This window comes from Aeromonas aquatilis (assembly GCF_054052405.1).
Window position 1 is genome coordinate 1 of sequence record NZ_JBSTYP010000013.1, and the last position, 93,842, is coordinate 93,842.

General features: G+C 59.7%; 81 protein-coding genes, 1 tRNA gene, 2 pseudogenes and 1 riboswitch. Of the genes and pseudogenes, 45 read left to right on the forward strand and 39 right to left on the reverse strand.

The window, feature by feature from the left end:
- Window positions 1–141: 141 nt before the first annotated feature.
- The 3 genes from ACW5W8_RS06720 to ACW5W8_RS06730 all read right to left on the reverse strand — a co-directional run bounded on the left by ACW5W8_RS06720 (window position 142) and on the right by ACW5W8_RS06730 (window position 2,065).
- Window positions 142–477 carry a DUF3634 family protein gene (locus tag ACW5W8_RS06720; RefSeq protein WP_005353195.1) on the reverse strand — a complete coding sequence of 112 codons (336 nt, stop codon included), beginning with the start codon at window positions 475–477 and terminating at the stop codon, window positions 142–144.
- Window positions 478–583: 106 nt separating this feature from the next.
- The gene (locus ACW5W8_RS06725) at window positions 584–1,552 is read right to left on the reverse strand and encodes a nucleoside hydrolase (protein WP_498627007.1); all 969 of its coding nucleotides are present in this window, start codon (window positions 1,550–1,552) and stop codon (window positions 584–586) included.
- A gap of 219 nt (window positions 1,553–1,771) precedes the next feature.
- The gene (locus ACW5W8_RS06730; RefSeq protein WP_257690454.1) at window positions 1,772–2,065 is read right to left on the reverse strand and encodes a hypothetical protein; all 294 of its coding nucleotides are present in this window, start codon (window positions 2,063–2,065) and stop codon (window positions 1,772–1,774) included.
- A 212-nt stretch (window positions 2,066–2,277) separates the two neighbouring features.
- On the opposite strand from ACW5W8_RS06730, the gene ACW5W8_RS06735 reads away from it, so the two are divergent.
- Genes ACW5W8_RS06735 through ACW5W8_RS06750 form a run of 4 tightly spaced genes read left to right on the forward strand, consistent with a single transcriptional unit; the run spans window position 2,278 to window position 6,057 of the window.
- Window positions 2,278–3,723 (forward strand): coniferyl aldehyde dehydrogenase, encoded by a 1,446-nt coding sequence (locus ACW5W8_RS06735; protein ID WP_498627008.1) that lies wholly within the window; start codon window positions 2,278–2,280, stop codon window positions 3,721–3,723.
- A gap of 11 nt (window positions 3,724–3,734) precedes the next feature.
- Window positions 3,735–4,355, forward strand: coding sequence for a TetR/AcrR family transcriptional regulator (locus ACW5W8_RS06740; protein WP_498627010.1), 621 nt, complete (start codon window positions 3,735–3,737; stop codon window positions 4,353–4,355).
- Window positions 4,336–4,854 carry a hypothetical protein gene (locus ACW5W8_RS06745; protein ID WP_120413941.1) on the forward strand — a complete coding sequence of 173 codons (519 nt, stop codon included), beginning with the start codon at window positions 4,336–4,338 and terminating at the stop codon, window positions 4,852–4,854. Before ACW5W8_RS06740 ends, ACW5W8_RS06745 begins: the two co-directional genes overlap by 20 nt.
- An 18-nt stretch (window positions 4,855–4,872) precedes the next feature.
- Complete coding sequence (locus ACW5W8_RS06750) at window positions 4,873–6,057, forward strand: iron-containing alcohol dehydrogenase (protein ID WP_498627011.1); 1,185 nt, start codon at window positions 4,873–4,875, stop codon at window positions 6,055–6,057.
- A gap of 3 nt (window positions 6,058–6,060) precedes the next feature.
- Here ACW5W8_RS06750 and ACW5W8_RS06755 read toward each other — a convergent pair whose 3' ends face one another.
- Window positions 6,061–6,366, reverse strand: a complete 306-nt coding sequence (locus ACW5W8_RS06755) for a hypothetical protein (RefSeq protein ID WP_498627012.1) — start codon at window positions 6,364–6,366, stop codon at window positions 6,061–6,063.
- Window positions 6,367–6,560: 194 nt separating this feature from the next.
- On the opposite strand from ACW5W8_RS06755, the gene ACW5W8_RS06760 reads away from it, so the two are divergent.
- The 10 genes from ACW5W8_RS06760 to ACW5W8_RS06805 all read left to right on the forward strand — a co-directional run bounded on the left by ACW5W8_RS06760 (window position 6,561) and on the right by ACW5W8_RS06805 (window position 16,808).
- Entirely contained in the window at window positions 6,561–6,821 is a 261-nt protein-coding gene (locus ACW5W8_RS06760) for a GNAT family N-acetyltransferase (RefSeq protein ID WP_064340127.1), read from the forward strand.
- Complete coding sequence (locus ACW5W8_RS06765) at window positions 6,808–7,398, forward strand: nucleotidyltransferase family protein (RefSeq protein WP_498627013.1); 591 nt, start codon at window positions 6,808–6,810, stop codon at window positions 7,396–7,398. Before ACW5W8_RS06760 ends, ACW5W8_RS06765 begins: the two co-directional genes overlap by 14 nt.
- 71 nt (window positions 7,399–7,469) lie before the next feature.
- Entirely contained in the window at window positions 7,470–9,293 is a 1,824-nt protein-coding gene (locus ACW5W8_RS06770; RefSeq protein WP_021230679.1) for a SulP family inorganic anion transporter, read from the forward strand.
- 121 nt (window positions 9,294–9,414) lie between these two features.
- Window positions 9,415–10,776 carry an MATE family efflux transporter gene (locus tag ACW5W8_RS06775; protein ID WP_005347236.1) on the forward strand — a complete coding sequence of 454 codons (1,362 nt, stop codon included), beginning with the start codon at window positions 9,415–9,417 and terminating at the stop codon, window positions 10,774–10,776.
- Entirely contained in the window at window positions 10,773–11,384 is a 612-nt protein-coding gene (locus ACW5W8_RS06780) for a hypothetical protein (protein WP_498627015.1), read from the forward strand. The genes ACW5W8_RS06775 and ACW5W8_RS06780 overlap by 4 nt, the downstream gene beginning before the upstream one ends.
- Window positions 11,385–11,660: 276 nt before the next feature.
- Window positions 11,661–11,876 carry an HP1242/YdcH family protein gene (locus ACW5W8_RS06785; protein ID WP_005337763.1) on the forward strand — a complete coding sequence of 72 codons (216 nt, stop codon included), beginning with the start codon at window positions 11,661–11,663 and terminating at the stop codon, window positions 11,874–11,876.
- A gap of 162 nt (window positions 11,877–12,038) precedes the next feature.
- Window positions 12,039–13,232: a sugar ABC transporter substrate-binding protein gene (locus ACW5W8_RS06790; protein WP_498627017.1), complete on the forward strand. Its 1,194-nt coding sequence runs from the start codon at window positions 12,039–12,041 to the stop codon at window positions 13,230–13,232.
- Window positions 13,229–15,367: a diguanylate cyclase domain-containing protein gene (locus tag ACW5W8_RS06795; protein ID WP_498627019.1), complete on the forward strand. Its 2,139-nt coding sequence runs from the start codon at window positions 13,229–13,231 to the stop codon at window positions 15,365–15,367. The genes ACW5W8_RS06790 and ACW5W8_RS06795 overlap by 4 nt, the downstream gene beginning before the upstream one ends.
- A 138-nt stretch (window positions 15,368–15,505) precedes the next feature.
- A complete protein-coding gene (locus ACW5W8_RS06800) occupies window positions 15,506–16,165 on the forward strand; it encodes a YceH family protein (protein WP_317114952.1) in 660 nt (219 codons plus the stop codon).
- Between the two features lie 85 nt (window positions 16,166–16,250).
- Window positions 16,251–16,808, forward strand: a complete 558-nt coding sequence (locus ACW5W8_RS06805) for a HutD family protein (RefSeq protein ID WP_498627021.1) — start codon at window positions 16,251–16,253, stop codon at window positions 16,806–16,808.
- 113 nt (window positions 16,809–16,921) lie between these two features.
- Here the strand turns inward: ACW5W8_RS06805 and azu are convergent, their stop codons facing one another.
- Complete coding sequence (azu, locus tag ACW5W8_RS06810; protein ID WP_076494211.1) at window positions 16,922–17,362, reverse strand: azurin; 441 nt, start codon at window positions 17,360–17,362, stop codon at window positions 16,922–16,924.
- A 335-nt stretch (window positions 17,363–17,697) separates the two neighbouring features.
- On the opposite strand from azu, the gene ACW5W8_RS06815 reads away from it, so the two are divergent.
- From ACW5W8_RS06815 to ACW5W8_RS06840, 6 genes are all read left to right on the forward strand, one after another.
- A complete protein-coding gene (locus tag ACW5W8_RS06815; RefSeq protein WP_498627022.1) occupies window positions 17,698–18,744 on the forward strand; it encodes an FAD:protein FMN transferase in 1,047 nt (348 codons plus the stop codon).
- Between the two features lie 158 nt (window positions 18,745–18,902).
- On the forward strand, window positions 18,903–20,549 hold the full coding sequence (locus ACW5W8_RS06820) for a response regulator (RefSeq protein ID WP_498627023.1): 1,647 nt from the start codon (window positions 18,903–18,905) through the stop codon (window positions 20,547–20,549).
- 66 nt (window positions 20,550–20,615) lie between these two features.
- On the forward strand, window positions 20,616–21,578 hold the full coding sequence (locus ACW5W8_RS06825) for an ion channel (protein ID WP_498627024.1): 963 nt from the start codon (window positions 20,616–20,618) through the stop codon (window positions 21,576–21,578).
- A gap of 115 nt (window positions 21,579–21,693) precedes the next feature.
- Window positions 21,694–22,500, forward strand: a complete 807-nt coding sequence (gene xthA / locus ACW5W8_RS06830; RefSeq protein ID WP_498627025.1) for an exodeoxyribonuclease III — start codon at window positions 21,694–21,696, stop codon at window positions 22,498–22,500.
- 407 nt (window positions 22,501–22,907) lie between these two features.
- Window positions 22,908–24,107, forward strand: coding sequence for an efflux RND transporter periplasmic adaptor subunit (locus tag ACW5W8_RS06835; protein ID WP_498627074.1), 1,200 nt, complete (start codon window positions 22,908–22,910; stop codon window positions 24,105–24,107).
- Window positions 24,108–24,116: 9 nt separating this feature from the next.
- A complete protein-coding gene (locus ACW5W8_RS06840; protein ID WP_498627026.1) occupies window positions 24,117–27,221 on the forward strand; it encodes an efflux RND transporter permease subunit in 3,105 nt (1,034 codons plus the stop codon).
- 60 nt (window positions 27,222–27,281) lie between these two features.
- Here ACW5W8_RS06840 and ACW5W8_RS06845 read toward each other — a convergent pair whose 3' ends face one another.
- The 4 genes from ACW5W8_RS06845 to ACW5W8_RS06860 all read right to left on the reverse strand — a co-directional run bounded on the left by ACW5W8_RS06845 (window position 27,282) and on the right by ACW5W8_RS06860 (window position 30,160).
- Window positions 27,282–27,521 (reverse strand): hypothetical protein, encoded by a 240-nt coding sequence (locus ACW5W8_RS06845; RefSeq protein ID WP_498627027.1) that lies wholly within the window; start codon window positions 27,519–27,521, stop codon window positions 27,282–27,284.
- Complete coding sequence (locus tag ACW5W8_RS06850) at window positions 27,518–28,354, reverse strand: HlyD family secretion protein (RefSeq protein ID WP_498627029.1); 837 nt, start codon at window positions 28,352–28,354, stop codon at window positions 27,518–27,520. The genes ACW5W8_RS06845 and ACW5W8_RS06850 overlap by 4 nt, the downstream gene beginning before the upstream one ends.
- A 134-nt stretch (window positions 28,355–28,488) precedes the next feature.
- Window positions 28,489–28,806, reverse strand: a complete 318-nt coding sequence (locus ACW5W8_RS06855; RefSeq protein WP_498627030.1) for a hypothetical protein — start codon at window positions 28,804–28,806, stop codon at window positions 28,489–28,491.
- 148 nt (window positions 28,807–28,954) lie between these two features.
- Window positions 28,955–30,160: an OmpP1/FadL family transporter gene (locus ACW5W8_RS06860; RefSeq protein ID WP_498627031.1), complete on the reverse strand. Its 1,206-nt coding sequence runs from the start codon at window positions 30,158–30,160 to the stop codon at window positions 28,955–28,957.
- A gap of 520 nt (window positions 30,161–30,680) precedes the next feature.
- Between ACW5W8_RS06860 and ACW5W8_RS06865 the strand changes: the two genes are divergently transcribed.
- From ACW5W8_RS06865 to ACW5W8_RS06885, 5 genes are all read left to right on the forward strand, one after another.
- A complete protein-coding gene (locus ACW5W8_RS06865; protein WP_498627032.1) occupies window positions 30,681–31,433 on the forward strand; it encodes a substrate-binding periplasmic protein in 753 nt (250 codons plus the stop codon).
- Window positions 31,434–31,481: 48 nt separating this feature from the next.
- Window positions 31,482–31,976 carry a hypothetical protein gene (locus tag ACW5W8_RS06870; protein ID WP_498627034.1) on the forward strand — a complete coding sequence of 165 codons (495 nt, stop codon included), beginning with the start codon at window positions 31,482–31,484 and terminating at the stop codon, window positions 31,974–31,976.
- Between the two features lie 272 nt (window positions 31,977–32,248).
- A complete protein-coding gene (locus ACW5W8_RS06875) occupies window positions 32,249–33,799 on the forward strand; it encodes an efflux RND transporter periplasmic adaptor subunit (RefSeq protein WP_498627035.1) in 1,551 nt (516 codons plus the stop codon).
- Window positions 33,800–33,872: 73 nt separating this feature from the next.
- Window positions 33,873–37,001: an efflux RND transporter permease subunit gene (locus ACW5W8_RS06880; RefSeq protein ID WP_498627036.1), complete on the forward strand. Its 3,129-nt coding sequence runs from the start codon at window positions 33,873–33,875 to the stop codon at window positions 36,999–37,001.
- A gap of 44 nt (window positions 37,002–37,045) precedes the next feature.
- Window positions 37,046–37,399 carry a copper-binding protein gene (locus tag ACW5W8_RS06885; protein WP_498627037.1) on the forward strand — a complete coding sequence of 118 codons (354 nt, stop codon included), beginning with the start codon at window positions 37,046–37,048 and terminating at the stop codon, window positions 37,397–37,399.
- A 118-nt stretch (window positions 37,400–37,517) separates the two neighbouring features.
- Here the strand turns inward: ACW5W8_RS06885 and ACW5W8_RS06890 are convergent, their stop codons facing one another.
- The 6 genes from ACW5W8_RS06890 to ACW5W8_RS06915 form a co-directional block, all read right to left on the reverse strand.
- The gene (locus ACW5W8_RS06890; RefSeq protein WP_498627075.1) at window positions 37,518–38,435 is read right to left on the reverse strand and encodes an ABC transporter substrate-binding protein; all 918 of its coding nucleotides are present in this window, start codon (window positions 38,433–38,435) and stop codon (window positions 37,518–37,520) included.
- Between the two features lie 83 nt (window positions 38,436–38,518).
- On the reverse strand, window positions 38,519–39,322 hold the full coding sequence (locus tag ACW5W8_RS06895) for an ABC transporter ATP-binding protein (protein ID WP_498627039.1): 804 nt from the start codon (window positions 39,320–39,322) through the stop codon (window positions 38,519–38,521).
- The gene (locus ACW5W8_RS06900; RefSeq protein WP_498627040.1) at window positions 39,322–40,359 is read right to left on the reverse strand and encodes a FecCD family ABC transporter permease; all 1,038 of its coding nucleotides are present in this window, start codon (window positions 40,357–40,359) and stop codon (window positions 39,322–39,324) included. Before ACW5W8_RS06900 ends, ACW5W8_RS06895 begins: the two co-directional genes overlap by 1 nt.
- 7 nt (window positions 40,360–40,366) lie before the next feature.
- Window positions 40,367–41,383: a FecCD family ABC transporter permease gene (locus tag ACW5W8_RS06905; protein ID WP_058052085.1), complete on the reverse strand. Its 1,017-nt coding sequence runs from the start codon at window positions 41,381–41,383 to the stop codon at window positions 40,367–40,369.
- 124 nt (window positions 41,384–41,507) lie between these two features.
- On the reverse strand, window positions 41,508–43,475 hold the full coding sequence (locus tag ACW5W8_RS06910; protein WP_498627077.1) for a TonB-dependent receptor domain-containing protein: 1,968 nt from the start codon (window positions 43,473–43,475) through the stop codon (window positions 41,508–41,510).
- A 278-nt stretch (window positions 43,476–43,753) separates the two neighbouring features.
- Window positions 43,754–44,557: a siderophore-interacting protein gene (locus ACW5W8_RS06915; protein WP_498627041.1), complete on the reverse strand. Its 804-nt coding sequence runs from the start codon at window positions 44,555–44,557 to the stop codon at window positions 43,754–43,756.
- A 322-nt stretch (window positions 44,558–44,879) separates the two neighbouring features.
- On the opposite strand from ACW5W8_RS06915, the gene ACW5W8_RS06920 reads away from it, so the two are divergent.
- Window positions 44,880–46,397: an HD domain-containing phosphohydrolase gene (locus tag ACW5W8_RS06920; protein ID WP_498627078.1), complete on the forward strand. Its 1,518-nt coding sequence runs from the start codon at window positions 44,880–44,882 to the stop codon at window positions 46,395–46,397.
- Window positions 46,398–46,499: 102 nt separating this feature from the next.
- On the opposite strand, the gene ACW5W8_RS06925 is transcribed toward ACW5W8_RS06920, so the two are convergent.
- Together ACW5W8_RS06925 and dnaQ are read right to left on the reverse strand one after the other, a co-directional pair.
- Window positions 46,500–47,765, reverse strand: a complete 1,266-nt coding sequence (locus tag ACW5W8_RS06925) for a TIGR03503 family protein (protein WP_498627042.1) — start codon at window positions 47,763–47,765, stop codon at window positions 46,500–46,502.
- Entirely contained in the window at window positions 47,762–48,496 is a 735-nt protein-coding gene (dnaQ, locus tag ACW5W8_RS06930; protein ID WP_021231229.1) for a DNA polymerase III subunit epsilon, read from the reverse strand. The genes ACW5W8_RS06925 and dnaQ overlap by 4 nt, the downstream gene beginning before the upstream one ends.
- Before the next feature lie 79 nt (window positions 48,497–48,575).
- On the opposite strand from dnaQ, the gene rnhA reads away from it, so the two are divergent.
- The gene (gene rnhA / locus ACW5W8_RS06935; RefSeq protein WP_005353268.1) at window positions 48,576–49,040 is read left to right on the forward strand and encodes a ribonuclease HI; all 465 of its coding nucleotides are present in this window, start codon (window positions 48,576–48,578) and stop codon (window positions 49,038–49,040) included.
- Here rnhA and ACW5W8_RS06940 read toward each other — a convergent pair.
- A complete protein-coding gene (locus ACW5W8_RS06940) occupies window positions 49,028–49,750 on the reverse strand; it encodes a methyltransferase domain-containing protein (RefSeq protein ID WP_498627043.1) in 723 nt (240 codons plus the stop codon). The two genes, rnhA and ACW5W8_RS06940, sit on opposite strands and share 13 nt — an antisense overlap.
- 72 nt (window positions 49,751–49,822) lie before the next feature.
- Here ACW5W8_RS06940 and gloB point away from each other — a divergent pair, with 72 nt between their 5' ends.
- Window positions 49,823–50,587: a hydroxyacylglutathione hydrolase gene (gloB, locus tag ACW5W8_RS06945; protein WP_445982624.1), complete on the forward strand. Its 765-nt coding sequence runs from the start codon at window positions 49,823–49,825 to the stop codon at window positions 50,585–50,587.
- A gap of 70 nt (window positions 50,588–50,657) precedes the next feature.
- Window positions 50,658–52,208: a lytic transglycosylase gene (locus ACW5W8_RS06950; protein ID WP_498627044.1), complete on the forward strand. Its 1,551-nt coding sequence runs from the start codon at window positions 50,658–50,660 to the stop codon at window positions 52,206–52,208.
- Window positions 52,209–52,285: 77 nt separating this feature from the next.
- Here ACW5W8_RS06950 and astE read toward each other — a convergent pair whose 3' ends face one another.
- Both astE and ACW5W8_RS06960 read right to left on the reverse strand, forming a co-directional pair.
- Window positions 52,286–53,311, reverse strand: a complete 1,026-nt coding sequence (gene astE / locus ACW5W8_RS06955; RefSeq protein WP_498627045.1) for a succinylglutamate desuccinylase — start codon at window positions 53,309–53,311, stop codon at window positions 52,286–52,288.
- Window positions 53,312–53,594: 283 nt separating this feature from the next.
- Entirely contained in the window at window positions 53,595–53,804 is a 210-nt protein-coding gene (locus tag ACW5W8_RS06960; protein WP_498627046.1) for a DUF1127 domain-containing protein, read from the reverse strand.
- A 526-nt stretch (window positions 53,805–54,330) separates the two neighbouring features.
- Between ACW5W8_RS06960 and ACW5W8_RS06965 the strand changes: the two genes are divergently transcribed.
- Window positions 54,331–55,224 carry a DNA replication terminus site-binding protein gene (locus tag ACW5W8_RS06965; protein ID WP_498627047.1) on the forward strand — a complete coding sequence of 298 codons (894 nt, stop codon included), beginning with the start codon at window positions 54,331–54,333 and terminating at the stop codon, window positions 55,222–55,224.
- A gap of 154 nt (window positions 55,225–55,378) precedes the next feature.
- Here ACW5W8_RS06965 and ACW5W8_RS06970 read toward each other — a convergent pair whose 3' ends face one another.
- Entirely contained in the window at window positions 55,379–59,254 is a 3,876-nt protein-coding gene (locus ACW5W8_RS06970) for an SNF2-related protein (RefSeq protein WP_498627048.1), read from the reverse strand.
- Between the two features lie 461 nt (window positions 59,255–59,715).
- A pseudogene (locus ACW5W8_RS06975) lies at window positions 59,716–60,645 on the reverse strand (ATP-binding protein); the annotation flags it as partial.
- 72 nt (window positions 60,646–60,717) lie between these two features.
- Here ACW5W8_RS06975 and ACW5W8_RS06980 point away from each other — a divergent pair.
- Window positions 60,718–61,856, forward strand: a pseudogene (locus ACW5W8_RS06980) (IS3 family transposase).
- A gap of 67 nt (window positions 61,857–61,923) precedes the next feature.
- Window positions 61,924–62,772 (forward strand): hypothetical protein, encoded by an 849-nt coding sequence (locus ACW5W8_RS06985; protein WP_498627049.1) that lies wholly within the window; start codon window positions 61,924–61,926, stop codon window positions 62,770–62,772.
- A gap of 249 nt (window positions 62,773–63,021) precedes the next feature.
- Here the strand turns inward: ACW5W8_RS06985 and ACW5W8_RS06990 are convergent.
- Window positions 63,022–63,111, reverse strand: a tRNA-Ser gene (locus ACW5W8_RS06990).
- A gap of 441 nt (window positions 63,112–63,552) precedes the next feature.
- Between ACW5W8_RS06990 and ACW5W8_RS06995 the strand changes: the two genes are divergently transcribed.
- Together ACW5W8_RS06995 and ACW5W8_RS07000 are read left to right on the forward strand one after the other, a co-directional pair.
- Window positions 63,553–64,461: a L,D-transpeptidase family protein gene (locus tag ACW5W8_RS06995; RefSeq protein ID WP_498627079.1), complete on the forward strand. Its 909-nt coding sequence runs from the start codon at window positions 63,553–63,555 to the stop codon at window positions 64,459–64,461.
- Window positions 64,462–64,500: 39 nt separating this feature from the next.
- Complete coding sequence (locus tag ACW5W8_RS07000) at window positions 64,501–65,487, forward strand: DUF481 domain-containing protein (RefSeq protein ID WP_498627051.1); 987 nt, start codon at window positions 64,501–64,503, stop codon at window positions 65,485–65,487.
- Window positions 65,488–65,603: 116 nt separating this feature from the next.
- Here ACW5W8_RS07000 and ACW5W8_RS07005 read toward each other — a convergent pair whose 3' ends face one another.
- The 4 genes from ACW5W8_RS07005 to ACW5W8_RS07020 all read right to left on the reverse strand — a co-directional run bounded on the left by ACW5W8_RS07005 (window position 65,604) and on the right by ACW5W8_RS07020 (window position 69,844).
- The gene (locus ACW5W8_RS07005) at window positions 65,604–67,019 is read right to left on the reverse strand and encodes an SLC13 family permease (RefSeq protein ID WP_498627052.1); all 1,416 of its coding nucleotides are present in this window, start codon (window positions 67,017–67,019) and stop codon (window positions 65,604–65,606) included.
- A gap of 245 nt (window positions 67,020–67,264) precedes the next feature.
- On the reverse strand, window positions 67,265–67,990 hold the full coding sequence (locus ACW5W8_RS07010) for a MaoC family dehydratase (RefSeq protein WP_019445964.1): 726 nt from the start codon (window positions 67,988–67,990) through the stop codon (window positions 67,265–67,267).
- A gap of 245 nt (window positions 67,991–68,235) precedes the next feature.
- A complete protein-coding gene (gene rlmF, locus ACW5W8_RS07015) occupies window positions 68,236–69,207 on the reverse strand; it encodes a 23S rRNA (adenine(1618)-N(6))-methyltransferase RlmF (protein ID WP_498627053.1) in 972 nt (323 codons plus the stop codon).
- 148 nt (window positions 69,208–69,355) lie between these two features.
- Window positions 69,356–69,844 carry a C40 family peptidase gene (locus tag ACW5W8_RS07020; RefSeq protein WP_042057977.1) on the reverse strand — a complete coding sequence of 163 codons (489 nt, stop codon included), beginning with the start codon at window positions 69,842–69,844 and terminating at the stop codon, window positions 69,356–69,358.
- Window positions 69,845–70,119: 275 nt separating this feature from the next.
- On the opposite strand from ACW5W8_RS07020, the gene ACW5W8_RS07025 reads away from it, so the two are divergent.
- Both ACW5W8_RS07025 and ACW5W8_RS07030 read left to right on the forward strand, forming a co-directional pair.
- On the forward strand, window positions 70,120–70,842 hold the full coding sequence (locus ACW5W8_RS07025) for a 4'-phosphopantetheinyl transferase family protein (protein ID WP_498627081.1): 723 nt from the start codon (window positions 70,120–70,122) through the stop codon (window positions 70,840–70,842).
- Complete coding sequence (locus ACW5W8_RS07030; RefSeq protein WP_498627054.1) at window positions 70,839–71,687, forward strand: tetratricopeptide repeat protein; 849 nt, start codon at window positions 70,839–70,841, stop codon at window positions 71,685–71,687. The genes ACW5W8_RS07025 and ACW5W8_RS07030 overlap by 4 nt, the downstream gene beginning before the upstream one ends.
- A gap of 156 nt (window positions 71,688–71,843) precedes the next feature.
- Here ACW5W8_RS07030 and ACW5W8_RS07035 read toward each other — a convergent pair whose 3' ends face one another.
- Window positions 71,844–72,086: an Lpp/OprI family alanine-zipper lipoprotein gene (locus ACW5W8_RS07035; RefSeq protein WP_005334342.1), complete on the reverse strand. Its 243-nt coding sequence runs from the start codon at window positions 72,084–72,086 to the stop codon at window positions 71,844–71,846.
- Window positions 72,087–72,311: 225 nt separating this feature from the next.
- Window positions 72,312–72,965 (reverse strand): 3,4-dihydroxy-2-butanone-4-phosphate synthase, encoded by a 654-nt coding sequence (gene ribB / locus ACW5W8_RS07040; protein WP_498627055.1) that lies wholly within the window; start codon window positions 72,963–72,965, stop codon window positions 72,312–72,314.
- 104 nt (window positions 72,966–73,069) lie between these two features.
- Window positions 73,070–73,226: riboswitch (FMN riboswitch) on the reverse strand.
- A 266-nt stretch (window positions 73,227–73,492) separates the two neighbouring features.
- Here ribB and purU point away from each other — a divergent pair.
- Window positions 73,493–74,329, forward strand: coding sequence for a formyltetrahydrofolate deformylase (gene purU, locus ACW5W8_RS07045; RefSeq protein ID WP_267518284.1), 837 nt, complete (start codon window positions 73,493–73,495; stop codon window positions 74,327–74,329).
- Between the two features lie 79 nt (window positions 74,330–74,408).
- Here the strand turns inward: purU and ACW5W8_RS07050 are convergent, their stop codons facing one another.
- Both ACW5W8_RS07050 and cls read right to left on the reverse strand, forming a co-directional pair.
- Window positions 74,409–75,671: a DUF945 family protein gene (locus ACW5W8_RS07050; RefSeq protein WP_498627057.1), complete on the reverse strand. Its 1,263-nt coding sequence runs from the start codon at window positions 75,669–75,671 to the stop codon at window positions 74,409–74,411.
- A gap of 107 nt (window positions 75,672–75,778) precedes the next feature.
- Entirely contained in the window at window positions 75,779–77,260 is a 1,482-nt protein-coding gene (gene cls, locus ACW5W8_RS07055; protein ID WP_005361740.1) for a cardiolipin synthase, read from the reverse strand.
- A gap of 97 nt (window positions 77,261–77,357) precedes the next feature.
- Here cls and ACW5W8_RS07060 point away from each other — a divergent pair, with 97 nt between their 5' ends.
- Window positions 77,358–77,900, forward strand: a complete 543-nt coding sequence (locus ACW5W8_RS07060) for a YceB family lipoprotein (RefSeq protein WP_040065150.1) — start codon at window positions 77,358–77,360, stop codon at window positions 77,898–77,900.
- A gap of 5 nt (window positions 77,901–77,905) precedes the next feature.
- Here ACW5W8_RS07060 and ACW5W8_RS07065 read toward each other — a convergent pair whose 3' ends face one another.
- Complete coding sequence (locus tag ACW5W8_RS07065; RefSeq protein ID WP_498627083.1) at window positions 77,906–78,346, reverse strand: GNAT family N-acetyltransferase; 441 nt, start codon at window positions 78,344–78,346, stop codon at window positions 77,906–77,908.
- A 328-nt stretch (window positions 78,347–78,674) separates the two neighbouring features.
- Here ACW5W8_RS07065 and ACW5W8_RS07070 point away from each other — a divergent pair, with 328 nt between their 5' ends.
- On the forward strand, window positions 78,675–79,424 hold the full coding sequence (locus ACW5W8_RS07070; protein WP_498627060.1) for a lytic transglycosylase domain-containing protein: 750 nt from the start codon (window positions 78,675–78,677) through the stop codon (window positions 79,422–79,424).
- Between the two features lie 129 nt (window positions 79,425–79,553).
- Here ACW5W8_RS07070 and ACW5W8_RS07075 read toward each other — a convergent pair whose 3' ends face one another.
- Window positions 79,554–79,766 carry a DUF1653 domain-containing protein gene (locus ACW5W8_RS07075; protein ID WP_113739154.1) on the reverse strand — a complete coding sequence of 71 codons (213 nt, stop codon included), beginning with the start codon at window positions 79,764–79,766 and terminating at the stop codon, window positions 79,554–79,556.
- 381 nt (window positions 79,767–80,147) lie between these two features.
- Between ACW5W8_RS07075 and ACW5W8_RS07080 the strand changes: the two genes are divergently transcribed.
- Window positions 80,148–81,362 (forward strand): pyridoxal phosphate-dependent aminotransferase, encoded by a 1,215-nt coding sequence (locus ACW5W8_RS07080; protein WP_005334367.1) that lies wholly within the window; start codon window positions 80,148–80,150, stop codon window positions 81,360–81,362.
- A 65-nt stretch (window positions 81,363–81,427) separates the two neighbouring features.
- Here the strand turns inward: ACW5W8_RS07080 and ACW5W8_RS07085 are convergent, their stop codons facing one another.
- The gene (locus tag ACW5W8_RS07085) at window positions 81,428–82,903 is read right to left on the reverse strand and encodes a YfcC family protein (RefSeq protein WP_498627062.1); all 1,476 of its coding nucleotides are present in this window, start codon (window positions 82,901–82,903) and stop codon (window positions 81,428–81,430) included.
- Between the two features lie 160 nt (window positions 82,904–83,063).
- Complete coding sequence (fabV, locus tag ACW5W8_RS07090; protein ID WP_498627063.1) at window positions 83,064–84,257, reverse strand: enoyl-ACP reductase FabV; 1,194 nt, start codon at window positions 84,255–84,257, stop codon at window positions 83,064–83,066.
- A gap of 344 nt (window positions 84,258–84,601) precedes the next feature.
- Here fabV and ACW5W8_RS07095 point away from each other — a divergent pair, with 344 nt between their 5' ends.
- Window positions 84,602–85,495, forward strand: coding sequence for a sugar ABC transporter substrate-binding protein (locus ACW5W8_RS07095; protein ID WP_498627065.1), 894 nt, complete (start codon window positions 84,602–84,604; stop codon window positions 85,493–85,495).
- Between the two features lie 8 nt (window positions 85,496–85,503).
- A complete protein-coding gene (locus tag ACW5W8_RS07100) occupies window positions 85,504–86,253 on the forward strand; it encodes a transporter substrate-binding domain-containing protein (protein WP_498627067.1) in 750 nt (249 codons plus the stop codon).
- A gap of 52 nt (window positions 86,254–86,305) precedes the next feature.
- On the opposite strand, the gene ACW5W8_RS07105 is transcribed toward ACW5W8_RS07100, so the two are convergent.
- From ACW5W8_RS07105 to ACW5W8_RS07120, 4 genes are all read right to left on the reverse strand, one after another.
- Window positions 86,306–86,893 carry a histidine phosphatase family protein gene (locus ACW5W8_RS07105; protein ID WP_498627068.1) on the reverse strand — a complete coding sequence of 196 codons (588 nt, stop codon included), beginning with the start codon at window positions 86,891–86,893 and terminating at the stop codon, window positions 86,306–86,308.
- A 154-nt stretch (window positions 86,894–87,047) separates the two neighbouring features.
- The gene (locus ACW5W8_RS07110) at window positions 87,048–87,701 is read right to left on the reverse strand and encodes a helix-turn-helix transcriptional regulator (RefSeq protein ID WP_005334376.1); all 654 of its coding nucleotides are present in this window, start codon (window positions 87,699–87,701) and stop codon (window positions 87,048–87,050) included.
- 65 nt (window positions 87,702–87,766) lie between these two features.
- Window positions 87,767–89,056 carry an L-cysteine desulfidase family protein gene (locus ACW5W8_RS07115; RefSeq protein ID WP_498627070.1) on the reverse strand — a complete coding sequence of 430 codons (1,290 nt, stop codon included), beginning with the start codon at window positions 89,054–89,056 and terminating at the stop codon, window positions 87,767–87,769.
- A 22-nt stretch (window positions 89,057–89,078) separates the two neighbouring features.
- Window positions 89,079–89,462, reverse strand: coding sequence for a Rid family detoxifying hydrolase (locus ACW5W8_RS07120; RefSeq protein ID WP_005344164.1), 384 nt, complete (start codon window positions 89,460–89,462; stop codon window positions 89,079–89,081).
- Between the two features lie 251 nt (window positions 89,463–89,713).
- Between ACW5W8_RS07120 and ACW5W8_RS07125 the strand changes: the two genes are divergently transcribed.
- The 3 genes from ACW5W8_RS07125 (at window position 89,714) to ACW5W8_RS07135 (ending at window position 93,803) form a co-directional block, all read left to right on the forward strand.
- Entirely contained in the window at window positions 89,714–91,009 is a 1,296-nt protein-coding gene (locus ACW5W8_RS07125) for an SLC5/6 family protein (protein ID WP_498627071.1), read from the forward strand.
- 196 nt (window positions 91,010–91,205) lie between these two features.
- Window positions 91,206–93,212: a methyl-accepting chemotaxis protein gene (locus ACW5W8_RS07130; protein ID WP_498627072.1), complete on the forward strand. Its 2,007-nt coding sequence runs from the start codon at window positions 91,206–91,208 to the stop codon at window positions 93,210–93,212.
- 267 nt (window positions 93,213–93,479) lie between these two features.
- Window positions 93,480–93,803: a hypothetical protein gene (locus ACW5W8_RS07135; protein WP_498627073.1), complete on the forward strand. Its 324-nt coding sequence runs from the start codon at window positions 93,480–93,482 to the stop codon at window positions 93,801–93,803.
- The last annotated feature ends 39 nt before the right edge of the window (window positions 93,804–93,842 follow it).

Genomic DNA, 93,842 nt, shown 5'->3' on the forward strand with positions numbered 1-93,842 from the left:
GGCGGCTTGTCAGTCAGTGAGTGGCCCCCTGGTGCCGAGCTAAAAAAGAACCCCCTCTTTGAAAAAGAGGGGGTTCTTCAGCAATCTGAAACGGGCCTCCACTGGAGGCCCGTTGGCTATTGATAAACCACGTTTTGGTGCTTATCCCTTGCGGGATTTGGGCCCCGGCAGTGGCGCCGTTGGCTGGCGGTAATCGCCATAGGGGAAGATATTGCGAAAACGCTGGGCCACCGGTTCGGGGATGGATCGGGAGAAGATCAGCTTGACCCCGTCACCATCGCGCTGCCCCACAATGCGACCGCGCACCGTGTCGTGGCGCAGGATCTGCTTGGCATGCTCAATAAAGGCGGGTGACACCTTACCCTGCTTGACCACTACCTTGCCGGGGGCAAGGCGGATCTCGAACAGGGCGCCACGCCCCAGCTTCATCAACCACCAGATCAGCGCAATCGCCACTATCAAGGAAATCCAGGCCATCTTCATCCCTCCCAAGCTCTTGATATAAGGCAGTATAAGCGGCCGTGCGTTCCGATTGTTTGGCGCCGATCACAGCCCCCGCCTCAACGTAATACCGCCTCTTTGCTCAGCAATCCTTGCCCCAGCCCACCAGCGTCTCGCGATAGAGCGCCAGCAAGGCTTCATCGCGCACCGCCACCCCGACCTGCTGCGGACGATAGGCTGCCCAGTCATCGTGGGAGTGGCGCTTGCCATCGAACTTTTGCAGGGTGTGGCCGATGGCCGGGCCGCTGGTGATAACCCGCACCGGCCCTTCGCGCAGGGTAAAGAGAGTCGGGTCAATGACATAGGCGATGGCGGACGGGTCGTGGACATGGCAGCCGGAGAGCCCCAGCTTCTCCGAGTAAAAACGCAGGTAGAAACGGCTCACATCCCACAGGAACTGGCCCGGCTCGCCCGCCTCGTCACGCAGCGCATCGAGATAGTCGCCGCTGAAAAAACTCTGCTGGGTCACATCCAGCCCGATGATTACCACCGGCCAGTCGGCGGTAAAGACCCGGTCGGCGGCATCGGGATCATCGTGGATATTGGCCTCGGCATAGGGGGTGACGTTGCCGCGATGGCCATTGATACCAAAAGCGCCGCCCATCACCACCACCTGTTTCACCAGCGAGACAATCTCGGGCGCCTGTTGTAGCGCCAGCGCCAGATTGGTGAGCGGGCCGATAGTGACCAGGGTGATCTCCCCCGGCGCGGCTTTCACCGCCTCGACAATATATTGCCAAGCGGGGCGAGGATCCGGAGCGATAGTCACCTCCCCCGCCTCCATGTCGCCAAAGCCGCTCGGGCCGTGGACTATGGTGGTGGGGCCGACCGGCTCGCGCAGCAGCGGGGCGGCAGCGCCTTTGGCCACATCCGCTTTCATGCCGTACTTCTGCTTGAGCCAGAGGGCGTTGTGGGTGCCATTGTCGATGGTGGCGTTACCAAAAACGGTGGTGATGGCGAGCAACTCGATGGCGGGGTGGGCCTCGGCAAACAGGATGGCCATGGCATCGTCGATACCCGGGTCGGTATCCAGAATGATTTTATGGGTCATGAGAAATTCCTACGGTGACAAACCCTGCGACAAAGGGGAGAGTCTACCCGGCTGACGGCCCCATATCCCGGCATGGGATCACAGACCGGGCCTTTGCTCCCGGCAGCGGGGGCGCTGCTGGCGACAATTAGCATAAAAAACGCGGCCCTGTTGCCAGCGCCGCGCCCTTTATCGTTGTTCGCTATCTGCTATCTGGCAGTGATCTGCCTGACCGGATCCTCAGTGCTTGCGATGCCAGCGCGGTGAGGTCGCCTTCTCCCCCCAAGGAGTGACGCAGGGGAGCAGTGCCCCTTCAATCACCATCTCGCTGCCCGCCAGCGCCTCAGCGATCTTCTGGTGCAGCACCCGCAGTACCTTGCCCTCGTACTCGGCCAGAGAGTGGCCCGCGGCAAAGAATTCCGGCTGATATTGCAATGCCAGCTTCTGGGCGAATTCGTAGGTGTTGAAGCAATCCGGCATCCGCTCAACCACATCTTCAAGCCGGGCCAACAAGCTGTTCAGTTCCCTGGTCATAGTGCTCTCTCCGTGTAGGTTAATAGCCAAAAACTACCCCTTATTAGATAAGCCACCAACGAGCAAACTACAAAAGTGTGGGGAGACACACAGTTCTCTCTTGCGTCCAGCTCGCGGTGAACAGGAGAGAGCTTGTCAGCTTTACATTCCGGTAACAAACAGCTAGATTTAGACCGACTAATCAGTCGGTCATTTTTCATGCGGAGAACAACATGGGTGCGGCGCAGCTTCAACACACTCCTGAGGATATCCTCGCCATCAAGCTGTCCTTGCCGGATCAGCTGGCACGGCTCAAGCGGGCGAGTCTGGCTCACCCCATGCCCACCCTGGCCGAGCGCCGGGCACAGCTGACCAAACTCAAGCAGGCGCTGCTCGCCCACAAGGGAGAGCTGTGCAAGGCACTGGCAGCGGATTATGGCCAGCGTAGCCACTACGACAGCCTGATCGCCGATGTGCTGCCCTGCATCATGCAGATCAACTACACCCAGAAGCGGCTCAAGCGCTGGATGCAGCCCCACCGTCGCCATGCCGGTCTGCTGCTGGCGCCCGCCAAAGTGGAGGTGCACTTCCAGCCGCTCGGGGTGGTCGGCATTATCGTGCCGTGGAACTTCCCGGTGATGCTGAGTCTTGGCCCCCTCATCACCGCCATCGCGGCGGGCAACCGGGCAATGCTGAAACTCTCCGAGTTCACCCCTCATACCAACGCCGTGCTGCGCACCATGCTCACCAGCGTGTTTGACGAGCACGAGATCGCCATCATCGAGGGGGATGCCCAGATGGCGGCGGCGTTCAGCTCACTGCCGTTCGATCACCTGCTCTTTACCGGCTCCACCATGGTGGGCAAGCTGGTGATGGCTGCCGCCGCGCCCCAGCTCACCCCCCTCACCCTTGAGCTGGGTGGCAAGAGCCCCTGCCTCATCGCCCCCGACATGCCGGTCGCTACCGCAGTCGAGCGGATGATCTTCGGCAAGAGCCTCAACGCCGGGCAGATCTGCGTCGCCCCCGACTATGTGCTGTTGCCCCGTAGTGAGGTAGAGAACTTTATCGCCGCCTATCGCAGCCACTTCAGCAAGCTCTACCCGCAGGGGCTCAACAGTGCCGACTACGGCGCCATCATCAACGACCGCCAGTATCAGCGCCTCGTCAGCTGGCTGGATGAGGCCGAGCAGGCGGGCGCCGAGCTCCACCCCTGTGGCAGCCCTGCCCGCGACGACCAGCGTCGCCTGCTGGTGCCCCACCTGCTGACCGGGGTGCCCCATCATTGTCAGGTGATGCAGCAGGAGATCTTCGGCCCGCTGCTGCCGCTCATTCCCTACGACACCCTGGAGGAGGCGCTCGCCTATGTGGCCGAGCGGCCCCGCCCGCTGGCCCTCTATCTGATGAGCTTCGATCCCGAGTTGCAGGCGCGAGTGACCCGGGAGACCCACTCCGGCGGCATGGCGATCAACGAGAGCCTGTTTCAAGTGGCGGCCGACGATGTGCCGTTCGGCGGCATCGGCGCCTCCGGCATGGGCCACTACCACGGCCACGAGGGGTTCCTCACCTTCTCCAAGGCAAAAACCGTGCTGACCCGCGGCAAGTTCACCACCGGCTCCCTGATCCATCCGCCCTACCACAGCTGGATCCAGAAGCTGATGATGGCCTTCTTCCTGCGCTGATGGAGATGACCATGAACCAGGCTATCCCGCAGCCACAAACCATGACCGACAAGCGCCGCCAGATCCTGGATGCCGCCCTCGCCCTCTGCGCCGAAGATGGCCTGCAGGGGGCCGCCACCGCCCGTATCGCCAAGGCGGCCGGGGTGGCCAACGGCACCCTGTTCCACCACTTTCCGAGCAAGGAGGCGCTGATCCTCGCCCTCTATCAGGATGTAAAAACCCGGATGGGGGCCGCCATCCATGAAGCAGACCCCGCCCTGCCGCTGTACGACCAGACCCGCCACTACTGGCAGCTGGCGATGAGATGGATGCTGGCGCATCCCAATGAGCTCAAATTCGTGCTCGGCTTCTTTCACTCCCCGCTGCTGGCCAGACCGGCCCGCAGCCAGATCCTGAACGATGCCCTGCGCTTTCTGCCTGCCCTGCTGGCAAAGGGGCAGGCCAGCGGCGAGCTGATGCAGGCTCCCGCACCACTGTTGCTGGAGGTGTGTCAGGGCCAGTTCCTCGCCTGCGCATCACTGTTTGTCGATCAACCGGAGCTGGGAGAGGACGACTACTGGCAAGCCAGTGCCTTTGCCCTCTTCTGGTCAGCCATCTCAGGAGCCAACCCCTATGACAACTCCGACCGTTGAATCTCTGGCCGCACTTGGCCGCCGCCTCTGGATCACCACTCTGCTCTGGGTGGTGGGTCGTACCCTCTGCCGCGCCGCCCGCACCGATGAGGCGGTACGCCGCGAATTGGCGCCGTTGCCGGACGGGCTGGCTATTCGCCTCGAAGTGGGCGGCATCGGCTACGCCATGAACATGCACAAGCAGGGGGGCCGCTGGTATCCCGGTGCGCCTGTCGCCCCCCATGCCACCATCCATCCGCTGCGGGTACGCTTCAAACACCCCAATATCGCCTTTCGCGCCCTGAGCTTTCGGCTCGGGGTCAATCAGGCATTTGGCGAAAACCGGCTGCTGGTGGAGGGGGATCTGACCGTTGCCATGCATCTGGTGCGGGGGCTTGAGCAGTTGCAGTCCCTGATCCTGCCCGCTTTTATCGCGCGGCCTCTGCTGCGCCACTATCCCGCCCCGACCAACAAACTTGGCCGGGCCTGTAACATCTATCTGGGTCTGGTGACCGGCTAACGCGCAAGGAGCCTTGAAATGAGCCGCTATTACGATTTCTTCTGCCCGGTCAAACTGCTGGCCGGTGAACAGGCGCTGGAGCAACTGGCCAGCGAGCTGGCAAGCCTCGGGGCCCGTCGCCCGCTGCTGCTGACCGACAAGGGGGTCAATGCCACCGGCCTTGCCACCCTGCTGGCCAATGTGCTGGCCGAGGGGGAGCTGCCGGTCGCCGCCATCTGGGACGAGATCCCGGCCGACTCTTCCACTGCCGTAGTGGAGCGGATCGCCAAACGCTATCGCGAGCTCGACTGCGACAGTCTGGTGGCGCTGGGGGGCGGCTCGGTCATCGACACCGCCAAGGCGGTCAACATTCTCACTTCCATGGGGGGTGAACACCTGCTCGACTACTCGGGCGCCGGTTGCCTGACCCGTCCTCTCAAGCCGCTGGCGGTGGTGCCCACCACGGCGGGCACAGGATCAGAGGTGACATTGGTTGCAGTGATCAAGGATGAGGCGAGCGGGCGCAAGGTGCCCTTCACCTCACCCTTCCTGCTGCCCCAGCTGGCGGTGTTAGACCCGCGCCTGACCCAGGGGCTGCCCCTCAATATCACCGCCGCCACCGCCATGGACGCCATGACCCACGCCATCGAGGCCTTTATCGGTACCGCCAATAACCCGGTGAGCGATGCACTGGCCCTGATGGCGGTGGAGAAGATCGCCAGCGCCCTGCCGCAAATCATCCACGACCCGCAAAACAAACAGCTGCGGCTGCAACTGGCGGAAGGCTCCACGCTGGCTGGCATGGCCTTCTCCAACTCCATGGTGGGGCTGGTGCACGCCCTCGGCCACAGTCTGGGAGCCCGCTGCCATCTGCCCCACGGGCTGTGCATGAACCTCTTTTTGCCCACCGTGCTCGACTACAACCGCCCCGAGGTGGATAGCGAGCTGGCCCGACTGCTATTGCCACTGGTGGGGGCCGAGCGATTTGCCGCTACCCCGGCCCATCAGCGGGCGGAGGCGACCATCACAGCTATTCGCTCCCTGCGCGACACCTTGTGGCAAGCGGTCAAGCTGCCGCGCACCATGAGCGAGGCTGGGGTAAGCGATCGCTCGCTACTGACCGAGATACGCGATCTGGCGGTCAACGACGGCGCTATGCTGTTCAATCGCAAGGACGCCGACCGTGAGCAGTTACTTACCTTGCTGGAGCGAGCCTGGGCCTAGTGGCTAATCGGCTACAACCTCACAAATAAACTGGAATGGCGCATCAGGATGGTGCGCCAACAATGAAAAGAGTTGATCAAAATCATCTTGGTTCTTTTTGCTCGCTCGGTTGTGGCTATACCAAATAGCCCCCGTATCCCCCATCCACAATGAGATTCTCTTGGCCAACAACAGCCGAATTTTTCTATTTTTACCTGCTGTTTCACACTGAGCCTTGAATTCAGGGCATGATGCATCGGAAATCGCAATCTGCCGCTGATCCGGGCTGTTCTGACTTTGAGCCAACACCTTCCGGGTAACTTTCAACATTACCGTGTCCATTTTTACCTCTTCCGAACTTGCTGATTATTGCCACATCGATTCGTGCCAAGATAAAAGCCAGAGAGCAAGAGCTGGCTCAATAATCCTGATAACAATCGATACATCATCCACTATCTGTTCTATACCTTGGCTAACAGTTATGTTGTGCCGAGAGACCCAACTTTATGCCAGAGGTGCCCACCATGAGCGACATCATCCATCAGGCCAACCAGCAGCAGTTCATCTGTACGGTGGAGGGGAAAGAGTCGAGACTGCGCTACCGGCGGCTCGATGCCAAGACCATCGACGCCTACAGCACCTTCGTGCCGCCCGAGCTGCGAGTGCAGGGGATTGCCGATCAGCTGGCACGTGCCTTCTTCAACTGGACTCAGGCGGAGGGGCTCACTATAGTGCCGAGCTGCCGCTACATTGATGTCTGGTTACGCCGCAATGCCAACAACTGAACCTCTGAACACCGTCCTCGAACAGCAATTCCAAGCCAAAACAGAAGCCCTGCTGCGGGCCGATCCGCAGCGGATGGCCTGCCTGCAAGCCGCGGCCGAGCTCAATCTGCCCGACTGGGCGCTGGGGGCCGGTTTTATCCGCAACCTCATCTGGGATCACCTTCACCACAAGGCGGTGCCCACCCCGCTCAACGATATCGACCTTATCTATCTCGATAAAGCCGATCCGCAAGGGCTGGCCGAAGCGGAGCACGAAGCCTGGCTCGCCAAACGCCTACCCGGCCAGCAGTGGGAAGTGCGCAATCAAGCTCGCATGCACACTCGCCAACTGGTAGCGCCGTTTGCCAGCAGCCTTGAGGCGCTCAGCCACTGGGTCGAAGTGCCCACCTGCATAGGCGTGCGCCTGAACCAGTGTGGCGAGTTCGAGTGGCTTGCCCCCTACGGCTTTGCCATCAACTGGTCGCTGCAAGTGAGTGCCAACCCCAGATGTCGTCAGGACAAACAGATTTTTACCCAGCGCATCAAGGAGAAACGCTGGCAGACTATCTGGCCTGACCTTCAGGTAAACTGGCCATAACCTGATTGCAATCTTTCGATAACCTTGGGCACACTAGGGGAAAAGCTGGTTGTAACTCAATGGGTTAAATAATGCGCGACTTCTTCTCTCTCGAACGCTGGCTACCGGGCCTCGCCGCCCTGCTGCATTACCAGCGCGCCTGGTTGATGCCAGACCTTCGCGCCGGACTCTCGGTGGCGGCTGTGGCACTGCCCGTCGCCATCGCCTATGCCGAGCTTGCCGGGGTGGGGGCCATCGTCGGCCTCTACTCCTGCATCCTGCCCATGCTGGTCTACGCCCTGTTTGGCACCTCCCGACAACTGATTGTCGGCCCCGATGCCGCCACCTGTGCGGTCATCGCCGCCGTGGTGACGCCGCTGGCTGCAGGCGACCCAACCCGTCACTGGCAACTGGTGATGACCATGACCGCCATGACCGGCTTCTGGTGCCTGATTGCCAGCCGCTTCAAGCTGGGAGTGCTGGCGGACTTTCTCTCCCGCCCGATCCTGATGGGGCTGCTCAATGGTGTGGCCATCACCATCATGGTGGGCCAACTCTCCAAGATCTTCGGCTTCACTTTCAGCGAACGTTACCTCATCGAGCGGATCGCCAGCGGGGCCACCTATATTACCCAGACCCATCTGCCGACCCTGGCCATGAGTCTGGTGGCCCTGCTCACCCTGCTGCTGGCCAAGCGCTACAAACCGGCATGGCCCTCCTCCATGGTGGCCATGGTGGTGACCGCTGCGCTGGTGTGGGGCTTTAATCTCGGCCAGTTTGATATCGCCACCCTGGGGACGGTGGGCTCCGGCCTGCCCGCGTTCCAGATGCCGGAATTTCCCCCCGGTCTGATGCGGGAGCTGGTGCTGCCAGCCCTTAACCTGGCCATGGTGAGCTTCGTCTCCATGATGCTGACCGCCCGCAGCTTTGCCGCCAAAAACGGTTACGAAATCGACGCAGACAAAGAGTTTCGGGCCCTCGGTATGGCGAACCTCGCCTCCGCAGTCTCCCAAGGTTTCGCCATCAGCGGTGCGGATTCGCGCACTGCTGTCAACGACGCCAACGGCGGCAAGAGCCAGCTGGTCTCTATCATCGCTGCGGCGGTGATCGCCCTCATCACCTTCTATCTGACGGCGCCGCTCAAATACATTCCCACCGCCGCCCTCGGGGTGGTGCTGGTAATGGCGTCCCTGTCGCTCACCGATTTTCGCGGTCTTTGGGCCCTGCGCCACTCCGATCGCTCCGCCTTCTGGCTGGCGCTGGTCACCTTTATCAGCGTGCTTACCATGGGGGTGATCCCGGGGATCACCCTTGCCGTGTTGCTGGGGCTGTTCCAGTTCCTGCGCAATGTGATGCGCCCCACTGACCAGCTGCTTGGCATGGATGACGAGGGGGTAGTACGTACCCTGGGGGACAACGAACAGGCCAAGGCGATCCCGGGTATTCTGGTCTATCGCTTCAACTCGCCGCTCACCTACTTCAATGCTCCCTATTTCAAGCGGCGGGTGCTGGCCCTGCTGGTGCAGGATCCGCGAGCCCCCAAGTGTCTGGTGATCGATGCGGTCGCCTGCTTCACCCATCAGGACATCAGCGTGATGAGCATGGTGGGAGAGCTGCACAAGGAGCTGAAACGGCGCGGCATCCATATGGTGATGGCGGGTCGCCACGGCCAGATGACCCACTGGCTCAAGCAGGCTGGCGTGCGGGTGGGCGACGAGGGGATCATCCTCTGCCCCGACATGTATCAGGCGCTACGCCTGACCCGCTGCTACCGCGAGCCGGTGTTCAAGGATGATGCGGTGGTGGAGAGCACCACAGATGCCATCCGCTCAAATTGGCCGCAGGATGATGCCCTGCCCGACTCGGCGCGCCTCACCCTGCCAAGCGAACAGGAGGCGGGCGCCACGCCTGCCTGACCCCTTGGCCTGCTCCCCTGGCCGGTGCAATCCTGCACAAGGATTGCACCGGCCTTGGCCTTGGTGTTAAATGCGCCCCCAGAGGGCACTCCCCCGTACCCTCCCAGCTGTTGGACATGCCATGCAATCTCAATCCCACGCAGGCCCGGGCACGCTTTTTGCGCTGACCTGGCCGCTCTTTATCGATCTCGCCCTGCACTTTCTGACCGGTGCCCTCAACACCTTCATGGTGGGTCATGTCTCCTATCAGGGAGTGGCGGCGCTGGCGGTAGGCAATCAGGTGTTCGATCTCGCCATCACATTGTTCAGCTTCGTCAGCATCGGCACCAGCGTGGTGATCACCCAGTATCTGGGGGCCGGCGATCGGGAGAAGAGTCGGGTGGTGATCCACACCGCCATCGGCTTCAACCTGCTGATCGGTCTGGTGGCCGCCATCGGCGTGATGGCGGGCGCCAGCACCATGCTGGCGCTGATGAACCTGCCTGCCAATCTGATGAGCGACGGGACGCTTTACTTGCAGATCATCGGTCTCTGCCTGTTACCGGAAGCCGCAGCCCTCTGTCTGGCAGCCACCCTGCGCGCTCACGGCCACACTCGTCAGGCGATGTATGTGACCCTGATCGTCAACCTCATCACCTTCGTCGGCAACCTGCTGCTGCTCTACGGCTGGTTCGGCCTGCCCCAGCTGGGGGTCGCCGGTGTCGCCATCAGCACGGTCGCGGGCCGACTGGTCGGCGTGGTGCTGCTGGTGTGGCTGGTAGCACACAAGACCGGCATTCGACTGGTGGTGCGCGATATCGTCCACCCCAGCCGGGAGATGCTGGGCAAGGTGCTCCATATCGGCCTGCCTGCGGCGGGGGAGAACCTCTCCTGGATGCTGCAGTTTATGGTGGTGACAGCCTTTGTCGGACTGCTGGGGGACAAGGCGCTGGCAACCCAATCCTACTTCTTCCAGATCTGCCTGTTTATCCTGCTGTTTGGCCTCTCCATCGGCCTTGGCAACGAGATCATCATCGGCCATCTGGCGGGGGCCAGACAGTTCGATCGCGCCTATCAACAGCTGCTCAAGAGCCTCAAGCTGGGGCTGGCGGTCACCTGCGTCATCGCCGTGGCGGCGGCCCTCAACGGCCGCACCATCATCAGCCTCTTTACCGATGATGCCGACATCATCACCCAGGTGGCGCAACTGTTTCTTATCAGCCTTATCCTCGAGCCCGGCCGCACCTTCAATCTGGTGGTGATCAACGCCCTGCGGGCCACCGGGGATGCCCGTTTCCCCCTCTACATGGCGTTGCTCTCCATGTGGGGAATTGCCGTGCCACTCTCCTATTTCCTCGGTATCATGCAGGGTTATGGACTGGTCGGTATCTGGCTGGCGCTGGCCTGCGACGAGTGGGTGCGCGGTCTGGCCATGTTCTGGCGCTGGCGCAGTCGTCGCTGGCAAAACAAAATTCTTGTTGAAACAAAAGCGGAATCACAATGAAGAAGATAGGACTCTTGCTGGCTGCCATCCTGCTCAGCCCCCTGGCCATGGCGCAAACTGCCCCTGCCGCTCCCAAGGCTCAAGCCACCCAGACCTGGTATGTGGCCCCCATCGTCATCGATGAAACCAGCGACGCCCAGAAGGCGCTGACCAAGGACTTCATGGCCCAGATGATCAAGACCATCAAGATCAACGAGTACCAGACCGGCAAGGCGGTGGGCAACACCAAAAAGCCCAAGTGGCTGATCCGCACCAAGCTGATCCCCGCCAGCAACGAGCCGCTGGTCGGCAAGAAGCACCCGCAGGGTCTCACCTACGGCAAGGGCAATCCGACCCAGGAGATCGTCGGCGAGCTGCTGATGAACGGCACCCTGGTGGCCCACATCGGTCAGGGCTGGCGTGAGCCTATCATCCCGGGGACTCCGGTGGCCGACAAGCTGACCATCGCCAACTATCGCTACGCCATCGGTGATCAGGCCAAGTCGGCGGATCTGGAGGAGCTGGCTGCCCAGATTGGCTTTGAAGCGGGCAAGGTGATCCACCGCGACGGCAAGCCGCTGCCCGAGAAGAAAAAGAAAAAAGAGCAGGCGGACGAAGAGAAAGAGTAACGTCGCTCGCATCCATAAAAAGGGGCCAGTCGGCCCCTTTTTTGATCCTGCTCCCTCACGCCAACACTGCCCCTGTTGTGACTCGTCGCACAGTTTGGCTCACCATTCAGATTGACAAATCACTTATCTTGTTTTGATTCAACAAGTTATAAATATCCCGCCGAATACTCCAAATCATTGCCCCCAAATCTGATCAGGATCACATTTATCCCCGGCACTAAGGGGTAGTTTTGGTCTTACAGGCACAATCAAACGAAACCAAGGAGGCTCCATTACATGTTCCCAGAGTACAGAGAACTCATCTCGAAACTGAAGAGCAGTGATGTCCATTTCCAGAAGAAGTTTGACTTGCACAACGACCTGGATGCGGAGATTAGAAAGTTGGAAAAGCATCACGCCAGCGACTATAGCGCCGAGGTGAGAGATCTGAAAAAACAGAAACTCAAACTGAAAGAGGAGATATACGACATCCTCAAACAACATCCACAATAGATGCCTCGAAGAATATGCGGATAAGCAATTTATCCCCCAGCCCGGCCCACGCGCCGGGCTTTTTGTTGTTTCAGTCAATTAGTTGATACCCGAGCCTACCGATCTTGCCGGTAGTTTGTTACATTTTTCCCTTGGAATTCAGGGAATAACAGTGATGATAACATGAGCATAAAACGATCCTTTTATCATCTGTTGCTGCTTTGCCTGTTCGCATTGAGCCACCCCCTGCGGGCTCAGGAGCCTGAGCTGGAATTGTGGCACTCCCAGCAGGCCGGTTACGTGATCGACGAGGTGATCGCCCGCTTCAATCAGGAAGGGCATCACAGGGTGCGGGTCACCCAGATTGAACCGGGCAAGATCAAGGCGGATATCCTGCTGGCGGCTCAGGCAAGGGGGCTGCCCGATCTGATGCTGATCCCCTCCGATTTTATCGGCCTCTATCGCCAGATGACCCTCGCCACCCTCCCGGCCGAGTGGTTTTCTCCCGCGCTGATGGCCAGCGCCCTGCGTTATGTCACCCTAGATCGGCAACGCTGGGGCATGCCCATGATGCAGGGCAACCATCTGATGCTGTTTTACAACAAGGCGCTGGTCTCGACTCCGGTGACCCAATGGCAGCAACTGGCTGCCATCACCCCGGCCCTCAAGGCCAAGGGGGTCTACCCCGTCAGCTGGCCCTATCACGACATGTACTATTTCGCCGCCTTTTTACACACCTTTGGCGGCTCGCCGGTGACCGAAGGGCGCATCACCCTCGACAGCCCGGCCATGGTGCAGGCACTGGAGGCCTACCGCACCGTCGCCAGCGAACAGTGGGTCGATCCCGAGTGCGACTATGACACCGCCCTCGCCCGCTTCAATGAGGGCAAGAGCGCCTACCTCATCAACGGGGACTGGGCCTTCAATGATCTGGTGAAGAACATGGGGGATAAGCTGGGCGTTGCCCTGCTGCCCCGCTGGCAAAGCCATCCCATGCACTCCATGAGCGGCGCCTACGTGATGGGAGCCTCCCGCTGGGCGATGGATGATGAGGATCGCCAGCCCGTCATCAAGGCACTGATGGCCTTTATCCAGCGTCAGGATATTCAGCAGTTCATCTATCAGCAGGGGGCGCTGCTGCCGGTCAATCAGCAGGCTTTTACCGCCATCAACCGCCGTCCCACGCCTCAGGAAAAAGTGCTGCTGGAACAGTTCACCCTCAGTACCCCCATGCCCTCCGACAGCGCCATGTCCATCACCTGGCAAGCGATGGAGAAAGGGTTCGAGCGCTTTAAAGAAGGGATCAGTGCCGCCGACACCGCCCGCTATATGCAGCAGCTGGCCGATCAGCAGTACCGGCAGGTCAAAACACCATGAAACATCGCACCTTTCGGCTCGGCCCGACCCTCATCATCATCCTGTTCACCGTCGCCCTGCTGCCGGCACTGCTGGCCAGCACTGTGTTGCTGATCCGCCAGCACCAGATCATCGCCCAGAGCGAGCAGTCGCAGCTGGAGCGAGCCCTCACCAGCATGACCCGCGAAGCCCGCTTTCGCAGCGAGATGATCGGCACCCAGATCAATCAGCTCAGCCAGGATCGGGTGCTCCATCAGGCCCTCGACAACTTTCTCTTCTCCAGCCATGCCCGGCTGGCGCTGGCCACCTTTGTCAAATCCAACAGTCTGCTCACCTCGGCCTACCTCATCGATGACAAGGGGTTGGTGGTGGAGTACATCAATGGCCAGGCCTCCCACCTCGAGTCGAGCAACCTGATGCCGCAGCTGATGGCCTGGGGCAAGACCCGCGAGGCAAAACAGGGCAAGCATCTGCTGCTGTCCGTCGATGATCCCGTGCTGGTCGACGACATGGAGCAAAACCGCAGCGGTGGGCTGGCGCTGGTAGCCCCCATCTATCGCAACCACCAGCGCGCTGGGGTGATGCAGACCCCTTCCGGCTTCGTGATGGCCATCCTCCCCTGGCGGCAGATGGCCCAGTTGCTGGAACCCTATCTCAAGGGGAGCGAATATCTGGTGATCTCCCAGGGCGAGAACCGTCTCTACGAAGGGGCTCACCAGAGCGCCAACGCCATGGATGACAGGGAGCCAAGCAAGTTGGCGCAGCCCCTGGCCATTGGCTGGCCCCAGCTGGAGCAAGAGATCACCCCCACCATCACCCTCTACAGCTACAGCAATGACAGGGTCAGCGAGCTCAATAAATCCCAGCAGTTGCTCACCATCAGCATCGTCGTCATGTTGCTGCTGGTGGCCATCGGCTGTGTCTGGCTTACCCGCTGGCTCACTCGCCCCCTGCGCTCGCTGGCCGCGCTGGTGCGCAGCTATGGCAAGGGCAACTACCAGCAACGGCAGGCGCCGCTGCGCTTTGTGGAGTACGACGAGGTGCGCCAGTTGCTGCAGGAGATGGCCTACACCATCTCGGATCAGGTGCGGGCGCTCTATCAACAAAATGAACAGCTGCAGCAGGCCAATAGCGAGAAAGAGGCCTTCAACCAGCGGCTGCTCGGTTTCAACGACGAACTGGAGCAAGAGGTCGCCTCGCAAACCACCGCCCTGCGCTCGGCCCTGAGCCGGGAGGAGCGCAGCCGCCATATCCTGCAGTCCTGGCTGCAGTTCGGTCTGCACCAGCAGCTGGATGTGGATATTGCCGAGCTGGCCAGCTCCGCCCTGCTGCAACTCTCCCAGCTCTATCCCGGCCACCGCTGGGGGCTGGTGATCCGCCGCGATGGCCAGCCCCACTACTCCCTGACCCAGGGGGTCGATACCCCCTTGCGGGATGCCCTGCAGGAGAAACTGGCTCAACTGATGGATGAGGAGGTCAAACACTCCGAATGCCAGTGGGACAACGCTCTCTGGAAGATCATGACCCTGCCCGGCAGTCAGAGCGGTGTACTGTTCGGCTATCTGATGGTGAGCGCCGAAGGGCTGGAGTCCGAAGACAGGGCCATCTTGCGGCTGTTTGCCAAGCAGCTGGCGGTGGGCATCGAGGGACGACTCTTTACCGATGAGCTGGCGCGGGTCGCCCGCACCGACAACCTCACCGGGTTGCCCAACCGGCAGGCGTTCGAAGAGGCCTTCCATCACTATCAGGCGGTGCTGGCGCGCCATCCCGAGCGTCACCTCGCCCTCTTCATGCTCGATCTCAACGGCCTCAAGCGCACCAACGACCAGTATGGGCACGAGGCAGGCGACGCCCTGCTGATCCAGATGGCTCGCCAACTGCGCACCCTCTGCCGTCAGGATGAGAAGATCTTCCGTATCGGCGGCGACGAGTTCGTGCTGCTGGCGGAGGCGGATCACCTCGCCTGCCAGCAGCTGGCGGCCAGACTGAAGGCAAGCCAGCACCACGCCATCGTGCAGCATGGAGAGCACAACTTCCCGCTGCGTTTTGCCATCGGCTGGAGCAGCAGCGACCAGACTCCGTTGGCGGAGCTCAGCCGGGTAGCGGATGACGCCATGTATGCCGACAAGACGCGCTTCTATCAGCGGCAGCCATAAAACCGCAAGCCACCACGATTGGCGAGCCTTTCGCCAACGCCCTGATCAGCTCGCAAAAATGGCGCGCAACGCTAGACGCGACGCGGACCATGACTAAGATAGGGGCTCTTGATGTCTCGATTTGGAAGGGAGTAGGAAATGGAGTTAGTACTTGGCCCGCTGGAAGCCCGCGTCATCGGCTGTCTGATTGAAAAAGAGATCTGCACCCCGGATCAATATCCCCTCTCCCTTAATGCACTGGTCAATGCCTGCAACCAGAAGAGCAACCGCGAGCCTGTGCTGGATCTCTCCGAGCTCGATATCCGCGCCGTGGTAGACGAGCTGATCCGCAAGCGGCTGGTGGTCAACACCGCCGGCTTCAACGCTCGGGTGCCTCGCTATCAGCACAGGTTCTGCAACACCGAATTTGGCGAGCTGAAATTCAGTGCCCAGGAGCTCGGCATCGTCTGCGAACTGCTGCTGCGCGGCCCGCAAACCCCGGGGGAGCTGCGCTCGCGCACCAACCGCCTCTGCAGCTTCGATGATGTCACCGAAGTGGATGCGGTGCTGACCCAACTCATCGAGCGTGGCCCCTACGTGGTCAAGCTGCCGCGCGAGCCGGGCAAGCGCGAATCCCGCTACGCCCACCTGTTCAGCGGCGAAGTGGATATTCAGGCGATGATGGATGCCGCCCCCGCCGCGGCCTATGCCTCCCCTGCCGCCGACCGTCTGAGTGAGCTGGAGCAGGAGGTGAGCGAGCTCAAGAGCCGTCTCGCCGCCATGGAAGCGCGGCTGGCTGCGCTGGATGGCCAGGGCTGATCGCCTTTACCATCGCCAATCTCTATCAGGGAGCCGGGGCTGATGTCCCCGGCTCCCTGCGTTTTTTTATCGTGAGGAAGTGCCCGTGATCTCCCTGATTAAAGAGTCAGACCACCAGAAGATGCCCTGGAAAAACCAGCAGGGCACCACCAGCCAGATCCTCATCTCCCCCAAGGGGAGCAGCCTTGCCAAACTCGACTTTGACTATCGACTGAGCTCGGCCCCCATCAAGAGCGCAGGCCCCTTCTCCCCCTTTCCCGGCTATCAGCGCATTTTACTGCCGGTGAGCGGGGCAGGCTTTGTGCTCAACGGCCACCCCTACGCCACCTTCGAGGCGGCGCACTTTAGCGGCGATGAGGAGACCCACTGCGAGTTGCTGAAAAAAGAGGTGACCGATCTCGGGCTTATCTACCATCCGGATCGCATCAGCGCCAACGTGCGGGTGCTGAACCTCCCCTTCCCGCTGACCCTTACCCTCGAGCCAGAGAAGACCTACCTCTGTCACCTGCTGAGCGGCCAGCTGGCCGTGCAGGGCAAAGAGGTGGCCATCAACGAGACGTTGGTGGTGACCGGTGAAGAGAGCATTCACTTAGAATGCCAGAAGAAGACCGCCATCGCCTTCTTTACCCTGCAGGCCAAATAGCGCAAAAGTCGGCGGTGTGCAGTCATGCCACGCCACACACAAACAGCAGAGATGAAAAAGCCGGGAAATCCCGGCTTTTCTATTGAGGCAACCGGCTCGTGCCGGTCAGCACCTTAGTTGACCTTGAAGGAGCCCTTCATCATGGCGAAGTGGCCGGGGAAGGAGCAGAAGAAGGTGAGATCCTTGCCCGCCAGACCGTCGGTCTTGAAAGTGACGCTGCTGCTCTCGCCGCCGCCGATCAGCTTGGTGTGAGCCAGCACACGGGCATCGTCCTTGGGCAGATAGCCGTTCTCGGCCCCGGCGCTCATCCCGGCAGTCGCCACGGTCTGATAGTCGGCGGTGCTGGCCAGCACCCAGTTGTGACCCATGGCGGTAACAGGCAGCTTGCCGGTATGGTTCAGGGTGACCGTCACCTCCTTGCAGGTGGCCGGCACGCTCATCTCTTTCAGGTTGTACTGCATGGCATCATTGCCTTCGATGACCAGTGCACACTCATCCGCCAGCACAGGGGCAGCCAGGGTACTCAGAAACAGCAGGGTAATCGCCTTTTTCATCATCTTCTCCTTTGATTGGCAATGGATGGCAACGACTTGGCGGATGCGGTTAACGCTTCGCAAAGATGCTGTCTAAATCGACCTTCATTTTACTCAATTGTCTTCAATCGGCTATGGCTTTTGGCCAAAGCTGCGGGCCAGGTCACCAGACAGTGCTCTACTCGCCACTCTCTCCCTCATGGAGGAACGATACGACCCGCTCCCGCCACAGGTTCAAAACTGTTTAATTTATTCTGCCCTTTTCCCTCCGATTGGCCCCATCAGGGCTCGCCCGGCGGGCGCCCCTTGGCTAAGCTAGCGCCCCGATATGAACCTTCTCCAGATGAGAGCGCCGGATGATTGCGATAACCCCTGTGGCGGCCCTGCGCGGCCTGCTGCTGACCCTGCTGCTGGCGCTGGCCGGCTGCCAGCCCACCCCGCCTGCCCAGACCCGTATTCAGGGCAAGACCATGGGCACCTACTATGTGGTGACCCTGAGCGATAGCTATCCCGGTGGGGAGCCCGCCCTCAAAAGTGACGTAGAGAGACTGCTAGCCCGGATGAACAAGGAGATCTCCACCTACGATCCCGGCTCGCTCATCTCCCGCTTCAATCAGGGGCCAGCCAACACCCCGTTTGCCATCCCGCCCGCCATGGCCATCATTGTCCAGCAAGGCATTGATGCCGGTCGCCTGACCGACGGCAAGCTGGATGTGACCGTGGGGCCTCTGGTCAATCTATGGGGCTTTGGCCCGGACAAACGGCCGGTCAAGCGGCCCGATGAGGCGGCCATCGCCGCCGCCCGCCACAAGGTGGGCATCGACAAGCTGACCCTGACCCCGCTGGGGGATCACTTCCTGCTCGAAAAAACGATCCCGGATCTTTATCTCGACCTCTCCACCCTCGGCGAAGGGGCCGCCTCCGACGAGATTGCCGCCCTGCTCGAGGGCAAAGGGGTACACAACTACCTGATCGAAGTGGCGGGAGCAGTGCGCAGCAAGGGCAACAACAGCAAGGGTTCACCGTGGAGAGTGGCCATCGTCGAACCCTCCGATCAGCCGGGGGCATTTTCCGATATCGTCATCCCCAACGGCATGGCGCTCAGCACCGCAGGCAGCTATCGCAACTACTACGAGCTGGATGGCCAGCGCTACTCCCATATCATCGACCCCGCCACCGGCCTGCCGGTCACTCACAAGCTGGTCTCCGCCAGCGTGATCACCCCGACCGCGCTGGAGGCCGACGCCCTCGATACCGCCCTGATGGTGATGGGCCCAGAACAGGCGATGGAATTTGCCAAACAGCATCAGCTGGCGGTCTATCTCATCGTCAAAACGGATAAGGGGTTCAAGGCCGAGTTCACGCCGCAATTTGCCCCCTATCTGGCAGAGAAAAAATTGTGAATCGAGGGCCCTACTGCGGGGCCCTCTCATTTCGTCTGGCATTTAGCCCGTGACGGCGACAGGACAATGTATGCAAACGGCAACTTGGCCAATTGCCTCTACGGCTGCTTTGGTGGCACACTTTCCCTCATCAGCCCGTAGCGCCTCGACCCAGACAGATGCAGACACCTGAACAAGAGCCAGAAAAAAAGAGCCCAGCCAAGCCCCAACGCATTCTGATGGTCAATGAGCAACGCTCATTTCAGGTGATGATGAAGGCGATGCTGATCAATCTGGGGATCAGCAACATCACCTATTCCAATACCGCCGAGGATGCGCGGCGCCGCTGTCAGAAGGGCAGTTTCGACATCTATCTCATCGATTACGATCTGGGGATCGGCGAAAACGGTCGCCAGCTGCTCGAGAGCTTGCGCGACAAAGATCTGATCCCACCCCAGAGCGTGGTGATCATGGTGAGTGGCGACAGCTCCCGCGCCATGGTGCTGAGCGCGCTGGAAGCCGAACCCGACGAATACCTGATGAAGCCCTTCTCCCAGGAGCAGTTCTCGTTTCGCCTCAAACGCGCCCTCGCCCGGCGCAACGCGCTGGCCAGCGTCTTTAGCGCGCTGGCCGATGACAATCTGGCGGCCCTCATTACCGCCTGCGCCGAGCGGGCCGATGCGGTGCCCCGTTTTGCCAACTACTGCCGCTGCCTGCAGGCCGATACCCACCTCAAGCTGGGCCAGGCACAAGAGGCGCGCTCCCTGATGCGCCAACTGCTGGCCGGGCAGGAGAACAGCTGGGCCCGCCTGACGCTGGGCAAGGCGTGCAACACCCTGGGGCTCCACGAAGAGGCAGTCAGCCATCTGCAGGCGACCCTCAAAAATACCCCGCTGATGGTGGAGGCTCACCTCTGGCTGGCGGAATCCCTGCTGGCCCTTGGCAACGATGAAGCCGCCCAGCAAGAGCTCAAGCGGGCGGTGGATATCTCCCCCCAGTCGGTACAGCTCTCCCGCCGACTGGCGGAAGTGTGCCTGCAGCGCCACGACTACGCCCAGGCCAAGGATGTGCTGCTTGCCCTCATCGACCTGTCGCGCAACTCCATCCATCGCACCCCCCACTATCTGGGAGCCTATATCCAGACCCTGACCCTCTACGCCCTCAACAGCAACGACAGCTACCACATCGCCAATCTGCAAAAGCAGGTCAATTCGGCCCTGTCGCGCATCCGCGATTCGTTGATGATGTCGGAGTTCAACTACCCGGTGTTCGAGCAGATCTGTCAGGCGCGGGTGCAGATTGCGCTGGGGGAGCTGCTCAAGGGCAAGAAGATGCTCTATCGCGCCAACCAGAACTGGCTCGATGAACCGGCCACCATGCCCCCCGCCCTGCTAGGCGAAACCATCCTCGCCCTCTATCAGCTCGGCGAGTTCGAATATGCCGAAAGCCTGCAGGGGCTGCTGGCGGAAGACGAAGATCGGCTGCTCACCACCTGCATTCAGGCAACCCGCGATGACAAGACGGTGCTGGAGCGGCGTCAGCGCTACCAGCAGCTCAACGATCTGGGGATCAAGGCCTATCAGAGCGGCGAGCTGGAGCAGGCCCTCGGCCATTTCCGCGAGGCCCTGCGCCGCGCCCCCGCCAATACCGGTGCGGCTCTCAACAAGATCCAGGTGCTGCTGCAACTGATGCAGAAAAACCGCAAGAGCCCGGAGTTTGGTGCCGAGTGCAAAGAGACCCTGGACGTGCTCGACGGCATCCCCCTCAACCCGGCCCAGCAGGAGCGTTTTCGCAAGCTGCGTCAGGAGTTCAACCAGTTCAGCTAAGACGCCGCCACGCCCCCCTTTCCCCGCCTATGCTGAAACCAGTTCGGCAATGCGAGGGAAACGAAGATGGCGATGTGTCGTTATCTGGTGGCCGATGGCCGCCACTGCAGTGAAGAGGCTGGCGAGCACGATCTCTGCCACTGGCATGATCCCCACCATACCCATCAGGAAGCCCGCAGCGCCGAGGCGCTTGAACAGTACGTTCGCGCTGGCGGTCTCTGCCACGGCCTGCAGCTGTCACGGGCTAATCTGGCGGGTCTCAATCTGGTCAACAAGGAGTCCGATCAGGGATTTTTGTTGGAGCAGTGCAACCTCTATCGCGCCAACCTGCGCGGTGGTCACCTCTACGGCCTGCGCATGAAGGGCGGCAGCCTGATGAAGGCTGATCTGAGTGATGCCAACCTCCAGTGCGCCACCCTCGATGACGTCAATCTGCTCGGCATTCGCTGGCACAACACCCGGCTCGACAACATGCAGACCGGCAAACGGGTGATGCAGGATCGCAAGGGGCGCCGCGAGCGGGATCCCAAACAGGCGCGCATCTGGTTCAAGGAGGCGGAAGAGACCTACCGGGATCTGCGCAAAGCCTCGGAGGCACAGGGGATCTTCACCATGTCCGGCAACTATATCCAGCAGGAGCTCACCATGCGCCGGCTGCAACTGCCGTTCTGGTCGAGCCAGCGCTTCACCTCCTGGGTGGTCGATCTCTTCTGTGGCTATGGCGAGGCTCCGATGCGGGTGGTGCTCTTCTCGTTGCTGCTTATCCTTATCTGCAGCATCTTCTACTTCTTCTTTGGCCTCAATTTTGCGGGCAACCACCTGATCTATCGACCTGACGCCCCCCTTGAGGAGAACCTCATCTTCCTGCTCGAATGCCTCTACTACAGCGTGGTCACCTTCACCACGCTGGGGTACGGCGACTTCACTCCAGTCGGGCTCTCCAGGATCTTTGCCGCCTTTGAAGCCTTCACCGGCAGCTTCACGCTGGCGCTGTTTGTGGTGGTTTTCGTCAAGAAGATGACCCGCTGACGCCTCTCCCTGCCAAGCGGGTCGGCCACTGGTGCTGACCCGCGCCCCGAACTTGCATCCACCGCCGATTCCTAGTCCAATAGCCACTTATAAAAATGACATGAGCATCCCGGACATGAAGATCATCTCTTTCAATATCAACGGCCTGCGCGCCCGTTTGCACCAACTGCAAGCCATCATCGACAAGCACCAGCCCGATGTGATCGGCCTGCAGGAGATCAAGGTGCACGATGAAGCCTTCCCGCTGGCCGATGTGCAGGCCATGGGCTATCACGTAGAGTTTCACGGCCAGAAGGCCCACTACGGGGTCGCCATCATGAGCAAACAGAAGCCGGTCAAGGTGGAGAAAGGCTTCCCCACCGATGATGAAGAGGCCCAGCGCCGGATGATCATGGCCACCTTCGAGCGCGAAGACGGCTCTCTCATCAAGGTGATGAACGGCTACTTCCCGCAGGGTGAAAGTCAGGATCACGAGACCAAATTCCCGGCCAAGCAGAAGTTCTACGAGGATCTGCAGCACTACCTCGAGAGCAATCACACCCCGGACGACCAACTGGTGCTGATCGGGGATATGAATATCTCCCCCACCGATCTCGACATCGGCATCGGCGAGGCAAACCGCAAACGCTGGCTGCGGGATGGCAAGTGCTCCTTCCTGCCCATCGAGCGGGAGTGGATGGAGCGACTGAAAGGGTTTGGCCTGACCGACACCTTCCGCGCCGCCAACCCTACCGAGTGCGAGCGCTTCTCCTGGTTTGACTACCGCTCCAAGGGCTTTGACGAGAACCGCGGCCTGCGCATCGACCTCATCATGGCCTCCGATGCCCTCAAGGATACAGTGACCGAGACCGGTATTGACTACGAACTGCGCGGCATCGAGAAACCCTCCGACCACGCCCCCATCTGGGCCTGCTTTGCCTGAGGTCGCACATGTTAAAAGAGAGACGTAACTGATCTTGCCCAACCGCGACACAGCTTACGGCAGCACTCAATAGGGGCGTAAACGCCTGTCCAGACAAGGTGCCTCAGGGCACCTTTCTCTTTGCCTACCATGATGGGTGTTCCCGCACAGCACACACATACAGACTCACGCTCCCCTGCAGCAGGCCCTGGCTATTGCAGATCTCCTCTCTGCGTGACGATCTCGCTTGTTTTTTGACCAAACAGTCACCTCAATTGGTCATTCAAGCAGGTTAGGTTCAGATTGCAGTCCTATCATCTCTCGCTCAGGTCATAAAAACAGTTGTGTTTTTTATCATGAAGTTAATGATGTATATGGATAAGTGTGCTGAACGCAGCAACCGATATGGATCCAACAGGAGTGTGATGATGAAGGCGTCAAATGCCGGAAGATATGCTTACAAACGCAGCTTGCTCACTTTGGCACTGCTCAGTGGACTGACCGCCTGCGGAGGAGAAACGACCCAGACGGCACAGAATATGCCCGCTGTACCTGTGGTTGTTGCGACCGCCACTCCGACTGATGTTCCCCTGACCAGCGAGATGGTGGGAGAGACCGCCGGTTTTCGCGAGATTGAAGTGCGCTCTCGGGTCAGCGGTATCTTGCTCAAGCGCACCTATGTCGAGGGTCAACCGGTCACTGCCGGGCAAGAGCTGTTCATGATAGATCCTGAGCCCTACAAGGTGGCACTTGAGCAGACTAAAGGGACCCTGGCTCAGGAGCAGGCACGCCTGAACAAGGCGCGGGCGGACCGCGATCGTATCATTCCCCTGTTCAAGCGCCAGGTGGTAAGTCGCAAGGATTATGACGACACCATCGCCAACTACGAGGCAGCCGTTGCCAGCCTGCAAGCGGTGCAGGCCAAGGTGAAAGAGGCCGAGCTCAATCTCAGCTACACCCAAGTCACCGCCCCCATCGACGGTATGGCGAGCAAGAGTTCCCAATCCGAGGGTAGCCTGATCTCCACCAGCGGTGACAGCAGCCTGCTCACCACCATCACCCAGTACAACCCGCTCTACGTCAACTTCTCCTACTCGGAGCAGGATCGCCTCAACTTTGAGAACTCGGTGAAAAAGGGATTGATTGAGGCCAAGGATGCCACCAACTGGCGTACCTATATTCAGCTGGCCGATGGCTCTGTCTATCCCGAAGCGGGCAAGCTCAACTTCTCCGATAACCGGGTTGATCCACAGACCGGCACCATCCGTGCCCGCGCCATTTTTGACAACAAGGACGGCGTGCTGCTGCCCGGCCAGTTCGTGCGCATGACCATTGATCTGGGGACCCGCAAAAATGCCATCGTCGTGCCGCCACGGTCCATCGTTCAGTCCCAGGCTGACCGCATGTTGATGGTGGTGGACGCCGAGAACAAGGTCACTCCCCGCCCGGTCAAACTGGGCCCGGTGGTTAAAGATGGTGTGCTTATCGAAAGCGGCCTCGCCGCTGGTGATCGTTTTATCGTCGAAGGCTTGATGAAAGCCCGCCCGGGCGCCGTGGTCAAACCGGTCAGTGCAGACGAGATGAAGGCGATCACTGCCAGCATGGCTGGTCAGAGCCCGGCCAAGTAAGGAGTTCGTATGTTTTCCAAGTTCTTTATCGAACGCCCCATCTTCGCCAGTGTGATCTCAATCATCATTGTGCTGGGTGGCTTGGCGGCGATGCGGGCGCTGCCCATCGAGCAATATCCCCAGATCACCCCGCCTGTGGTGTCGGTGACCGCGTTCTACCCGGGTGCCACCCCGGAGGTGATCTCCCAGACGGTCGCCGCACCGCTGGAACAGCAGATCAATGGTGTTGAGCATATGCTCTACATGCAGTCTGGCTCGGCGTCCAATGGTCAGATGAACCTCAACGTCTATTTCGATATCGGCACCGATCCCGATCAGGCGACCATCAACGTCAACAACCGGGTCTCGGCCGCTATGGCCCAGCTACCGGAAGAGGTGAAAAAGCAGGGGGTGACGGTCAAGAAGAAATCGACCTCCATCCTGCAAGTGATCACCCTCCAGTCGCCAAACGGCTCGTTTGATACCACCTATCTCTCGAACTACGCCCTGCTCAACATTATCGACGAGCTCAAGCGTATCCCCGGGATCGGTGACACCACGCTGTTTGGCGGTACCGACTACGCCATGCGTATCTGGTTACGCCCCGACAGACTGGCCCAGTTGCAACTCACCCCGAGCGATGTGATCGGTGCCATTCGTGAGCAAAACACCCAGTTTGCCGCAGGCAAGATCGGTGCTCAGCCCACCTCGACCCCCATCGACTTCACCTACACGGTGCAGACCAAGGGACGGCTTGAGGATGTGAAAGAGTTCCAGAACATCATCGTCCGCTCCATGCCTGACGGCTCCAAAATCCGGGTCAAAGATGTGGCTCGGGTCGAGCTGGGGGGTAAGGATTACGATCTGGTCGCCCGCGCCAACGGCAAACCGGCCATCGGTATCGCCACCTATCTGCAGCCCGGCGCCAACGCGGTCGCGGTCGCCGATGCGGTGCACACCACCATGGAGAGACTCAAGGAGCGCTTCCCACAGGATGTCGAGTTCCAGATCCCCTACGACACCACAGAGTTCGTCAAAATCTCCATCGAACAGGTGGTTCACACCCTGTTTGAGGCCGTCGTTCTGGTGTTCGTGGTGGTCTATCTGTTCTTGCAGAACTTCCGTGCCACTCTGATCCCCTGTATTGCAGTACCGGTATCGCTTATAGGTACCTTTGCCGGCATGCTGGTGCTGGGTTTCTCCATCAACCTGCTCACCCTGTTCGGTATGGTGCTCGCCATCGGTATCGTGGTGGATGACGCCATCGTGGTGCTGGAGAACGTCGAGCGGATCATGCAGGAGAAGAAGTGCTCTGCCAAAGAGGCGGCCATCCTCGCCATGCAGGAGGTCTCCGGTCCGGTGATCGCCATCGTGCTGGTGCTCTGTGCCGTATTCCTGCCGGTCGCCTTTATGGGCGGCATGACCGGGGTAATGTACAAACAGTTCGCCATTACCGTGGCGGTCTCGGTCGCTATCTCCGGCCTGGTGGCTCTCACCCTCTCCCCCGCCTTGTGTGCACTTCTGTTGAAAGAGGGTCATCACAAGCCCGCTCGGTTCTTCGTCTGGTTCAATGAAAAATTTGACCAGTTGACCCGTGGTTATGTGCGCGGGGTCGCCTTCCTCAACCGTCGGGTCGGGGTGGCATTTGGCTTTATTGCCATCATGCTGGTCGCCATTTATGGTCTGTTCCTCAAGGTGCCGGGAGAGCTGGTACCGAACGAAGATCAGGGTTACCTCATCTCGGCGGTGATGTTGCCAGATGCCGCCTCCATGAGCCGGACCCAGGCGGTCGCGGATCAATTTGACAAGATGGCCATGGCCAACCCCAACGTGAAGGATGTGATCACCTTCTCCGGGTTTGACATCCTCTCCAACGCCATCATCAGCAACAGCGGCCTCACCTTCATCACCCTCAAGGACTGGAGCGAGCGTCAGGGGGCGGGTCAGGACTCCTTCGACCTGGCCAAGACCCTGCAAGGCATGAGCTTGATGGGATTGGCAGATGGCTTTGTTGCCTCCTTCAATCCGCCCCCCATCCAGGGGATGTCCACCACCGGTGGTCTTGAGGGCTATCTGCAAAACCGGGGCGCGGGCAATGCCCAAGCGTTTTCGGCAGAAGTAGAGCAGTTCCTTGCCGCCGCCAAACAGCGCCCCGAGTTCGCCAGTGTCACCTCGACCTATCGTGCCAACGTGCCGCAGGTCTACCTCGACCTGGACCGTGAAAAAACCAAGGCGCTGGGACTGCCGATCAATGCGGTGTTCGACACCATGCAAGCCACCTTCGGTCAGGTTTACGTCAATGACTTTAACCAGTTTGGCCGTACCTACCGGGTGCAACTGCAGTCCGAAGCGGACTACCGCGCCAAGAAGAGCGACATTCGCAACGTCTATGTCCGCTCCAATACTGGCGAGATGATCCCGCTCAGCAGTCTGGTCACGGTGCGCGATGCCACTGGCCCCGAACTGGTCGAACGCTTCAACATCTTCCAGGCCGCCAAAATCATGGTGCAGCCCGCCCCCGGCTACAGCTCTGGCCAAGCCATTGCAGCCCTTGAAGAGGTTGCCAGCCGCACCCTTGGCAACGATGCCAAGCTGGAGTGGACCGGTTCTGCCTATCAGGAGAAAGCCGCGGCAGGCAGTGCTGGTCTGGCGTTCGGATTTGGTATCGTGATGATCTTCCTCATCCTGGCCGCCCAGTATGAACGCTGGAGCCTGCCGTTTGCGGTGATCACCGCGGTACCGTTCGCCCTGTTCGGTGCCCTGCTCGCCACCTGGCTGGTGGGACTCACCAACAACGTCTACTTCCAGATCGGGCTGGTGACCCTGGTCGGCCTTGCCGCCAAGAACGCCATCCTGATCGTGGAGTTCGCGGTAATGAAGCACGAAGAGGGGATGAGCCTCATCGAGTCGGCACTGGAGGCGGCGCGCCTGCGTTTCCGTCCCATCGTGATGACCTCGCTCGCCTTCATCCTCGGCTGTGTGCCGTTGGTCACCTCCAGCGGGGCCGGTGCGGCAAGCCGTCACGCCCTCGGCTGGCCGGTCATCGGCGGCATGCTGGCGGCCACCTTTATCGCCATCTTCTTTATCCCGCTCTTCTTCCGGCTGATCATGCGCAGTTCGGAAAAACGGGCCTGAGCGTTTAGCTAAAACTCATCCAGCCCCTCCATCACGGAGGGGCTTTTTTATGTCGGTGAGTTACATCGCAAACAGATAGGCCTTCATCGCCTTGAGACGCACTGTGGCCGCGCCGATGATGTCGATAAAACCGAGCAGCGGATGGGGTTTGTGCGCCGAGATCCAGGCCGAACCGGTCGCTCCGATTGGCAGCACCACCCCTTCCGGCTCCAGCATGTCGAGTACCACGGTACGACCATGGCTGGACATGTTGTTGCCCACATGCTGGCGCACATGCTGATCACCCTGCATCGCATTCATCTGGGCCTCACCCGTACCGGTACGCACCGAGTGAACCCGCGCCCCGGATAGGCATCCACATAAAATTCGGCAAACTGGCCCGGCGCAATGGCCCGGTAACTCTGATCCGGAATACGGAACTCCAGAAACTTGCGCGAGGTGTCGTAGAGGTGCATGTTGCCGGTGCGCGACCCGTTGGCCAGATTGACCACCGACACCTGGCCGTCGAATGGTGCCCGGATCACCTTCTCTTCGTTCCGCCGCTGCTGCAACACCAGCTCGGTCCCGAGATTCTGCACCTGGGCATCGATCATCTTCACCTTGGCCTCGCTGGCACTCAGTTGTGCCAGATCGCCGTCGATCTGGGCCTGCAGCTGATCACGGCTCTGGATGCTGGAAAAACTGCCCAACTGGGTCAGCCGTGCCAGCTCCTTGCGATTGAGGGTCAGCCGCGACTGGATCGCCCGCTGCTGGCTCTGCTCGGCAATGGTCTGAGCCTGCTGGGCGGCAATCTGGTAACTCAAGGCCTTCACTTTGCCCTCACTCTCCCAGTCGGCGAGGGTGTAGATAGGCTGTCCCCGCGTCACCTGCTGGTTGTGGGCGACATGGATCTGGTCAATCTGATGAAACTGGTTGGTGCCAAGCAGCGGGCCCAGCACCGCATGGGGTGCCTTGACCGTTGCCGAATCAGTGAAATCCACCGGCGCCAGATGGCGGGAGGTGGTCAGCAACCCGAGGGCCAGCAAGGCCCCGATCGCGGTGCTCCAGAAACCGGTCTTGAGGTTCCAGGGCAGCACTTTCAGTTTGACCAGCAGCCAGACGATCAGGATATAGGGCAGCAGGATCTCTTTCATGATGTCTCCCCATCGTGGCGACCGCGGCGAATACCATGGCCGATGATCAGGCTCATCCGCTCGGCCAGCACATCCCAACGGGCAAAGGCGATAATGATGGCCAGCACCCACCAAGTCTTGTCGATAAACAGTCCTCACAGGGAGAGCGCGAACACCAGGGTGATATGCACCGACTCGGACAACTTGGCACGATGCACCGCGATCTCGTGCAGTTGCCACAGCAGATAGACCAGATAAAGCACCACATAGAGGGTAATCACGGTGATCACCCCCATAAAGATCTCGGAGTCGAGCAGTACCATGATGGCCGGCAGCGCATGGCTGAACTTGGCCGCCTCAACCGGATAGATGTGAGCCCCTTTAGAGAAGAAGATCACCAGAGCGACCGTGACCAATATAAACGTCAGGCGCCAAAGCCAACGTGCTAACGCAGAGGCAGGTTGTGATGACATTCGCTGTTGCTCCTCGAGTAAAGGATGATCAAACGGGTGAACCTCAAGGGCCACCCGGCGCATAACCCGCACCGAACGGTCACAGCCGGATCGGCGACGGGCAGGATGGAGAAGCCCCCAACCAGTGGGGGCTTGCAAGACTCACACCTCAGAACTGGTGCTGTACACCAATGTTGAAGAAGTTGAGGTAGCTGTTGTTATAGGTGCCGGAGATTTCCGGGCGGATAGGTCCGCCATCGTGGTGAACCGGCATATCCCCCAACCAGGCCAGGGTATAGCTCGCCTCTAGCTTGGTGGCCGGGCTCAGCTGATAGCTGGCCCCCAGCCCCCAGCGCCAACCCGCGCCCATCGGCAGGGTGACGGTACGGTAAGCATCGTCCACGGCGCTGCTGTCATAAGCGATACCGCTGCTCAGTCGCAGGGCCGGCGTCATGTCGAACTGGGTACCCAGACTGAGATGCCAGGTATCCTTGTAGTGCATATCAATGTTCTTGCTGTATTGCGCCGCGTTAACATCAATGTCACCGAAACGGGACCACTGCTGCCAGTTGGCGCTGGCCAGCAAGGCCCACTGGTCGTTGAGCTGATGATAACCGCTCAGGGTCACGGTCTGCGGGATCATCATATCGACGCCCAGACCACCGAGACGATTCAACGGCGCTTGAGAGAACAGCTGGTCTTCCAGCTCCCACTTCAGTTCGGAGAAGTAGCTCAGACCGATGCGGGAGTGTTGGTCCAGCTCGTAGAGCACCCCGAAGGAGGCACCATAGGCCCAGTCGCTATCGGAGAACTCACGCCCAGACAGCGGATTATTACCCCTCGCAGCGACCTCTAACGAGGTTTCAAGCGAGCCATGCATGGCAATCAGACTGGCCCCCACCGTCCAGTTGGAATCGATGCGATACGCCAGGCTCGGGGCGAAGGCGATACCGGTCAGCTTGGCGGACTGTACATAGCCACGACCCTCCCAACCATCGCCATAGTCGATACCCAGACCGTGGCTGCCAAACATACCGATACCGGCTACCCACTGTTCATTGATGGCATGGGTCAGATAGAGACTGCCCAGCGGCGCGGTCTGCAACGCATTGCCGCCGTTGTTGCCACCATTGTCCAAGTCCAACTCAAGGTCGCCGTAGACCACACCGCCATTGACCTGCAGCTGGGTGCCTTCCAGCATGGTCATACCGGCCGGGTTGCTGGCGATGGTCTCTGCCCCTTGGGCGCGGGCGGCAGCCCCTGCGTTGGCCAGCGCACTGTTGGCTGTGCTGGTTTCGTAGAGGGCAAGGCCGCCGGCCATGGCTGATGGACTCAGCAAGGCGGCAAACATCAGCGACAACAGTCGTGGCTGCATTTCAATACTCCTGAATAATGAACATGGGGCACCCGGCAGGGAGTGCATCTCGAACGTTGTTTTTATACGTCTGGCAATCAGCATCCGGGAGGCCAACGGCTTTATGCTGCACGTTCATGGCGTCACGCTATTGATGGGGTTGGCAAGCATGTTGTGAGGCCAGGATCCCTGCTGCAACCGGTATCCGGCAGCGGGAAACGCACCATCACGCAATAGTGGTGACTGATTGGGGAGCATCCTAACGGTATAAAAGGCAAGCTTCATTAGGGTTGGGCATACGCAATAGTTAAGAATTACTTAACGGTTTAGCATCAACACCTCAGCCCTGTTACACAGCGCAGGTCCGGGCCCCTCTTCTGCCTGCAGGGGATGGCGGATAGGCTCACCCTGAGCGGTGAGTGTAACCGTCTCTACGACAGCCGGTTTTTCCCTTCCCGGTTTTCCCGTTTGTGGGATGCAGTGCAAAAATGGCACCTCCATCCTCATCTAGAATCAGAGGGCATCATCCGGGAGTGATTTCATGCTGATCGAATGGTGGCTCTCTGCCACCCTGGCAAGCTCGACCCTGACGGCCTGCGGCCACCATGACTATCCGCCGTGGAACTGGCACGCGGACGGCAAGATTGTGGGCGTCTGTGCCGAGGTGGTGAGCACTCTCTATCAACGGCTCGGCCTCAAGGTCGATCTCTCCTATGTGGGGCCATGGGCTCGCTGTCAGCAAAAGGTGGCAGCGGGCGAGGTGGACATCAACATCTGTGCCCTGCGCAACGAGGAGAGATCGCGCTACTCCCGTTTTACCCAAACCCCGATGGCGATCAACGACATGGCGGTGTTTGTGCGCCAACCCAGCAACCGCTTGCTGCAACGACGGGAGGATCTGACAGGATTGCAGGGCGCCATGATGATAGGGGTCAGCCTCGGCAGCGAGCTGGATGGTTTTTTGCAAGACCATACCCGCATCCACAGGGTCAACTCCCTCAAACAGGTATTTGGCCTGCTGGCCAATGACAGGGTGGACTTCGTTCCTTATGGCCGCTCTTCCGGCCGACTGTTCCTGAGAGAAAATTACCCTGATAGCGGGCTGGCGGATCTGCTTTGGCCACTGCAGCGGGGCGAGCTCTATATTTCCGTCTCGCTCCGTTCCCCCCATCTTGGCACCCTGGAACAACTGGAACCCATGCTGCAGGCGCCGGGCATGGGCCAGTGGATAGACCAATTGCTGGAAAAATACAGCGACCTCTACCTGCAGCAGCAGCGCCAGCAGAAGCCTTGACCTTCTCCTCAAGGCAAGGTTTACAGTCTAACTATCTGATCCCGAAGGATGCCCGGATTGTCACTCACCCAGCTTGCTGCAAGATTGTCCTCTGTTGCTATGGCCCGGCTATTGCTGGCGCTGCTGCTTATCTGCAATCTGACCCTCTGCATCAGCTGGCACGGGGCGCAACCAGCGCTCGACACCTCGCCCCGACAAATGGCCTCCCAGCCCCACAACATGGCGATGAGTGGCGGCGAACCGATGGCCAGCATGGATCACCAATCTCCTACCGCGTCCCTCTCCTGCCATCTGGGGATGGGAGATGACGCCACCCCAAGCGGTGACTGCCAGATGCAGACCGGCGTCTCTGGCGCAGCCAGCGCCCTGCCGCTGTTTGGCATGCTGCTCTCCCTGTTTATCTTGCCGCTGTTGTTGCTGCCCATAGGGACGGCGAGCAGCGTGCTGGACAACTGGTTGCGGGATCCCTTCCTGCGATCCCGGGGTACCCATCCCCCCTCCTGGCCACGCCGACACCTGATGCTGTCGGTGCTGCGCCACTAGAAAGCGCTTCTCTTGCGGCAGCGGCAAGCCTCGGCTTGTCCGCTTTCTGCCGCCTTGCCTGACCCTGTGCCCCGGCCAAACCGGCCCGCTCACAGGGAGCCGTGCGCGCTGATACAGCTGCGCCCCGTTTGCCGCCAATCCCTTGGGTGATGCCTTGTCCATCTCCCATCCGGCGGCCTGCACAAGAGAAGAGATATCATGTCACTTGTCCCTGTTACCGGCCTTATCACCGCCAAAAACCTTGCCACTCAGCCACTAAGTGGAGGTGTGCGATGAGCCAGAAACTGCTGGTATCGGCCCTGCTACTTGCCCTTGGCGCTGGTGGCGGCTACTGGGCCGCCAAACAGACCTCCGATGGCGCAAGCGCCAAAGAGAAGACGCCCCTCTACTGGGTCAACCCCATGGATCCCCGCGACAAGCGCGATGCTCCGGCCAAGGACAACATGGGGATGGACTTTATCCCCGTCTATGAGGAAAAACAGGGCGGCTCACCGGGCACCGTCACCATCAGCCCCGAGATCCAGCAGAACCTGGGGGTGCGACTTGCCAAGGTGGAGAAACTGCCCATCCACCAGCAGATCGAGACGGTGGGCTACGTCGGCTATGACGAGGACAAGCTGGAGGCGGTCAACGCCCGCATGGCAGGCTGGATCCGCACCCTCGCCATCAAGAGCGAGGGGCAGCAGGTGAGCAAGGGGAGTCTGATTTACGAGCTCTACGCCCCGGACCTGGTCAACGCCCAGCACGAGTATCTGCTCGCCCTAGGCGTAAGCAACACAAAGGGCACCGCCAACCCCTTGCTGCTGCGCGCCGCCGAGGGCAAGCTCAAGTCCCTGCAGGTGCCGGCGGATCAGATAGCTGCCCTCAAGCGCAGCCGTCAGGTGCAGGAGACGGTGCGCATCTATGCCCCCAGCAGCGGTTATGTTTCCGAACTGAAGGTGCGCGAAGGCCAATATGTGGAGCCCGCCGCGGCCCTGTTCAACATCAGCACCCTCAAGCAGGTGTGGGTGAGCGCCGAGGTGTTCGAGCGTCAGGCGGCCCAGCTGAAGGTGGGGGATCCGGTCACCATGACTCTCGACTATGCCCCCGGTCGCAGCTGGCAAGGTAAGGTGGATTACCTCTATCCGACCCTCGATGCCGCTACTCGCACCCTCAAGGTGCGGCTGCGCTTTGCCAACCCGGACGAGTTCCTGAAACCCAACATGTTCGCCAAGGTGAGCATTCGCACCGGGCAGGGCGAACCCCGGCTGGTGGTATCGAGCGAAGCGGTGATCCGTACCGGCAGTCAGGATCGGCTGGTGTTGGCGTTGGGGGATGGCAACTTTAAGTCGGTGGCCGTCACTCTCGGCACCCAGTTTGGCGACAAGGTTGCCATCAAGGCAGGGGTAGAGGCTGGGGATAACATAGTCAGCTCGGCCCAGTTCCTGCTCGACTCCGAATCGGCCATCGATTCGGACTTCCAGCGCATGACGGCGGTGCGCCCCGCTCAGGTGTGGACCCAGGGCGAGGTTGAAAGCATCGATCTGGCCAACCGTACCCTGATGGTCTCCCACCAACCCATCCCCGAGTGGCAGTGGCCCGCCATGGAGATGGAGTTCACCGTCGCCGAAGGAGTCGACATCAGCAAGCTGGCCGAGGGACAGACCCTCCATCTGCAAGTAATGCAGGAGGGGGATGAGTACCGCATCACCACCATCCATCAGGAGAAAGCACCCGCTACTGACGGCGACGCCAAACCCGCAACGGATGAGATGGTGAAGATGGAAGGCATGGACCATAGCCAGCATCAGATGACGATGCCCGCAATGGAGAAGAAGTCATGATCCCTTCCATCATTCGCTGCCTGACAGGCAACCGCTCTCGGCTCTCTGTACTTGGTGAGAAAGGAGTTCAATCATGATCCCGTCGATTATTCGCTGGTCCATCGGCAACCGCTTTCTGGTGCTGCTATTGACCCTCATGCTCACCGCCTGGGGGCTCTGGTCGGTCAAACAGACCCCGGTGGACGCCCTGCCGGATCTCTCCGACGTGCAGGTGATCATCAAGACGGCCTATCCGGGCCAGGCGCCTCAGGTGGTGGAGGATCAGGTGACCTACCCGCTTACCACCGCCATGCTGGCGGTGCCGGGGGCCACTACGGTGCGCGGCTACTCCTTCTTCGGCGACTCCTTCGTCTATGTGCTGTTTGACGACAACACCGACCTCTACTGGGCCCGCGCCCGGGTGCTGGAGTATTTGAGCCAGGTTGCCCCCAACCTGCCCGCCTCTGCCCGCCCCCAGCTCGGCCCCGATGCCACCGGGGTAGGCTGGGTCTATCAGTACGCGCTGGTGGACAGAACCGGCAAGCACGACCTCAGCCAGCTCACCTCGCTGCAGAACTGGTTCCTCAAGTACGAGTTGCAGACGGTGGAGGGGGTCTCCGAAGTCGCCACCGTGGGCGGCATGGTGCGCCAGTATCAGGTGCGGGTCGACCCGGACAAGCTGCGTGCCTACGGCATCCCGCTCTCCCTTATCGAGACCGCCATCCAGCAGGGCAATCAGGAGACCGGCGCCTCCGTCATCGAGATGGCGGAAGCGGAGTACATGGTGCGCTCCAATGGCTATCTGAAGAGTGTCGAGGATCTGAAGCAGATCCCGCTCGGCACCACTGTGCGCGGCGCCCCGCTGCTGCTGGGTGACGTGGCGGATGTGGTCACCGGGCCCCAGATGCGGCGCGGCCTGGCCGAGCTCAACGGCGAAGGGGAAGTGGTGGGCGGCATCATCGTCATGCGCTACGGCGAGAATGCCCAGCACACCATCGACGGAGTCAAGGCACGGCTGGCGGAGCTGAAAAGCAGCCTGCCGGAAGGAGTAGAGATCGTCACCGTCTACGATCGCTCCGACCTTATCCAGCGCGCCATCGACAACCTCTCCGGCAAGCTGGTGGAGGAGTTCGCGGTGGTGGTGCTGGTCTGCCTCGCCTTCCTGTTCCACCTGCGCTCGTCGCTGGTGGTGGTCATCACCCTGCCCATCGCCATCCTGACCGCCTTTATCGTGATGCACCTGCAGGGGATCAACGCCAACATCATGTCGCTGGGGGGCATCGCCATCGCCATCGGCGCCATGGTGGACGGCGCCATCGTGATGATCGAGAACGTCCATAAACATATGGAGCGGGAGGCGCTCACCGACAAGAACCGCTGGCGCATCATCACCGAGGCGAGCATAGAAGTGGGGCCCGCCATCTTCTTCTCCCTGCTGATCATCACCATCAGCTTCCTGCCGGTGTTCGCGCTGGAGGCGCAGGAGGGGCGGATGTTCCACCCCCTCGCCTACACCAAGACCTACGCCATGGCAGCGGCGGCCGGGCTCGCCATCACGCTGGTGCCGGTGATCATGGGCTACTTCATCCGTGGCAAGGTGCTGGCGGAGCAGGCCAACCCGTTCAACCGCTGGCTAAGCCAGGGCTATGTGCCGCTGCTCAAAGCCGTGCTGGCCCGTCCGAAAACCACCCTGGCCATCGCTGCCGTGGTGACGGTGGCGGGCTTCTGGCCGCTCAAGTACTTGGGCTCCGAGTTCATACCACCGCTGGACGAGGGGGACATCATGTATATGCCCACCACCGCGGCCAATATCTCGGTGGGCAAGGCGCGGGAGATCTTGCAGCAGACCGACAAGCTGATTCGCACCGTGCCCGAGGTGCAAAACGTGTTCGGCAAGGCGGGGCGCGCCGAATCGGCCACCGACCCCGCCGATCTGGTGATGATGGAGACCAGCATCCAGCTCAAGCCCCGCGACCAGTGGCGCCCCGGCATGACCCCGGAGAAGCTCAAAGAGGAGCTAGACTCCCTTATCCGCTTCCCCGGCCTCACCAACGCCTGGGTGCCCCCCATCAAGACCCGCATCGACATGCTGGCCACCGGCATCAAGACCCCGGTCGGCATCAAGATAGCGGGGCCGGATCTCAAGGTGATCCAGCAGCTCGGTCAGCAGCTGGAACAGATCGTCGGCAAGGTGGAGGGCGCCTCATCGGTCTACGCCGAGCGGGTGGCCGGTGGCCGCTATGTCAAGGTGGACATCGACCGGCTCAAAGCGGCCCGCTATGGCCTCAACATAGCCGATGTGCAGGCGGTGCTCGCCACCGCAGTGGGCGGCATGGAGGTGGGCCAGACCATCGAGGGGCGCGAGCGCTATCCCATCAACCTGCGCTATCCCCAGAGCTATCGCGACTCGGTGGCGAGCCTCGAGCTGCTGCCGGTGGTGACGCCGAGCGGGGCGCGTATCGCGCTGGCGGACGTGGCGCGGATCTACATCAGCGATGAAGCCCCCATGCTGCGCAGCGAGAATGCGCGTCTCAACGGCTGGGTCTACGTCGATATTCGCGGCCGCGATATCGGCTCCTTCGTCGATGAGGCCAAGGCCGAGGTGGGCAAGCAGCTGGTGCTGCCGGCGGGCTACGCCCTCACCTGGTCCGGCCAATACGAGTACATGGAGCGGGCCAAGGCGCGCCTCGCCTACGTGGTGCCGCTCACGGTCGCCATTATCGTGCTGCTGCTCTATCTGGCGTTTCGCCGCTTCCAGGAGGTGCTGCTCATTCTCACCACCTTGCCGCTGGCGGTGGTGGGGGGGATCTGGACCCTCTGGCTGCTCGACTTCAACCTCTCGGTGGCGGTCGGGGTGGGCTTTATTGCCCTGGCGGGGGTGGCGGTAGAGACCGGCGTCTTGATGCTGGTCTACCTCAACCATGCCTGGGATGACCTGGTGGCCAGCGGCAAGCCAGACCAGGCGGGGCTGCACCGGGCGGTGATCCACGGCGCAGCCCTGCGCCTGCGCCCCAAGATGATGACGGTGGTGACCATTATCGCCGGCCTGCTGCCCATCATGTGGAGCCATGGCACCGGCTCCGAAGTAATGCAGCGCATCGCCGCCCCCATGATCGGCGGCATGGTGAGCGCGCTGGTACTGACCCTGCTGGTGCTGCCAGCAGCCTACTACTTGTGGCGCAGCCGCAGCCTTGGCAAGAGCGCCAACCCGCAAGCCGAATAACCCGATTTCACGCTCCATGTTGACTAAACGATGAGGAAACCATCATGAACTACAAGACACTGACCCTGACATTGCTGCTTGGCCTTGCCACCCACACCAGCCTGCAAGCCGAAGAGATGATGCACCATGAAGGGCACGATATGAGTCAGATGGGTGAGATGAGCGAACAGGCCGGAATGGTGATGACCAAGGGGGTCATTACCCGCCTCGATGAGGAGAGCGGCAAGGTCGGCATCAAGCACGAGGCGATCGAGAACCTCAAGATGCCCGCCATGACCATGGTCTTTCGAGTGGCAGATCTGGCCCAGCTCAAGGGGCTCAAGGTGGGGGATGCCATCCACTTTCATGCCGAAAGCCAGAGCGGCAAGCTCACAATGACAGCCATCCAGCCGCAATAAACGGCTCTGGCTCGCCGAAAAGGTCACGATAGACAGTGACAACGCAAGAGGGAGGCATCAGCCTCCCTCTTCTTTGGTCAACCTGTTCGTGTGGTCAACCTCTGGCGCGCGATAGCACTCAGCTGCGGGTTGCCAGCAACTGCTCCACATCCTCGATCACCTTGAGGGCCGCCTGCGGGCCGCCGCTGGAGGTCCAGAGCGACCCGTCCACGGCGCCAAAGCGCTTGGCCTTGATCACCGGCAACTGCTGGAACGCCGGGGTCTGCTCCGCCTGACGCATGGCATCCACCGCATCACCGCTGGCGCTCAGAGTGCCGACCACCAGCCAGTCAGCATCCAGCAGGTTGAGGGACTCCAGACTCAGGGGCGGTGAGTGGGGCGCGCCAGTCCCCTGTTGTTTGTCCGGACGCACCAGCCCCATCGACTCCACTACGCTGCTGGCGAACGTCCCCGGGTACATGAAGCTTGGCCCCTTGGGGTTCCAGCGCACTATGCTGATGCTCTCCCCTTGGTGTTTGGCCAGCTTGCTGCGGGCCTGAGTCAACCGCTCGGCATACTGCAGCAAGAAAGTATCAGCTTGCTGGTCGCGGTTAAGGGTGTGGCCGGCACGGCGGAAGCTGTCCTGCCACGGCTCCCCCCACTTGCTGGTCACCACGGTCGGCGCGATCTCCCCCAGCAAGGTCAGCAGCTCGGGACGGGTCTGGCCGGTCAGGATAAGGTCGGGCTCCAGCGCAATCAACGACTCCAGATTGGGGCTGTCGAGATCGCCGATCACCTGGATACCCATATCCGCCTTGCTCAGCAAATAGCGGGGCAAGGTGGGTTGCCCACGGCCATTGACGGCGCCGATGGGGGTCAGCCCCAGGGTCAGGGTGCTGTCGAGTTCCAGCTCGCTCAGCACCACCACCCGTTTTGGCTGGGCTGGCACCTGCACCTTCTGGCCAAACGCATCGGTCACTTCACGCATCTCCTGCGCCTGAACCAGCGGCGCGGCCAACATCAGGATGGCTGCTGCCAGGGCGGCAAAACGCTTCATCATCTCACTCCTTCTCGTTGCACGGCCCGGATAATCGGCCGCGTGAATACACTCGGTGGGCCCACAGAGCAGGCCCATATGACTCAACTCGCCGAACGCAGGGTGCGGCCATGTTCGTGGCAACGGGGCACGATAATGGGCGCCCCGTCGCCGGGGGCATGCAGAATGTCGACACTGGTCTGGTAGAGCCGGTCGATCAGGGATTTGGTCACCACCTCCCGGGCCGGGCCCATGGCAGCAATGGTGCCCTCGCCGATGGCGATCAGCTCGTCACAGTAGCGCGCCGCCATCGCCAGATCGTGGATCACCAGCAGCACGGTTTTGCCTTCGGCAGTGATGCGGTGGATCGCCTCCATCACCTCGGTTTGGTGGCCGATATCGAGGGCGCTGGTGGGCTCGTCGAGCAGCACCATGTCGCTGTCCTGGGCCAGGATCATCGCAAGCCACGCCCGCTGCGCCTGCCCGCCGGAGAGGGACGCGGCGCTCTGCTGCCAGATGCTTTCAAGCTGCATCCGCTCGCAGGCAATACGCACCATGCGGGCATCCTCCTCACCCCACTGATTGAACCAACCCTGATGAGGGTGACGGCCATACTGCACCAGCTGCTCCACCAGAATGCCGGCAGGCAGGGTTGGCCGCTGGGGCAGGTAGGCGAGCTCCCGCGCCAACCTCTTCATGGGGTAGCTGGCAAGCGGCTTGCTTTTGAGCAGGATCTCGCCGCGTTGGGCTTTCATCTGGCCGGATAGCAGCTTGAGCAGGGTCGATTTGCCGCAGCCGTTGGGGCCGACGATCCCCACCAGCTTGCCCCTCGGCACGCTGAAAGAGATGTCCCGCAAAATGGGGGTCTGCTGATAGGCGAAATGGAGGCGATTTACGGTGAGCGTCATCAGTCAGCCCTCTGGCGATCGTTAACAAGAAGAAACAGTAGCAACAGGCCACCGAGAATGCGGGTCATGATGCCGGTCGCCACCTCGTGGGGACTGGCCAGCACCCGAACCAGGGTATCGCTGGCAAGCAGCAGCAGGGCGCCGCTAAGCGCCGCCAGCCAGAGCGGCACCACCCGGTCTTTCACCAGCCAGGAGGCAAGAATGGGGGCCGCCATGGCGATAAAGACCACGGGACCGCCGATGGCTGTGCCGAGCGCCGCCACCAGAATGGCCTGCGCCAGAATGCCCAGTTGCACCCGATCGCCGTTGACGCCAAGCCCTCTGGCCATCTCGGGGCCAAAGCGCAGCACCGCCAGCGAGCGGGAGAGATAGACGATCCACGGACAGAGCAGCAGCAACAGGATGGCGATGGGGGTGATGGTGCTGTAACCCACGGCGATAAAGCTGCCCATATTCCACAGATAGAGAGAGCTCAGGTGCAGCAGGGCCTGAGTGGACATCACAAACTGGCCGAGCGCCTCGAACAGCTCGGAGAGGCCAATGCCGATCACCACGAACAGATAGCCCTGCTCACCCGGTTTGCGGCAGAGGGCATAGAGCACCAACGCCGCGAAGATGGCGCCGATAGGTGCCGCCCACCAGGGCCAGCTGCCCACAGTCAGATAGAGGGAGAAGACGATGATGGCCAGAGAGGCTCCGTTGTTGACCCCCACCATGTCGGGTGTGGCCAGCCGGTTGCGAACCAGAGTCTGCACCAGACAGCCGGAGAGCCCCATGGCGGCCCCCGCCGCCACCACCCCAAGGATGCGCGGCAGCCGGATCTTGAACAGGGTGAGCTGCTCAAGCCGTGTCCCCTCCCCCAGCAGGGTGTTGACCACCCCGGCAAAGCCGAGCTTGCCGCCGCCAATGCTCAGGGCCAGCAGAGCCAGCGCCAGCAGCGCCACGGCAAGCAGTACCAGCCAGCGCCAGCTTGGCAGATGGATCAGCAAAGAGCGGTTGCCTGCCCGCAGGCAGAGCATATCGGTAGGTGTTCGCATCAGCCCCTCACTTGACGGTCAGCAGGGTACGAAAGCCCCCGCGATGAACGATGGCGATCAGCACTGGTGCGCCGATCAGGGCCAGAATAACCCCGTTGGGCAACTCGAACGGCTGGATCAGCCAACGCGCCAGAATGTCGGCCAACAGCAGAAACAACATGCCGAACAGGGCGGAGAAACAGACCTGCACCGACAGTTTCACCGGCTCTACCAGTCGGCCACAGTAGGCGGCCAGAAAGCCGACAAAGCCGATGGGGCCGGCGATGGCGATGGCACTGGCGGTAAACAGGGTGGCGGCCAGCAGCACGCCAATTCGCACCCGGTTTGGGCGGATCCCCAGCGCCTGGGCCTGACTGTCCCCCATCTGCATCAGGGTCAGCTGGCGACAAAGCAGCAAGGTGATGACAAACGCCGCCAGCACGAAGGGCAGCACAGCGATGATGGCATCGAGATTGGCCGCCGACAGGGAGCCGAGGTTCCAGAAGCGGTACTGCTCCAGCACCATCTTGTTGGAGAGCAGCAGAAAGCTGGAGAGACCGCCGAAGGTGGCGGAGAGCGCCACCCCGACCAGAATGAGCTTGAGGGGGTTGGAGCGGCCAATCATCATGCCGAGTCCCAGCACAATAACGTTACCAAGCAGCGCACCGAGTCCTGCCCAGAGCAGATAGCCGTAGGCGGACTCCACACCAAACCAGGTGAGCCCCACCACCAGCGCAAAGACGGCCCCGGCGTTGACCCCGAGCAGACCGGGCTCAGCCAACGGATTGCGGGTCGCACTCTGCAACAAGGAGGCAGCCAGAGATAAAGAGGCACCGACCACCATGGCACAGAGGGTGCGCGGGATCCGCAAGGTATTGAGCACCATGGCGAGCTTCTCGTCGCCAGCCCAGCGAGCATCCCCCATCAGGTAGCCGAGCACCTCACGGGCACCATAGACGCCCGCACCGGTGGCGAGCGAAAGAGAAAGCAGTATGAACAGGAGGAACAATCCCAGCCAGAACAGCGAGGTCTGGTCTCTAAACACCCTTAACTCCTTATGGTGGCAATGCGCATGTTGTTGAAATACATGTGGTTGAAATAAAAGCCGTCACCCGAGGTGATGCCGTGACAACAGCGGAAGCCCGCCAATGCGGGCTCCCGTTCAGCCATTACAGCTTGTAGGCCACACCGGCATAGACAGTGCGCCCGTCGAGGATCTGATCGGCCTCGGTGGCAACCCAGTCACGCTTGGTATTGGTCAGGTTGTTGAGCCCGAACTTCAGATCCAGTGCCCGGGTGGCGTTCCAGACTGCCCCGACATCCAGGGTGTGGAATCCGGCGGTGGTCTCATAGGTGGTGCCGCTCATGCGCGGAACCGGAAGGATCTGGCTGCCGGTGTAGTTCCAGCCGAGCTGGGTACTCAGGCTCTCGATGACCTGCCACTCCAGCTTGGCGTTGGCGGTATGCTCCGGCGTCCGATAGAGATCCTTGCCGCTGGTCTTGTCCTCCCCGTCGATCAGGGTGACGTTGCTGGAGAGGGTCAGGGCATCGGTAATATCAAACCAGCCGCTCAGCTCCACCCCCTTGATGCGAGCCTTGCTGACGTTCTGATAGGTCATCACCGCCGGACGCCAGGTGGAGGTCCATGCCTCGCTCTGGATCTTGTCCTTGATATCGTTGTGGAAGGCGGTAACCCCGGCGCCCCAGAACGAACCATCGTAGGCGGTGCCCAGCTCGTAGCTGACGGCGGTTTCCGGCTTCAGATCCGGGTTGCCCACCACGGCGCAGCGACCGCGACAGGCGGCTACCGCATAGTCCGGGTTGGACTGGGCAATGGTCGGCGCCTTGAACGCCTTGCCAATGCCGCCCTTGACCACCCAGTTGTCAGTCAGGCTGTAGAGGGCATAACCACGAGGGCTGAACTCGGTGCCATAGGTCTCATGGTGATCGACCCGGCCACTCAGGGTCAACGCCAGATCGCCAAAGCCAAACTCATCCTGCAGATAGAGCGCGCTCTGGTTGACGCTGACATCGCCCCCCTTGAGGTTGACGTTATGCTTGAGTTCGGTGATGCGGTACTCGGCACCACTGGTCAGCAGGTGGCTGCCCAGATTGCCGCTCAGCTGGCCATCGAAAGTGTGGTTGGTCTGGCTCACATCGCCGTTGGTCTTGCTCAGCGCCGTCATCAGTTCGGAGTCATCAAACAGATCAACCTGCTCGAAGGCATAGCCGACCCGGCTGTCAAACTGATCCCAACGGCCGACGTGGGTGGCGTTGAGTCCCAGTCGCTCCATCTGCTGGATATTGCGCGGAGTCTGGCCGTAGTTGTTCCAGTGGGCCTCCCGATCGTCTTTGGCGTAGTTCATCCCCACATCCAGATCCTGACGATCATCGATCAGCCATTTGACGTTGGAGAGGATCCCCAGCTTTTCACGCTGCTCGATGGCATCGGCCTTGGGGTTGATGCTCTGCTCGCTCTGCCAGGCATCCCTGTGGTTCCCTTCCACCACCAGGTTGGCCAGCAGCTTGTTGTCGATCAGTGCCCCGCCCACATAGGCACTCGCCTTGTTGATAGTCCCGCCGTGACCGTCGGTGGGGTCGCTGAAGGTATAGGTAGCCGCCGCTTCGGTCTTCTCCCCGGGTTGGCGCAAGATGACATTGACCACCCCACCCAGCGCATCGGCACCGTAGAGGGAGGAGATGGGGCCACGGATCACTTCGATACGCTCGATGGCCGCCATGGGGATGGCAGAGAGATCGAAATCATTGCCATAACCGGAGGTAAGAGCATCGCGGGAGCTAATACGCCGGCCATTGACCAGCAACAGGGTGTAATCCCCCTCCAGCCCGCGCAACTTGATCTCGCTGCGGCCGTAGCTGGTAGCAGGGCTGATATTTACCCCCGGCAACTGTTTCAGAGCGCCGGTCAGATCATTGACATTGAGCTTGTCGAGCTCGGCCCGGGTCACCACAGAGACGCAGGCCGGGGCGGTCAGCTCGCTGTGCCGGGTTTTGGTCGCCGTCACCACCATAGTTTCATGAGCGGCGACAGGCGCAGTCCCCTGGGCCAGAACTGGCAGGGCAAAAAGGGACAACACCAGCGGATGCACTGCAAATCGCCGGGATGATGTACGCATCATCAACACTCCACATAAAACAACCAAAGCCAACACCACCGACATCCCTGTCTGACCTCGCCAGACCCGGTGCAAAGTGATGGAATTCATTGACATGAACTGTCGTCCATGCCCCATCGCCCCGAACATCAGTGCATTACGGCAGGGCCTGCATTGTGCTATGCCACTCGCAGCCATCAATAACAAAAACGCCGTGCCGACTGACATCGGTACGGCGCAATACTAAATGCAAATCATTTTTATTTGCAAGCAAGAATCAGGTTTTCTTTCGCATCCGCTTAATTATCCATCACATCGTGACGGGTCTGGTGATAGGCCTCTTCACTCTTGCCCCGCCGCCAGTACGGCACGGCGTAGAGCGACTGGCGATCCACCTCGAGCACGGAACGAAAATGGCGGCGCAGCGGCAACACCAGCGCCTCTTCCCCACCCAGCCAGAAGAAGCCGCCATCGCGCACCAGCGGCAGAGCAATCACATGCTCCAGCAGGCCGCTGGACTCGGGCTCGCCGACAAACCAGTGACAGCGAACCCCGACCGGCAGCGTCAACGGCTGAGCATCGGCCTGATCCGGCACCAGAATCGCAATTTCCCCTCTGGCATCGGCAGGCATCACCTCGCACATCGCCATGATGGCGGGCAAGGCGGTGAGATCCCCCACCAGGCAGTAGTGATCGGCCGGTTGCAGCATGGGGTTGGTGCCACCCGGCCCGGAGAGGATCACCTTCTCTCCCGGCTTGGCATGGGTAGCAAAGGCGCTGGCGGGCCCACCGTCACCGTGCAGCACGAAGTCGATATCAATTTCCTGCTCATCACGGCGAAATGCGCGGATGGTGTAGGTGCGGATCACCGGCTTGTCAGCCGGGTCACTCCAGCGCGGGCCGTTCGGGGTCATGGCAGGCAGCACCGGCTCCACCTGATGGGGCTGGGCCAGCATCACCTTGATATGGGCCCCACCGCAGGTAAAGGGATAGTCAGCCAACTCGCTGCCACCAAAGGTGATGCGACGCAAATGGGGGGTGATCTGGGTAATGGCTTTTACAGTCAGCAGACGGGGACGATTGGGAGGCAGAGATGGGGACACGATGGGGCTCCTCGTTGAGTGTGTCGCCCATGCTACACGCAAATAGGAATTACTATCAAATAGGATTCCTTCTCGTCGGCCACGGCGGGAGGGATATGCAAGAGCCGCGCGATGTGGTGCGGCAATCGAGAGCAAGAGTGACGTGGATGCAATCCAGCCTCATGATTATGCGAAGAAAGCCCTCGCCAGCGGTCACCGGAAGTGGCGGTTCCATTTGCTTATTCGACCATAGTTTTTCGAGATCAAATTTTATTTCCCAATAAGTTTCCTATCCTTAGTGAAGCAGTTAATGTAAGCACAGGATGCCAAACAGGATTGTATGATGGATGACCAAATCCTGATTATTGATGATGACGATCTCGCCCTCCCCGACGCACAGCAAGCGGGCTGGAAGGTGATGATTGTTGACGATGAGCCAGAAGTGCATCGCATCACCAAAATCACCTTGAACAAATTCGAGTTTGACAATCGCCCCATTGACTTTCTGCATGCCTATTCCGCTGCAGAGGCAAAGAAGCTGCTGGCCATCACCCCTGATGTCGCACTGCTGCTGCTGGACGTGGTGATGGAGGTCGACCACGCAGGCCTCGATGTCGTCAAATATGTCCGTGAAGAGCTGCAAAACAAGATGGTGCGCATCGTGTTGCGTACCGGCCAACCCGGCCAGGCGCCGGAAGATGACGTGGTCACCAACTACGATATCAACGACTACAAGGATAAAACCGAGCTCACCTCCCAGAAGCTGCGTACCCTGCTGCGGGCCAGTCTGCGCTCCTATCGGGATATCCGCACCCTGGAGAGCAACCGTCAGGGGCTGGAAAAAGTCATCGAAGCCTCCAAGGGGATCTTTGAGAAACGGGCCCTGCGCCAGTTTGTCGAAGGGGCCCAGGAGCAGCTCAGTGCCCTGCTCCATCTGGGGGAGACCCAGATCTACGATGTCAAGCAATACGCCTACGAGGTGAAGGATCAACTGCTGGAACCATTGCTACCCGGTCACCCTGCCATTCGTCTCACCGAGGCGCCGGAGATCCTGCGCCAGGCCATGGGCAATCGCAGCAATGTATACGGCACCAACCAGATGGTGCTCTACTGCCAGAACCAGCGCCACCACCTGCTGTTCCATATCGAGACAACTCGCCAACTCAGTCAGATCGATACCAGTCTGCTGACCCTGTTTACCGAAAACATCATAGTGGCGCTGGAGAATATCCGGCTCAATGAGGTGATTGCCGACAATCAGCGGGAGATCATCTACCGCATCGGCGAACTGGTCGAAACCCGCTCGAAAGAATCGGGGCTGCACGTCAAACGGGTCGCGCTCTATACCGAGCAGTTTTGCCTGCTGCTGGGGATGAGTGAAGAGCAGAGCGAGCTGATCAAAAGAGCCTCACCACTGCACGACATTGGCAAGGTCGGTATTCCCGACGCCATCCTGCACAAGCCGGGCAAGCTGACCCCGGAAGAGTGGGAGATCATGAAAACCCACGCCCAGTTGGGGCAGGATATGCTCTCCGGCAGCGATCTGGCGCTGTTCCAGATTGGTGCCACCATCGCCGGCTATCACCATGAGAAGTGGAATGGCAGCGGTTATCCCCACGGCCTGAAGGGGGAGGATATCCCGCTGGAGGGACGGATCGTAGCGCTGGCCGATGTATTCGATGCCCTGGGTTCGGATCGCTGCTACAAGAAGGCGTGGCCGCTGGACAAGGTGTTGGCGCTGATTGAGGAAGAAAAGGGACAACATTTCGATCCTCGTCTGGTCGAGTTGATGCAGGCCAATCTGGACAAGTTCCTCGAGATCCGCGAGCAGAACAAGGATGTCTATATCGGCGAACACTGATAGCCAGCTTGTTCTGTTTATGAACTCAAAAAAACCGCCCTGCTTATCAGGGCGGTTTTCTATATCTGGCATCACGCCACTTCAGAGCGAAAAGTACGAGGGTTACTGCTCTGGCAGATTGAGATCCAGCTTGGCGGCAGGTTGTCCGGCTTGCTGATTCTCGACCTGCGCAGCGGCCAGAGCACGCTTCAGGGCACGCCGTTTTTGTATCACCACAAACCCGACCCCACCCAATACCGTCAGCAGCACACCACCACCCGCCAATGCCCAGATCAGCCAGCCCATTTCCTCCTCTGCCGGAGCTTCATGGGTCGCCTCGGCACTGGAGGCCGGTGCGGCGGCCGACACCACCTCGACAGGAGGCGGCGGTGGCGGGAAGACATTGAAGGTTTTCACTGGCAACTCGATTTTCAGCTCACGGCCGAGGCGAGTGGTGCCATAGAGGGTTGCTTTCACCTCATGCTGACCGACCTCCTTGATGTTGGAGAGATCGATATCAAGCTTGGGGTCGCTGGCGGTCTCGCTAAACTCGTAGAGGCCGCCCACATTGCTGGTCACACTCCCCTTGACCACCACGGAAGCAGGATCCAGCTCATCACGGTCGATGAGCAGTGAGAGCTTGGCTCCCAGCTCTTCCGAAGGCGGCGACAAGTTATAGCTGAACGGATAGGGGTAAAACAGCACATCCTGATAACGGGCACGGACAAACACCTGATTACCGGTGCTGAACATGGCGCGGTACTTACCACCGGGAATATCCTGCAGCGTCACTTCCGCGGTCATGATACCGTCACCCGGCACTTCGTCGAGCCTCTTGCCATCATCGCGATAGTGGCCAAGTACTTGATCCAGCACGACCTCTTTCTTATCGGCATCGCTGAACGATTGCAGCTTGACGGTCATGCCAAGGTCAGAGAGATAGTATTTATCTTTCGGCGGCTGACCATTGATCAGCAACCACGCCTTGAGCTTGACCACCTCCCCCTGATAGAGCTGCATCGGCAGGGCGGCGATATCGAGCCGGATATCGGAGAGAATGCGCACCCGGTTGTCGGGATCCACCTCGCCAATCGCCTGCCAGGGGCCCGGCATGGGATTGCGCAGGGTAATGAGATCATGCTCCGGCAGCGCCAGCCAACCTACATCGGCAGGTTTGACCTTGCCCACGTAAAGCTTGCTGCCATCGGGGCGAACCAGGATCACCGAGGGGGTACCCGGCTTGCGCTTGATGATGAAGGTTATCTCCTTCACGCCGTAATCGATGCGAAAGCGGTTATCCAGCAACGGAATATCGGAAGGGGCAAATACCTCGGTCGCCGTCGCCCCCAGCGAGAGCAACAACAGCAGACCGGCACACCACTTGCTCATTGCCGCCACAGACAACTTCCTCCCTTCTTCTGTACCAGATCCAGTCTCGCCTCGTGCAGGGCCTGAACCTCTGTGCTGGCACGCACCACCTTGAGGGCGGGTCGGTTGCTCTCCAACCGGCGAATGCTGGTGTCCTGATTGTTTTCGTTTTCGTTGCTCTCGGTGGCCAGATTAAGTTTGGTCTGGCCACCGGTCATCAGCAGGTAGACGTCCGCCAGGATCTCCGCATCAAGCAGAGCCCCGTGCAGGGTACGGTGGGAGTTGTCGATACCGTAACGATCGCAGAGCACATCCAGGTTGTTGCGCTTGCCGGGGAAGAGGTCCCGCGCCATCGCCAGGGTATCTGTGATGGTGCAGATATCCGCCGTCTTGAAGTTGAGTCCAAGCTTGCTGAACTCGTAGTCCATGAAGCTCACGTCAAACGGCGCGTTGTGGGCGATCAGTTCGGCGCCGCGGATGAATTCGAGGAATTCATCGGCGATCTGGCTGAACGACGGTTTGTCACGCAGAAACTCGTCGGTGATACCGTGCACCTGGATCGCTTCCGGGTCGACCAGACGATCAGGCTTGATATAGACGTGATAGTGGTTACCGGTCAGCTTGCGGTTGATCACCTCCACACAGCCGATTTCGATAATGCGGTGCCCCAGATAGACAGGGCCGCCCGCCGTATTCATACCTGTGGTTTCAGTATCCAGAATGATCTGGCGATTCAGTTGGGGTGTGTTCATGATCCAATCTATGTCAAACTTCGGCTTTACTTACTCGCTAGTTTACCCCAAGCCTCATGTTAAAACAGATTGATTGCTCATGTTAAAACAGATTGATGTCTATACCGACGGCTCCTGCCTCGGCAATCCGGGCCCGGGTGGTTACGGGGCCGTCATGGTCTACGGCAAGCACCGCAAAGAGATTTCCGCCGGATTCAAGTTAACCACCAATAACCGGATGGAGCTGATGGCCGCCATCATGGGGCTGCGCACCCTCAATGAACCGTGCAAGGTGCGCCTCACCACCGACAGCCAGTATGTCCGCCAGGGGATCACCCAGTGGATCATCGGCTGGAAGAAGAAAGGGTGGATGACCGCCAACCGTCAGCCGGTCAAAAACGTCGATCTCTGGAAGGAGCTGGATGCGGAAGTGGGTCGCCACCAGATTGAGTGGCTCTGGGTGAAGGGTCACTCCGGCCACCCGGAGAACGAACGGTGCGACGAGCTGGCCAGAGAGGCCGCCTGTGGCAAGGATCTGGCCGAAGATACCGGCTACCAGCCCTGACGGGCCATTCCCGGTGTGGCGAGGGACTTTGGCAGTTGCCAGCGCCGCCGCACCGGGATCAGTGGAAAGCGCCGTTTACGGGCCGCAATCACGTATACCGATGCAAACGCCCTGCAATAATCCCGCCCGATACTCTCCCGCCACCAGCTGTGCCAGCTCTGTTTCCCCATAAATGAGTAGCCAAAACGCTCGTCGAACATCACCTCGCATCCCAGCAGATGCAGCCAGTCCGTCACCCGCCCCGGGGTGAACATCCGTGCCGACCAAGGCATTCTGCGCCGCAAGAACGGCACACAGTGACCGATCCCAACCAGACTCATGGGGTTGTAGCCACTGATGATCAGCCAGCCATCGTCGGTCAGCACCCTTTCGGCTTCGCGCAACACTTGGTGGGGATCGGTGGAGAAATCGAGGCAGTGAGCCAGCAGGCAGGCATCGACGCTGCCGGTCCGTACCGGCAGATCGAGGGGGTCGCCATACATGTCGAGCAGCCGCCCGCTGGGGGCGACCCCGATCTGGTGACGAATGGAGGAGCGTTTGCAGGAGAGTTCAGCGCTCAGGGCGCCAATTTTCAGCAGATGATACCCAAACAGATTCGGGCACCAGTTGTCGAGCCGATCCTGGATCTCGGCCGCAACCCAGTCCCCCATAGGCAATGCAGACCAGCTGGTCGGGATCTCGATTTGTTGTTCGGTACGTGCCACCTGCATAATAGGGCTCAACTCGGGGTTTCGAACGCCATCCTGTTATATAAGATACCCTCCCTAAAGAGAAGCAGACTCATGTATCCAGTGATCACAGTTCCAGCCTTTAATGACAACTACATCTGGTTGATCCGCCACGAAAATCACTGTCTGGTGGTCGATCCGGGCGATGCCGCACCCGTGCTGGCGCGGCTTGAGGCATTGGGGCTGGTGCTCGATGCCATCCTGCTGACCCATCACCATCACGACCATGTCGGGGGCGTCACCGACCTGCTTGCCCACTTCCCCCACGCCCGGCTCTATGGCCCCAAACTTGACCCGATGCCGGATCACCACGGTCAGTGGCTGGAAGATGGCGATCAGATCAACTGGCACGGCCTCGCCCTCGAGGTGATCCATGTGCCCGGGCACACTCGCGGCCACATCGCCTACCACGGCAACGGCATGCTGTTTTGTGGCGATACCCTCTTCTCGGCCGGTTGTGGCCGCCTGTTTGAAGGAACGCCGGAGCAGATGTACCACTCACTGCAACGACTCGCCGCCCTGCCCGATGAGACACTCATTTATTGTGCACACGAGTACACCCTATCCAACCTGCGTTTTGCCTATGCGGTCGAGCCGGACAACCCGGCGATCCGCCGCCAGATCGGGCTGATCAGCAAACTGCGGCAACAAGGGCTGCCAAGCCTGCCAACCCGGCTGGGTGATGAACGCACTTTCAACATTTTTCTGCGATGCGAACAGGATTCAGTGAAATTTTCTGCTGAAAAACATGGGCTAAAATGCGTGGAAAATCCGGTAGATACCTTCACCATCCTGCGTCAGTGGAAGGACGTTTTTTGAACAAACCTTGATCAGGGGGCCATTGCCCCTTATGATGCGGGCTGTTTTTCCTAAAAATGACCGGAACGAGATGAAGGTACGAACGGCCTTATTGGCAGCGCTGTTGCTCAGCGGCTGCCAAAACCTGAGCCATCAGGATGACCGGGCGCTAACGGCAATCGAGCCGATCAAGTCCCCCCAGGTCAACAAAAAAGCGCATAAAAAACACTCTTCACGATTTCTGTTTGGCGATGAACAGCTGGACGAAATGGAAGATACGGACAATCTGTGGGTGCGTATCAGCGATGATATGCAACTGGAAACTCCGGACAATGTGCGCATCCGCCAACAACGTGAGTGGCTGTTGCGCAATGATAAGCATCTGGCGACCATTGCCAGCCGGGCTGAACCCTACCTCTATCTGATGGTAGAGGAGATTGAACGGCGTGAGCTGCCAATGGAGCTTATTACTGTCCCGATGATCGAGAGCATGTTTGATCCTCATGCCCGATCCCGCAGCAATGCCGTCGGTTTGTGGCAGTTTGTGCCCGCCACCGGCAAGAGCTTCGGTCTGCGCCACGACAACTGGTATGACGGACGGCGCGATGTGCTGGCCTCCACCAATGCGGCGCTCGACTATCTGGAGTACCTGAACCGTTTCTTTGATGGTGACTGGCTGCAAACGCTGGCCGCCTACAATGCCGGTGAAGGACGGGTTCGCAACGCCATCCAGCGTAACCAGCGTGCCGGCAAACCGACTGACTACTGGTCGCTCGATCTGCCGCGCGAAACCCGGATGTACGTGCCCAAGATCCTCGCCATGGCTGACATGATCAGCAATGCCGACCAGTACAACGTCCAGCTGCCGGTGCTCGCCAACGAGCCGAAGCTGCGGGTGGTGGAAACCGGCAGCCAACTCGATCTGAACGTGGCCGCCCAACTGGCGGGTCTGCGCACCTCACAGCTCAAGGAGGTCAATCCTGCCCTGAGCCGTGGTATGATGTCGCCCCGTGGCCCTTACCGCCTGCTGGTACCGGTGGAATATGCCGATACCCTGGAGCTGGCACTGGCCGACCTGCCCAAGAGCGAGCGTATCCGTACCCGCTCCTATCAGGTCACCAGTGGCGACACCCTGTCACGCATCGCCCAGAATCACGGCGTCAGCGTGAGCGAGCTGAAACTGGCCAACAATCTGCGTGGCAACAGCCTGCGTCGCGGTCAGCAGTTGGTGATCCCGACTCATGGTCAGGTCAGCAGCAAGGCAAGTACCGCCAGCAAGCCGCAGCAGCTGGCCAGCCGTGGCAGCCAGAAGGCCAAGGTCAGCTACAAGGTTCGCTCGGGTGACAACCTGTGGAGCATCAGCCAGGCCCATGGCGTGACGCATGACGAACTGGCCAAGTGGAACGGTCTGAATGCCAAGTCGGCGCTCAAGCCGGGCATGAAGCTGGTGGTCTATCCCAAGCAAGGGAAGAAGAGCGACAAGTCGATGGTCTATCAGGTTCGCCGTGGTGACTCCATCTCCTCCATCGCGGCGCGCTTCCAGGTCGCCATCAACGATGTGATGCGCTGGAACCAGCTGGATAAAGGGGATTACCTCAAGCCCGGTCAGGAGCTGACCCTGTTTGTGAAGAACAACAGCTAAGCCTCACCGCTTGAACCCGATACAAAACGGGGCCAGTCATCTGACTGGCCCCGTTTTTTTATTTCTGCGGCAACGCGTTATTCCCAGAGCCTTGTCGGTACCACCAGCAACACGGTGCGCTGACCGATCGCCACATTGGCATTGGGGAAGACCACCGCCTCGCGGGGCTGCTCGACGGTGTAGCGCAACTCGCCATCCTCGGCCAGCACGAACCCTTGCGGGAATTCGGTGAAGTTGTCCACATCGCTGGCAAACAGAAAGCGAAATTGCTCTGATTTCTTGGTGATCACCCGATCAATGGCAAACAGGGTGAAATCATCCGCCCGCCACGGCTCCAGCGCCACCTCGTCATGGGTCATCAGCTCCTGCAGCGCCTGCCGGGTTTCGATAAAGCGGGTCATGTCGTTCTCGCCAAATGGCCGCACCTTGCCCAGCTCCACCGTGAAGGCGTGGGCGCCGTGCTGGCGCGAACTGTAGTAGCTGAAGGTGGTTGTTGGGCTGGCGGAGAGCAGTATGGTGCGCACCCCGCAGGCGCCGAGGAACTGCACCTGCTCGCGGCAGTGGGGCCGCTCGTGGGGGAAAGGGTAGACGGCAAACTTCTCGTGGCGCGAGCCGCGAATGGCGGTGTGCAGGTCGTAGTGGTAGCGGGGGCGGGCCGGATCGGCAAAGAAGCGGCTCACATACTGCTCGAGACGCATGGCACGGATCCGCTCCCGATTGCAGAGTCCCTCCCCCTTGCTGTGGGCGCCGGAGAAGAGCCGGTTCATGTTCTCCTCCACCTCCCGCAGCCCGAGGTTCATCGCCGCCGGATTGCCAAACAGGAACAGCACCCGATGGCGGGCGCTCAGCTCGCCAGAGAGCAGACGGCTCAGCAGCTGGTTACAGATCTCGATGGGGGCCGTCTCGTTGCCGTGAATACCGCAGGAGAGGACGATATCCTTGCGCCCTCCCGGCTGGCCGCCCGCGCCACTGGCAGGCTCCAGACAGAGCACGCCGGTATCCCAGACGCTGACCCGCGCCCCATCGGGCAGGGCAAATTCAAAGGGCTCAAGTTGCCACTCATGGCTGCGGGTCAAGGCCAAAAAATCGTGCTGGGGAATCATCCGTCTCACCCTCTCGCTCTGGAACACTATGGCTGGATTATACGCAAGGCATCGCGGCTTAAAATCGTTTTTTAAACAAATTCAAACATTAACGATACAAGTGTGATAACAATCGAACGATGACAGCAATGACAGTAGCGATATGGAATAAAGAGGATAGGAAAAAGGATCAACGTAAAACGGGGGGAGATAAAACAGACAATGAAAGACCTGGCGGCCGGGCGCCACAGGGGCAGAGCAGCAAACGACTCAGCAGAAAAACGAGGCATCCATGCCCGGCTGATCAACCACGCCAGAACGGCTTGGTGGTCTCTTGATAACGGTCAGCTTCGTTCAGGCCGATGTCTTTGAGCAGGTACTCGGGCAACTCGGAGAGCTGGCGACGGCTGCGGCTGCGCTCCAGCCAGGTCAGAACGTTCATTTTTACGCGAGCAACCAGATTCAGTTGGCTGGAATGCTGGTAACCGGTTTCGGTATAAGTCATGTTGGCCATGATGTGGCTCCTCTGAATTTTTGTTTACGCACTGGGCTTTATTTGATGCGCAAAGCTTAGTCAGGGAGCAGAGCCGACTCAATTGACGAATTTTGATACGTTACATTAGTAAATCTAATGTCTAAAAACGGCAGGATTTAATTTTAACGCTTTGATTTTAAACAACTAATTATTTTAACGGTTGGCCAACAGAGTCGTACAGCATATTGTGCTGCATGGCACCCATCTATATATGCATTTTACTGCTTTACATATGCAGGAACGGACAAGGTGTGAACAGCTGGCAACAGCGGAGTTACACGAGATTGTTAATTTAATGATCTTGTGGCGATCTTTATTTAACACAGTGAAACATAAATAAAACCAGCACCGCATCCCCATTCAGAGGCGCACATTGCCCCCTCCTCAAAGTGCCTCTTGGCACTCCCGCCGCATGCTGGTATGTTTATTTATACAGTAGTTTTGCTACCCGCAGCTGATGTCATACCTGATGTCGTCAACAGTGGGTCAGACCACAGGATCATCGATGGATACCTTTACCCCGACCGCCGCCCTGCGTCAACAGATGGAGGCCATTGAAGCCTCTCTGGATCAGCTGGCCACCCTGCTCGGCCAGCTCGAACTGCAGGAGGCCCATGTCTATCCCCTCCCCCCGGTGCCACAGGGGGAAGAGCACGACCCGATCGAGCAAATTGAGGTGTGCTATCTCAACGGTGAAGCCGCGCTGGCGGCCACCCTCGCCGCCTATCGGGACCACAGCGCCCGCCCCGGCTGCTCTACCAAGGCGACTCACCGGCTGCCCGGCTGGTTGCGCTTTCCTGCCGCCGCAGCCCCCTTGCTGCAACCGCTGATCGACCAAATAAACCAGCACAAGCTCGATTTCAAGGCGCTGGTGCAGCAGGCGGGGGGACGGGACGAGAAGTTCGAGCTGGTACATACCGCCCTGCCCGGGGTGATCACCTTGCAGGTCTACCGCAAACTGACCCTGTTGGCGGGGGAGCTGCAATCCCTCGGCTTTACCTGGGCCGACAAACAGACCATCAATCGCCTCAGCCGCGAGCAGGTGCTTGAGATGCTGGAGCGCAGCCGCCGCTACATACCGGCCCTCTCCAACAACGAGGAGTGGAGCAAGATGGTGGATCAGGAGGTGTACGACATTCGCCGTCTGCCCGCCGATGCCGAGCTGCGGATCCGCCGCCCGGTCAAGACCCACCCGATGATCAACCTGCTCTGGCTGGAGCGCATCCCGCGCAAGCAGCAGATCAAGGCGAGCCTGCCTCTGCTGCTCTGCTCGGATACCCCGCCTGCGGTCACCCATCTGGGCAACTATCCCCCCAAGAGCCGACAGGCGCGGCGGGATCGCAAGATTGGCGGCGAGCCCATCATCGAGCGGCTGCACCTCTATCTCTATCAGGGGTGACTGGATCCGGGATAGCTGGTTCAGGGATAACTGCGCCGCCTTGCCGCCATAAACGAGTATTCCGCATCTGCGTCCCAAACGAGAAAAGGGAGAACATCTCTGGATGTTCTCCCTTTTCTGTATTGATAGGCGGTATGAAAGGTGGCGTCGCCAATCAGCCCATCAGCAGGGCTCGCAGGCTCTCCACATCCAGCCCGCGCACCTCGGACTGGCCGCTCAGCAGGCCATCGGCCAGCGCCCGCTTCTCGTCGTGCAGAGCGACGATCTTCTCCTCCACCGTCTGCTCGCACACCAGCCGGTACACGGTCACCGGCTGGGTCTGCCCCATCCGGTGCGCCCGATCGCTCGCCTGATCTTCCACTGCCGGGTTCCACCAGGGATCGAGGTGCAGCACGGTATCGGCCTGGGTGAGGTTGAGGCCGGTCCCCCCTGCCTTGAGGCTGATGAGGAACAGCGGCACCTCCTCATGGCGAAAACGCAGGATGGAGTCCTGACGGGACTTGGCGGAGCAGCCCCCATCCAGATAGCAGTAGTCCCAGGACTTCTGCTCGATGCGGGCGCGCAGCAGGCTCAGCAGATCGACAAACTGGCTGAACACCAGCACCCGATGACCGCCGTCGATCGCCTCTTCCAGCAGGGCCATCGCCTCGTCCAGCTTGCTGCTGGTCTGCGACCACTCGGGCATCACCAGCTCCGGCGAGCAGCAGAGACGGCGCAGCCGGGTCAGGCCGCTCAGCACGTGCATCAGGGCGCGACCATCGGCGCTTTGTACCTGCTGCACCACTTCCCGCCGGGTCGCCTCGTAGAGCTGGCGCTCTTCGGGGGAGAGGCTGATGTGGTGAATGATCTCGGTCTTGTCCGGCAGCTCGGTCAGCACCTGCTGCTTGAGACGACGCAGGATAAAGGGGCTGATCACCGCCCGCAGCAAGGCCATGTGCTGGGGATCCTTGACCGCCTTGCCAAAGCGGCGCTTGAACTCGCCGAGGCTGCCGAGCAGCCCCGGGTTGATAAAGGTAAAAAGGCTCCACAGCTCCCCCAGATGGTTCTCGATGGGGGTGCCGGAGAGGGCGAGGCGAAAATCGCCGTCGAGCTGGAACAACAGCTTGGCGCGCTGGGTACCGGCGTTTTTGATCTGCTGCGCCTCATCGAGCACCATGCTGGACCATCGGCGCGCCTTGAGCGCCTCCGCCAGGCTGCCGAGCATGCCGTAGTTGATGAGGATCACCTGACCGGCCTTGGCCTCGCGAATGAGCCCCTCCCGCTCGGCCGGGTTCTCGAACACCACCACATCCAGCTCGGGGGCGAAACGGGTCACCTCCTCCTGCCAGTTGGTGACCACTGACTTGGGTACCACCACCAGCGCAGGGCCAAGGTGCTGGCGCATCCGCAGCACGATAAGCGCCTGCAGCGTCTTGCCAAGACCCATGTCATCGGCCAGACAGGCACCAAAACCGTGATGGGCCAGGGTCGCCATCCAGCGCACCCCCTCTTTCTGATAGTCCCGCAGGGAGGTGAGCAGCTCGTCCGGGCACTCGACCTCCTGCTGCCACTCCTGCTGCAGGGATTGCCACGCCGCATCCCCTTCGGTGGTAATGACAGAGAGCAGGCGAGTCAGGGGATAGGCCAGCTTGTTGTTGATGCGCTGCTCTTCATCGAGCATGGCCCCCAGCATGGTGAGCCGCTCCACCAGCTTGTCGCTCAGCATCAGGCTGGTCTTCTCGTCGAGCTGAACGGTGCGCTGGCCCGGGGTCATCTGGCGCAGAATAAGGCGCAGATCGAGGATTTGGTGCTCATCGAGGGCCAGTGCCCCTTCGACCTGGAACCAATCCTGCCGCCGCTCGATGCGCAGGCTCAGGGCCGCTTCATCGAGGCTCTTGAGGCGCGCGCTGTCCTGATGCCAGTGAATGACCACGCCGGCATCCACCAGCTCGGGCAGGGCATTGACCAGCGCCAGCGCCTGTTCCCCCTGCAGTAGCCACTCGCTGCCGGGCAGGCCGATGGGCAGTTGATTGCGCAGCAACTGGGCTTGCCCCTTCTCGGCCGCGAGATCCCGCTGCCAGTAGTGGTACGCCTTGATCCCCTGCCGCACGATCGCCTCCCCCTTGCCAAGGGGCTGGGGCGGCAGATCCTCAAAGCGGGTCACCAGCTTGACCGACAGCTGACCATCTTGCCAATCCAGTTGCACCGAAGGAATGCCCGGCCAGGGAGCCAATTCGGCGTTGCCGCTAAGCCCCGCAACCTGACTATGCCAGGGCAGCTCGGGAATGGCGTCCAGGGTGCGTTGCAGCTCGGCCAGCCCCTCGGCGGGCAACAGCGGGATGGATTCGAGCGCTGGCAAGCGGTCGAGCAGCGGCTGCGGGGTGAGGATCAGCTGCCACAGGTCCTGCGCCAGCGGCATGATATGGGCCCCGCGGGCGGCCGCATCGGGGCAGAGCTGCGCGCTCATCCCCTGTTCGGTGGCCACCACCTGCAGCAGGGGGGCACTGATGGCCAGTTGCAGCTTCTGCCCCTTGGCGTTGAACAAGCGGGGGTGATCGGCCAGCGGCGCCCAGACATCCCGCGGCAGTCGCCCCATCACCCGTGGCAGGGTGCGGGCCAGTGCCCAGTCGTGCTCGTCGAGCATGGCGGCATACTGGGTAGAGAGCAGGGCCGGATCGACCCGGCGACCGGCGGTCCACTCCCCCTTGGTACTCAGCTTCTGGATCTTGCACTCCAGCTCGGGGCCGTCGGCATGGAGCAGCCACACCAGCCGCTCCTGCGGCTTGCGCACACCACTGGAGCGTCCCAACCCCTGCAACCAGTTGAGCCAGCTGGCAGAGGCCGCGGTTTTATCCTCATCCCCGTCATCATCCTGCTCATCATTGCCCTCTTGCGCATTCTCCTCACTGCCGCGCAGCTGGCACAGGGGCGCCCCTTTGGCTGCCTCGCCCAACAAGATGCGCAGCAGATCCTGACAAAATGCCATCAGGCGATGATGGGGCTCGGCATCGAGCAGATGGGAGAGATCCCACTTGTGCAACATGGCCACCTGCGGGCTCTGGGCACCGTGACGGGCCAGCGCGCAAAGATCGAGCCAGAGATAGCCCCAGTGGAGCTCCTCCACCGGCAACTGCAGGGTATCAAACAGGCCAACCGCCTGACCGTGACGATCGCCCGCCCACTGGCTGAGCAGATCGGCAAGCAGGGGGAACTGACCAGTCAGGCTGCGCTGCCACTTCTTGCGCTGTTCGCTGGCGATAACGGGATCGGCTTGCTGCAACCAGCCAAGCCAGAGCAGGGCGCTGAATGAACGGGGCCACTGGCCTGCTTCGCCCTCATCGGTTGTCTGCCACTGGCCAAGCGCGGTGAGTAGTCGCTCGCCAAGCGGGCCGCTCTGGCTCTGCTGGGCCAGCGCCTGGAGAGCTGGCCAGCCGGGCACGGTGTCGTTACCCTCACCGGTTGGCGATGTGCTCTCACCGTCCCCGCAGAGCCAGCGCCACTCCGCCTCGAACGCTTTGGCCCTTGCCTGCACCTCGGGGGCGCAGCGCACCAGCGCATTGGCCAGCGGCCAGCGCTCTTCATAGGGGGCATCGAGCAAGAGTTGCAGCGAGAAGTGCTCCAGCAGCAGTTGCTGCCAGGCGGGGCTGGAGCCCGCCAGCAACTGGTGAGCGTCCGGGGTATCGAGCAGGGTCAGCAGATCGCTGGCCGAGAAATAGGTTGGCACCTCCCCCGCCTTGCCGCGACAGAGCTCGCGCACCACCGCATGGGTAAGATCCTGCCCGGTCAATGAGGGCACCCGGCTCCAGTCCGGCTCTGGGCAGAGACCGGCACGCACCCCCAGGATCAGCGCCAGCGTCCCCTCGGCGGTCAGGCTCCACTGCTGCTCCCCGCGCAATCTGACCAGCCCCGCATCCTGCAGTCGGGTCAGTTTATCGATCAGGGCATGACCTATCGCCAGTTGTTCTTGCAGCAAACGGGTACTGGCGACGCGCTGCAATTGCAGGGTGGCGAGCAGGGCATAACTATCCGAAGAGAGGGTGGACGCAGACATCAAGACTCACGGGCAAGTGCAAAAGCGGAATTTTAACGGTAAAGCGCCAGCGGCTCGACCCTTTACCGTGAAATAACTCAAAAAAAAAACGGCCATCCATGATGACCGTCGAAAGTAACGAAGGAAATAGCCGGATCATCCGGTTACCTCCCACAGCGGGAAAATCGGGAGCGCTAGCCCCTAATTCGTGGAGCCAATGCTAGAGGTTGGCGTCCGAAAAAGCTTTGAAGCGGATCACAGTTGAAAAGGATTTCTGAAAACGGTTTCAATTTTTGGCGGCAAAAAACCATGATTTCGCGCCAAATGAGCCATGTTCCAACCACTCCTGCTCACCCGGCACAAGCGCTGCAAAGCCGTATGACGGTCGCTTGTCGAGCGCCCCTGTGTGGGCAGCAGTCAGCTGTATAGCCTCGCCATTCCGGGTAACCTGCAGGCAAGGTTTCCGGGCAACCGGACATGGCCGAGATAGGCCAGGAGAGCACGAATCGGCTACCTCCACGACCGGTAGGTTGGCAAACCGCGCTGCCGCCGTGGGCCTCGGCAATTGCCTTGACTACGGCGAGTCCGAGTCCGCTACCGCCGCTTTTGCGCGAGCGTGACGGGTCTCCCCGACGAAACGCATCGAAGATACAAGCGGCGACCTCCTCGCTGATGCCAGGTCCCTCATCTTCCACACTCAGGACGCACACACTCTCCGAGCGATGCAGCCGCACGGTCAACAGGCCCGGCAGCGCGTGCTTCTGGGAATTTTCCAACAGCGCCATCAGGGCCTGACGGATGCGAAACAGATCGCAGCAGACATGAAGTTCGCTATCCAGCTCCCGCTGCAACACAAATCCGCTCGCCGCCAGAGGGCTGGCAAACGCCTCAAGCACCACGGCAAGCTCGTCGGCCAGTCTGACTTCCGAGCGTTGCAACTCCAGGTGGCCGCTGTCGTTGAGACTGAGTACCCGCAGGTCTTCGATCAGGTGGGTCAATCCCTCCACCTGACGCAGCAAGCCTTCGAAGAGCTCACGCTCTGGCGGAAATACCCCTTCGGCCAACCCCTGCAAGCGGCCACGCAAAATGGTCACCGGGGTGCGCAATTCGTGGGCGATAGCGGCATTCCAAAACTCCCGCTCGCGGGTCATGCTCTGCAGCCGCTCGGCCATGGTGTTGAAGTCACGCACCAGCTGCGCCGTCTCCCCTATCGCCTGTTCATCCAGCGGCACGCGGGCGTCCAGCCGCCCCTCTGCCACCTCGCGCAGGCAGTTAAGCGGGGTCAGGATACGGCGAGAGAGGCGCACGGCCACGTACGGCGCCATTCCCAATGAAAGCAGGATGGTAGAGCCGATCCATAACATCTCGACTCTCGAAGGTACCCAGGTCTCGGAGATACTGTTAGGCAAATACGCCGTAGTGAATCGCCCCCAGTTCCCTAGACACCTCACAACCTTAAAATGAGGCACCTATTTGGAGGTGTTATGACCCGTCAGCGTTACCCGGAAACATTCAAAATCGAAGCGGTTAAACAAATCACCGAGCGCGGATGGCCGGTGGCTGACGTTGCACGAGCCCTTGGGGTATCCAGCCACAGTCTGTATACCTAGCTCAAGCAGTACGGTAAGCCTGCTGACCAGCAGCTCGAAGAGTCTGCCTTGCAAGCCGAGATCCGCCGCCTGAAAGCCGAACTGCGCCAAGTCACCGAGGAGCGCAATATCCTAAAGGAGGCCGCCGCGTACTTGCCAGCGAGTCAAGGAAAGGTACGCGTTCATAACCTCCCGACTCGACCGGTACAGTGTCGTTACCCTGTGCCAGACCCTGGGGGTTCACCGAAGTGGCTTCTACGCGTGGCTGAAACAGCCCGTATCGCCACGACAGCAGGAGGACGAACGACTGACCGGATTGGTCAAGCAATCCTGGCTGGAAAGTGGTACTGTTTACGGTTATCGCAAGATCCATCGCGACCTTCGTGACGCAGGGGAAGCCTGCGGCAAGCAACGTGTGGCCAAGTTAATGAGGCTGTTCGCAAACGGGCTATCAACGCCGCAAGGGGCATTATGGAGGCAAGAGCACGCAAGCTGCCCCAAACATGCTGGCACGTCAGTTTAAGGTGCCTGCCCCCAACATCTCCTGGGTGACTGACATTACCTACATCCGCACTCAAGAAGGGTGGCTGTACTTGGCGGTGGTGCTCGACCTGTTCTCTCGCCAGATCGTCGGCTGGGGGATGAAATCACGCATGACGGCAGACTTGGCGGTTGATGCGCTATTGATGGCCGTCTGGCGGCGCAAGCCCAAGCAGCCAGTACTGGTGCACTCGGATCAGGGCAGCCAGTTTACCAGCGGTGAATGGCAGGACTTTCTGAAGGCCCACAACCTGAGTTGCAGCATGAGCCGACGTGGGAACTGTCACGACAACGCTGTCGCCGAGAGCTTCTTCCAGTTGCTCAAACGGGAGCGGATCAAGCGCAGGATTTACGCGACAAGAGACGAAGCCCGCAGCGACGTATTTGATTATATCGAGATGTTTTACAACCCAATCAGGCGTCATGGTTCCAATGATGGGCTGTCACCGGTAGAGTTTGAAAGGCAGTTTATTTTTCAGCAACAGAGTGTCTAGAAAATCCGGGGCGATTCAACAAGCGCTCTTCCCACCCATTAATAAATATTAAAACAGTAGACTTATCATGCGGAATTACCTACTACGGGGATTGATCCTTTCTTCCCTGACCTTCCCGACCCTGGCTAACGCACTGACGCTCCCTCTCTGGAAAGAGGAGGCAGAAAAACTGGGTTATGAGTTACCCAAAGCGATCGGCTTTAGCCTCAGCTACATGAAGCTGGAGCAGGGGATCAACGTTGACTCGATCGCTATCCACGGACTCCCTCTCCAGGGGGTGGCTCTGGATATGAAAGCCGATCCGGGACGCCAGTACACCGAGGTTCTCACTCTCAGAGCCGATGTCTGGCTCCTCCCCTTCCTTAACCTCTATGGTCTGGTGGGTAAGCTGGATGGTTACTCAACCACGGATGTGACCCTCACTGTGGCGCTGCCCTCAGGAAAGCCCTTGCCCTCCACGAAAATCAACCAGTTCCGACTCGATCTGGATGGCTATACCACGGGAGTGGGCACCGTGCTGGTGGGTGGCTATGACAACTGGTTTGCACTGGTCGATGCGAGCATGACCCAGAGCCGTCTGACGATAATCGATGGCAGTATCGATGCATTGGTGGTCTCTCCCCGCATCGGTTATGACTTTTATCGCTACGGCCAACCGCTACGCATCTGGGCAGGAGCCATGTATCAAGATGTCACGCAGCGACTGGAGGGGTCGCTCGAGGATTTGGGCCTGCCGGGGAGCATTACCAAGCTGATGCCCCAAGACGCCAGATTTGAGGTCAAGCAACGGTTGCAGACGAAGTGGAACCCCCTGCTTGGTTTGCAGTATCAGATCAACGAGAGCTGGTATCTGCTCGGTGAGGTGGGTCTGGGGGATCGCCAGAGCCTGTTCTTCTCCATCGACCGACGTTTTTAAGCTGGTGCCCCGTCACGGCATCATCATCCCGACGAGCCGGCCAACGTCGCTATGGCGGGCCCGGACCGTCGGATGCCGTGGCACAAAAACAGGAGAGGGCCTTGCGCCCTCTCCTGTTTTTCCGAGACCGGGATAAGCGGCCTGCTCCCGCGACATGCACTAATGGCGCACATCACCCAGACCGGACAGCCGCCCGGAAGAGGCAACAAAAGAAAAACCCAACCTGTTCAACAGCTTGGGCTTGGTAGATGGCGGAGAGACAGGGATTCGAACCCTGGGTGGCATTGCTGCCACAATTGATTTCGAGTCAATCCCGTTCGGCCACTCCGGCATCTCTCCGTAGGGAGAGAGTTTTACCCAAGCTTGGCCGAGGATGCAATAAAAATTTCTTAGATATCAAATGGCTGAATCAGATATCTGGGAGCAGGCTCACAATGCTTCACGCGCGACTTGCGTTGCGAAGCCACTCTTGTATAGCTCTGTATCCACCCGCTCGCACACCCGGCCATTATCCATATCGTGACATACCCCCCCATTGCCATGAGGCGTCTCTTTTTCCTGCTTGGCGCTCAAATTTATGGGTGATGCCGATTTTGGCAGGTTTCCTATGTATCCCTCAATCATTGCGGGTGCGCGGCAAGCTGGTAATCATGGGCTGATTGAGGAACAATCGCGCCAACCTGGCGGCTATGTTGATGATGTCCCGCCCCGATTGAACTGATGGATCTTCTTATGCGATTGCCGAAACTCAAGCTCCTATCCCTAACGCCCGCCCTTTCCATGCTGCTGGCAGCGATCCTGCTCTGCGCAGCGCCGGCAGAGGCTAAACGCTACCCGCAACCGCCGGCCGAAAGCCGCCTCATTGGCGAGCTGGAGGATTACATCATCCAGCAGGATGAGCATCTTGAGCTGGTTGGCAAACATACCCAGATTGGTTTTTTGGCGCTGCTTGAGGCAAATCCCGGTGTAGACCCCTATTTACCCAAGCCGGGCACCCGCTTGACACTGCCGACCCAGATGCTGCTGCCCGATGTGCCACGCGAGGGGATCGTCATCAATCTGCCAGAGCTGCGTCTCTACTACTTCCCCAAAGGCCAGAGCGAGGTCATCGTACTGCCCATCGGGATTGGCGATATCGGCCGTGAGACACCCGAGATGACCACCACCGTCATTGAGAAGAATCCCAACCCGACCTGGGTACCCGGTCCCATGGTGCGCAAATCCTGGCTGGAGCAAAAAGGGATCACCCTACCCGCCGTGGTGCCCCCCGGCCCGGAGAACCCCCTCGGCAAGTTCGCCATGCGCCTTGGCTATGGCAAACGCGACTACCTGATCCACGGCACCAACAAGGATTTTGGCGTTGGCCTGCGTGTAAGTGCTGGCTGCATCCGGCTGCGACCTGACGATATCGAAGCCCTGTTCAAGATTGTGCCGATCGGCACGCCGGTGCGGATCATCAATCAACCGGTCAAGGTCGCCATCGAGCCGGATGGTCGCCGTTGGCTGGAGGTACACTCCCCGCTCTCTCGCACCGAAGAGGAGCTTGAAAATGGCGCCCCGCTGATGCTATCACCGGCCATAGAGAGCTTTATCAGCGCACCAGATGTGATGCAGGATGAGGTGACGGCGGCGCTGGAGAGCAAAAATGGCCTGCCCCGCCCTATCAGCAGCCAGCTTGTCAGTGGTTAAGTCACCAGCGCCCGAATCGCACCGGAGTCACCTTATCTCATGAAATACCTGCCCCTCTTACTCCTGTTGGCCTGTCACTCCTTATGGGCCAAGGACATCCTCTGGATGAACAATGGCGATCGTCTGACCGGCATCATCGAGGAGGTGACCGAACAGTCGGTGCGCATCGCCCTGCCCTACAGCGGCGCAGTCACCGTCCAGCGGGAGGCCATCAAACGCTGGCGTATCGATAAAGAGGACAAACCCAAGGCGACGGCAAAGAGTGGGCTCAAGCTGTTCGAGGATGACAAGGATGAACGCAACGCCTGGCTCTGGAGCGGCAGCGGCGATCTCAATGTCAAACTCAAACAGAATGACAAGCACACCAACAACGTCAACTTCAAGGGCAAGACCGAGTTGGCCAATCTGGACTGGCGCTACAGCTTCTCCGGAGAGTACTCCTACGAAACGTCTGACAGCGTCACCGATAACCACGACTACAAACTGAACCCGACTATTGACTACTTTTTCGATCAGCAGTGGTTTGTGCGCAGCTCGCTCAATACCGAATATGACATGCTAGAAAGCAACTACCTCAGCCTCGACTATGGTACCGGGCCGGGTTACCGCTTCTGGAACGAGAAGCGCCGTCGGCTGGAGTTCGTGGCGCAGGGGGGTCTGCGTAAGACCTACTTCAGGGAAGAGAGCGGGATTGGGCTGCTCTTCAAAGGCAACCGGATCATCGACTATCCCTTTGCCAGCATGAACTGGAATTATCGCCAACCCATCCCGATATGGCGGGAAAAACTGGAGCTGTTCAGTCAGGGGCGCTATCTGCTCTATCTGGATCAACCCTCTCCCTATATCACTCTGAATCGAGATGTGGCCGGCAGCGTGGGCTTGCGCTACTACTTCAACGACCACCTGCGCCTCTCCTGGTCGAGCGAGATGGAGTGGGAAGATGGCGAAGTGCATTTCGTCGGTCTCGAGCAAAAGTACAAAGAGACCGAATTCAGGCACCTGCTCAGCCTTGGCGCCAGTTTCTGAGTCAACTGCAAACAGAAAGAGGAGCCAAGTCGGCTCCTCTTTCTGTTTTGGTCATCACCTGCCATGGCACTTCTCCGATGATGGAGCAGGCAACAGATGAGAAACCGGCCGTACACTCAGATCAGTCCCCAAGCGGCAATCTGGTAGATCCATACCATCGCCAGCAGCGTGCCGACCAACCCCATGATGACACCGATACGCACCATATGGTGACTCTCCACCAGACCGGTGGCGTGAGCCAGCGCATTGGGCGGGGTACTGATGGGCAGAGACATCCCGAGCGAAACCGAAATGGTAACCGCTAGGATCAGGGTATGACTGCCGCCCCACTCGGCCAACTCCGGCATGCTGACCGCCAGTGCCGCCACCAGTGGCAGCAGCAGATTGGCGGTTGCGGTATTGGACATGAAGTTGGCCATCACCACTGCCAGCAGACAGGCACCGACCAGTACCGCCAGCGTGGAGTACTCGTGGAACGGAATATGGGTGATGAGCCGCTCGGCCAACCCGGAGTCCTCCAGCGCCAGCCCCAGCGCGATACCGCCCGATACCAGCCAGAGCACGTCGAGGGAGATCTTGTGCAGATCCTCCTTGGTGATGATGCCGGTGGTCAGGAACACCGCCACCGGGATCATGGCGACCACGTAGGAGCTCATGCCGTGCAGATCCCCCAGCAGCCAGAGCACTATGGTGGTGATAAAGGTGAGGTAGACCACCCAGGCGCGAGGGGTCTGCATAAAGCGCCCCTCAATCTTGAGATCCATCCGCTTGAGGGTGCTCGGGAAGAAGCGCCCCAGCAGGAACCAGCCAAGCAGCAACAGCAATACCACAAAGGGCACCGCAAATCCCATCCACTGACCGAACGAGATGGCATGCTCGCCGGTCAGGTATTTGAGGGCAACCGCGTTGGGCGGAGTGCCGATGGGAGTGCCGATCCCGCCGAGGTTGGCCGCCAGCGGAATGGCCAGCACAAAGCCGATTTTGGCCGGGTCCTTGTCGGGGAACGCCGCCAGCACCGGGGTAAGGATGGCCAGCATCATGGCGGTGGTGGCGGTATTGCTCATAAACATGGAGAAGGTGGCGGTGATCAACATCAGCCCCAGCATGACGATCCGGGGATCCTGACCAAACGGGCGCAGCAACACCCGCGCCAGATTGACGTCCAGATGGTATTTGGTCGCCGCAATGGCGAGGAAAAAACCGCCGAGAAACAGCATGATAACCGGCGAGGCAAAGGTCGCCATCACCTCAGTCGACTTGAGCAACTCACCAAACCCCGGTTCGGCCTTGTCGGCAGTCATGAACCAGAGCCCCTTGTCGGAGAGCAGCAGCAGCTCCAGCACGATGATCAGCACCGAGGTAGCAAAGATAGGGATGGGCTCCAGGATCCAGCAGAGGGCGGCCAGCACGAAAATGGCCACGACCCGCTGCTCGATGACGGTGATCCCCTCAAGCGGGATCCAGTGGGTCGGGATCAACAGGATGATGAGGCTCAGCAGCAGTGGCAGAATAATCTTGTGATTGATGGACACTATTGTCTCCAGGATCGGGAGTAAGAAGCCAATAGTGGCATAACATGCTATCTCCTCACGCGGCCAACTCGCCAAAATGAGAGCTGGCTAACTGCACGGCGCACCGTTTTGTGAGTCATATCAAGCTGGGGTCGGCGCGCGATGGCTGACGCCTCAACCCTTGAAACAAACAGGCAAAAAAACAGGCCCGCTGTTCGTTGCACACGACAGCGGGCCCGTTTCACCATTAATACCGATGAGGGGGCTCAGAAGTAGATGCGGGTCACCGACTCGATGACGCAACCCGGGCGGCGGATCCCTTCGATCTCAACCTTGATCTCTTTGAGCAACTCCAGTCCGCCCTTGATGGGGGTGACCCGGGCCAGCTTGGTGCGGGCACGGATGTTGCTGTCCACCTTGATGGGGTACGGGAAACGTACCTGATCCAGCCCGAAGTTCACCACCATGCGGGCGGTCGGGAACTCGGGGGTTGCCTCATCGACCGAGCCGGTCAACTGTGGCAGCAGCGCCAGGGTCAGGAAGCCGTGGGCGATGGTGGTCTTGAAGGGGGACTCGGCGGCCGCGCGCTCCGGATCGGTGTGGATCCACTGATGATCCCCGGTCACGGCAGCAAACTGATCGATCATCTGCTGGCTGACGTGGAGCCACTCGCCAACGTGGGTCTCTTCACCAATGCGGGCTTGCAGGGCGGCATAGAGCTCGGCCGCCTCGGCCCCCAGCTCAACTGCGGGTTCCTGAGCCACGGCAGGCTGACCGTTGGCTACTTGTGCCACGGTTGCTGCATCCTGTTGCTGCTCGCTCTGGGACTCGGCTTGCAAGTCCAGCACACGTCCCAGCAAAGGATGAAGATGTGCCTTTTGCTGAAACTCACGCCAGTAGTCGCGGATCGCCGGAGAGAGCCAATCCTTGAGCTCAAAGGGGTGCTGCGCCAGAATTTCGCGCTTGCGCTTCAGAAAATCGACAACTTTCATCTACCGATCCCTATGTGATTCAATGCCTGTAAAGAGGTCTAACCAGTCCTATTTTATTAAAGTTTCAGCTGTAAGTGCAAAAAAATCTCGGCGTACACCTGTACCAAGGCGGAAGTAACTACTTACACCATGTAAACCAGCACGATCTGCCAATGAGGAAATCGATTGCCAAAGATGCCGCCAGCAGGGGAAATTCGCGGGGCTCATCATGAAAAAAGGCCCTCATCGGGCCTTGTGGTGGGGACTCAGCGCGCGCTCGACCAGCCGCTACGCAATCCCTCTTCATCCAGAAAGGACCAGGCAAGGATCCGGCTCACCTTGTTGCCCTGCGCCATGTCGATCACCCTTACTTGACGCGCACCCACCCGGCTCAACGCCTTTTTCGCACCCGGCAGGTTCTCTTTTTTCGACACCAGCGCGCTGAACCAGAGGCACTGAGTGGCAAACTCCTTGCTCTGGGCAATCATGTTGGCCAGAAACGCCGCCTCGCCACCTTCGCACCAGAGCTCGGCCTTCTGGCCGCCGAAGTTGAGCACAGGGGCGCCTGTCACCTCCTTGCCCAGATTACGCAGCTTGCGCTCCGTCCCCTTGCTCGCCTCTTCCAGCGACGCGTGGAACGGCGGATTGCATAGCGTCAGGGCGAAGCGCTCCTTTGGCCCTATGATGCCGCGAAACACATGGTTGGGGTTACCCTGCAGGCGGCACTCAATCTGGTTGCCCAGCCCGTTGCTTTTGGCCAGAAGGGTGGCCGCCTTGACCGAGACCGGATCGATATCCGATCCCACAAAACGCCAGCCATATTCGCGGCAGCCGAGCAGCGGATAGATGCAGTTTGCCCCCACCCCGATATCCAACACCCTCACCCCCTTGCCGGTAGGGAGCTGGCCTGCGCTCTCGGCCAACAGGTCGGCCGCCCAGTGCAGGTAGTCCACCCGTCCCGGGATAGGCGGGCAGAGGTAACCGGCAGGCAAGTCCCAGTGGGCAATCCCGTAGTGATGGGCCAGCAGGGCGCGATTGAGGGTCTTCACTGCATCGGGATCGGCAAAATCGATGGTGCGGGTGCCGTAGTCATTGATAAAGACGTGGGCAGCCAACTCGGGAGTTCGCAGGCAGAGCGCCTCAAAGTCGTAACCCGCCTGATGGCGATTACGGGAGTGAAGTCCGGATTTACGGTCGCCCGACTTGGGGCCACCGGCTGATGGGATGCGGGGTTTCATGCTGAGCCTGCCGAAGAAAACGGGCCCACACTATAGTGATTTGACTCGGGAAAGTCTAAACGACGGCAATAAAAAACCGGGCTATCGAGCCCGGTTCAAGTGAGGTTGGAAAAACAGTCCGTACTGCGAGCCGTTTGTCCAGCCTGACTCAGATATCGATCCGGCGAGCTTGCCAGAACTTGCTGCGCCAGTATTGGCTGTCCAGCTTGGAACGCGTCACACCAGCTCGAGTCGAGGCGTGGATGAATTCACCATTGCCGACATAGATACCAACGTGGTTGAGACGACGATTGATTTTGAAGAAGACCAGGTCACCCTCGACCAGATCCTGCTTGGAAACGCGCGTCCCTTCGTGGACTTGGGAGCGGGTATCGCGGGGTAATTCGACACCGACGGCATTGCGGAACACTTCACGGGCAAAGGCGGAACAGTCGATACCGCGCTGGCTGCTGCCACCCATCCGGTACGGAACACCACGCCACTCTTTATATACAGTCAGGATTTCATTCACATCGGGTGTCTGGGAAGCTTCCGGTTCGATTACAGGTTCAACCATGGAAACTTCGATCTTGCTCGCAACCTCGGGTTGGGGTGCCGAGGCACAACCCACCATTCCGAGCGCGACCAGCAGTAGCATCAGGTGGCGCAATCCTTTATCCCCGCTAAATAATAAATCTTGTTAAAATACGGCCCCAAAGGGCAATTTATAAGGCAACAGCACCCGACTATATCCAAGAATTCTATCGAGGCAAGTGAAAATCCCTATCGAGCTCACATTTTTGCAAGTAAATGCACGATTTTTCATAATTAATGTGATCATGCCCAAACAATATACAATCGCAAAAAGGGCCTTGGGTCTCATAGATAACTGGCTTTTATCCCTGTTTCAGCACCTTTTTAAAGTGAAAAATCATTATCGAAACCGATCTTTTTTTGTTAAAACCGGCCAGGGTATGTCAGGAACTGCTCGTTCAATTGCCTGAAGGGCTGTCAACCGATGAGCAGCATATCTGGCAAACCATGACCCATCCTGAACGACGTCAGGAATATCTGGTGAGTCGCGCCCTGCTGCGCCAGCTGTTGGCAGAGCGGCTACAACAACCTGCCGCCAGCCTGCAATTTTGCAACGGCCCCCACGGCAAGCCCCGACTGCATGATGATGCTTGGCATTTCAATCTGAGCCACAGTGGCAACTGGCTGGTATTGGCGCTCTGCCCGCAGGGGCCGCTCGGGGTGGATATCGAACTGGGCAAACGGCGACATCATCCCCTTCCCCTAGCCCGCCGCTTCTATGCGCCGAGTGAATATGAGTGGCTCTGCGCACTGCCTGCTCAAGAGCAGGAGAGCGCCTTCTACCGACTCTGGTCGCGCAAGGAGGCGGTACTGAAAGCCCACGGTGGCGGCATCGCCGCCGGGCTCGAGAAGGTGCGGTTTCTCCCGGAGGAAGGGTGGCGACTCGACAACCGGCTCGATGACACCCCTTATCAGGTACAGGATTGGCCCTTTGCCAGCGGCTGGCTCAGTCTCGCGGCGACGGCAACCCCCGTGGCCTTTTACCGGCTGGATGAGCGCTTGAATTGCCACTCGCTTAACCCCATGTTACTCAACACCCTTTCTGAAGAGTCCAACTCATGATCGTCGACATTACTCCCCAGAATTTTCACGCTGAACTTATCGATGCGTCCATGAAGAAGCCGGTCGTCATCTATTTCCATGCTCCGCAGATGCCGGAATGTCAGGGGATGACACCGCTGATCGAATCACTGGTTGGGCCCGCCAATGAGCAGGTCACCCTGGCCAAGGTGGATATGAACGATCCCCAGTTGCAACCGCTGGCCAGCCAGCTCGGCCTGCGCGCCCTGCCGGCGCTGGTGCTGTTCCATCAGGGTCGCCCTGACGAACAGGGGATCATCGAAGGGCCGCAGGATGAAGCCACCCTGCGCCAGTATTTCGCCGCCTTCGCCCCCAAAGAAGAGGAAGAGTTGCTGGCCAAGGGGCAACAGGCACTGGCTGACGAGCAGCCCAGCATCGCCTATGCCCATCTGACCAAGGCACACCAGCTGGCTCATGAACGCCACGACATCAGCCTGTGGCTCATTCAGGCTGCGCTCGATCTCAATCTGCTGGAGGAAGCGCAGGAGCGCCTCGGCGCCATTCCGATGGTGGCGCAAGATAGTCACTTCCATACCCTGAGCTCACGGCTGGCGCTGGCCCTGCAAGCGGCAGACAGCCCGGAGCTGCGCGCGCTGGAAGCCCGTCATGCAGAACAGCCTGATGATTTTGCCCTGACTCAGGAGCTGGCGGTGCAATACAACCAGGCTGGTCGTCAGGAAGAGGCGTTGGGACTGCTGCTGGAGATCCTCAAGCGGGATTTGGCATTTGGCGATGCCAGAAAGACCTATCTCGACATTCTGGCGACCATGGGCAGCACACCTGCGGCGCAGAGCTACCGTCGCAAACTCTACAGTCTGCTTTACTGATCAGAGTCGAACTGGCTGGTAATGATGGGGGAGTGCCGGGAGACCGGCATGACCTCATGGGTCAAGTACGAAGAAGGTGCTGTGGGAATAGTGGAAATACGGTGAATTTCAGGCAAAAAAAAATGGCGCATAACTGCGCCATTTTTTTCGCATGGATTACTTCTTGTAAGAAGTAGCCATGTTGTCGATGCGCTGGTTAGCACGCATAGCTTCTTGCTTGGCTTCGGCAACATCAGCAGCGATTTTGGACTGATCAGCACGAACTGCGCTAACATCTTGAGCCAGTTGGTCAACTTTGTTAGACAGATTCTGAACGGAAGTTTCCAGTTCGCTAGTGTTTGCGCAACCACCCAGCAGAGCGGACAGACCAACAACACCTACCAACAACAATTTTTTCATTTTTAAAGCTCCCTTGAACTCGCCAGACGTTTAGCAAGCGGCGTGATTATGGCACAAAAAAATCCTACTTTGCATAGTCCCCACCACAGATAAATGCATTAAAACCCTCATTTTTTTTTGAATGAACAGTTTTTGTCCAGATTCGTCTAAAAAATGAGTGCCGTGTGGTGGGGGCACGGACAAAGGTTAACCAAATTTTTGCCTTATTACAATTTCGTATGAGGCTCAGGCTGTACGTTCTGACAACAATTGACGATATTGCACCAGATCCTCGATGGTCAGCACCGGCATCTGGTGCTTGCGACCGAACGCAACCAGGTCTGGCAGACGCGCCATCGAGCCATCTTCTTTGGTCAATTCACACAACACACCAAACGGTTTGAGGCCAGCCAGCTGCATCAGATCGACCGTCGCTTCGGTATGACCACGACGGGTAAGCACCCCACCGGTTCGCGCCCGCAGCGGGAAAACATGACCCGGGCGATGCAGATCACCTGGTTTGGCGCCGTCTGCGATGGCTGCACGGATGGTGGTGATGCGATCCGCCGCCGAGACACCGGTCGTGACTCCCTGCGCCGCTTCGATGGTCACAGTAAAGGCGGTCTGGTAGTGGCTGGAGTTGGCCTCCACCATCATCGGCAGTTCGAGCTGGCGAACCCGCTCATCGGGCAGGCAGAGACAGACGATGCCGGAGCACTCGCGGATCATCAGCGCCATCTGTGCATTGGTCATGGATTCGGCGGCGAAAATGAGGTCGCCCTCGTTCTCCCGATCTTCATCGTCGGCCACCAGCACGCCGCCTCCGGCACGCAAGGCAGACAGGGCCGCTTCGACACGGGCAACGGGATCACCGAATTCACTGAGTAGAGACTGATTCATGGTAAAACTCCTAAACAAGACAAGGACCAGAATCAGGGCATGGAAAGGCAGACAGAGATGGGCATGCAGCGGCCAGCCCACAAGGGCCAACTCGGCAAGGTCTGTCTTATCCTCTTTCATCCGGACTATGACCGTCGGCTCCGGCATCTCACCGGATCTGCTGACCCCGACCCGGCAATCAGCCAAGTCGGGCGCTCGCGGGCTCCCCGAGTCAATCGGGATACCGCCGGTGGGGAATTGCACCCCGCCCTGAGAATAAGCGCAGACAGCCTAAAGAAAAACGGTTGCAGATACCAGCCAAAATCCCCCGCAGGCTGAAAAGCGTTTCAACATTGCGCCCGGGATCGAGCTCTGCAGCACGAGAGGCCATGACTGGCGAATTTCTTTATGGCGCGGATCGGTTTATGGCATAGTGCCTGAAACCAAAAACAGTGCCCGAAACAAAAAAACAGGGCCCGAAAAGAGAGCCTGAACAACGCTGCCGGCGCAGACTGCAGCGCCAACACAACAAACGGAAAATGACAGAGATGGAAAAGAAAATACTGCTCACGGATTGCCCGGATGCCAAAGGGCTCATCGCCAAGATCACCAACATCTGCTACAAGCACCAGCTCAACATCATCAAGAACGATGAGTTTGTGGATCACGAGAATGGCCGCTTCTTTATGCGTACCGAGCTGGAGGGGCGCTTCAACGACGAGACTCTGCTGGCCGATCTCGATGATGCCCTGCCCACCGGCGCCCAGCGTCGTCTGGTCAAGGCGGGCAAGAAGCGCATCGTCATTCTGGTGACCAAAGAGACCCACTGCCTCGGCGATATTCTGATGAAGAACTACGCGGGCGCGCTGGATATGGATATCGTCGCGGTGATCGGCAACTACGACACCCTGGCCGAGCTCACCGGCAAGTTCGATATCCCGTTCCACACCGTCAGCCACGACGAACTGAGCCGTACCGAGCATGAGGAGCAGGTTCGCGCCATCATCGACAGCTATGAGCCTGACTATGTGATCCTGGCCAAGTACATGCGGGTGCTGACCCCGAGCTTCGTCGAGGCCTACCCGCGCAAGATCCTCAATATCCACCACTCCTTCCTGCCCGCCTTCATCGGTGCCCGCCCCTACCGGCAGGCGTTTGATCGCGGCGTCAAGCTGATCGGCGCCACCGCCCACTTCGTGACCGACGATCTGGATGAAGGCCCCATCGTCGAACAGGACGTGATCCACGTCGGTCACGCCTTCAGTGCGGACGACATGGCCAAGGCGGGTCGGGATGTGGAGAAATCGGTGCTGAGCCGCGCGCTGGAGCTGGTACTGAACGAGCGGGTGTTCGTCTACGGCAACAAGACGGTGGTCTTCAAGTAATCCGCTCACATGGCTCGTATACAAACGCCAGAAACAACAACGGCTCCCGCGGGAGCCGTTGTTGTTTCTGCACCGAGTGTCAGAGCGGCAGATCGTTTACCGTCACCGCCCCCTTCTCCAGCTTCAGCTCGGAGGTCAGCGCTTGCTTGTCGGCCTTCAGATAACCCATCAGGGTCAGCTGATCGAGCATGGGGGCCAGCTGCGGCACCGCCTTGCCCAGCTTGTCGCTGAGGCTGGCATGCAGCACGCCGCTGAGGGCCTGCATCCCCGCGTCGCTGTTGAACAGCTGCTCCAGCGAGGTGGAGGCCAGCTTCACGTCCCCCTTCATGGTCACCGCCTCACCGTTGAGCTTGGCACTGAGATCGGCCAGTTCAAGGGTCGCGCCACGTTTGAGCATCTTGTCCAGCGCCTGCTGGATGGCGGCATCTTCAACCCCCTTGCCACCGGCGGCCTGCAGCCCCTGATACCCTTCCAGATCCAGACCGTTGAGGTTGAGCGCCAACTTGCTGTCGGTCACCGCCAGGGTGTCGGTCTCGTTCTCCAGATCCAGCTTGGCAATTTTCATCTGATAGCTGCTGGAGAGGGTCTGGGCATCATCACCGGTTAGCTGAGTCTCGGTCGTCATCCCCTGCAGGGCGACCTTGACGCTGTCAGGCAGTTGTACCGTGAGGGCCGAGAGGGTCATCTCGCTCTGGGGCGAGAGGAGCACACCGCTGATCTCGGCAATGTCGGCACTCCCTTTCAGATCGGCCAGCACCAAGTCCATCTTGCTCTGTTCTTCATGGACCGTCATCCCCTGCCAGGTCATGGTGAGGTGGCCATTCCCCTCCAGATTGCCGTGGAACTCGCCGCTCAGGGGCAGGAAGCTGAACTCGTCCAGCCCCTGTTTGATCTTGAATTCCTTGGCCCAGAAACGGCTGCTGTTACCCTGGGTCCAGAGACTGGTGACCGACTCCAGACCGAGTTCCCACTGCTCCATGCCCAGTGCGGTGAAAACCGGCGCCAGAGTGCCATTATGGGTATCGAGCAGGAAGTGGCTCTTGATGTAGAGCGGCAGGATCTGGCTCTTGACCACCAGTTGCAACTCGATGGGCTGACTGCCCTCCAGCTCGCTGTCGATGGCAGCCAGCTCCTCCGGAGTCACCACAACCTTCAGGATCCCGTCACGGGTGAAGAGGTTGCTGCTGCCCGGCTGCCACTGCATGTCGAGCCCACTCTCTTTCTCCACCTTGGCGATCTGCTCTGCCATGATGTTGTCGAAGCTGTTGCCCGTGTACCAGCACGCAGCCAGACCACCACCTACCAGTGCCGCACCCACGGCGAGGGCCACTATCTTTTTCATATATCCATGTGTCTCCAGGGAGTTGTCACTGCACTCTACGGGGCGGACTCGGGGCGAGGCAAGTCCAATCAGATGGCGAGTCCACTTTCTTGCGGCTCGCCACAACATCACAGCAAGGGGCTGAAGAGATAGAAGATGTTCTCCATCGCCTTCTTGTACCAGGGGCGGGCCTGCCATTGGGCCAGGGTCATCGGGGTGGCTTCCGCCATATAGCCCTGCACCAGCCGGGTCATCTGGGCCACGAACGAGGGGTTATCCACCAGCAGGGTAACCTCGAAGTTGAGCCAGAGGCTGCGCCGATCCAGATTGACCGTCCCCACCAGCGCGAAGTCATCATCCACCAGCACGCTCTTGGTATGGAGCAGACCGGCATCGTAGCGGTAGATCTCCACCCCGGCCGCCAGCAGCTCCTCCATAAAGGCGTTGCAGGCGTAATTGGCCATGATGGAGTCGTTACGTGCCGGCAACACCAGCTGCACCTGCACCCCGCGCGCCGCTGCCGAACTGAGTGCGGCCGCCAGCGGATCGTCGGGCACAAAGTAAGGGGTCGTCAGCACCAGATGACTGCGTGCCTGATAGATGGCCAGCAGCAGACTCTGCTGGATGCAGTCGCCGCCGACAAAGGGGCCGGACGGGATCAGCTGGGCGCGGTAGTTGGTCTGGGGCCAGGCCTCCGGCTCATGCTGCAGACTGTCGAGCAGCCGCTCGCCGGTCTCCATCTCCCAGTCCCAGACGAAGATCGACCACATCAGCGGCACCATGGGCCCCTGCACCCGGATCATGATGTCGACCCACTGGCCGACACCGGCATCCTGCTTGAAGAAACGGGGATCCACCATGTTCATGGATCCGGTGTAACCCACCCTGTCATCGATCACCACCAGCTTGCGGTGCATCCGCAGATCCTGACGCTGGAACAGAATGCGCCAGGCGCCGACCGGCAGCACCTCCACCAGCTTGACCCCCGCCTTGCGCAGCTTTTTCGGCCAGTGGGAGCGGAAGAACTGTTTACTGCCCACCGAATCGAGCAGCAAGCGACAATCCACGCCGCGTTGCGCCACTTCAATCAGCGCCTCGCACACTTCGTCGGCATCGCCGCCCGGATGCCAGATATAGAACTCCAGATAGCAGGAGAGCGTCGAGCGACGGATATCCTGGGCAATCTCGCGCAAGATCCAGTCCGGCTTGTTGAGCAAGGTCATGCGGTTGCCGGAGAGCATCGGCATGGCGAGCCGTCCCTGGATCAGATCGTGCAACGGCTGTGCCTTGGCGCCCACTTCGCAGCAGTGCTGCGGGAACAGACGGGCCAGTTGGCGGATCCAGATGGCATAAGGGCGATACATGGCCTGGGCGCGCTCGGCACGACGGCGCCCCAGCTTTATTTCACCAAACAGCACATAGAAGCCCACCCCGGCAAACGGAATGGCATAGATCAGCGCCAGCCAGGCCAGCGACACCCCGATGGGACGGCGTTTCATCACCACCCGAAACGACACACCGGTGACAATCACGGTATGAAAAAGCAGTAGCAGCCAACCCAGAAAACGGGAAAACAGCAGTTGAAGATCGTGTTCCAGACCGTTAAACAACGGGGACTCCTTCTCATCGACAAACAGTGCGGTGGGCAGACCCCAACCGGCCGGGATGGTATGCTGTAGGGCACATCCATTCTATCAGGTCGCACGCATGATCCTGCAATCTATGCTGCTCAGCCTAGCCATGCTAGGCCAAGGCTCATATGACATCAATGAGCAACAGATAAACCAGTACCTGCAATCTCAGGTGCAAGTCGACAAACAGCTGGAGCTGCCGGGCATCATCAAGGCCCATGTGCAGCTGGAGCAGAGCGATGTCCAGATCGGTCGCCAACGCCCCGATACCGCCCGGGTCTATGGCAAGGGCAAGCTCAAAATCGCCCTGCCAGACAATACCGAATATGACGCCCGCCTGCAGATGACCTATGAGGCGAGACCCCGCTATGACAAGAGCCAGAGCGCGCTGTTTCTCGATAACATGAAGCTGGTGGAGTACAAGCTGGAGCCGGAGGCGGCCGAGAAGAAGTTCGGGCTGATGCTTAACATGCTGCTGCAGAGCATGGAGAAGCGGCTCGAGACCAAACCGGTCTACAAACTCAATGACAAGGATCCGGATCAGGCCTGGCTGAAGGAAAATCTGCTGGGACTGGAGCTGTCACCGGGCAAGATCCACCTGCTGACCAAACCCCGTTAAACCGCTCAATTCAGGAGGGGCTGGGTGGTATCCCGTACCAGCAGCTCCACCTGATAACCCAGCTGCTGCTGCCGCTCGTAGAGGGAGAAAAGCGACCCGCTCAATTGATTGAGGGGCATATCGGCAAACCCGGCCTTGAGATAGAAAGGCTTCTCGAAGGGCAGCGCCTGACAGACCACTGGTTTGTCCAACAGACCGTGACAGGCGTGCTGCAACAGCCGAGACCCCAATCCCAGCGACTGGTAGTGAGGCAACAAGCAAAAGCCGCACAGATGGTAAAACTCCTCCTCGTCCCGCAACCGTACCGCCCCCACCAGCCAGTGAGCATCACGCACGACAAAGATCCGCTCGGCCAGATCCGGCACATAGTGGGAAAACGTCGTCTCGTAATAGTCCCTGATAAGGGAGAGGTCGGCGTCGCAGTACTCTTCGAAAGTGAGTTCCATCGCCAGCTTGCTTGTCACAGACAAATCCTTTGATAATCAGTTATTAGTGCCAGATACGGTGCGCTAATCCGACCACATGACGCCAGCACGATAGCATGCCTTTCGTCAACAAAAAAGCGGACGTCGTGGGCAGCTTGCTTACCCGGTGGAAGAGGCCATTACCCACCGCCTGACGGCCAAAACCGTGCTTTATGATGACAATCCTTTATTGCGGCGGATACTTTGATCCCGGTCACCGAATCGGATCATTTGCCCCCTGTTGGCCGCTTGTTCTGCCCTCGTCATGATGCTTTACTCAACATGGTCATCACAAGAAGGAGTATTAGGGTTGAAAGCATGGATGCTGGCAGGCCATATGTTGTTGATCCCCCTGAGCGGATGGAGCCAGACTCCCCCCCCCGCGGAGGTGATCTTCCTGACCGCAGCTCCCTCCCCCTTGCGTCCGAGCAAAGATGCCACTCCCGCCTCACAACCCGACACCGCTCAAACAGCGGCAGTCGCCACCAACAGCAAGAAGCAGATCCAGGTCTATAAATCGGTGCAACAAAACGGGGTGGTTCGCTACTCCGACATGGCGCCCGAACAGGGCCATTACGAGCTGCTGCTGTTCAACGACTGCTTCGCCTGCGACCCCAAATCCAGCGTCAACTGGCAGACCACAGGGCTGTTTCTCTATGACTATGCCAGCACTATCAAGGCTGCCGCCAAAACCTATCAGGTTGAACCTGCGCTGATCCGGGCGCTGATCCATGCGGAATCCGCTTTCAATCCGCTTGCGGTCTCCCGCAAGGGGGCGATGGGGCTGACCCAGCTGATGCCCGCCACAGCGCGGGAGCTGGGGGTCGGCAATGCCTTGCTGGCTGAGCAGAATATCTTCGGCGGGGTGAAATACCTGGCGGGACTGCTCAAGCAGTATGACGGCAACGTGGCGCTGGCGACCGCGGCCTACAACGCCGGCGCGGGCGCCGTACAAAAACATGGCGGTATCCCGCCCTATGCGGAAACCCGTGCCTATGTGGAGCGTGTCCAGCTCCTCCACCTGCGCTACAAAGAGATGCTGCAGGCCAAAGGGCTCTGACGCTCGGCGCAGTGAATGCCCCCTCCAGCAATAAAAAACATGCCCCATGAAAAATGGGGGCATACAACGTCATTCGACACTGTTTAGCCCGGCGGCTCATCGGTTGAGCGATAAAAAACCGAGGCGTGGTCAGTCTCCTGCCGGGGCAAAACGGCTGACAACCTGCCCCTGATGCTCAATCCACTCCATGAACATGGCGACGGGACGGGCATAAACCTGACCATCCTGTTCGGATTGATAAACTACCAACTGCTCCTGGGTTTCGGTATGCAGAGCCAAGGCAAGCACTTGATAGTAACCCCCCTTGAAGTGACGATAGCGGCCTGGAACGGGTGCTTGCATGGGAAAACCTCGTAGAAGTGAACACCGATGAGCGAACCATATAAAGATGACACCATGGGTGCCATTCAACTCATCAAAAAGGGGGACGAAGACGATTTTTTACACAAGCCAATCGTGCCACAGGATCCGGATATTGCAACACAGTCAGGCCGCTTTGTTAATTCGTTCCCCATGTTTCACTAGTTAACCTTGGTTAGCACCAAAGATCGTGCTGAATTTAACGTTCTAGCAACCCTGTTTTAGGGCTAAAAATCAGGGAATTCTTCTAAAAAGAGGATTGTTCTAGCATTCAATTCTGTGAAGAATAGGGGAAAAGAAATTTGATACTAAAAATCGCCTTTTTCGCCAACGCGTCCCTGTGGGGAAGGAATCACTGTCACCATGTTCACAATCGACAAGTCGCACAAGCTCGACGATGTCTGCTATGACATCCGCGGCCCGGTGCATAAAGAGGCTCGCCGTCTCGAAGACGAAGGCCACCGCATTCTCAAGCTCAACATCGGCAACCCGGCCCCGTTCGGCTTTGATGCGCCGGAAGAGATCATCAAGGATGTCATCCTCAACATGCCGCTGAGCCAGGGCTACTGCGACTCCAAGGGACTGTTCTCTGCCCGTAAAGCGGTGATGCAGTACTACCAGCAAAAAGGGATGCGCAAGGTCGATATCGATGACATCTACATCGGCAATGGCGCCAGCGAGCTGATCGTGATGGCCATGCAGGCGTTGCTCAACAATGGCGACGAGATGCTGGTACCCTCCCCCGACTACCCGCTCTGGACCGCTGCCGTCACCCTCTCCGGTGGCCATGCGGTGCACTATCGCTGCGATGAAGGGGCTGACTGGTATCCCGATCTCGACGACATCCGCGCCCGCATTACCCCGCGCACCCGCGGCCTGGTGCTGATCAACCCCAACAACCCGACCGGCGCCGTCTACGGCAGCGAGTTCCTGCTGGAAGTGATCGAGATCGCCCGCCAGCACAACCTCATCATCTTCGCCGACGAGATCTACGACAAGATCCTCTACGACGACATCTCCCACACCAGCGTCTGCACCCTGTGTGACGATGTGATGGTGGTGACCTTCAACGGCCTCTCCAAGGCATACCGCGCCTGCGGCTTCCGTCAGGGCTGGATGGTCATCACCGGCCCCAAAGGCCGTGCCCGCGGTTACATTGAAGGGCTGGAGATGCTGGCCTCCATGCGGCTGTGCGCCAACGTGCCGATGCAGCACGCCATCCAGACTGCACTTGGCGGCTACCAGAGCATCAACGAGCTGATCCTGCCGGGCGGTCGCCTGCGCAAGCAGCGGGACAAGGCATGGGAGCTCTTGAACGAGATCCCCGGTGTCTCCTGCGTCAAACCCAAGGGGGCGCTCTACATGTTCCCCCGCCTTGACCCCAAGGTGTATGACATTCGCGACGATCAGAAGATGGTGTTCGACCTGCTGCAGCAGGAGAAGCTGCTGCTGGTGCAAGGCACCGGTTTCAACTGGCCGGCGCCGGATCACTTCCGGCTGGTGTTCCTGCCCCGCGAAGAGGAGCTGGAGGATGCCATCGGCCGCCTCGCCCGCTTCCTCAAGGGCTACAAGCAGTAAGCAAGGCTCATGAAAAAGGCTCCCGCGGGAGCCTTTTTGTTATCTGTCGTTTTCTATCCGCACCATCAGCCGTGCAGCAGGGCGCCAGCCACCAGTACCATCATGGTGATGAGAGCCACCCCGATGATGAAGGGCAGCACCCAGCGCACAAAGCGATCGTAGGGGATCTTGGCGAGCGCCAGCCCCGCCACCAGATGGGCGGCGGTGGGGGCAAACAGGTTGATCCAGCCGGAAGCGGACTGATAGGCGGTGATCACCAGATCCCGGGAGATGCCGGAGAAGTCAGCCAGCGGCCCCACCAGCGGCATGGAGACAGTCGCCAGCCCCGAGGTAGACGGGATAAAGAAGCTCAGGATGATGTGCACCAGATAGGCCATCAGGATGAAGACCGACGAGGAGAGCCCGCTCACCAGCCCCTCGGCCCAGTGCAAGATGGTGTCGATGATGACGCCATGCTCCATCACCACATAGATGCCACGCGCCACCGCCACCACCAGCGCCACCCCGATGAGATCCCGAGCGCCGCTCAGGAAAGTCGCCACATAGTTGGACTCCGGCATCCGGTTGATCAGCGCGATCAGGATGGAGGCGCTAAAGAACAGGGTGGATAGCTCGTCAAACCACCAGCCAAAGGTGGGCAACACATCAATCCCCAAATCCGACCAGGGCACCACCGCATAGATCATCCGCAGGAAGGTGCCAAAGAATACCAGCATGGTGAGCTTCTGCTTGCCGGTGAAGGCGAGGTTGCCGCTCTTCATCAGGGAGAACTCGTCGTCATAGACGATGTCGGCCAGCACGGAGCGGGACTTGTCCTGCTGCACCTGTTTGGCGTAGCGCATCACAAACCAGGAGGCGAAGATCACCAGCAGCAGCCACTGGATGACCCGCAGGCCAATCCCCTCACCGATGGGAATGCCGGCAAAACCGGAGGCGATGCCGGTGGCAAACGGGTTGACGGTGGAGGCGAGCACCCCGACCCCGGAGCCAAGCAGGATAATCCCCGCCGCCACCATGCGATCGAAGCCCGCCGCCATCATCACCGGCACGATCAGTGCCCAGAAGGCTACCGTCTCCTCCGCCATGCCGAAGGTGGAGCCGCCCAGGGCAAACAGGGCGATCAACACAGGAATTAGCAGCCGCTCGCGCCCGGCAAAGCCGCGCACAATGGCGCCCACCCCGGCATCCAGTGCCCCGCTCTGCATGGTCACCGCGAGAAAGCCACCGATGATGAGCACGAACAGCGCCACGTCGGCCGCCTTGTGAAAGCCCTGGATAGGCGCCTTGAGCACATCGAATACCCCCTGCGGTTGGGAGGGGAGCTCGGTGTAGCTGCCCGGCACCGGCAATAGCCGCTCGTCGCCGCTGTAGTCGGCCACGGCCGCCGCCGCAATCGGCTGCTGGGTCTTGGCCGTCACGTAGTTGTATTTGCCCGCCGGCAGTACCCAGGTGAGGGCCGCCATCAGGGCGATGATGATGAAAAGCAGGGTATAGACTGTGGGGAGTTGGCGTTTTTTGGGCGCTTCATTTGGCGTGGTCATAGCTTCCGTTCCTCGGCAATGCCGTCTGTGATCCGATCAGCGCAAGACTAGCGGGTTTGATATGGGGAAAGGTGAGCGCGGATAATAAAATTTCGCAACCTGGCGGGATTTTTGCCAAAAAACAGGGCCCCGCGGGGCCCTGTTTTCACTTGAGTCAGACTCAGAGTTCGACCACGTCGAATTTCACGTCCGGATTCACATCCGCATCGTAATCGACATCGTCCAGACCGAAACCGAACAGGCGCAGGAACTCCTGCTTGTAGCCAGTGTAATCGGTCAATTCGGAAAGATTCTCGCTGGTGATGGATGGCCACAGGTCACGGCAGGTCTGCTGTACATCTTCACGCAGTTCCCAGTCATCCATGCGGATGCGAGCCTGCTCGTCCAGCGCCATGTCGGACGCGTAGAGACGGGTACGCATCATGCGATCCACCTGCTCCATGCACCCCTCGTGAATGCCCTTCTCCTTCATGATCTTGAAAGCCATGGAGATATAGAGCGGCATCACCGGAATAGCGCTGGAAGCCTGGGTCACCACGGATTTCAGCACGGCCACGTGAGCGGTGCCGCCCTTGGCAGCCAGATCGCCACGGATGGCGGTGGCGGCGCGATCCAGGTCTTCCTTGGCGCGGCCCAGAGTGCCATGCCAGTAGATTGGCCAGGTGAGATCGGTACCGATGTAGGAGTAGGCCACGGACTTGGCGCCGTCAGCCAGCACGCCTGCATCACGCAGGGCCGCCATCCACAGCTCCCAATCCTGACCGCCCATGACGGTGATGGTGTTCTGGATCTCTTCCTCGTTAGCCGGCTCGACGGTGGCGGTGATGATCTGGTCCTTGTTGGTGTCGATGGCGGTGGTGGTGTAGACCTCACCGATCGGTTTGAGGGCAGAGCGCACCACTTCGCCGGTTTCCGGCATCTTGCGCACCGGAGAGGCCAGGGAGTAGACCACCAGATCAATCTGACCCAGATCCTGCTTGATGAGCTCGATCACCTTGGCGCGGCACTCGTTGGAGAAGGCATCGCCGTTGACGCTCTTGGCGTAGAGGCCTGCCTCTTTGGCAGCCTTGTCGAAGGCGGCGGAGTTGTACCAGCCGGCGGTACCGGTCTTGGACTCGGTGCCCGCTTTTTCAAAGAAGACGCCGAGGGTGGCGGCGCCAGAGCCAAAGGCGGCAGCAATGCGGGAGGCCAGACCATAACCGGTGGAAGCGCCGATCACCAGTACCTTCTTGGGACCATTCTCGATGGTACCCTTGGCTTTGGTGTAAGCAATCTGGCGACGAACATTGGCTTCACAGCCAACCGGGTGAGTGGTGGTGCAGATAAAGCCGCGAACCTTGGGTTTGATAATCATATGGGTCTCGGATCCGTTTAATGGATGAAATCGGGGCATAAGATACCTCATCTTGCCGCGATAAGGTGCTCTGATGTGTTGAACGGCAGCAAAAATCCACAAGCCCACGACAGAACTGAAAGAGAAGCAGCCTCCTCGCTTACGCCAGATGTGCTCCATGGTAGCAATACGACAGCCTCACCTGACTTTGGTTGCCCCATAGCGCATTCGGGCCTGTGCCAGAAGCAGCTTGCCCGCTCAATGGCTGGCATATACTTGGACAACATCGTGGCGCTGGATGATTGGCCCGACAGGGCGGAGGTAACATGACCAGATGTTGGCAAAGATGCTTGTTGTGGGCGGCTGTGGCACTGTTTGCAGCCAGTGAGGTATCAGCCAAACCGACTGTCGGCATGGTACTGAAATCGGTCCGCAACGAGTTTTTCATCGAGATGGCGAAAGGGGCTGAGACCTATGCTGCGGCCCACCCTGACACACTGACACTACAGCTAGAAGGCATCCAGCAGGAGGTGGATGTCACAGGTCAGGAGGCGATCATCCGCAAAATGATCGGCCAAAAAGTGGATGCCCTGGTGGTGGTACCGACCGATTCGGTCGCCATGCTGCCCGTTCTGATGGAGGCGATCCGTGCCGGCATTCTGGTTATCAACATGGACAACAAGCTCGATGACAGGGCGCTGGTGCTGGAAGGCGTCAATGTCCCCTTCGTCGGCCCCAGCAACTTTTCCGGTGCGCGCAGTGTCGGCGAATATGTCGCCAAAAAACTCCCCGCGGGTAGTAAAGTCGGGCTGATCGAGGGCCCACCCGGTGCCATCAACAGCCGGGCTCGCAGTGACGGATTCCGGGCCGCCCTGCGCGCAGCAGACATGGTTGTCGCCGGCGTGCGCAGCGGCTATTGGGACACAGCTCAGGGCAAGAACGCCACTATCGATCTCCTCAAGGCAACCCCGGACGTCAAGGCGCTGCTCTGCGGTAACGACAATATGGCTATCGGTGCGGCTCAAGCTCTGACCGAGCTGGGTCTAAAGGGCAAGGTGCTGATCGGTGGCTATGACAATATTCCGGGGATCCACCCCTATCTCAGCGATGGCTCTGTGGTGGCAACCGCTGACCAGTATCCGGGCAAGCAGGCACAATATGCGCTCGACCTCGCCCTGAAAGCGCTGGCGCAGAAAATAACGCAAGCCGATCTGCCCGGCATAGTGCAAACCCCTGTGGAGCTGGTCACACATCCTTAGGAGGCTAGATGAAGGGGTGGTGGGTATTGCTGCTATTGTGGTGCCAACTTGCATCGGCCGGGCCAGTGCTAAACATCTATGCCGATGCCTACCCCCCTTTCATTCAGGTTACCGGAGAACAGCTGAGCGGCCCTTATGTCGATGTCTTTGCCCGCTTGGCCAAGCAGCAAGGGATAGAGATTAATTTGCAAGCCAAGCCCATGCGGCACCTGCTCAAGATAGTGGCCACCGAGCCAAACAGCTGCGGACTCGGTGTCCACTTCTCGGCCGAAAATGCCGAAACCCTGCGCTATGTAGCACGCATTGCCCCGATCACCCTGGCCGTTTATGCACGGCAAGGCACAGTGAAACCGCTGAGCAATATCGAGGCGTTACGCAACTATCGGATTGGTGCCATCGATGTGGCCGAGCTGAGAGAGATCCTCGACAATGCAGCGATCCGATACGAACTGCTACCCAAGGCTGGCCTGGGCATCGCCATGCTGCAGGCGGGACGCTTCGACCTGCTGATTAGCGACGAGCTTCCCGAGCTGATCACCTCCCCCAGACATAAAAACAGGCTCCAGCGAGTGATGATCCTTGCCCGGGTCGAACGGTGGCTGGTCTGCAACCCACAACTCTCCTCAGGTACCCTGAAAGATCTGCGCGCATCCCTTACTCTGGGGGTTTTCGGAGATCAGATGGCCGATATCTGGCAACAATATGGCCTGAACTCGGTGTATCAAGGAGTCAGACGAGAGTGGAGCCGGATCCCCTGATCGCGACCACATCCAGCCCCATGCCCCGCAAGCTCACCGCCGCCCGCGACTGTCAGCAGTCAATACGGGTGATATGGCCATCCTGCAGCTTATAGAAGGCATCTTGCGGCAACTCCTGTGACCAGGTCGCCTCATAGTCGAGATCGGCATAGACGCCACGCAGCATGGCGCCGAGCAGACCGTGGGAGATGACGATGGCCCGCTCGGCGAGCGTGGGATCCTGCAACCACTGGTGTGCCCGGCGCTGAATGCTCTCGAAGCTCTCGGCCCCCGGTGCCTGCAGATACCAGTCCCCCTTGCCGGTATCGAGTTCGGGGTGGGCAAGCCGCAGCGCCGGGATCTGGCTGCTCTCCCATTCCCCCATCCCTAACTCCATCAAGCGATCGTCCCAGACGATGCGATCCGCCGCCAGCCCCAGCTGCTCGCACACCAGCAGCGCGGTTTGGCGAGCACGGCCGAGCGGGCTGGCATAGACGGTCCAGCGGGCGGGATCCGCCAGTTCGCCAGCAAGGCGCCGCCCCATGGCAATAGCTTGCGCTTCTCCCTTCTCGGTCAGATCGGAGTTGCAACGCCCCTGCAGACGCTGCTCGGCATTGAAACTGGTCTGGCCGTGGCGCAGCAGATAGATGAGTCGGGACATGGTTTCTCCAGCACGTTCAGATAGATAGAAAAATGAAGGGGGACGATGATAGCAGATGAGCCCGAAGGATGGCCCACACAGAGAGGCTAAAACGGGCGTAAAACACGGGTCAAGGCTGACCCGTTTGCTGCCAATTTGGCCAGAGTGTGTCGGCTCAGCCCTTCTTGATCTCCCGCAGATAACGGTAGATGGAGTGGACCGAGATCCCGAGCTGGCGCGCCGCAATCTGGGCACTGTCTTTTAACTCGAAGATCCCCATATCGTGCAGCTGGTTGACGATGACCCGTGTCTTCTGGGACGGAGGCACCGCCTCGTTGCCGCGCACCTCGGCACTGACGGTGTCGATGGTGCTGTTGAGCGCTTCGTCGATGTTACGGGCGAACACCTCCGGGGTGGCATGGCTCTCGTGGGGGTGCATGCACTCCGGCATCATGGTGCGCAGCACAGATTGCAACGGGGCATCCATGTCGCTGTTGATGCAGAGCAAGCCGATAGCCCTGTGCTCCCCGTTGCGGATCACGGTCGTGATGGAGCGCAGGGTCTTGCCGGTGGCGCACTTGGTCATGTAGGGACTGGAGATATCCTGCCCGCTCTTGAGCTTCATCATCGCCAGGTTGGTGATGGGAGCGCCGACACTGCGGCCGGTGATATGGCCGTTGGCAATCTTGACGATCGAGGGATTGCGCGCATCCAGACTGTGGAGCAGCACTTCGGTGTGCTGACCATACATGGCGGCGATCCCATCCACTATGTTCTCCATCGACTTGAGGATCTCAAAATCGCTCGGACTCAACTCTTGCAGCTTCACAATGGGACCTTCTTGCAAGGGTTGCTGCACGCGGAGGGATGGCAGTACAGCAACCGACAGGGACATCAGGCGGACATGATATCAATAATGGTGCTGTCTGTGGCAGACATGCCCTCCTTCACCATCTGGCCGACATTGCGGATGGTCTGGTCCACGTCACCTGCGACGATCCCCTGCCCCGACACCGAGTGGCTGTTGAGGGCCATCAGGAAGCCGCGCACCGCCGCACCGGAGGAGGTACTCACCTTCATGGCGCAGGAGGCTTTCGCCCCGTCACACACCATGCCGGCACTGTCGCTCAGCACGTTCTGGATGGCGAAGCAGGATTGCTCGAAGCTGCCGCCCGCCAGATAGACCATGGCCATGGAGGCGGCCGCGCTGGTCACGGTATTGCCACAGAAGGCCGACAGCGGCGGATAGTGGGACTTGATATAGATGGCGCCCAGATGGCTCATGATGAGGGCGCGAGCCAGTTGCTCTTCGCTGGCCGCAAAGCGCTCGGCAATCACCATCACCGGAATGGTGGCAGCGATGCCCTGGTTGCCGCTGCCGAAGTTGCTCATGGCTGGCAGGGTCGCGCCCCCCATGCGAGCATCGGAGGCAGCCGCCGTCATCATCACGATGCGGTTCATCACATCCTCGCCGATAAGACCAGCATCGATGTTCTGCTGCATGGTGCGCCCGATCTCGAGACCATAGGGGTTGTTCATCCCCTCGGCAGAGAGTTTGCCATTGAGCTCGGAGGCTTTGAGGATGAACTTAATCTGCTCGAACTCCACCAGGGTGGCGAACTCGTAGATGGCGGCGATGCTGATATCGACCCCATCGCAGATTGAACCGGTGGCACCGCCCTGGCTCTGATCAGCGGTGAAGGTCACCTCGCCATCGCGGCGCTGCTCGACGATGCGGGTATGACCGCCGCAGAGGGTCACTTCGGCGCTGTGCTCTTCACCCTTGTCATCAGTGCCATAAACGGTCACGCGGCAGAAGATAAACTCGGGGGCAGCGGTGCGGCTCACCTGCACCTTGCCGGCATCGATCAGTTGCTGGGCACGCTCCACCTGTTCTGGCTGGATCGCGGCCAGCACCTCCAGCCCGGCATCGGCGTTGCCACCGATGGCACCGGCCGCAGCCGCAATGGCCAGACCGATCTTGCCGGTCCCCGGCACATAAACACCCATCGAGTTTTTATAGAGGTTGTCCGACACCGCAACCTCGAGGCGACCGGGCTCACAGCCCAGTTGCCGGACGGCGACAGCCGCGGCATAGGCGGCGGCGATTGGCTCGGTACAACCCAGCGCTGGTTTGACAACCTGTTGAATAATCTGCAGATACTGCTGCCACGCTTGTTTCATCACTTGAACCTTTTTATCAGCATTAACGAGCGATATGGGCGATCGCTTCCACTTCAACCTTGACGCCCATCGGCAGATCCTTCACTGCGAAGCAGCTGCGCGCCGGACAATCTTTCTGGAAATAGGCTTTATAGACCTCGTTGAACGCGGCAAAATCGCTGATCTCGGCGAGGTAGCAGGTGGTTTTGAGCACGGTATCCAGCGAGCCGCCAGCGGCTTCCAGCACGGATTTCAGGTTTTCCAGTGACTGGCGGGTCTGGGCGGCAATCCCCCCTTCCACCACACCACCCTGCTGCTTGCAGACCGGCAACTGACCGGAAGTAAAGATAAGGTCGCCATAGGCAGTGCCGTGGCTGTAGGGACCGATAGCGTCAGGTGCCGCTGCTGCTGTGATGATGCGTTTCATATAGCCACTCCTGTTTGTGCAATTTTTTTTGCAATCATGAATCTCATTTAGTTCAACATTATTTGCTTTTTATTTTATCCATTCAACAAAAAGATACAAAAATGGCGTTTAAAGGCACCTTTCGGCCTCAATATAAACCGTGATCACCATCCTGATTTGAAAAAAAGTACTCTTATGGGCATTGTTTATGACAGTTTCATTCAACTATATTTGCGCCGTTTTCCCACATCCCTACAAAAAAGAAGGTTTTAATGGACGCGCATAGCACTACACTCGCCAGCCCCGTGATGGGCACGCTGGAATGGAAAGAAGCGGTTCGCTTCGACAGCACCGACTGGGGCTGGATCATCATGAGCATCGGCATGGCCATCGGTGCGGGGATCGTCTTCCTGCCGGTACAGGTGGGTCTGATGGGCTTGTGGGTTTTTCTGCTCTCGGCGGTGATCGGCTACCCCGCCATGTATATGTTCCAGCGCCTCTTTATCAACACCCTGGCCACTTCCCCGGAGTGCAAGGATTACCCCAGCGTCATCACCGGCTACCTTGGCAAGAACTGGGGTGTGCTGCTCGGCGCGCTCTACTTCGTGATGCTGGTGATCTGGGTGTTCGTCTACTCCACCGCCATCACCAATGACAGCGCCTCCTTCTTGCAGAGCTTCGGCGTCACCGACGGCCTGCTCTCCGAAAACCCGCTCTACGGTCTGGTGCTGATCTGCGGTCTGGTGGCACTGGCCTCCCGCGGTGAAAACCTGCTGTTCAAGATCTCCACCTTTATGGTGCTGACCAAGATCAGCGTGGTGGCCATACTCGGCCTGATGATGGTGGACAAGTGGGATGCGGCCAACATCACCGCCATGCCCGCTGCCGGTGACTGGATGAAGGATGCCATCATCATGCTCCCCTTTACCCTCACCTCCATCCTCTTTATCCAGAGCCTGAGCCCCATGGTGATCTCCTACCGCTCACGGGAGAAGTCGCTGGAAGTGGCTCGCTTCAAGGCGATGCGCGCCATGAATATCGCCTTCGGCATCCTGTTCGTGGTGGTGTTCTTCTACGCGGTCTCCTTCACCCTGGCTATGGGCCACGATCAGGCTGTGCAAGCCTCTGAAGAGAACATCTCCGCGCTGGCCATGGTGGCCCAGGGCATGCCTGGCCAGACCCTCAAGCTCCTGAGCCTGACCCTCAACATCTTCGCGGTGATGACCGCCTACTTCGGCGTTTACCTCGGTTTCCGTGAAGCCTGTCAGGGTCTGGCGATGAACCTGCTGCGCCGCGTAATGCCGGAAAATCGTATCAACAAGGGCCTGGTAGGCAAAGGGATCATGGTGTTCACCGTCATGCTCTCCTGGGGGGCCATCGTGCTCAACGCACCGGTGCTAAGCTTCACCTCCATTTGCAGCCCCATCTTCGGCATGGTGGGTTGCCTCATCCCGGCCTATCTGGTCTATCAGGTACCGGCGCTGCACAAGTACAAGGGCACTTCCCTCTACATCATCATCGTCACCGGCCTGCTGCTCTGCGTCTCACCCTTCCTGGCGTTCAACTGATCGGTTGCAAGCGGATATTCCCTTATCGACCACGGGTCACCTTCGGGTGGCCCGTTTTCATTGCTATTACCATGGCCACAGAACAAAAAGCCAAGGGGATCACAACTTCCCCCTCTCCCTGACCGAAGTGCTGCGGCGAGGAGTAATATTCAGACATAACCGCATGCACCCGTCTTTTCGGGTATCGAGGCTTAACATGAAATGGATTTTCAACCCCGCCATCCGACTGGGCAACCAGCTCTCCTTCAAATACAAGTTTCTGCTCTGGTCCTGTCTGATGCTGCTGCCGCTTGCCTACAGCATGACCAATCTGCTGGGGCGGCTACAGGATGACAACGCGCAGGCCAACCGCGAGCTGGCGGGAGTGGTCAATCTCGCCCCCGTGCCCGCCATCGAGCAGGCGCTGCTGACCCACCGCAATCTGGTGACCCGTCACGCCTATGAGGTGGATCCGGTCGGTGATGATCAGGTCAAGGCAGCCGCACAAGCCGTTGATCAGAGCCTGCAAGCCTTTGCCAACACCCGCCAGAACAATCCCTCCTTTGAGGTGATCCAGCAGGACTGGGCCGCCCTGCAGAGTGAAGCGGGCAAGCTGGAAGTGGAGCAAAGCAACTTGCGCCACGACAAGCTGCTGACCGAGGTACGCCACCTCTACAAGCACATTACCGCCAGTAGCAGCCTGATCCAGGATCCGGCGCTCGGCACCTACTACATGGTGATCCTCACCAGCGAACGGCTGCCGCAACTGCGCGACCTGCTGGCTCAGGTGCGGGATCGCGCCGCCACCATCGCCGACTTCGGCCTGTTTCAGGCGGAAGGGTACAGCGGCCTGCGCTTTCGCCTCGACCTGATCAACGCCACCCTGCAGGAGCTGGAGGCCGATCTGACTCTGCTCTACCAGATCGAGCCGGCCTACCGCACCGAGCTGGGTCAGCAGACCGATGCCCTGATGCAGCTGGTGCGTCAGGGGGTCGAGACCATGGAAAACAAGATGATGAAGGATCAGCTGGTGCAGCTCTCCACCAAGGAGGTGCAGGCACTGGGGGATAAGATGGACGAGGCCATCACCGCGCTGGCAGGCCAGGTACGCCAGCGGCTGGAGGCCGACCTGCATCAGCGGCTGGCCGCCAACCAGCGCCACTTCTGGTGGGTCACCGCGCCGCTGACCGTCAGCTTGCTGCTCTACCTCTACCTGATGATCGGCGCCTATCTCTCCCTGCGCGACACCGTGGGGCGGGTACGTGATATCGCCGCCCGGGTCAACGCCCAGGATCTCAGCCAGCATATCGAAATCGTCGGTCAGGACGAACTGGCCGCCATTAGCCGGGATTACAACGTGACCCTGGAGACCCTGCGCACCCTGATGCTGCGAGTGCGGGAAAATGGCGTCACCGTGGTGGAGAGTGCCACCGAGATCGAAGCGCGCACCTGCCGCTCGCAGGAGGTCATTGCCGATCAGCAAGGGGAGACCCATCAGGTCGCCACCGCCATCAAGGAGCTGGCCGCCACCTCACAAGACATGGCGGGCAACGCCCTGCAAGCCGCCCGCATGACCCAGGAGGCGCAGAACGTGGTCGGTCAGGGCGAGGATGTGGTGGAGCGCACCATCAAGGCAATCGACCATATCAACCGCGAGGTGCTGCGTACCGCCGACACCATAGGCCAGCTGGAACAGCAGTGCAGCCAGATTGGCGGCGTCATCAGCGTGATCCGCGGCATCGCCGAACAGACCAACCTGCTGGCCCTCAACGCTGCCATCGAAGCGGCCCGGGCCGGTGAGCAGGGTCGCGGCTTTGCGGTGGTGGCCGACGAGGTGCGGTCTCTTGCCAACCGCACCCAGGGGGCCACCGTCGAGATCCAGCAGATGATTGAACAGCTGCAATCCGGTGCCCGCGCCTCGGTCACCGCCATGTCGGCGGCCAGCCATGAAGCACAGGAGGGGGTCGGCCTGGCGCAGGAGGCAAAGCAGGCCTTTGGCGCCATTACCGAGAAGGTGGATCGGATGGTCGATACCAACGCCATCATCGCCAGCGCCATCGAGCAGCAGGGCGCCGTGGTCAACGAGATCGAACGCAACGTGGTGCGCATCTCCGATGGCAGCGACGAGGCGCTGCAAGTGGCCAACGCCGCCCGCGATGCCGCCCGCCAGATCCACCAGCTCACCGAACAGCTGCGCGCCATGGTACAGAGCTTCGTGCTGTAACAGAGCGCTGACAAGCCGGGCTCAACGTGAGCCCGGCATTATCCCGATCTCGCGCCTGCCCACAACGTCTCGGTTGAGTGGATCATCCAGAAAATCTCTGCGGCCCACTTGCCGGGCAGACACCAACAAAGTAGTCTCGAACGAAAACAAAATGCGGCATCCCCGGCACGCACTGTCTGCGATGTCGAAGCAAGCAAGCCGCCTGCGAGCCACAGATTAAACCCAGCGTCACGTCATTTATCACCCGCTTCAAGCGAGGATTTACCCATGGCCAGATACCAGTTTTTTACCATTCCGGCGTCCAATCGGCAGCAATACACCTTTATCGACATGGCATCCCCGACTTTTCTGAGTGAAAAGGCAGCACTGCTGACCCAAGGATTCGAGGTGGAGGAGGACTTTATTGACGCGACCAGTCCACGGGAGGCCGTCGAGAAGTACCAATCCAATTTTCTCTATGTGGCGGATGAGATAGGTAAGTCCGATAGCAGCTACGCCGCGGCCGTCGCCATGCTGGAGATTGGCAAGGGGTTATTGGGCAATAAAAAGGCTATGTCCCAATTACGTGTTGAAAGGCTAAGCTTGAAGTAGGCCATCACCTTGAGGTCTACCATCATGGATACCCCAGCC

Bases quoted from the DNA above. Each gene is read 5' to 3' on its own strand.
- ACW5W8_RS06785 (WP_005337763.1), top strand. From the start codon at position 11,661: ATGTTCCCAGAGTACAGAGAACTCATCTCGAAACTGAAGAGCAGTGAT.
- ACW5W8_RS06995 (WP_498627079.1), top strand. From the start codon at position 63,553: ATGCTGCTGGCAGCGATCCTGCTCTGCGCAGCGCCGGCAGAGGCTAAA.
- ACW5W8_RS06865 (WP_498627032.1), top strand. From the start codon at position 30,681: ATGCTGATCGAATGGTGGCTCTCTGCCACCCTGGCAAGCTCGACCCTG.
- ACW5W8_RS06870 (WP_498627034.1), top strand. From the start codon at position 31,482: ATGCCCGGATTGTCACTCACCCAGCTTGCTGCAAGATTGTCCTCTGTT.
- ACW5W8_RS07010 (WP_019445964.1), bottom strand. From the start codon at position 67,990: ATGAAAGTTGTCGATTTTCTGAAGCGCAAGCGCGAAATTCTGGCGCAG.
- ACW5W8_RS06890 (WP_498627075.1), bottom strand. From the start codon at position 38,435: ATGAAGCGTTTTGCCGCCCTGGCAGCAGCCATCCTGATGTTGGCCGCG.
- ACW5W8_RS07020 (WP_042057977.1), bottom strand. From the start codon at position 69,844: ATGCTACTGCTGGTCGCGCTCGGAATGGTGGGTTGTGCCTCGGCACCC.
- ACW5W8_RS06940 (WP_498627043.1), bottom strand. From the start codon at position 49,750: ATGCAGGTGGCACGTACCGAACAACAAATCGAGATCCCGACCAGCTGG.
- ACW5W8_RS07100 (WP_498627067.1), top strand. From the start codon at position 85,504: ATGAAGGGGTGGTGGGTATTGCTGCTATTGTGGTGCCAACTTGCATCG.
- ACW5W8_RS06860 (WP_498627031.1), bottom strand. From the start codon at position 30,160: ATGCAGCCACGACTGTTGTCGCTGATGTTTGCCGCCTTGCTGAGTCCA.
- ACW5W8_RS07080 (WP_005334367.1), top strand. From the start codon at position 80,148: ATGTTCACAATCGACAAGTCGCACAAGCTCGACGATGTCTGCTATGAC.
- ACW5W8_RS06970 (WP_498627048.1), bottom strand. From the start codon at position 59,254: ATGTCTGCGTCCACCCTCTCTTCGGATAGTTATGCCCTGCTCGCCACC.
- ACW5W8_RS06780 (WP_498627015.1), top strand. From the start codon at position 10,773: ATGAAGAAGATAGGACTCTTGCTGGCTGCCATCCTGCTCAGCCCCCTG.
- ACW5W8_RS06985 (WP_498627049.1), top strand. From the start codon at position 61,924: ATGCGGAATTACCTACTACGGGGATTGATCCTTTCTTCCCTGACCTTC.
- rlmF (WP_498627053.1), bottom strand. From the start codon at position 69,207: ATGAAACCCCGCATCCCATCAGCCGGTGGCCCCAAGTCGGGCGACCGT.
- ACW5W8_RS06845 (WP_498627027.1), bottom strand. From the start codon at position 27,521: ATGAATGCGATGCAGGGTGATCAGCATGTGCGCCAGCATGTGGGCAAC.
- ACW5W8_RS07085 (WP_498627062.1), bottom strand. From the start codon at position 82,903: ATGACCACGCCAAATGAAGCGCCCAAAAAACGCCAACTCCCCACAGTC.
- ACW5W8_RS07105 (WP_498627068.1), bottom strand. From the start codon at position 86,893: ATGTCCCGACTCATCTATCTGCTGCGCCACGGCCAGACCAGTTTCAAT.
- ACW5W8_RS06880 (WP_498627036.1), top strand. From the start codon at position 33,873: ATGATCCCGTCGATTATTCGCTGGTCCATCGGCAACCGCTTTCTGGTG.
- ACW5W8_RS06840 (WP_498627026.1), top strand. From the start codon at position 24,117: ATGTTTTCCAAGTTCTTTATCGAACGCCCCATCTTCGCCAGTGTGATC.
- purU (WP_267518284.1), top strand. From the start codon at position 73,493: ATGGAAAAGAAAATACTGCTCACGGATTGCCCGGATGCCAAAGGGCTC.
- ACW5W8_RS06920 (WP_498627078.1), top strand. From the start codon at position 44,880: ATGGATGACCAAATCCTGATTATTGATGATGACGATCTCGCCCTCCCC.
- ACW5W8_RS06775 (WP_005347236.1), top strand. From the start codon at position 9,415: ATGCAATCTCAATCCCACGCAGGCCCGGGCACGCTTTTTGCGCTGACC.
- ACW5W8_RS07130 (WP_498627072.1), top strand. From the start codon at position 91,206: ATGAAATGGATTTTCAACCCCGCCATCCGACTGGGCAACCAGCTCTCC.
- dnaQ (WP_021231229.1), bottom strand. From the start codon at position 48,496: ATGAACACACCCCAACTGAATCGCCAGATCATTCTGGATACTGAAACC.
- ACW5W8_RS06795 (WP_498627019.1), top strand. From the start codon at position 13,229: ATGAAACATCGCACCTTTCGGCTCGGCCCGACCCTCATCATCATCCTG.
- ACW5W8_RS07065 (WP_498627083.1), bottom strand. From the start codon at position 78,346: ATGGAACTCACTTTCGAAGAGTACTGCGACGCCGACCTCTCCCTTATC.
- ACW5W8_RS06735 (WP_498627008.1), top strand. From the start codon at position 2,278: ATGGGTGCGGCGCAGCTTCAACACACTCCTGAGGATATCCTCGCCATC.
- ACW5W8_RS06745 (WP_120413941.1), top strand. From the start codon at position 4,336: ATGACAACTCCGACCGTTGAATCTCTGGCCGCACTTGGCCGCCGCCTC.
- ACW5W8_RS06855 (WP_498627030.1), bottom strand. From the start codon at position 28,806: ATGTCATCACAACCTGCCTCTGCGTTAGCACGTTGGCTTTGGCGCCTG.
- ACW5W8_RS07135 (WP_498627073.1), top strand. From the start codon at position 93,480: ATGGCCAGATACCAGTTTTTTACCATTCCGGCGTCCAATCGGCAGCAA.
- ACW5W8_RS06770 (WP_021230679.1), top strand. From the start codon at position 7,470: ATGCGCGACTTCTTCTCTCTCGAACGCTGGCTACCGGGCCTCGCCGCC.
- ACW5W8_RS06895 (WP_498627039.1), bottom strand. From the start codon at position 39,322: ATGACGCTCACCGTAAATCGCCTCCATTTCGCCTATCAGCAGACCCCC.
- ACW5W8_RS06820 (WP_498627023.1), top strand. From the start codon at position 18,903: ATGCAGACACCTGAACAAGAGCCAGAAAAAAAGAGCCCAGCCAAGCCC.
- ACW5W8_RS07035 (WP_005334342.1), bottom strand. From the start codon at position 72,086: ATGAAAAAATTGTTGTTGGTAGGTGTTGTTGGTCTGTCCGCTCTGCTG.
- astE (WP_498627045.1), bottom strand. From the start codon at position 53,311: ATGATTCCCCAGCACGATTTTTTGGCCTTGACCCGCAGCCATGAGTGG.
- ACW5W8_RS06960 (WP_498627046.1), bottom strand. From the start codon at position 53,804: ATGGCCAACATGACTTATACCGAAACCGGTTACCAGCATTCCAGCCAA.
- ACW5W8_RS07120 (WP_005344164.1), bottom strand. From the start codon at position 89,462: ATGAAACGCATCATCACAGCAGCAGCGGCACCTGACGCTATCGGTCCC.
- ACW5W8_RS06750 (WP_498627011.1), top strand. From the start codon at position 4,873: ATGAGCCGCTATTACGATTTCTTCTGCCCGGTCAAACTGCTGGCCGGT.
- ribB (WP_498627055.1), bottom strand. From the start codon at position 72,965: ATGAATCAGTCTCTACTCAGTGAATTCGGTGATCCCGTTGCCCGTGTC.
- ACW5W8_RS06910 (WP_498627077.1), bottom strand. From the start codon at position 43,475: ATGCGTACATCATCCCGGCGATTTGCAGTGCATCCGCTGGTGTTGTCC.
- ACW5W8_RS06755 (WP_498627012.1), bottom strand. From the start codon at position 6,366: ATGTTGAAAGTTACCCGGAAGGTGTTGGCTCAAAGTCAGAACAGCCCG.
- ACW5W8_RS07000 (WP_498627051.1), top strand. From the start codon at position 64,501: ATGAAATACCTGCCCCTCTTACTCCTGTTGGCCTGTCACTCCTTATGG.
- ACW5W8_RS06730 (WP_257690454.1), bottom strand. From the start codon at position 2,065: ATGACCAGGGAACTGAACAGCTTGTTGGCCCGGCTTGAAGATGTGGTT.
- ACW5W8_RS06790 (WP_498627017.1), top strand. From the start codon at position 12,039: ATGAGCATAAAACGATCCTTTTATCATCTGTTGCTGCTTTGCCTGTTC.
- ACW5W8_RS06885 (WP_498627037.1), top strand. From the start codon at position 37,046: ATGAACTACAAGACACTGACCCTGACATTGCTGCTTGGCCTTGCCACC.
- ACW5W8_RS07125 (WP_498627071.1), top strand. From the start codon at position 89,714: ATGGACGCGCATAGCACTACACTCGCCAGCCCCGTGATGGGCACGCTG.
- ACW5W8_RS07060 (WP_040065150.1), top strand. From the start codon at position 77,358: ATGATCCTGCAATCTATGCTGCTCAGCCTAGCCATGCTAGGCCAAGGC.
- ACW5W8_RS06760 (WP_064340127.1), top strand. From the start codon at position 6,561: ATGAGCGACATCATCCATCAGGCCAACCAGCAGCAGTTCATCTGTACG.
- ACW5W8_RS07050 (WP_498627057.1), bottom strand. From the start codon at position 75,671: ATGAAAAAGATAGTGGCCCTCGCCGTGGGTGCGGCACTGGTAGGTGGT.
- ACW5W8_RS06725 (WP_498627007.1), bottom strand. From the start codon at position 1,552: ATGACCCATAAAATCATTCTGGATACCGACCCGGGTATCGACGATGCC.
- ACW5W8_RS06965 (WP_498627047.1), top strand. From the start codon at position 54,331: ATGGATACCTTTACCCCGACCGCCGCCCTGCGTCAACAGATGGAGGCC.
- ACW5W8_RS06900 (WP_498627040.1), bottom strand. From the start codon at position 40,359: ATGCGAACACCTACCGATATGCTCTGCCTGCGGGCAGGCAACCGCTCT.
- ACW5W8_RS06850 (WP_498627029.1), bottom strand. From the start codon at position 28,354: ATGAAAGAGATCCTGCTGCCCTATATCCTGATCGTCTGGCTGCTGGTC.
- ACW5W8_RS06825 (WP_498627024.1), top strand. From the start codon at position 20,616: ATGGCGATGTGTCGTTATCTGGTGGCCGATGGCCGCCACTGCAGTGAA.
- ACW5W8_RS06950 (WP_498627044.1), top strand. From the start codon at position 50,658: ATGAAGGTACGAACGGCCTTATTGGCAGCGCTGTTGCTCAGCGGCTGC.
- ACW5W8_RS06875 (WP_498627035.1), top strand. From the start codon at position 32,249: ATGAGCCAGAAACTGCTGGTATCGGCCCTGCTACTTGCCCTTGGCGCT.
- ACW5W8_RS06815 (WP_498627022.1), top strand. From the start codon at position 17,698: ATGATTGCGATAACCCCTGTGGCGGCCCTGCGCGGCCTGCTGCTGACC.
- ACW5W8_RS06765 (WP_498627013.1), top strand. From the start codon at position 6,808: ATGCCAACAACTGAACCTCTGAACACCGTCCTCGAACAGCAATTCCAA.
- ACW5W8_RS06925 (WP_498627042.1), bottom strand. From the start codon at position 47,765: ATGAGCAAGTGGTGTGCCGGTCTGCTGTTGTTGCTCTCGCTGGGGGCG.
- rnhA (WP_005353268.1), top strand. From the start codon at position 48,576: ATGTTAAAACAGATTGATGTCTATACCGACGGCTCCTGCCTCGGCAAT.
- gloB (WP_445982624.1), top strand. From the start codon at position 49,823: ATGTATCCAGTGATCACAGTTCCAGCCTTTAATGACAACTACATCTGG.
- ACW5W8_RS06835 (WP_498627074.1), top strand. From the start codon at position 22,908: ATGAAGGCGTCAAATGCCGGAAGATATGCTTACAAACGCAGCTTGCTC.
- ACW5W8_RS06720 (WP_005353195.1), bottom strand. From the start codon at position 477: ATGGCCTGGATTTCCTTGATAGTGGCGATTGCGCTGATCTGGTGGTTG.
- azu (WP_076494211.1), bottom strand. From the start codon at position 17,362: ATGAAAAAGGCGATTACCCTGCTGTTTCTGAGTACCCTGGCTGCCCCT.
- ACW5W8_RS07075 (WP_113739154.1), bottom strand. From the start codon at position 79,766: ATGCAAGCACCCGTTCCAGGCCGCTATCGTCACTTCAAGGGGGGTTAC.
- ACW5W8_RS06740 (WP_498627010.1), top strand. From the start codon at position 3,735: ATGAACCAGGCTATCCCGCAGCCACAAACCATGACCGACAAGCGCCGC.
- ACW5W8_RS07030 (WP_498627054.1), top strand. From the start codon at position 70,839: ATGATCGTCGACATTACTCCCCAGAATTTTCACGCTGAACTTATCGAT.
- xthA (WP_498627025.1), top strand. From the start codon at position 21,694: ATGAAGATCATCTCTTTCAATATCAACGGCCTGCGCGCCCGTTTGCAC.
- ACW5W8_RS07115 (WP_498627070.1), bottom strand. From the start codon at position 89,056: ATGAAACAAGCGTGGCAGCAGTATCTGCAGATTATTCAACAGGTTGTC.
- ACW5W8_RS06800 (WP_317114952.1), top strand. From the start codon at position 15,506: ATGGAGTTAGTACTTGGCCCGCTGGAAGCCCGCGTCATCGGCTGTCTG.
- fabV (WP_498627063.1), bottom strand. From the start codon at position 84,257: ATGATTATCAAACCCAAGGTTCGCGGCTTTATCTGCACCACCACTCAC.